The organism is Arthrobacter sp. Leaf337 (genome assembly GCF_001423745.1).
Lineage (GTDB): Bacteria > Actinomycetota > Actinomycetes > Actinomycetales > Micrococcaceae > Arthrobacter.
This window is the reverse complement of sequence record NZ_LMPC01000030.1, coordinates 1-110,165: the sequence shown is the minus strand read 5'-3', so window position 1 is coordinate 110,165 and position 110,165 is coordinate 1. Positions and strand designations below refer to the sequence as shown.

General features: G+C 66.7%; 113 protein-coding genes, 1 pseudogene and 2 riboswitches (1 of these 116 running past the window's edge). Of the genes and pseudogenes, 69 read left to right on the top strand and 45 right to left on the bottom strand.

Features of this window, described 5'->3' with window-relative positions; genetic code table 11:
- The 3 genes from ASF98_RS22315 to ASF98_RS22305 all read right to left on the bottom strand — a co-directional run.
- Positions 1-342 carry the beginning of a cation:proton antiporter gene (locus tag ASF98_RS22315; RefSeq protein ID WP_055807042.1) on the bottom strand. The gene continues 849 nt to the left of window position 1, outside the view, so only the first 342 of its 1,191 coding nucleotides appear in the window; its start codon is at positions 340-342; the stop codon falls past the left edge of the window.
- 5 nt (positions 343-347) lie between these two features.
- Positions 348-830, bottom strand: a complete 483-nt coding sequence (locus ASF98_RS22310; protein WP_028270968.1) for a cation:proton antiporter regulatory subunit — start codon at positions 828-830, stop codon at positions 348-350.
- A 64-nt stretch (positions 831-894) separates the two neighbouring features.
- The gene (locus ASF98_RS22305; protein WP_055807040.1) at positions 895-2,298 is read right to left on the bottom strand and encodes an MFS transporter; all 1,404 of its coding nucleotides are present in this window, start codon (positions 2,296-2,298) and stop codon (positions 895-897) included.
- 204 nt (positions 2,299-2,502) lie between these two features.
- Between ASF98_RS22305 and ASF98_RS22300 the strand changes: the two genes are divergently transcribed.
- Genes ASF98_RS22300 through mnhG form a run of 6 tightly spaced genes read left to right on the top strand, consistent with a single transcriptional unit; the run spans position 2,503 to position 9,036 of the window.
- Complete coding sequence (locus ASF98_RS22300) at positions 2,503-5,547, top strand: Na+/H+ antiporter subunit A (RefSeq protein ID WP_055807037.1); 3,045 nt, start codon at positions 2,503-2,505, stop codon at positions 5,545-5,547.
- On the top strand, positions 5,544-6,131 hold the full coding sequence (locus ASF98_RS22295) for a Na(+)/H(+) antiporter subunit C (RefSeq protein WP_028270965.1): 588 nt from the start codon (positions 5,544-5,546) through the stop codon (positions 6,129-6,131). Before ASF98_RS22300 ends, ASF98_RS22295 begins: the two co-directional genes overlap by 4 nt.
- A complete protein-coding gene (locus tag ASF98_RS22290; protein WP_055807034.1) occupies positions 6,128-7,768 on the top strand; it encodes a Na+/H+ antiporter subunit D in 1,641 nt (546 codons plus the stop codon). Before ASF98_RS22295 ends, ASF98_RS22290 begins: the two co-directional genes overlap by 4 nt.
- Positions 7,765-8,310 carry a Na+/H+ antiporter subunit E gene (locus ASF98_RS22285; RefSeq protein ID WP_055807031.1) on the top strand — a complete coding sequence of 182 codons (546 nt, stop codon included), beginning with the start codon at positions 7,765-7,767 and terminating at the stop codon, positions 8,308-8,310. Before ASF98_RS22290 ends, ASF98_RS22285 begins: the two co-directional genes overlap by 4 nt.
- Positions 8,307-8,585: a monovalent cation/H+ antiporter complex subunit F gene (locus tag ASF98_RS22280; protein WP_028270962.1), complete on the top strand. Its 279-nt coding sequence runs from the start codon at positions 8,307-8,309 to the stop codon at positions 8,583-8,585. The genes ASF98_RS22285 and ASF98_RS22280 overlap by 4 nt, the downstream gene beginning before the upstream one ends.
- Positions 8,575-9,036, top strand: coding sequence for a monovalent cation/H(+) antiporter subunit G (gene mnhG, locus ASF98_RS22275; RefSeq protein WP_055807028.1), 462 nt, complete (start codon positions 8,575-8,577; stop codon positions 9,034-9,036). The genes ASF98_RS22280 and mnhG overlap by 11 nt, the downstream gene beginning before the upstream one ends.
- Positions 9,037-9,062: 26 nt before the next feature.
- On the opposite strand, the gene ASF98_RS22270 is transcribed toward mnhG, so the two are convergent.
- On the bottom strand, positions 9,063-9,326 hold the full coding sequence (locus ASF98_RS22270; protein ID WP_055807026.1) for a DUF4235 domain-containing protein: 264 nt from the start codon (positions 9,324-9,326) through the stop codon (positions 9,063-9,065).
- Positions 9,327-9,477: 151 nt separating this feature from the next.
- A riboswitch (TPP riboswitch) is annotated at positions 9,478-9,620 on the top strand.
- A gap of 73 nt (positions 9,621-9,693) precedes the next feature.
- Here ASF98_RS22270 and ASF98_RS22265 point away from each other — a divergent pair.
- The 7 genes from ASF98_RS22265 to ASF98_RS22235 all read left to right on the top strand — a co-directional run bounded on the left by ASF98_RS22265 (position 9,694) and on the right by ASF98_RS22235 (position 16,543).
- Positions 9,694-10,326 (top strand): ECF transporter S component, encoded by a 633-nt coding sequence (locus ASF98_RS22265; RefSeq protein ID WP_055807022.1) that lies wholly within the window; start codon positions 9,694-9,696, stop codon positions 10,324-10,326.
- Between the two features lie 16 nt (positions 10,327-10,342).
- Positions 10,343-12,004, top strand: a complete 1,662-nt coding sequence (locus ASF98_RS22260; RefSeq protein ID WP_055807019.1) for an ABC transporter ATP-binding protein — start codon at positions 10,343-10,345, stop codon at positions 12,002-12,004.
- Entirely contained in the window at positions 12,001-12,804 is an 804-nt protein-coding gene (locus ASF98_RS22255; protein WP_055807016.1) for an energy-coupling factor transporter transmembrane component T family protein, read from the top strand. The genes ASF98_RS22260 and ASF98_RS22255 overlap by 4 nt, the downstream gene beginning before the upstream one ends.
- A gap of 105 nt (positions 12,805-12,909) precedes the next feature.
- Entirely contained in the window at positions 12,910-14,433 is a 1,524-nt protein-coding gene (locus ASF98_RS22250) for a UDP-N-acetylglucosamine 1-carboxyvinyltransferase (protein ID WP_055807013.1), read from the top strand.
- 57 nt (positions 14,434-14,490) lie between these two features.
- Positions 14,491-15,717, top strand: coding sequence for a glutamate--cysteine ligase 2 (locus ASF98_RS22245; RefSeq protein WP_055807010.1), 1,227 nt, complete (start codon positions 14,491-14,493; stop codon positions 15,715-15,717).
- A 28-nt stretch (positions 15,718-15,745) separates the two neighbouring features.
- The gene (locus ASF98_RS22240) at positions 15,746-16,069 is read left to right on the top strand and encodes a hypothetical protein (RefSeq protein ID WP_055807008.1); all 324 of its coding nucleotides are present in this window, start codon (positions 15,746-15,748) and stop codon (positions 16,067-16,069) included.
- 81 nt (positions 16,070-16,150) lie between these two features.
- Positions 16,151-16,543 carry a nuclear transport factor 2 family protein gene (locus tag ASF98_RS22235; protein ID WP_055807005.1) on the top strand — a complete coding sequence of 131 codons (393 nt, stop codon included), beginning with the start codon at positions 16,151-16,153 and terminating at the stop codon, positions 16,541-16,543.
- A 52-nt stretch (positions 16,544-16,595) separates the two neighbouring features.
- Here the strand turns inward: ASF98_RS22235 and ASF98_RS22230 are convergent, their stop codons facing one another.
- The 4 genes from ASF98_RS22230 to ASF98_RS22215 are packed head-to-tail and all read right to left on the bottom strand — an operon-like array spanning position 16,596 to position 19,109.
- A complete protein-coding gene (locus ASF98_RS22230; protein ID WP_055807002.1) occupies positions 16,596-17,120 on the bottom strand; it encodes a hypothetical protein in 525 nt (174 codons plus the stop codon).
- A 46-nt stretch (positions 17,121-17,166) separates the two neighbouring features.
- Entirely contained in the window at positions 17,167-18,375 is a 1,209-nt protein-coding gene (locus ASF98_RS22225; protein ID WP_055806999.1) for an O-succinylhomoserine sulfhydrylase, read from the bottom strand.
- Entirely contained in the window at positions 18,376-18,786 is a 411-nt protein-coding gene (locus ASF98_RS22220) for a rhodanese-like domain-containing protein (RefSeq protein ID WP_055806997.1), read from the bottom strand.
- Entirely contained in the window at positions 18,783-19,109 is a 327-nt protein-coding gene (locus ASF98_RS22215) for a DUF1737 domain-containing protein (RefSeq protein WP_442854056.1), read from the bottom strand. Before ASF98_RS22215 ends, ASF98_RS22220 begins: the two co-directional genes overlap by 4 nt.
- 13 nt (positions 19,110-19,122) lie before the next feature.
- Positions 19,123-19,237, bottom strand: a riboswitch (SAM riboswitch).
- Between the two features lie 230 nt (positions 19,238-19,467).
- Here ASF98_RS22215 and ASF98_RS22210 point away from each other — a divergent pair.
- From ASF98_RS22210 to ASF98_RS22190, 5 genes are all read left to right on the top strand, one after another.
- Positions 19,468-20,763 (top strand): NtaA/DmoA family FMN-dependent monooxygenase, encoded by a 1,296-nt coding sequence (locus ASF98_RS22210; protein WP_235506129.1) that lies wholly within the window; start codon positions 19,468-19,470, stop codon positions 20,761-20,763.
- Between the two features lie 4 nt (positions 20,764-20,767).
- Positions 20,768-22,363 carry an aromatic amino acid ammonia-lyase gene (locus ASF98_RS22205; RefSeq protein WP_055806991.1) on the top strand — a complete coding sequence of 532 codons (1,596 nt, stop codon included), beginning with the start codon at positions 20,768-20,770 and terminating at the stop codon, positions 22,361-22,363.
- On the top strand, positions 22,360-23,394 hold the full coding sequence (locus tag ASF98_RS22200; RefSeq protein ID WP_055806988.1) for a PLP-dependent cysteine synthase family protein: 1,035 nt from the start codon (positions 22,360-22,362) through the stop codon (positions 23,392-23,394). The genes ASF98_RS22205 and ASF98_RS22200 overlap by 4 nt, the downstream gene beginning before the upstream one ends.
- Before the next feature lie 253 nt (positions 23,395-23,647).
- Entirely contained in the window at positions 23,648-24,688 is a 1,041-nt protein-coding gene (locus tag ASF98_RS22195) for an EAL domain-containing protein (RefSeq protein WP_235506128.1), read from the top strand.
- Between the two features lie 103 nt (positions 24,689-24,791).
- Positions 24,792-25,406: a DinB family protein gene (locus ASF98_RS22190; protein WP_055806983.1), complete on the top strand. Its 615-nt coding sequence runs from the start codon at positions 24,792-24,794 to the stop codon at positions 25,404-25,406.
- Positions 25,407-25,430: 24 nt separating this feature from the next.
- Here ASF98_RS22190 and ASF98_RS22185 read toward each other — a convergent pair whose 3' ends face one another.
- A complete protein-coding gene (locus tag ASF98_RS22185; protein ID WP_055806979.1) occupies positions 25,431-26,375 on the bottom strand; it encodes an aminodeoxychorismate lyase in 945 nt (314 codons plus the stop codon).
- A 103-nt stretch (positions 26,376-26,478) separates the two neighbouring features.
- Between ASF98_RS22185 and cls the strand changes: the two genes are divergently transcribed.
- Positions 26,479-27,954, top strand: a complete 1,476-nt coding sequence (gene cls, locus ASF98_RS22180; RefSeq protein WP_200939437.1) for a cardiolipin synthase — start codon at positions 26,479-26,481, stop codon at positions 27,952-27,954.
- A 15-nt stretch (positions 27,955-27,969) separates the two neighbouring features.
- Here the strand turns inward: cls and ASF98_RS22175 are convergent, their stop codons facing one another.
- Positions 27,970-30,075 (bottom strand): chorismate-binding protein, encoded by a 2,106-nt coding sequence (locus ASF98_RS22175; RefSeq protein WP_055806977.1) that lies wholly within the window; start codon positions 30,073-30,075, stop codon positions 27,970-27,972.
- Positions 30,072-30,620, bottom strand: coding sequence for a low molecular weight protein-tyrosine-phosphatase (locus tag ASF98_RS22170; RefSeq protein WP_055806975.1), 549 nt, complete (start codon positions 30,618-30,620; stop codon positions 30,072-30,074). The genes ASF98_RS22175 and ASF98_RS22170 overlap by 4 nt, the downstream gene beginning before the upstream one ends.
- 160 nt (positions 30,621-30,780) lie before the next feature.
- On the opposite strand from ASF98_RS22170, the gene ASF98_RS22165 reads away from it, so the two are divergent.
- Positions 30,781-31,131 carry a DUF3846 domain-containing protein gene (locus ASF98_RS22165; RefSeq protein WP_055806972.1) on the top strand — a complete coding sequence of 117 codons (351 nt, stop codon included), beginning with the start codon at positions 30,781-30,783 and terminating at the stop codon, positions 31,129-31,131.
- Between the two features lie 13 nt (positions 31,132-31,144).
- On the opposite strand, the gene ASF98_RS22160 is transcribed toward ASF98_RS22165, so the two are convergent.
- The 14 genes from ASF98_RS22160 to ASF98_RS22095 form a co-directional block, all read right to left on the bottom strand.
- The gene (locus ASF98_RS22160; RefSeq protein ID WP_055806969.1) at positions 31,145-31,486 is read right to left on the bottom strand and encodes a hypothetical protein; all 342 of its coding nucleotides are present in this window, start codon (positions 31,484-31,486) and stop codon (positions 31,145-31,147) included.
- A gap of 2 nt (positions 31,487-31,488) precedes the next feature.
- Complete coding sequence (locus ASF98_RS22155; protein WP_055807167.1) at positions 31,489-33,084, bottom strand: radical SAM protein; 1,596 nt, start codon at positions 33,082-33,084, stop codon at positions 31,489-31,491.
- Between the two features lie 16 nt (positions 33,085-33,100).
- A complete protein-coding gene (locus ASF98_RS22150; protein WP_055806966.1) occupies positions 33,101-33,460 on the bottom strand; it encodes a hypothetical protein in 360 nt (119 codons plus the stop codon).
- Entirely contained in the window at positions 33,457-34,215 is a 759-nt protein-coding gene (locus tag ASF98_RS22145; protein WP_055806963.1) for a prolipoprotein diacylglyceryl transferase, read from the bottom strand. The genes ASF98_RS22150 and ASF98_RS22145 overlap by 4 nt, the downstream gene beginning before the upstream one ends.
- A gap of 23 nt (positions 34,216-34,238) precedes the next feature.
- Positions 34,239-35,555, bottom strand: a complete 1,317-nt coding sequence (locus tag ASF98_RS22140; protein ID WP_200939436.1) for a Y-family DNA polymerase — start codon at positions 35,553-35,555, stop codon at positions 34,239-34,241.
- Complete coding sequence (locus ASF98_RS22135) at positions 35,548-35,979, bottom strand: LexA family protein (RefSeq protein ID WP_055806960.1); 432 nt, start codon at positions 35,977-35,979, stop codon at positions 35,548-35,550. The genes ASF98_RS22140 and ASF98_RS22135 overlap by 8 nt, the downstream gene beginning before the upstream one ends.
- A 91-nt stretch (positions 35,980-36,070) precedes the next feature.
- Positions 36,071-36,589, bottom strand: coding sequence for a GNAT family N-acetyltransferase (locus ASF98_RS22130; RefSeq protein WP_055807161.1), 519 nt, complete (start codon positions 36,587-36,589; stop codon positions 36,071-36,073).
- Between the two features lie 68 nt (positions 36,590-36,657).
- Positions 36,658-37,254: a dihydrofolate reductase family protein gene (locus ASF98_RS22125; protein ID WP_055806958.1), complete on the bottom strand. Its 597-nt coding sequence runs from the start codon at positions 37,252-37,254 to the stop codon at positions 36,658-36,660.
- Between the two features lie 115 nt (positions 37,255-37,369).
- A complete protein-coding gene (locus ASF98_RS22120; protein WP_055806955.1) occupies positions 37,370-38,779 on the bottom strand; it encodes a rhodanese-like domain-containing protein in 1,410 nt (469 codons plus the stop codon).
- A gap of 183 nt (positions 38,780-38,962) precedes the next feature.
- The gene (locus ASF98_RS22115; RefSeq protein WP_055806952.1) at positions 38,963-39,325 is read right to left on the bottom strand and encodes a thioredoxin family protein; all 363 of its coding nucleotides are present in this window, start codon (positions 39,323-39,325) and stop codon (positions 38,963-38,965) included.
- Between the two features lie 67 nt (positions 39,326-39,392).
- Complete coding sequence (locus ASF98_RS22110) at positions 39,393-39,689, bottom strand: rhodanese-like domain-containing protein (protein WP_055806949.1); 297 nt, start codon at positions 39,687-39,689, stop codon at positions 39,393-39,395.
- A gap of 33 nt (positions 39,690-39,722) precedes the next feature.
- Complete coding sequence (locus ASF98_RS22105; protein WP_055806946.1) at positions 39,723-40,064, bottom strand: rhodanese-like domain-containing protein; 342 nt, start codon at positions 40,062-40,064, stop codon at positions 39,723-39,725.
- A gap of 56 nt (positions 40,065-40,120) precedes the next feature.
- The gene (locus tag ASF98_RS22100) at positions 40,121-40,879 is read right to left on the bottom strand and encodes a sulfite exporter TauE/SafE family protein (RefSeq protein WP_055806943.1); all 759 of its coding nucleotides are present in this window, start codon (positions 40,877-40,879) and stop codon (positions 40,121-40,123) included.
- Entirely contained in the window at positions 40,876-41,514 is a 639-nt protein-coding gene (locus ASF98_RS22095) for a rhodanese-like domain-containing protein (protein ID WP_055806941.1), read from the bottom strand. Before ASF98_RS22095 ends, ASF98_RS22100 begins: the two co-directional genes overlap by 4 nt.
- A 131-nt stretch (positions 41,515-41,645) precedes the next feature.
- On the opposite strand from ASF98_RS22095, the gene ASF98_RS22090 reads away from it, so the two are divergent.
- The 7 genes from ASF98_RS22090 to ASF98_RS22060 all read left to right on the top strand — a co-directional run bounded on the left by ASF98_RS22090 (position 41,646) and on the right by ASF98_RS22060 (position 46,636).
- Entirely contained in the window at positions 41,646-41,903 is a 258-nt protein-coding gene (locus ASF98_RS22090) for a metal-sensitive transcriptional regulator (protein WP_055806938.1), read from the top strand.
- A 61-nt stretch (positions 41,904-41,964) separates the two neighbouring features.
- A complete protein-coding gene (locus ASF98_RS22085) occupies positions 41,965-42,420 on the top strand; it encodes a DUF302 domain-containing protein (RefSeq protein WP_055806935.1) in 456 nt (151 codons plus the stop codon).
- Positions 42,421-42,538: 118 nt separating this feature from the next.
- Positions 42,539-42,811: a hypothetical protein gene (locus ASF98_RS22080; RefSeq protein WP_235506134.1), complete on the top strand. Its 273-nt coding sequence runs from the start codon at positions 42,539-42,541 to the stop codon at positions 42,809-42,811.
- Positions 42,812-43,195: 384 nt separating this feature from the next.
- Complete coding sequence (locus ASF98_RS22075) at positions 43,196-44,485, top strand: MFS transporter (protein WP_055806932.1); 1,290 nt, start codon at positions 43,196-43,198, stop codon at positions 44,483-44,485.
- A gap of 96 nt (positions 44,486-44,581) precedes the next feature.
- The gene (locus tag ASF98_RS22070) at positions 44,582-45,868 is read left to right on the top strand and encodes an MFS transporter (protein ID WP_055806930.1); all 1,287 of its coding nucleotides are present in this window, start codon (positions 44,582-44,584) and stop codon (positions 45,866-45,868) included.
- On the top strand, positions 45,828-46,205 hold the full coding sequence (locus tag ASF98_RS22065; RefSeq protein ID WP_055806927.1) for an ArsR/SmtB family transcription factor: 378 nt from the start codon (positions 45,828-45,830) through the stop codon (positions 46,203-46,205). Before ASF98_RS22070 ends, ASF98_RS22065 begins: the two co-directional genes overlap by 41 nt.
- A 188-nt stretch (positions 46,206-46,393) precedes the next feature.
- Complete coding sequence (locus ASF98_RS22060) at positions 46,394-46,636, top strand: hypothetical protein (RefSeq protein ID WP_055806924.1); 243 nt, start codon at positions 46,394-46,396, stop codon at positions 46,634-46,636.
- Between the two features lie 75 nt (positions 46,637-46,711).
- Here the strand turns inward: ASF98_RS22060 and ASF98_RS22055 are convergent, their stop codons facing one another.
- A complete protein-coding gene (locus ASF98_RS22055; RefSeq protein ID WP_055806921.1) occupies positions 46,712-47,197 on the bottom strand; it encodes a MarR family winged helix-turn-helix transcriptional regulator in 486 nt (161 codons plus the stop codon).
- Positions 47,198-47,322: 125 nt separating this feature from the next.
- On the opposite strand from ASF98_RS22055, the gene ASF98_RS22050 reads away from it, so the two are divergent.
- From ASF98_RS22050 to ASF98_RS22025, 6 genes are all read left to right on the top strand, one after another.
- Positions 47,323-48,276, top strand: a complete 954-nt coding sequence (locus tag ASF98_RS22050) for an SDR family NAD(P)-dependent oxidoreductase (RefSeq protein ID WP_055806918.1) — start codon at positions 47,323-47,325, stop codon at positions 48,274-48,276.
- A gap of 2 nt (positions 48,277-48,278) precedes the next feature.
- Positions 48,279-49,172 carry an amidohydrolase family protein gene (locus tag ASF98_RS22045; protein WP_055806916.1) on the top strand — a complete coding sequence of 298 codons (894 nt, stop codon included), beginning with the start codon at positions 48,279-48,281 and terminating at the stop codon, positions 49,170-49,172.
- Between the two features lies 1 nt (position 49,173).
- Positions 49,174-50,406, top strand: a complete 1,233-nt coding sequence (locus ASF98_RS22040) for an acyl-CoA dehydrogenase family protein (RefSeq protein ID WP_055806913.1) — start codon at positions 49,174-49,176, stop codon at positions 50,404-50,406.
- Between the two features lie 116 nt (positions 50,407-50,522).
- A complete protein-coding gene (locus tag ASF98_RS22035) occupies positions 50,523-50,978 on the top strand; it encodes a MaoC family dehydratase (RefSeq protein ID WP_028270914.1) in 456 nt (151 codons plus the stop codon).
- A gap of 52 nt (positions 50,979-51,030) precedes the next feature.
- Positions 51,031-52,356 carry an MFS transporter gene (locus ASF98_RS22030; RefSeq protein WP_055806910.1) on the top strand — a complete coding sequence of 442 codons (1,326 nt, stop codon included), beginning with the start codon at positions 51,031-51,033 and terminating at the stop codon, positions 52,354-52,356.
- 10 nt (positions 52,357-52,366) lie between these two features.
- Positions 52,367-53,932, top strand: coding sequence for an acyl-CoA synthetase (locus ASF98_RS22025; RefSeq protein ID WP_055806907.1), 1,566 nt, complete (start codon positions 52,367-52,369; stop codon positions 53,930-53,932).
- 38 nt (positions 53,933-53,970) lie between these two features.
- Here the strand turns inward: ASF98_RS22025 and ASF98_RS22020 are convergent, their stop codons facing one another.
- From ASF98_RS22020 to ASF98_RS22010, 3 genes are read right to left on the bottom strand one after another with little or no spacing between them, the layout of a single operon-like run.
- The gene (locus ASF98_RS22020; RefSeq protein ID WP_055806905.1) at positions 53,971-54,594 is read right to left on the bottom strand and encodes a LysE family transporter; all 624 of its coding nucleotides are present in this window, start codon (positions 54,592-54,594) and stop codon (positions 53,971-53,973) included.
- A gap of 24 nt (positions 54,595-54,618) precedes the next feature.
- Complete coding sequence (locus tag ASF98_RS22015; RefSeq protein WP_055806902.1) at positions 54,619-55,167, bottom strand: dihydrofolate reductase family protein; 549 nt, start codon at positions 55,165-55,167, stop codon at positions 54,619-54,621.
- A gap of 52 nt (positions 55,168-55,219) precedes the next feature.
- Positions 55,220-56,035 (bottom strand): methyltransferase domain-containing protein, encoded by an 816-nt coding sequence (locus ASF98_RS22010; protein ID WP_055807158.1) that lies wholly within the window; start codon positions 56,033-56,035, stop codon positions 55,220-55,222.
- Positions 56,036-56,161: 126 nt separating this feature from the next.
- Here ASF98_RS22010 and ASF98_RS22005 point away from each other — a divergent pair, with 126 nt between their 5' ends.
- On the top strand, positions 56,162-57,448 hold the full coding sequence (locus ASF98_RS22005) for an APC family permease (protein ID WP_235506127.1): 1,287 nt from the start codon (positions 56,162-56,164) through the stop codon (positions 57,446-57,448).
- On the opposite strand, the gene ASF98_RS22000 is transcribed toward ASF98_RS22005, so the two are convergent.
- Positions 57,342-57,905 (bottom strand): MarR family winged helix-turn-helix transcriptional regulator, encoded by a 564-nt coding sequence (locus tag ASF98_RS22000; protein ID WP_082507007.1) that lies wholly within the window; start codon positions 57,903-57,905, stop codon positions 57,342-57,344. The two genes, ASF98_RS22005 and ASF98_RS22000, sit on opposite strands and share 107 nt — an antisense overlap.
- 178 nt (positions 57,906-58,083) lie before the next feature.
- Here ASF98_RS22000 and ASF98_RS21995 point away from each other — a divergent pair, with 178 nt between their 5' ends.
- Complete coding sequence (locus ASF98_RS21995; RefSeq protein ID WP_055806899.1) at positions 58,084-60,300, top strand: MMPL family transporter; 2,217 nt, start codon at positions 58,084-58,086, stop codon at positions 60,298-60,300.
- A 121-nt stretch (positions 60,301-60,421) separates the two neighbouring features.
- Here the strand turns inward: ASF98_RS21995 and ASF98_RS21990 are convergent, their stop codons facing one another.
- The gene (locus ASF98_RS21990; RefSeq protein WP_055806897.1) at positions 60,422-61,351 is read right to left on the bottom strand and encodes an NAD-dependent epimerase/dehydratase family protein; all 930 of its coding nucleotides are present in this window, start codon (positions 61,349-61,351) and stop codon (positions 60,422-60,424) included.
- Between the two features lie 145 nt (positions 61,352-61,496).
- Here ASF98_RS21990 and ASF98_RS21985 point away from each other — a divergent pair, with 145 nt between their 5' ends.
- The 11 genes from ASF98_RS21985 (at position 61,497) to ASF98_RS21935 (ending at position 73,332) form a co-directional block, all read left to right on the top strand.
- Positions 61,497-62,240 carry a TetR/AcrR family transcriptional regulator gene (locus tag ASF98_RS21985; RefSeq protein ID WP_055806894.1) on the top strand — a complete coding sequence of 248 codons (744 nt, stop codon included), beginning with the start codon at positions 61,497-61,499 and terminating at the stop codon, positions 62,238-62,240.
- A gap of 187 nt (positions 62,241-62,427) precedes the next feature.
- Complete coding sequence (locus tag ASF98_RS21980) at positions 62,428-63,759, top strand: extracellular solute-binding protein (protein WP_055806892.1); 1,332 nt, start codon at positions 62,428-62,430, stop codon at positions 63,757-63,759.
- A gap of 79 nt (positions 63,760-63,838) precedes the next feature.
- The gene (locus ASF98_RS21975; RefSeq protein ID WP_055806889.1) at positions 63,839-64,783 is read left to right on the top strand and encodes a carbohydrate ABC transporter permease; all 945 of its coding nucleotides are present in this window, start codon (positions 63,839-63,841) and stop codon (positions 64,781-64,783) included.
- Positions 64,784-64,785: 2 nt separating this feature from the next.
- Positions 64,786-65,685 (top strand): carbohydrate ABC transporter permease, encoded by a 900-nt coding sequence (locus ASF98_RS21970; RefSeq protein WP_055806886.1) that lies wholly within the window; start codon positions 64,786-64,788, stop codon positions 65,683-65,685.
- A gap of 55 nt (positions 65,686-65,740) precedes the next feature.
- A complete protein-coding gene (arfA, locus tag ASF98_RS21965) occupies positions 65,741-67,276 on the top strand; it encodes an arabinosylfuranosidase ArfA (protein WP_055806883.1) in 1,536 nt (511 codons plus the stop codon).
- A 205-nt stretch (positions 67,277-67,481) separates the two neighbouring features.
- Positions 67,482-67,937: a hypothetical protein gene (locus ASF98_RS21960; RefSeq protein ID WP_235506126.1), complete on the top strand. Its 456-nt coding sequence runs from the start codon at positions 67,482-67,484 to the stop codon at positions 67,935-67,937.
- 286 nt (positions 67,938-68,223) lie between these two features.
- On the top strand, positions 68,224-70,095 hold the full coding sequence (gene dnaK / locus ASF98_RS21955) for a molecular chaperone DnaK (protein ID WP_055806880.1): 1,872 nt from the start codon (positions 68,224-68,226) through the stop codon (positions 70,093-70,095).
- Positions 70,096-70,097: 2 nt separating this feature from the next.
- A complete protein-coding gene (locus ASF98_RS21950; RefSeq protein ID WP_055806877.1) occupies positions 70,098-70,769 on the top strand; it encodes a nucleotide exchange factor GrpE in 672 nt (223 codons plus the stop codon).
- Between the two features lie 199 nt (positions 70,770-70,968).
- Complete coding sequence (locus ASF98_RS21945) at positions 70,969-71,955, top strand: DnaJ C-terminal domain-containing protein (RefSeq protein ID WP_055806874.1); 987 nt, start codon at positions 70,969-70,971, stop codon at positions 71,953-71,955.
- 39 nt (positions 71,956-71,994) lie between these two features.
- Positions 71,995-72,417: a heat shock protein transcriptional repressor HspR gene (locus ASF98_RS21940; RefSeq protein ID WP_055806872.1), complete on the top strand. Its 423-nt coding sequence runs from the start codon at positions 71,995-71,997 to the stop codon at positions 72,415-72,417.
- Between the two features lie 81 nt (positions 72,418-72,498).
- Positions 72,499-73,332 (top strand): alpha/beta fold hydrolase, encoded by an 834-nt coding sequence (locus ASF98_RS21935; RefSeq protein ID WP_055806869.1) that lies wholly within the window; start codon positions 72,499-72,501, stop codon positions 73,330-73,332.
- A gap of 33 nt (positions 73,333-73,365) precedes the next feature.
- On the opposite strand, the gene ASF98_RS21930 is transcribed toward ASF98_RS21935, so the two are convergent.
- Complete coding sequence (locus ASF98_RS21930) at positions 73,366-74,301, bottom strand: ketopantoate reductase family protein (protein WP_055806867.1); 936 nt, start codon at positions 74,299-74,301, stop codon at positions 73,366-73,368.
- 279 nt (positions 74,302-74,580) lie between these two features.
- Here ASF98_RS21930 and urtA point away from each other — a divergent pair, with 279 nt between their 5' ends.
- Genes urtA through urtE form a run of 5 tightly spaced genes read left to right on the top strand, consistent with a single transcriptional unit; the run spans position 74,581 to position 79,426 of the window.
- Complete coding sequence (gene urtA, locus ASF98_RS21925) at positions 74,581-75,846, top strand: urea ABC transporter substrate-binding protein (protein WP_055806864.1); 1,266 nt, start codon at positions 74,581-74,583, stop codon at positions 75,844-75,846.
- 46 nt (positions 75,847-75,892) lie between these two features.
- Positions 75,893-76,777 carry an urea ABC transporter permease subunit UrtB gene (urtB, locus tag ASF98_RS21920; protein WP_055806861.1) on the top strand — a complete coding sequence of 295 codons (885 nt, stop codon included), beginning with the start codon at positions 75,893-75,895 and terminating at the stop codon, positions 76,775-76,777.
- Positions 76,774-77,934 (top strand): urea ABC transporter permease subunit UrtC, encoded by a 1,161-nt coding sequence (gene urtC / locus ASF98_RS21915; RefSeq protein WP_082507006.1) that lies wholly within the window; start codon positions 76,774-76,776, stop codon positions 77,932-77,934. The genes urtB and urtC overlap by 4 nt, the downstream gene beginning before the upstream one ends.
- Positions 77,931-78,734 carry an urea ABC transporter ATP-binding protein UrtD gene (gene urtD, locus ASF98_RS21910; RefSeq protein ID WP_055806858.1) on the top strand — a complete coding sequence of 268 codons (804 nt, stop codon included), beginning with the start codon at positions 77,931-77,933 and terminating at the stop codon, positions 78,732-78,734. The genes urtC and urtD overlap by 4 nt, the downstream gene beginning before the upstream one ends.
- Positions 78,734-79,426: an urea ABC transporter ATP-binding subunit UrtE gene (urtE, locus tag ASF98_RS21905; protein ID WP_055806856.1), complete on the top strand. Its 693-nt coding sequence runs from the start codon at positions 78,734-78,736 to the stop codon at positions 79,424-79,426. Before urtD ends, urtE begins: the two co-directional genes overlap by 1 nt.
- A 52-nt stretch (positions 79,427-79,478) precedes the next feature.
- Here the strand turns inward: urtE and ASF98_RS21900 are convergent, their stop codons facing one another.
- Both ASF98_RS21900 and ASF98_RS21895 read right to left on the bottom strand, forming a co-directional pair.
- Positions 79,479-79,745 (bottom strand): hypothetical protein, encoded by a 267-nt coding sequence (locus ASF98_RS21900; RefSeq protein ID WP_055806853.1) that lies wholly within the window; start codon positions 79,743-79,745, stop codon positions 79,479-79,481.
- Positions 79,742-80,242, bottom strand: coding sequence for a hypothetical protein (locus ASF98_RS21895; protein WP_055806850.1), 501 nt, complete (start codon positions 80,240-80,242; stop codon positions 79,742-79,744). The genes ASF98_RS21900 and ASF98_RS21895 overlap by 4 nt, the downstream gene beginning before the upstream one ends.
- Before the next feature lie 309 nt (positions 80,243-80,551).
- On the opposite strand from ASF98_RS21895, the gene ASF98_RS21890 reads away from it, so the two are divergent.
- From ASF98_RS21890 to ASF98_RS21880, 3 genes are all read left to right on the top strand, one after another.
- A complete protein-coding gene (locus ASF98_RS21890) occupies positions 80,552-81,226 on the top strand; it encodes a GAF and ANTAR domain-containing protein (RefSeq protein WP_235506125.1) in 675 nt (224 codons plus the stop codon).
- A gap of 19 nt (positions 81,227-81,245) precedes the next feature.
- The gene (locus ASF98_RS21885) at positions 81,246-81,959 is read left to right on the top strand and encodes a GAF and ANTAR domain-containing protein (RefSeq protein ID WP_055806845.1); all 714 of its coding nucleotides are present in this window, start codon (positions 81,246-81,248) and stop codon (positions 81,957-81,959) included.
- 273 nt (positions 81,960-82,232) lie between these two features.
- Complete coding sequence (locus ASF98_RS21880) at positions 82,233-82,619, top strand: hypothetical protein (RefSeq protein WP_055806842.1); 387 nt, start codon at positions 82,233-82,235, stop codon at positions 82,617-82,619.
- 21 nt (positions 82,620-82,640) lie between these two features.
- On the opposite strand, the gene ASF98_RS21875 is transcribed toward ASF98_RS21880, so the two are convergent.
- Positions 82,641-86,105, bottom strand: a complete 3,465-nt coding sequence (locus tag ASF98_RS21875; protein ID WP_055806839.1) for a DEAD/DEAH box helicase — start codon at positions 86,103-86,105, stop codon at positions 82,641-82,643.
- Positions 86,106-86,282: 177 nt separating this feature from the next.
- On the opposite strand from ASF98_RS21875, the gene ASF98_RS21870 reads away from it, so the two are divergent.
- Both ASF98_RS21870 and ASF98_RS21865 read left to right on the top strand, forming a co-directional pair.
- Positions 86,283-87,149 (top strand): DMP19 family protein, encoded by an 867-nt coding sequence (locus tag ASF98_RS21870; protein ID WP_055806836.1) that lies wholly within the window; start codon positions 86,283-86,285, stop codon positions 87,147-87,149.
- A gap of 154 nt (positions 87,150-87,303) precedes the next feature.
- Positions 87,304-89,307 (top strand): glycoside hydrolase family 32 protein, encoded by a 2,004-nt coding sequence (locus ASF98_RS21865; protein ID WP_055806833.1) that lies wholly within the window; start codon positions 87,304-87,306, stop codon positions 89,305-89,307.
- A 17-nt stretch (positions 89,308-89,324) separates the two neighbouring features.
- Here the strand turns inward: ASF98_RS21865 and ASF98_RS21860 are convergent, their stop codons facing one another.
- Positions 89,325-90,557 carry a pyridoxal phosphate-dependent aminotransferase gene (locus tag ASF98_RS21860; protein WP_055806830.1) on the bottom strand — a complete coding sequence of 411 codons (1,233 nt, stop codon included), beginning with the start codon at positions 90,555-90,557 and terminating at the stop codon, positions 89,325-89,327.
- A 154-nt stretch (positions 90,558-90,711) separates the two neighbouring features.
- On the opposite strand from ASF98_RS21860, the gene ASF98_RS21855 reads away from it, so the two are divergent.
- The gene (locus tag ASF98_RS21855) at positions 90,712-92,439 is read left to right on the top strand and encodes a sensor histidine kinase (protein WP_082507005.1); all 1,728 of its coding nucleotides are present in this window, start codon (positions 90,712-90,714) and stop codon (positions 92,437-92,439) included.
- Between the two features lie 21 nt (positions 92,440-92,460).
- Here the strand turns inward: ASF98_RS21855 and ASF98_RS21850 are convergent, their stop codons facing one another.
- Positions 92,461-93,054, bottom strand: coding sequence for a DUF5655 domain-containing protein (locus ASF98_RS21850; RefSeq protein WP_235506124.1), 594 nt, complete (start codon positions 93,052-93,054; stop codon positions 92,461-92,463).
- Between the two features lie 188 nt (positions 93,055-93,242).
- On the opposite strand from ASF98_RS21850, the gene ASF98_RS21845 reads away from it, so the two are divergent.
- The 3 genes from ASF98_RS21845 to ASF98_RS21835 all read left to right on the top strand — a co-directional run bounded on the left by ASF98_RS21845 (position 93,243) and on the right by ASF98_RS21835 (position 95,382).
- Complete coding sequence (locus ASF98_RS21845; protein WP_055807150.1) at positions 93,243-93,899, top strand: hypothetical protein; 657 nt, start codon at positions 93,243-93,245, stop codon at positions 93,897-93,899.
- A 129-nt stretch (positions 93,900-94,028) separates the two neighbouring features.
- Positions 94,029-94,586: an RNA polymerase sigma factor gene (locus tag ASF98_RS21840; protein WP_055806825.1), complete on the top strand. Its 558-nt coding sequence runs from the start codon at positions 94,029-94,031 to the stop codon at positions 94,584-94,586.
- Positions 94,579-95,382: a hypothetical protein gene (locus tag ASF98_RS21835; protein ID WP_055806822.1), complete on the top strand. Its 804-nt coding sequence runs from the start codon at positions 94,579-94,581 to the stop codon at positions 95,380-95,382. Before ASF98_RS21840 ends, ASF98_RS21835 begins: the two co-directional genes overlap by 8 nt.
- 18 nt (positions 95,383-95,400) lie before the next feature.
- Here the strand turns inward: ASF98_RS21835 and ASF98_RS21830 are convergent, their stop codons facing one another.
- A complete protein-coding gene (locus tag ASF98_RS21830) occupies positions 95,401-95,958 on the bottom strand; it encodes a COG4315 family predicted lipoprotein (protein WP_055806819.1) in 558 nt (185 codons plus the stop codon).
- Between the two features lie 253 nt (positions 95,959-96,211).
- Here ASF98_RS21830 and ASF98_RS21825 point away from each other — a divergent pair, with 253 nt between their 5' ends.
- The 3 genes from ASF98_RS21825 to ASF98_RS21815 are packed head-to-tail and all read left to right on the top strand — an operon-like array spanning position 96,212 to position 98,623.
- Positions 96,212-96,712: a sigma-70 family RNA polymerase sigma factor gene (locus ASF98_RS21825; protein ID WP_055806816.1), complete on the top strand. Its 501-nt coding sequence runs from the start codon at positions 96,212-96,214 to the stop codon at positions 96,710-96,712.
- A complete protein-coding gene (locus tag ASF98_RS21820) occupies positions 96,709-97,419 on the top strand; it encodes an anti-sigma factor family protein (RefSeq protein WP_055806813.1) in 711 nt (236 codons plus the stop codon). Before ASF98_RS21825 ends, ASF98_RS21820 begins: the two co-directional genes overlap by 4 nt.
- A gap of 31 nt (positions 97,420-97,450) precedes the next feature.
- Entirely contained in the window at positions 97,451-98,623 is a 1,173-nt protein-coding gene (locus tag ASF98_RS21815; protein WP_055806811.1) for a pyridoxal phosphate-dependent aminotransferase, read from the top strand.
- On the opposite strand, the gene ASF98_RS21810 is transcribed toward ASF98_RS21815, so the two are convergent.
- Both ASF98_RS21810 and ASF98_RS21805 read right to left on the bottom strand, forming a co-directional pair.
- Positions 98,620-99,099, bottom strand: a complete 480-nt coding sequence (locus tag ASF98_RS21810) for an SRPBCC family protein (RefSeq protein WP_055806807.1) — start codon at positions 99,097-99,099, stop codon at positions 98,620-98,622. The genes ASF98_RS21815 and ASF98_RS21810 overlap by 4 nt on opposite strands.
- A gap of 31 nt (positions 99,100-99,130) precedes the next feature.
- Complete coding sequence (locus ASF98_RS21805) at positions 99,131-99,937, bottom strand: DUF1206 domain-containing protein (RefSeq protein ID WP_235506133.1); 807 nt, start codon at positions 99,935-99,937, stop codon at positions 99,131-99,133.
- 238 nt (positions 99,938-100,175) lie between these two features.
- Between ASF98_RS21805 and ASF98_RS21800 the strand changes: the two genes are divergently transcribed.
- Complete coding sequence (locus tag ASF98_RS21800) at positions 100,176-101,753, top strand: hypothetical protein (RefSeq protein WP_055806803.1); 1,578 nt, start codon at positions 100,176-100,178, stop codon at positions 101,751-101,753.
- A gap of 72 nt (positions 101,754-101,825) precedes the next feature.
- A complete protein-coding gene (locus tag ASF98_RS21795; protein WP_055806800.1) occupies positions 101,826-102,272 on the top strand; it encodes a hypothetical protein in 447 nt (148 codons plus the stop codon).
- A 23-nt stretch (positions 102,273-102,295) separates the two neighbouring features.
- Here ASF98_RS21795 and ASF98_RS21790 read toward each other — a convergent pair whose 3' ends face one another.
- Together ASF98_RS21790 and trmB are read right to left on the bottom strand one after the other, a co-directional pair.
- Entirely contained in the window at positions 102,296-102,703 is a 408-nt protein-coding gene (locus ASF98_RS21790) for a hypothetical protein (protein ID WP_055806797.1), read from the bottom strand.
- Between the two features lie 6 nt (positions 102,704-102,709).
- Complete coding sequence (gene trmB, locus ASF98_RS21785; RefSeq protein ID WP_055806794.1) at positions 102,710-103,678, bottom strand: tRNA (guanosine(46)-N7)-methyltransferase TrmB; 969 nt, start codon at positions 103,676-103,678, stop codon at positions 102,710-102,712.
- Between the two features lie 142 nt (positions 103,679-103,820).
- Here trmB and ASF98_RS21780 point away from each other — a divergent pair, with 142 nt between their 5' ends.
- Together ASF98_RS21780 and ASF98_RS21775 are read left to right on the top strand one after the other, a co-directional pair.
- The gene (locus ASF98_RS21780) at positions 103,821-104,414 is read left to right on the top strand and encodes a class I SAM-dependent methyltransferase (RefSeq protein ID WP_055806791.1); all 594 of its coding nucleotides are present in this window, start codon (positions 103,821-103,823) and stop codon (positions 104,412-104,414) included.
- A 31-nt stretch (positions 104,415-104,445) separates the two neighbouring features.
- Positions 104,446-105,792, top strand: coding sequence for an MFS transporter (locus ASF98_RS21775; protein ID WP_235506123.1), 1,347 nt, complete (start codon positions 104,446-104,448; stop codon positions 105,790-105,792).
- Positions 105,793-105,822: 30 nt separating this feature from the next.
- Here the strand turns inward: ASF98_RS21775 and ASF98_RS21770 are convergent, their stop codons facing one another.
- Positions 105,823-106,848, bottom strand: coding sequence for a LacI family DNA-binding transcriptional regulator (locus ASF98_RS21770; RefSeq protein ID WP_055806789.1), 1,026 nt, complete (start codon positions 106,846-106,848; stop codon positions 105,823-105,825).
- 106 nt (positions 106,849-106,954) lie between these two features.
- Between ASF98_RS21770 and ASF98_RS21765 the strand changes: the two genes are divergently transcribed.
- Both ASF98_RS21765 and ASF98_RS21760 read left to right on the top strand, forming a co-directional pair.
- The gene (locus tag ASF98_RS21765) at positions 106,955-108,175 is read left to right on the top strand and encodes a Gfo/Idh/MocA family protein (protein ID WP_055806786.1); all 1,221 of its coding nucleotides are present in this window, start codon (positions 106,955-106,957) and stop codon (positions 108,173-108,175) included.
- 1 nt (position 108,176) lies between these two features.
- On the top strand, positions 108,177-109,172 hold the full coding sequence (locus ASF98_RS21760; RefSeq protein WP_055806783.1) for a Gfo/Idh/MocA family oxidoreductase: 996 nt from the start codon (positions 108,177-108,179) through the stop codon (positions 109,170-109,172).
- 44 nt (positions 109,173-109,216) lie between these two features.
- On the opposite strand, the pseudogene ASF98_RS21755 reads toward ASF98_RS21760, so the two are convergent.
- Both ASF98_RS21755 and ASF98_RS21750 read right to left on the bottom strand, forming a co-directional pair.
- A pseudogene (locus tag ASF98_RS21755) lies at positions 109,217-109,666 on the bottom strand (sulfonate ABC transporter substrate-binding protein); the annotation flags it as partial.
- Position 109,667: 1 nt separating this feature from the next.
- Positions 109,668-110,165: ABC transporter substrate-binding protein (locus ASF98_RS21750; RefSeq protein WP_162242349.1), on the bottom strand; the 498-nt coding region annotated here is incomplete at both ends.

Here is a 110,165-nt window from a genome sequence, read left to right as displayed (position 1 = left end):
ACCCCACCCGAGCAGGACGGCCAGGGCTGCCCCGGGAATGAAGTTCAGCACGAGGTCCAGGACGCCGGCCTGCCACGACCGGCGCAGCCCCGTAACCAGCTCCGCCGCCGTATATTCCAATCCGAGCATAAGCAGCAGGAGGATGACGCCGATCTCGCTCGAAAGATGTGCGAATTCGTGCATGCCTTCGAGTTTGACCAGGCCGCCGGCCCCGAAAAACAGCCCGCCCACCAGGTACAGGGGAATGGGGGACATCCCGATCCGCCCGGCCAGCCTGGCCAGCAGGCCAAGGCAGAACACGACGGCCCCCAGTTCGATGAGGGTTAGCGCGAGCGGGTCCATGCCGCTCAGCCGTTGCGCAGGATATCGGCCGCCGTATCTAGGCCTTCTTGCGTTCCCACAGCCACGAGCAGGTCACCCGGGTGAAGGACGACGTCGGGTCCGGGGGAGGGGACCACCTCGCCTTCCCGCATGATGGCGACTATGGAGACGCCGCTGCGGGTGCGGATGCAGGCCTTGCCCATGGGCTGGTTATGGAACGGCGAGTCTCCGGCAATGGAGAACTGGCGTGTGACGATCCCGGGGATTTCGCGGTGCTCTTCGGAGAGTTGCATCGCCAGCCGCTGCCCGCCCAGCAGGTTGCCGAGGGCCGCGGCTTCGTCGGCGGTCAGGGGAATGGACGCCTGGCATGTGTCCGGATCGTCCCAGGTGGAAACGATCAGTTCGGTTTGCCCTTCGCGGTACTCCACCACGCCGATCCGGCGTCCCGAAGCGGTCATGAAATCCTTGCGCCTGCCAAGGCCAGGGAGGTCTGTCTCATCCACGTTCATGGCACCAGCCTAGTCCGCGCAGAGGGCGTTGGAGGGCCGAAACGGCGAATTCCCCGCTGCCTGCTCAGGCCGCGGGAACCACCGCGATTTCCACCTTCCCCGGCGGCTTGACCGGCAGCAGCACCAGCAGCCCCGCCAGCAGCACCACCATGATGCCGAGGATGCCCCAGCGCTGGGCTTCCCCCGGCGCCACGAGCGGCGAGGCCACGGCGATGCACAGGGTGAAGAGCGTCGGCGCCAGGAAGCTGACTGCCCGGCCGGTGGTGGCGTAGAGGCCGAAGAGCTCCCCGGATTCGCCATGCGGCGCCAGCCGGGCAAGGTAGGCGCGCGAGGAGGACTGGGCCGGACCCACGAAGAGGCAGAGGAAGAGCCCGAACACCCAGAAGGTGGTGGTGCCTGCCCAGGCCTGCCCGAAGAAGACATAGCTGCCGTAGCCCAGGACCAGGATGACGGTGCCTGCAATCAGCAGTCCGACGAGCGAACCGATGATGACGGCTTTCGGCCCGATGCGGTCGTCCAGGAAGCCGCCGATCATGGCTCCCACCGCGGCCACGATGTTGCCGAAGATCGCGAAGAAAATGACTTCCTTCAGTTCGAAGCCGAAAGTTCCCGCCGCGATGATCCCGCCGAACGTGAAGACGGCGGCCAGCCCGTCCCGGAAGATGGCGCTGGCGAGGAGGAAGAAGATGGTGTGCGGACTGGTGCGGTAGATCGCCTTGATGCGGCGAACCAGCAGCCCGTAGGAGGCCAGGAACCCCAGCTTCGCGGCCTGCTGCTGCCGGGGCAGCTCCGGCACCGCGAACAGCACGGGCAGCGCAAAGATGAAGAACCAGAGGGCTGAGAACACGGCAACGAGGCGGATGTTGAGGCTGTCCTCGGTGGAGGCCCCGAACCACGCGAAGCTGGGCTGGACGAACAGCTGCAGCACGATCAGCAGCGCGACGATGCCGCCCAGGTAGCCCATGCCCCAGCCGAAGCCGCTGACCTTGCCGATGTTCCTGGGGGTGGAAATCTGCGCCAGCATGGCGTTGTAGTTCACCCCGGCAAATTCGAAGAAGACGTTGCCGAGGGCGATGAGCGTGACGCCCAGCAGGAGGAATTCCGGCCGCGGAAAGACAAAGAAGCACAATCCGGTCAGGACCGTGACGGCGGCCGTGTTGAGTCCCAGCCACATCTTCCGGCGGCCGCCGGTGTCCGAACGCTGGCCGGTTACGGGCGCCAGGACGGCGATGGCTGCGCCCGCGATCGCCAGGGCACCGCCCAGCACGGCCGAGGCCTGGTCCTCGCCGCCGAACGCTTTGGACGTCAGGTACACCGTGAACACGAAGGTGGTCATCACGGCGTTGAAGGCGGCAGAACCCCAGTCCCAGGCGGCCCAGGCGAGGACCTTGCCCTTGCTGGTGGCCAGTGTTCCGGACTCCAGCTCGGACGGGGGGTGCGTAGCCGCTGAGGCGGTGACGGGGTTCATAGGCTGAATGCTATCCGCCCCTAGCTAAACGGCGAGTGAAGGGGCGGTGGAAATTCCCCGGCGTCACGGGGAATCCGCTGCCCGGCGGTCGGGTCGCTGGCAAAAGTGTTTGCATCCGCTTGATAAACTGTCTGCACCGAACCTGACGTATGACCGCCTGCTCCAACTTTTGACAATCGAAATCCTGACGTTGCGGAGATACCTGTGATCACAGTCCTTGCCGTGCATTTCGCGGTGGCCGCTGTGGCGCCGTTTCTCTTCAGGAAATTCCGCAGGAACTCGTTCTATGCGCTGGCTGCGGTTCCCGCGGGCTCGTTCGTCTGGCTCCTCTTCCAGCACGGCGCCGTATACCAGGGCGCGGCCGGCCAGGAGGCAGCCTCCTCCACGGGCAGCGCCGTCACCGAGCTCCTTCCCTGGATTCCTGAGCTCAAGATCGAGCTCGCGTTCCGGATGGACCCGCTGGCCTGGATCATGTCCCTGCTGGTGCTCGGCGTGGGTGCCCTGGTGCTGGTGTACTGCGCCCGCTACTTCAAGAACAAGGACAGCGACCTCGGCGGCTTCGGCGCCCAGCTCCTGGCGTTTGCCGGGGCGATGTTCGGCCTGGTCACGGCCGATGACCTGCTCCTGATGTTCATCTTCTGGGAACTCACCACCGTCCTGTCCTACCTGCTGATCGGCTACGCCCGCACCAGGCTCTCCGCCAGGCGCTCGGCCCTGCAGGCCCTGATGGTCACCACGGCGGGCGGCCTGGCCATGCTGGTTGGCCTCATCATCCTGGGCTTCAGCGCCGGAACCTACCGGATCTCGTCCATCCTGGAACAGGCTCCCGGGCTGGCCACCGGGCCGGCAGCGGGAGCCGTGGCCGCCGCCGTCGTGCTTATCCTCATCGGTGCCGTGACGAAATCCGCACTGATCCCGTTCCATTTCTGGCTCCCCGGAGCCATGGCGGCGCCCACTCCGGTGAGTGCCTACCTCCACGCCGCGGCCATGGTGAAGGCCGGCGTCTACCTCGTGGCGCGCCTGGCGCCGGGGTTTGCGGAAACGGCCTACTGGCTGCCCATGGTGCTGGGGCTGGGCCTGGCCACCATGCTGGTGGGCGGATACCGCGCGCTCCGGCAGACCGACATCAAGCTCATCCTTGCCTACGGCACGATCAGCCAGCTGGGTTTCCTCACCATGGTGGTGGGCCTCGGCAAGCCGGACGCCGCGCTGGCCGGGCTGGCCCTGCTCCTGGCCCACGGACTTTTCAAAGCCACCCTGTTCCTGGTGGTGGGTATCATCGACCACCAGTCCGGAACCCGTGACCTCCGCAAGCTGTCCGGCGTCTACAAGTCCTCCCGTGCACTGGCGGTTGTCGCAGCCATCGGTGCCGCCTCAATGGCAGGCATCCCGCCGCTGGCAGGGTTCGTGGCGAAGGAATCGGTGTTCGAGGCGTTCGTGCATTACGGCACCTCAACGGATCCCTCCGGACCCGGCGCCTGGGGGCCGGTGGTCCTGGCAGGGCTGGTCCTGGGCTCCATCCTCACCTTCGCCTACAGCGCGCGGTTCATGTGGGGTGCCTTCGCCTCGAAGCCGGGCATCGAGCCCACACCGTTCAAGGCCATCAAGCCGTCCTTCCTCGCCGCCCCGGCCCTGCTGAGCCTGCTCACCATCGTTTACGGCCTGTGGCCGGCGCCGGTGGACGGGTGGATCCAGCCGTACGCTGCGGAGTTCGTGCACGACGGCGGCGACCCGGCAAGCGCCGCCGGTCACCTTGCACTGTGGCACGGACTTACTCCAGCGCTGGGCCTGACGGCCCTCACGTTCGCGTTCGGCATCGCCATGTTCTACGGCCGCGGCATCGTTGCCCGCGCCCAGGGCCGGGTGCCGGCGTGGGTGGACGGCGACCGGGCCTACCAGATGACGATCGGCGCCCTGGACGACGTTGCCGTCTGGGTCACGGGACGCACGCAGCGTGGTTCGCTGTTCTTCTACCTCTCCGTCATCCTCACCGTGGCCTTCGCACTTCCGCTGACCGCGCTGCTCATTGCCGGCAAGCCGCTGCCGGAGGGACTGTACTTTATCGATCCCAATTCGCCGCTGCAGCTGGTGGCCGGCGCCGGCATCGTGATCGGGGCGCTGGCGGCTGTCCGGGCCAACAAGCGGTTCCTTGCGGTGCTGATGGTCTCCGTGACCGGCTACGGCATCGCCCTGATGTTCGCACTGCAGGGGGCGCCGGACCTCGCGCTGACCCAGATGCTGGTGGAAACCATCATCCTGGTGGCGTTCGTCCTGGCCATGCGCAGCCTGCCGGCCGAGCTCCGCGACCGCACCGGCGGCAAGTACCGGGTGATCCGCGTGATCATCGGGGTGGCGTTCGGAATCACCATGATCTTCGTGGCCATCTACGCCATGGGTGCCCGGGTTGCGACGCCCGTCGCGCTGGAGTTCCCGCGGCTGGCCTATGAGGGCGGCGGCGGACTGAACATCGTTAACGTCACCCTGGTGGACATCCGGGCGTGGGACACCTTCGGGGAGATCTCCGTGCTGGCGCTGGCCGCCACCGGCGTGGCCAGCCTCATCTTCGTGAAGGGACGCGGCGACGGACTCCGCGCCTCGTCCTCGGTGGCCGAGGGGACAGTGGGCCGCCGGTCCCACGCAGGGCAAAGTTCCCGGGACAGCGCGGCACTGGCGCTGAGCCGCAAATTCGCCGCATCCACCCGGGACGCCTGGCTGGTGGCCGGGCGCACCATGGCTCCCGAGCGCCGCTCCATCATCTTCGAAGTGGTGACGCGCCTGGTGTTCCACTCGATGATCGTCTTCTCCATCTACCTGCTGCTGGCCGGCCACAACCTGCCCGGCGGCGGCTTCGCCGGCGGGCTGACGGCCGGACTAGCCCTGACCATCCGGTACCTTGCCGGCGGCCGCTTCGAACTGCGCGAGGCCACCCCGGTGGGCGCGGGAACGCTCCTGGGCATCGGTCTGGCCACGGCCGCGGCCTCCGGGGTGGTGCCGCTGCTGCTGGGCGGGCAGGTGTTCCAGAGCGCCATCATCGAACTGTGGCTGCCGGTGTTCGGCGACATCAAGTTCGTCACCTCCACTATTTTCGACATCGGCGTCTACATCGTGGTGGTGGGACTGGTGCTGGACGTGCTGCGCAGCCTGGGCGCCGAAATCGATGAACATTTTGAAGAAAACCCGGCCGGCGAGACCGAAGGGCAGGAACCCGAAGGCGTTCCCGCCGAAACCACCGGGAGGGGGAAGGCATGAGCGTCAACCTGACACTGCTGACGGTCATGGGCGCGCTCTATGCCTGCGGCATCTACCTGATCATGGAACGCAGCCTCACCAGGGTGCTGCTGGGCCTGATGCTTTTGGCCAACGCCACCAACCTGCTGATCCTCGCCACCGGCGGCTACGCCGGCCTGGCGCCCATGTTCAGCAAGGACACGGACCCCCGCGACTACAACGACCCCCTCCCGCAGGCACTGATCCTGACCTCGATCGTGATCTCCTTCGCCGTGACCGCGTTCATGCTGGGCATCATCTACCGGACCTGGGTGCTGGCCCGCCGCGATGAGATCCAGGACGACGTCGAAGACATCCGCGTCGCCGAAACCCCCAGCTTCGATGCCGAGGACGACTCCGAGATTCCGGTCGAGACTTCCGAGTTTCCGCTGACCATGATCGGCTCCGACGGCCGGGGGATTTCCGACTCGGGCGTTTCCGGCTCCGAGGACGGTGGCGCGACCGTGAAGGCGGGCGACCACCGGATCCGGGCCAAGGACGCCGCCGCGGAAGAACAGCCCGGCTCCCAAAACGTGACCCCCGGCCCGGAAGGAGGCGTGAAGTGAACATCGCAAGCTTTGCCCCGCTCGCCGTCGTACTTCCCATCCTCGGCGCCGCCCTGACCTTCGTGCTGATCCGGCACTCGCGGGCCCAGCGGGCCGTCAGCATTACGCTGCTCGCGCTGACCCTCCTCCTGGAGTGTGTGCTGCTGGCCTCCGTCTGGGACGGCGGAACGGCTGCCGTCAACATCGGCGGCTGGCTGCCGCCGTGGGGCATCGTGATGGTGGTGGACCAGTTCTCGTCCCTGATGCTGGTGGTCTCCTCCACGGTCAGCCTCGCCGTGCTGGTGTACGCCACCGGCCAGGGCATGGCCGACGGCGACCAGGACGCACCGCTCTCTATCTTCCACCCCACCTACCTGATCCTGGTGGCCGGGGTGTCCAACGCGTTCCTGTCCGGGGACCTCTTCAACCTCTACGTGGGGTTCGAGATCCTGCTGACGGCAAGCTACGTGCTGATGACGCTCGGCGGAACGGGCCCCCGCATCCGCGCCGGCGTGACCTACGTGGTGGTCTCCGTGGTGTCGTCCGTCCTGTTCCTGATCGCCATCGCCATGATTTACGGGGCCACCGGAACCATCAACATGGCGGACCTGGCCATCAAGCTCGCAGACCTGGACTCCGGGACGCGGATGCTGCTGCACGTGATGCTGTTGGTGGCCTTCGGCATTAAGGCGGCCGTCTTCCCGCTGTCCTTCTGGCTGCCTGACTCGTACCCCACCGCGCCGGCCCCCGTCACGGCCGTGTTCGCCGGCTTGCTGACCAAGGTGGGCGTTTACGCGATGGTGCGCACCGAGACGCTCCTCTTCCCGGGGGACTCGCTGAACACCCCGCTGATGGTGGCTGCGCTGCTGACCATGGTGGTGGGAATCCTGGGTGCCCTGGCGCAGAGCGATATCAAGCGTCTGCTCTCATTCACCCTGGTGAGCCACATCGGCTACATGGTGTTCGGGCTTGCCATGTCCTCCGTGGCAGGGCTCGGCGCGGCGGTGTTCTACGTGGCCCACCACATCACCATCCAGACCAGCCTGTTCCTGGTCACGGGCCTGATCGAACGCCGCGGCGGAAGCTCGTCGATCGACCGGGTGGCCGGCCTGGCCAAGCTGTCCCCGATCTTGGCCCTGCTGTTCTTCATACCCGCCATGAACCTGGCCGGAATCCCGCCGTTCTCCGGCTTCCTGGGCAAGCTCGGGCTGCTGCAGGCCGGCGTGCAGCTCGGCACCCCGCTGGCCTACGCCCTGGTGGTAGGAGGCGTCGTGACCAGCCTGCTGACGCTCCTGGCCGTCGCCCGTGTATGGAACCGCGCATTCTGGCGCAAGCCCGAGGACGCAGAGAACCCCGACCCCGTGCTGCTGGCGGCCCCCGAGGACTCCGACACCGGCGACCGTGCGGGCAAACGCAACGTCACGCTCCTGCCGCGGACCATGGTGGGATCAACCCTGGGGCTCGTTGCATTCGGCGTGGCGCTCACCGTCTTCGCCGGGCCGCTCTTCAGGGTGGCGGACCAGTCGGCCGTGGACATGCTGGACAGGTCCTCCTACATCCAGGCGGTGCTGGGCGAAAACGCTCCCGTGCCCCCGATCGCGCAGCCTGAACCTGCGGTCCCGCAGCCGGAAGGCGCGCAGCCGGAGGGCCAGAAATGAGCCGCCGACGGATCTCTATCCGGCAGGAACTGCCCCTCCTCGTCTGGCTCGTGTTTGTCTGGTGTGCGCTGTGGCAGGACTTTAGCCCCGGAAACCTCCTTTTCGGCGCCCTCATCGCCGTGGTGGTGGCGCGGTTGTTCTACCTGCCCCCGGTGGAACTGGGCGGCCGGTTCAGCATTGTGCGTGCCGTCCCGTTTGCCATCGTCTTCCTGGGCAAGGTGGTGGCCGCCAGCTTCCAGGTGCTGTACCTGGCAGTGGCCCGCGGCCCCAAGGTGACCAACGCCGTCGTCGCCGTCCAGCTCCGCAGCCATTCGGACCTGATGGTCACTGCCACCGGCCACGTCATCTCGCTGATTCCCGGCTCACTGGTGGTGGAGGTGGACCGCTCCACGTCCACGCTCTACATCCACGGGCTGAACGTGCGGAGCGGGGAGGACATCGTGAGCCTGCGCAAGGAAGTCCGGGATGCCGAGGCAGCACTGATCAGGATCATGGGCACGCGTGAAGAACTGGCCGCACTGAAACAGGAGGTGGGCGCATGATGGAAGTCGTCCTGACCGTAACGGCCGTGATCCTGTCACTGGCGGCAGCGGGGGCCATTGTCCGGATTGCCATCGGCCCGTCGCTGTTGGACCGGGTGCTGGCCTCGGACGTGCTGCTGGCCATCATCGGGGCCACGCTCTGCATCGACATGGCCGTGAACCGGCACCTGAACAACCTGATGCTGCTGGTGGCGCTGTCCATCATCGGGTTCATCGGGTCCGTCACTGTGGCGCGCTTCGTGGCCGACCGGCGGGAGCACCCCAATGAATCCTGAACCATCCGCCGTGGACACCATCATTGACACAGTGTCGGCCGTTTTTATGGTGGTGGGCGCCGTGATGTCCCTCGGCGCGGCCATTGGCCTGTTGCGCTTCCCCGACCTGATGAGCAGGATGCACGCCGCCACCAAGCCGCAGGTGCTGGGCCTATTCCTGCTGCTGGCTTCGGTTGGCCTGCAGCTGCGGACCTGGTGGGTGTGGCCCGTGCTGTTCGTGGCGTGGATCTTCCAGGTCCTCACCGTTCCCGTGTCTGCGCACATGGTGGGCCGGGCCGGCTACCGCACCAAGCACCTGCACAGGGAGCTGCTGACGACGGACGAGCTGGAGGCCGTGGTGCAGAAGGCAGCGGACAAGAAAACCGCCGATAGGCCGGACTCAGGCAGGCAGGACCCGGACAAACGCGCAGCGCACGATGACGGTCCCGCCGACGACGGCGCCCCAGCCTAGGGGGACCCCGCAGGAAGGTTGGGGGCCTAGACGATGTCCTGGCTCTTGGCGAAGCGGGTGATGGCACGCTGCGTGCCCCGGTTGGCCAGGACCTGGATGATGGCGCTGACAGCCGCGGAGATCAGCGCAAAGGTCAGGGCGCTGCGCAGGGTGGTGGGGACGTCGTTCTTGTCGCCCTTGGGGGGCTTGCGGCCGGTGACCTTTTCCCAGACGACGTCAACGGCCTTCGTGCCGGCGAATCCGGCCAGCAGGCTCACTCCGGTTCCAAGCAGCTTGATGAAAAAACTCATTCCAGTACCCCTTACAGGTGGGAGACGGCGGAAACAGGGCTTCCCCTAGCCTAGCCGCATCAGCCCGCCCCCATCACCGCGCATTGTGACAGCCGGCCCCGGGATTTCGCGGGCCCGCGGGTGTAAACTGAACCACGCCTATAAGGGCGAATTAATACGACAGGGGAGCGTCGCCGTCGGGGATCACTGGAGTAGTCCAGGGAACCGGAGGCGGGCGCTGAGAGTGCGGGCAGCCGCAGACCCTCGAACCTGATCCGGTTAGTACCGGCGCAAGGGAGTCGAGTTCTCAGAGTGTCCGGCAGCAGGCGGCGGAAGCCGCGGCCCTGGCCGGGAAACACTCTCCCCTCCTGTACCTCAGGAGGACGACATGACTGATATTTCTGCAAAGCAGGCGTTGCCGCACAGCAAGTACACCTGGCGCGTAGTGGACATTGTGGTGGCTGCGTTGATCGCAGTGGCCGGCGGCGTCATTTTCTGGGCCTGGTCCCAGGGGGCCGCCGCCGTATCGCCGGCCATGAACGCCGTTTACCCGCCCCTGACCGGCCTCATCGCCGGCGGCTGGATGATTCCCGCCGTCCTGGGCATGCTGATCATCCGCAAGCCCGGAGCCGCCCTGTTCTGCGAAACGGTGGCTGCCACCGGCGAGCTGATCATGGGCTCGCAGTACGGCGCCTCGGTGCTGTTCTCCGGCTTCGTGCAGGGGCTCGGCGCCGAAATCATCTTCGCGGTGTTCGTTTACAAGAAGTTCAACCTGCCCGTTTCGTTGCTGGCCGGTGCCGGTGCAGGCCTCTTCTGCGGCCTGAACGACTCGTTCGCTCCGTGGGGCTGGAACATCGCCTACGCTGCCGGCGACAAGCTCGCTTACATCATTTTCACCGCCATTTCCGGCGCCATCATTGCCGGTGCGCTGTCCTGGGTCGCCACCCGCGGCCTGGCCCGGACCGGTGTGCTCAGCTCCTTTGCCTCCCGCAAGGCAGCAACGGAGCCCGTCTTCTCCTGACGAACGCACCTCGCTCATGACATCTTCGGACAACGTCCGCCCGGCAGCGGTCACGGCACGCGGCTGGGGCTGGCGGCACGCCGGCCGGTCCCGGCCCGCCGTCCGCGGCCTGGACCTGGACATTCAGCCGGGCGAACGCGTGCTGCTGCTGGGCCCCTCCGGCGCCGGCAAATCGACGCTGCTGCACGCCCTCGCCGGCGTGCTCGGCGACAGCGACGCCGGCGCCCACCACGAGGGCGTGCCGGACGCCGACGACTCAGACGAGACGGGCACCCTCCTGATCGACGGCGCCCCGCCGCGTGCACAGCGCGGCCGCGCCGGACTGATGCAGCAGGACCCCGAGACGCAGGTGGTCCTTTCCCGCGTGGGGGACGACGTCGCCTTCGGCGCCGAGAACCTTGCCGTGCCTCGTGCGGACATCTGGACACGCGTGGGAGAAGCGCTCGACGACGTCGGGCTGGCCCGCCTGCCGCTGGACCACCCGACGTCGGCCCTTTCCGGCGGGCAGAAGCAGCGCCTTGCGCTGGCCGGCATCCTTGCCATGCGCCCGGGACTGCTGCTCCTCGACGAGCCCACCGCCAACCTCGACCCCGCAGGGGTCCTGGAGGTCCGGGACGCCGTGGGCCGGTGCCTGGACAAGACCGGGGCAACGCTGGTGGTGGTGGAACACCGGGTGGGCGTGTGGAAAGACCTGGTGGACCGGATCGTGGTGCTGCAGCCAGGTTCGGCCACGGATTCCGCAGTGCTCCTGGACGGGCCGCCGGACCAGGTCCTGGCAGAGGCCCGGGACATGCTCGTTGCCGCCGGCGTCTGGGTGCCCGGGTACGTGCCCGCCACCCGGGCACGGTCCGGTGCCGCACTGGTGGGTGCCGCGGGAGTGCACGGTGCGGGAGTGAACGGCGCGGGAGCGCCGGCCGCCGCGGGCGTGCCCGGTAACGGGAACCTCCTGCTGGCCGCGGAGCACCTTGCCGTTTCCCGTGAACGTCCAAGCAGGCGCCGGTTCAAGGCGGTTCCGCCGGTACCGGTGCAATCCGGCATTACGGCGCAGGTCCGGGCCGGGCAGGCGCTGACCATCACGGGCCCCAACGGATCCGGCAAGTCCACGTTTGCCCTGACCCTCGCCGGGCTGTTGCGCCCGGTGGCCGGCAAGGTTTCCGCCACGGTGGACCTCAGCGAAGGCGCTGGCATTGACCCGTACAAGTGGAAGGCGGAGCAGCTGATCGCGCGGATCGGTACCGTGTTCCAGGAACCGGAGCACCAGTTCGTCACCGGCCGGGTGCTGGATGAGCTGATGTTCGGTCCGCGGCATCTTGGCCATGGCGAGGAACGCGTGGACGAGCTCCTGGAGCGCCTCCGGCTGACCAAGCTCGTGGATGCGAACCCCTACACTCTCTCGGGTGGCGAGAAGCGCAGACTGTCCGTGGCCACCGTGCTGGCCGCCCATCCCCGGGTGCTGATCCTGGACGAGCCCACCTTCGGCCAGGACGCGAACACCTGGGCGGAACTGGCGTCCTTCCTGTCGGAACTGCTCGACGCCGGCACCGCCGTGGTGTCCGTGACCCACGACCAGGAGTTCAGCGACGTCCTGGGCGGCACCGAGCTGAAACTGGGTGCGCCCGAACTCAAATTCGCCCGGCAGGAACCGGGCCTGCGCGACCCGGAGGTGGCAGCACCGTGAGGGACGCCTTGACCCTAAATGCGAACCACGCCCTGCTCACCCGGGCCAATCCGCTGGCCAAGTTCGCCGTGGTCATGCTGATGACCGTGGTGCTGGCGCTGTCCATCGACTGGGTGTCCGCCTCCGTGGCCCTGGCCTTCGAACTGCTGCTCTTCCCGCTGGCCGGACTGACCGTCGCGTTGCTCTGGCAGCGCGGCTGGCCGCTGATCCTGGCGGCGGCCCTGGGCGGCTGGAGCACCTCGATCCTGGCGCCGGACACCGGAAGGATCCTGCTCGACGTCGGAATCTGGTCCATCAGCGAAGGCTCGCTGGAGCTGGGGCTGGGTTTCCTGCTGCGGGGAGTGGCGATCGCCCTGCCCGCGGTGCTGCTGATGAGCTGCACGGATCCCACGGACCTGGCGGACGCCCTCGCCCAGAAGGCCAGGCTGCCGCACCGCTTCGTGCTGGGCACGCTGGCCGCCATGCGGCTCGTGGGCCTGATGGCTGAGGAATGGCAGACCATCGGCATGGCCCGGCGCGCCCGCGGCGTGGGCTCGCACGGAAGCCCGGTGCAGCGGCTCCGGGCAACGCTGGGGCAGAGCTTCGGACTCTTGGTCCAGGCCGTCCGCCGGGCGTCCCGGCTCGCCGTCACCATGGAGGCGCGGGGGTTCGGCGGTGCGCAGCGGACGTGGGCGCGGGAGTCCACGTACAGCACCCTGGACGTCTGGGTGGTCCTCGGCGGGCTGTTGATTGCGGCCGCGGCCGTATGGGCGGCCGTCAGCGCGGGAACCTGGAACATGGTGTTTCTCGAGCAGAAATAGGCCGCGCGCCACCGACATATCGCACGAAGTGGATATTCTGTGACTTCAACTGCAATTTCCGGCGTTTCGCGCCGCTTAATAGCTCATGGGTGATATTTTCGTCCTATGACTCAAGAGACCGCTGAACACGTAGGCCTGCTGCTCCGCGATGCCCGCACCGAGAAGGGCTGGACCCAGGGGCAGCTTGCCGGCGAGCTGGGCACCAGCCAGAGCGCCATCGCCCGGATGGAGCAGGGCAAGCAGAACCTCAGCCTCAAGATGATCCAGCGGCTCGAAGCAATTGTGGGACGCAGCATCGTCAAGGTGGGACGGCCGCAGATGACGCACCTCCGGGTGGAAGGCGGCCGCACGCTGTCCGGGTCGGTGGACGTGAACAGCAGCAAGAACGCCGGCGTGGCCCTTCTCTGCGCGAGCCTCATCAACCGCGGCACCACCACGCTGCGCCGGCTGGCCCGGATCGAGGAAGTGAACCGGATCGTGGAGGTCCTCACCAGCATTGGCGTCGAATGCACCTGGCTCAATGCCAACGATCTGCAGATCCGCCGCCCCGCCGTCCTGGACCTCGGCTCCATGGACGTGGAGGCGGCCCGCCGCACCCGCAGCGTGATCATGCTGCTGGGGCCGCTCCTGGACGAATCCGCCGAGTACCGGCTCCCGTACGCGGGCGGCTGCGACCTGGGCACCCGCACCGTGGAGCCGCACATGCAGGCCCTGCGCCAGTTCGGCCTGTCGGTGGAAGCCACGTCCGGCTTCTATTCCGTGCAGGCACCCCCGGCCGACGGCGACAACCGCACCTTCGTGCTGAGCGAACGCGGTGACACGGTCACCGAAAACGCCATCATGGCGGCCGCCCACCGCCGCGGCACCACAGTGATCCGCAACGCCAGCCCCAATTACATGGTCCAGGACCTCTGCTTCTACCTGCAGGGCCTGGGAGTGGAGATCGACGGCGTGGGGACCACTACGCTGAAGATCACGGGGCAGCCGTCCATCGACGTCGACATCGAATACTTCCCGTCCGAGGACCCGATCGAGGCGATGAGCCTGATCACCGCCGGCATCGTGACCAACTCCGAGGTCACCATCCGCCGGGTTCCCATCGAATTCATGGAGATCGAGCTCGCCACCCTGGAGCAGATGGGCCAGGAACTGGAGATCTCCGGGGAATACTTTGCCCGCAACGGCCGCACCCGGCTGGTGGACGTCACCACGAAGCCTTCCGCGCTGCATGCCCCCACGGACAAGATCCACCCCATGCCGTTTCCCGGCCTGAACATCGACAACCTGCCGTTCTTCGCCGTCATTGCCGGCAACGCGGAAGGCCAGACCATGATCCACGACTGGGTCTACGAGAACCGCGCCATCTACCTGACCGAGTTGAACAAGCTGGGAGCCCGCGTCCAGCTCCTGGATCCGCACCGGATCTACGTGAACGGACCCACGCGCTGGCGCGCAGCCGAAGTGGGCTGCCCGCCGGCCCTCCGCCCGGCCGCGTGCATCCTGCTGGCCATGCTGGCCGCCCGCGGGGTTTCGGAGCTGCGCAACATCTACGTGATTGAGCGCGGGTACGAGGACCTGGCCGAGCGCCTCAACACCATCGGCGCGAAGATCGAGTACTTCCAGGACTGAACGGCGGCTATGTGACGGCGCCTGTCTAACCGCGCGTCACGGGGGCACAATGTATGCATGCGAACTTTCGGGGTTGAGGAAGAGCTGCTGATTGTGGACCCCGTGACCGGGGAGCCGCTGGCGCTGGCGGACGCCCTCCTGACAGGGCGGAAGCTCGCTGCCGACGACGCTCCGGACAAACCGCGGATTCCGGACCCGCACGATCCAGCCCGTAACGACAGCGACACCGGGCTGACTGCCGAGCTGAAACTTGAGCAGATCGAGACGCAGACGCGCCCGTGCCTGGACTATGAGGAGCTGCTGCTGCAGATCCGCCAGGGGCGTGCCCTGGCGGACAGCGCCGCGAAGAAACACAATGCCCGCGTGGCCGCGCTGGCAACATCGCCCATTGCCTCCACAACGCACACCACGCCGAACCCCCGCTATGCCACCATGCAGGAGCGCTTCGGCCTCACCGTCCATGAGCAGCTGACCTGCGGTTTCCACGTCCACACCTTCGTCGAATCGCCTGAGGAAGGCGTCGCCGTCATCGACCGGATCCGGGACAAGCTGGCGGTTCTCACGGCGCTCAGCGCGAACTCGCCGTACTGGAACGGCGTTGAGACCGGTTTCGAAAGCTACCGCACGCAGGCGTGGAACCGCTGGCCGACGTCGGGCCCGTCCCAGATCTTCGGGACCCACTCCATGTACCGCCGCGTGGTCACTCGGCTGCTGGACAGCGGCGTGCTGCTGGATGAAGGCATGATCTATTTCGACGCGCGTCTCTCCCGGAACCACCCCACCGTGGAAGTCCGGGTGGCAGACGTCTGCCTGCATGCCGAGGACGCGGCCCTGATCGCCGTCCTGGTGCGCGGCCTGGTGGAATCGGCCAGCAGGGAATGGCGGGCCGGTGTGGACCCGGCCCCCGTACCCACGGTGCTCCTCAGGATGGCGGCGTGGCAGGCCAGCAATTGCGGGCTTCGGGGAGACCTGCTCGATTTCGGCACGTTCCGCCCGGCACCAGCCGCTGAAGTGGTGGAGGCGCTGGTGGACTACGTGGCGCCCGTCCTGGCCGAACAGGGCGAGCTGGAATTGGCCCGCGAAGGCATGCGCAGGGTCCTGGACCGGGGCACGGGCTCGGAACAGCAGCGCCGTGCCATGCAGGAGGGCCTGGCGGCCAGCTCGGACGCAGCCGCCGGGCTGGCTGCCGTGGTGGCCCACGCGGTGGACGTCAGCATGCGCCCGGCTGAAGCCATCACCGCGCGCGAGCAGGCGCCGGTGCTGTTGCGCGTCCGCCAGTCCTGATCAGGTTCCTACTACCCCGGAGCGCGCCATGGAAACCGAATTCGCCACAGTCACCGGCCATGATGTCACCACCATCACCTGTGTCTGCGGAAACACCGTCAGCGACGAGGGGTTGATCCAGGCCAACTCCGAAGGCATGCCCGTCCACCTCGGCGAGGGCACTCCCGTGCCGGAGGGACTCGCGGCCTGGCCCGGGGATGAGGACCTTTACACGCTGTGCCCTGCCTGCGGCCGGGTCTACCACGACACCGTCATTGAAGAGACCGGAACCGCACCTGTGGCCTTCACGGTGGATGTGGCGGCCGGTCCCATCGCCGAAGCGATCCGCCTGCACTGGGAGCTCGACACCTAACTCATCGACAATCAAATTCCGCGGGAATAGCCTTGAACCGTCCGAGAATTACCCGACGACGAAGACGGGAAGGTACCCGAAATGGGAACCCAGGAGAATGTTGAACTGGTCCGGCGCGGATACGAGGCATTCAGTGCAGGCGATATGGCAACCCTTGGCGAAATGTTCGCGGAGGACGCAGTCTGGCACGTTGCCGGAGACGGCGTGCTGTCCGGAAAGAAGGAGGGACGCGACGCCATCCTGGCCTATTTCGGTGAGCTCGGAACGCGTTCCGGAGGCAACCTGAAGGTGACCGTTGAGGAGATCATCGGCGGGGAAACCAACACCGTTGCGGTCCAGCACAACCGAGCAGAGACCGGCGGCCGGTCCCTGGACCAGGACGGCGCAATCGCATTCCGGGTGGCTGACGGCAAGATTACCGAGGCGCGGGAGTTCTTCCAGGACACAGCAAAAGGCGACGCATTCTGGGGCTAGCCGGACCTACTCCGAAATCCGACCCGGTACTTCTGCACCTGCGGCCGGCGATTCAGTCCGTCTGCCCCACCTGCCAGACGTCGGTATCCCGGCACGAGTCCGGCTTGGCCACGCCCTTCAGTGAAGTGCCTGCACTGCCGCCCAGGAGGATCTCATCCCCGTCACCGTAGCTGGACCCCTGATAGAGGAGTTTGCCGTCCTCCCACTCGACTTCGTCGACGGGAAACGCGGGAATCCAGTCAGTCCCGTTCGGCGCCTCAACGTACAGGCATCCTGAGTCCAGGACGAGCGTTCCCTTGAGCCGGGCAGAATCGCTTCCGCTCCCGTGGGACACGTACGTGGAAAGCGGCGAGGACGGATACGACGGCGACGACGGCGTGGAGGTGCTTTGGGGCCCCGGCGCACTCGTACTGCCCGGCTCTGAGGCTCCGGCCGAACCGCAGCCCGACACTGCGGTGGCCGCGGCTGCCAGCATCAGAAGCACCGCGGCTGCCCGGGTACGGGCTTGGGCTTGGGCTTGGGTGCGGTTCCGGGGCAGCCCGGGATCACCATAGGCAATGTCACCAAAGAAGGGCATGCCTTCATCATGGCACTGCAGACACGGCGGTCACAGAAGCCCCGGGTCAGATCTGCTTGAGCGCCTGCTCCAGGTCGCGGATGAGGTCCTCGACATCCTCGAGCCCAACCGACAACCGGACCACACCGTCGCTGAGCCCGATGGCCGCGCGGCCTTCCGGACCCATGGCGCGGTGCGTCGTGGTGGCCGGGTGGGTGATGAGCGACTTGGCATCGCCCAGGTTGTTGGAGATGTCGATGATCCGCAGCGCGTCCAGCAGCGCAAAGGCCGCCTCCTTCGCCGTGCGGCCCGCCGACGGCGAGAGCTCCAGCGTGAGCACGGTGCCGCCGGCCTTCATCTGCTTGGCGGCCAGCTCGTACTGCGGGTGCGACTTCAGCAGCGGGTATTTGACCCAGCTGACGGCCGGCTGCTCCTCCAGCCATCCGGCCAGGCGAAGCGCGGAGGCGGAGGAGTGGTTGACGCGCAGGGCCATGGTCTCCAGGCCCTTGGTCAGCACCCAGGCGTTGAATGCGGACAGTGCAGGCCCGGTGTGGCGCATGAGCTGCTTGACCGGGCCGTCGATGAACTCCTTGGTGCCCAGGATGGCGCCGCCGAGCACCCGTCCCTGGCCGTCAATGTGCTTGGTGCCGGAGTACACAATCACGTCCGCGCCGAGCTCGCCGCAGCGCTGCAGCAGGGGAGTGGCAAAGACGTTGTCGACGACGACCGTCGCCCCGGCCGAGTGGGCCAGTTCGCTGACCGCGGCGATGTCCACGATTTCCTGCATCGGGTTCGACGGCGACTCGAAGAAGACCGCCGTCGTCGGCTCCGCCAACGCGGCCCGCCATTGCTCCAGGTCCGGGCCGTCCACGAACACCGTTTCCACGCCCCAGCGGGGCAGGATCTCATTCAGGATCACAAAGCAGGAGCCGAACAGCGAGCGGGCAGCCACCACGCGGTCTCCCGCGGCCAGCAGCGCACCGAGGGCAGTGAAGACGGCGGACATGCCGGACGCCGTCGCAAAGCACGCCTCCGTGCCCTCGAGCAGCCGGAGCCGCTCCTGGAACGTCGCCACCGACGGGTTGCCGTAGCGGGAGTACACGAACCGTTCGTCTTCGCCGGTGAAGGCGCGTTCGGCGGCTGCCGCGGATTCATACACGAAGCCGGAGTTGAGGAAGATCGGCTCGGCCGTCTCCTGGAAGTTGGTGCGGTCAAGGCCGCCGCGGACAGCCTGGGTGTCGGGGTTCCAGCCGGCGGCGTCGGGATTGAAAGTCACTTAGTTCTTTCCAAGGTTGGTGGGTAGTCCGCGGTTCTTCCAGCCGTTGACGGTGCGCTCGCCATAACGGTCCGGTTCGCCTTCAAAGCCTTCGAGGACGTTGTAGGCCGTGAAGCCGGCCTGCGTGGCGGCGATTGCCGCGGCGACCGAGCGGACGCCTGAACGGCAGAGAAACACCAGTTCGACGCCGGTGTCCTCCGGGGCCTGCTGCTTCAGCTGGTGAATGAAATCCGGGTTGGGGATGCCGCCGGGGAAGGTCCACTGGATGAAGAGGGGATCGTTTTCGGTGGCTTTCGTGTCCGGGATGCCGATGTGGGCCCACTCGCCTTCGGTGCGGACATCCACCAGGACTGCGCCCTGTTCCAGCTTGGCCCAGGCGTCCTGGGGGCTCAGGTCTCCGGCGTAGCTCATGCGTGGCCCTCGAAACCTTCGCCGGGGAAGTCGAGGTCAAACTCAAGTTCGTCCACGGCGGTTGCCACCGCGGCGTCCGAGCTGGCGATGGCTGCGGGCAGGACCACGGCCTGCGCCACGATCACGCTGGTGCCGTTGAACGTGGCCGCCGGGCTCCCGTGCAAAACATAACCATCGGCCAGCGCTGCGGAGATGCGCTCGCAGAAGGAGCGGTCGTCGGGGCCGGTGATGAGCCGGTAGGCCAGCTTTTCCTGGGGCAGGTCCTGGGCCGGTTGTTCCTGGCCGGCGGCGGCCGGAGCCAGTGGGGCGGGTGCGTCAGACACGACGGATCTCCTTCTCTCACGCTTGCAGCTCGAATGGGTCGATATGCCGAGTATTCACCTGAGGCACCCCGCCGTGGAAGGAGGGTTGCCGACCGGCCAGTCAGGGCTTGGCACCGGTTCTCATTACTCCCCAAAAACGTAACACTTACGACGGCGGCCCGCACCGCCGTCGTCGTCATCTTCCGTAACGGGACACGGCTGAAAGCGGCGCTGCCCCTGTTTCCAGTGACCCGTGCGTGACCCCATCTTGCGGTTACAAAAGACCCTGCCGGGAGGATAATGACGGGAGATGAACCGCTGTAACGCCGGATGAAATCAGGCAGCCGTGAATGGATCGAACGGGAATACAGTCAGTCCCATGCTGCACTTCGGTTGGTTTGTGGGTCACGGCTTCGGCGTCCAGGGCTGGGGCACGCCCGGCTACGGCATCGGCTACGACTGGAAAAAGCCCGCCCTGTACCAGCATGCCGTGCGCGAATTCGAGCGGGCCGGGCTGGACCTGTTCATCATCGAAGACTCCCTCACGGTGCCGGACACCTACGGCGGCAGCGCCGAGGTGTCGCTGGCGCAGGCGTCGTTCGCGCCCAAGCACGATCCGCTGGCACTGGTGCCGTACCTGCTCTCCGCCACGGAACACCTGGGCATTGTTCCCACAGTCAGCGCCTCCTTCTACCCGCCGTTCACCGCGGCACGGCTGCTGGCCACGCTGCAGCATTTCTCCAACGGCCAGGTGGGCTGGAACGTGGTGACCTCCGGCAGCGACCTGGCCGCGCAGAACTACGGCCTGGACCAGCAGATCGAGCACGACCTCCGCTACGAGAAAGCAGAGGAATTCGTGGACGTGGTGCGCAAGCTCTGGCGCAGCTGGGAGCCGGGCGCCATTGTGGAGGACGCGGACGCCGGCGTCTTCGCGGACCATACGAAGGTCCACCCGATCAACCACGACGGCGAGTTCTTCAAGGTCCGCGGACCGCTGAACACCGCGCCGCTACCCGAGGAACCGGTGCTGGTGCAGGCAGGGGCATCCCCGCGCGGCAAGGCGTTCGCGGGCGGGAACGCGGACGTCGCCATCGCGCTGGCCAGGGGTGCGGACGGCATGAAGGCCTACCGGGACTCGATCCGGGCCGAGGCGGCAGCGGCAGGGAGGAACCCCGACGACGTCAAGGTGCTGTTCGTCCTCAAACCCACCGTGGTTGGGTCCCGGGTAGAAGCGGACGAACTCCGGGAGCAGCGGCGCCGGCTCACTCAGCGCGACATCGACAGCCAGCTGAACTCCATCTCCTATCTCTCCGTCATCGACTTCAAACAGTTCGACCTCGACGCCCCGCTCCCCGAACTCACCACGAACAGCAACCAGGGCACCCTGGATCATTTCGCCAAAGCCGGTCCGCCCGGCTCCACGCTGCGCCAGCTCCTGCAGGCGCGCAGCGGCGGCGCCGGGGACAGCATCATCGGCACCGCCGAGGACATTGCGGACTACTTCGAGGAGATGGGGGCCACGGTGGGCGGGGACGGGTTCCTGTTCTCCGGCTTCGTGGACCCGGCCACCGTTCACGGGGTGCTGGACCGCCTGGCGCCCGTGCTGCGGCGCCGCGGGCTGCTCCGGACAAGCTATGGCGACGGCGGCTTCCGCCGGAACCTGCTGGACTTCTAGTCCCATGGGCAACGGCAGCGGAAACTTCCTGATCGGTACGGCGCACCTGCGCGCCAGGGACATCGCCGAGGCCGCGGCTGACCCGGCCGTGAAGTTCGTCCTCAGCACGGACGCCCTGGAACTGATCGGGCGCTCGCGCGAGGTGGTGGAGCAGGCCATCGATTCCGGCCACCGCGTCTACGGCCTCAATACGCTGCTGGGCTCCGGGCGGGACACCGCTGTGGAAGAGAAGTCGATCCTCGCCTACCAGGTGCAGGTGGTGCGGTACCACAACAGCGGCGTCGGGGATCTGCTGGGCGCCGACGAGGTCCGGGCCGTGATCCTGGCGCGGCTGGTGGGCTTCAGCCGCGGCGGCTCCGGAGTCCGGCCGGAAACAGCCCGCTTCTACGCTGACATGCTCAACCGGGGTGTGGTCCCCGCCATCCCGCGCGAAGGATCCGTAGGTTCCGCCGACCTCACCCACCTGGCCGCAGTGGCCGCCGTCGCCATCGGGGAGGGCCAGGCTGTCAGCGCTGACGGGCAGCTGGTGCCCGGCGGGCAGGCGCTGGCCGACGCCGGGCTGGCTCCGCTGGAACTGGCGCCCGGCGAGGCCCTGGCCCTGGTCAGCTCCAACTCCTATTCCATCGGTGTCGGCGCGCTGGTGCTGCACCGCATCCTGCGGCTCGCCGACCTTGCCGACACGGCGCTCGCGCTGTCGCTTGAGGCGACGGCAAGGCATGACGGCGGGGGCAACCTCAGCCCGTTTTCGCCAGCGGTGCAGGCTGCCAAAGCCGTGCACGGTCAGGCGGTCACGGCGGCCCACGTGCTGAGGCTCCTGGAGGGCGGCTGGCTGGAGGACCACACCCGGGAGGTTTCCGTGCAGGACGCGCTGTCCTTCCGGGCGGCGCCCCAGACCCACGGTGCTGTCCGGTGGCAGGTCACTTCTCTGGAAGATGCCCTGGAGGTGGAGCTCAACGGCCGGGGCGACAACCCGCTCACCGACGTCGGCTCCGGGCGGATGGTGTCCGGAGGGAACTTCCAGCCCATGCAGCTGGCCCTGGCATTCGAGGCGCTGCGCCTGGGGCTGGCCCATCTGGGGATCAGCAGCGAACGCCGGATTGCCAAGCTTTACCCGCCGCAGCGCCGGATCCGCCAGCGGCACCTCGAGGCTGCCAGGAACGGAGCCACGCTGGAGCCCGAAGAACTGCCCGGGCTGCTCTGGTATTCGGCGGCCGGCCTGCTGTCCGAGCTCAAGGTCCTCGCGGCGCCGGCCACGCTGGGGGCGCCCACGCTCTCCGCGGACATCGAAGACCACTCCACCCTGGCGCCGCTGGCCCTCCAGTTGCTGGAGCGTTCCGTGGACGCCGCCGGGAAGTTGCTCGCGATCGAGGCTCTGACCGCCGCGTACCTGCTGGGCGGGGCGGAAGCCCGTGCCGTGCGGCCGCTCGGAAAGGGGACTGCCGCCGTCGTCGCCCGTCTGTCCGGCCTCCTGGCCCGGCATCTGCCGGCGGCAGCGCTCGTAGAACAGGCTTCCGTAGAACTGGACGGCTTCCTAGGCGCCGGCTTCCTGGGCGCCGCATTCGACGGCGGCCCAGCCGGCAGCACGGAAAGGCAACGATGAGCATCATGACAGGCAGGCACGCGGTTCAGGCTGCTGATGTTGCGGCGGACGCCGCAGCTGTCCTGGCGCAGGTGGGAAACACGCCGCTGGTGCCGCTGGATGTCCTCTCCAAAGGCCTCGGCAGCACTGTGTACGTCAAGCTCGAATCGGATAACCCGGGAGGCTCCATCAAGGACCGGACGGCCCTGAGCATGGTCCGCGCGGCTGAGCGCAGCGGTGAGCTCCGGCCGGGGGCAACCATCGTGGAGAGCACCTCGGGGAACACCGGGATCGGGCTGGCGCTGATCGGTGCATTGACCGGGCACCCTGTGGTGGTGGTCACCGGGGATACCATCTCATCCGAGAAACTCGCCGCGCTGCACCGTTACGGCGCCAGGGTGGTGGTGACGGACTGGGCCGCGCCGTCGGAGTCGCCGGAGAACGCACGGGCCGTTGCAGCGCGGATCACCGCCGAGAACCCGGGCGCCTGGCGGCCCCAGCAGTTCGACAACCCGGCAAACCCGCGGGCCCACTACGAAGGGACCGCGCCGGAGATCTGGCAGCAGACGGCCGGGAAAGTGACCCATTTCGTGGCCGGAATCGGCACGGGCGGAACCATCAGCGGCAACGGCCGGTACCTGAAGGAAAAGACCGGCGGCCACGTCGAGGTGATCGCCGCGGATCCCGTTGGTTCGGTGTACAGCGGGGGCCATCCCGGGGAGATCCTGGTGGACGGCGTGGGGAACTCCTGGCCGGAAGCCGAGTGGCCCAAAATTTTCGACCGCAGCGTCGTGGACCGCTTCCTCCGCGTTCCGAACAACGAGGTGTACACCACGGAGCACCGGCTGCTGAACGAAGAGGGCCTGTCCCTCGGGCCCTCTTCCGGGCTTGCCGTGGCCGCCGCCCTGAGGGTGGCGCGCGCCGCGCCGCATGGCTCGGTGGTGGTGGCAATAGCGCCCGACGCCGGCAGCAACTATTTGAGCAAGGCTTTCAACCCGGTGTGGCTGGCAGATAACCACATCCATCTGGCAGCGGAATTCGTGGAGGAATAGGCCGCGTGCTTAGCATTACGACTCGGATACAGCTACAGACAGACAGACCGGTCTCGTTGTACGCTTTTGAAACGTTCGTGGTTCCCGCATCCGCGAATCGGCATGCGGTGTTTTCAAGGACGGGTCCCGGGCTCAGCCGGGACCAGCACTTATAAAGGAATAAACCATGTCAATGGATGAGACTTCTTTTCCAGCATTGACCGATGGGGAAACGACTGCGTACCGGGGACCCCAGTCGATCCCGCCTTCGGACGTGAGTGACCCGACGATCCGTGGCCAGGCGTGGAACATCATCGAGTCTGTACTGGATGACGCCACTCCGCAGAGCGAGTGGGCGCGCGAACAGTTGCGCAGCCGGATGGAATCGAACCCGGGGAATCCCGAACGCGCCCTCCTGGAACATTTGATGGCCACGCGGAGCATCACGGGCCAGGAGTCGGACGACTCTGAGGCCAACCTGCCCAGCCCTGACCTGCCCGTGCCCGATGAGGACTACGGCGCTACAGTGCTGTTCACCCGCCGGAGCAGGCGCCGCATAGAGGCCATTCTCGGTGACAGGATGCTCCTCACCGCGTTCCAGCCCATCCACGAACTTTCCACCCGTGACGTCATCGGTGTTGAGGCACTGACACGGTTTGTCAGCGACGACGGCGCCAGCGCGGATCACTGGTTCAACGAGGCAGCGGCCGTGGGCCTCGGGCCCGACCTTGAATTTGCCGCGCTGCAGGCAGCCCTGGTGGCCGCAGAGCAGTTGCCGGAGAACGTCTACGTGGCGCTCAACCTCTCACCGGCCACTTGCCTCGACCCGCGCCTCCGGGCGTTCGTGGAGCACTCCCGGCTGGCAATGGACCGGCTCGTCATTGAGCTGACAGAGCGGCTGGCCGAGGACGAATACGATCCTGTCGTTACGGCACTTGCACCGCTCCGGCTACGCGGACTCCGGGTGGCTGTTGACGGCGCCGGCGCGGGTTTCGGCTCGATGAGCCAGGTCAAGCACCTCAGCCCGGACATAATCAAGCTCGACCGCAACCTCATTGCGGGAATCGACCATGCGGCGGGCCAGAAAACCCTGGGCGCAGCCATGGTGGAGTTTGCCCGGCAGATCGGCGCGGACCTGGTTGCGGAAGGGATCGAAACCCAGGCCGAGCTGACCGCGGTCATGGACCTGGGGATGGCCTTCGGGCAGGGGTACCTCCTGGGCCGCCCATCGGTGCAGCCGCTGGACTGGGCAGCCTGGCGGACCGCCGCCGACGAGGAAGCCTTCACCTCGGGGTCCGGCGGCCCGGCCAACTAGACGCTCTCGCAGTTCCTGCTGTTCATAACGGGACGCTCTGTCGCTTCCTGCTGCCTGGGCTGGGGCGCTCAGGAAATGAGCGAGCGTCGGTATAGTGCCCGCTATGGATGACAAAGCAACTCTGCACAGCTACCTGCGCACCCGGCGTGCGAACCTGCTCGCCAAACTCGACGGGCTGGACGAGTACGACGCGCGGAGGCCACTGACGCCCACAGGTACCAACCTGCTCGGCCTGGTCAAGCATGTGGCCAGCGTGGAACTCGGTTATCTCGGCGAGGTCTTCGGGCGGCCGGCACCGATGGACCTCCCGTGGCTTGACGACGATGCCGAGCCCGACGCCGACCTGTGGGCGCCCGCGGACGAGACCCGGGAGCAGATCATCGAGCTCCACCATTTTTCTGCCGCGCACAGTGACGCCACCATTGACGCGCTGCCGCTGGACGCGCCAGGGGTGGTTCCGTGGTGGCCGGAGGAGCGGAGGCACGTTTCCCTCCACCAGATCCTGGTGCACATGTGCGTGGAAACGGCGCACCACCTGGGCCACGCGGACATCCTCCGTGAGCTCATCGACGGTTCAGCAGGCCAGCGGCCCGGCGACCCCAACCTGACGACGCGCACTTCGGAGGAATGGGCAGCGCACTGCGCCCGCATCGACGCGGCAGCCCGCGCGGCCGCAGACCGAGTGAGAGAGCGTCCGGGGGAAGGCGACGAAAAGTGAGAGAGCGTCCGGGGGGTGGGAGCTCTACTCGATCGTGGCGAACAGCTCGTTGAGTTCGTCGGTCAGCTGCTTCCGCAGGGCGGGTGTGCCGATTTCCTTGCCGTCGATGTGGTTCACGGGGGCCAGCAGCCGGATGCTGGAAATCAGCCACACTGCGTCGGCGTCGAAGAGGTCCCGCGGTTCCAGCGGACCGTAGCCGAGCTCCCAGCCCGCGGCCTTGGCGGCGGCAAAAAGCGCACCTTGTGAGGTGCCCGGCAGGATGCCGCTGTCCAGTTGCGGTGTGATGAGGCGGCGTACTGTTCGGGTGCCGCCGGCGCCGTCGTCGGACGTGTCAAGGTGCGCGAGCAGGACCGTGGACGTGGGGCCTTCCAGGACGCGGCCGTCGGACGACGTGAAGATGACGTCGTCCGCTCCCTGGTTGTGGGCGTGGCGTAGGGCCGCCATGTTCACCGCGTAGGAGAGCGTTTTGGCGCCGAGCAGCAGCCAAGGTGCCCGTTCGCCCACTTCGCTGTCGTAGCCGCGGTCCAGGAGGATGACGTCGATCCCGGTTTCGCGCTGCCTCCGGCCTGCCGCCGGGACTGCCGAAGCCTGGACCCAGCACGTGGGGGCTGCTCCGCCCTCGGCGCCGCGGGTGCAGATCAGCTTTACCACCGTCTCGTCCTCCTCCGGTGTGCCGGCGGGATGCTGGGAGCGGTATTCGGCCACCGCCGTCGCGATGGCCCGGCGCCAGGTGTCCTCGGCGGGGATGGCCAGCTCCAGCGCGCGCGCCGAACCCTGCAGCCGCCGCAGGTGGGCGTCGAGCTTGCGCGGGTTTCCGCCCACGGCCAGCATGGATTCAAACACACCGTCGCCCCGGGTGGCACCCTGGTCCGTGGCCATCAGCTGCGGCTGTGAAGCATCGGCAATCCGGCCGTCGTCGAAGCGGGGATCAAGGAACACGAGAACGGTGGCCGGGGCAGCAGGAGTCATGCCTCAAGCTTATCCTCGGCCCTGGATGCCGGCCGCGGGATAGGCTGTGCTGGATGCCTTTCCGGAACCGGTCCGGCGGGGGAATAACCGTGGGAGTCTGTCTGTGTTGTGGCCGTTTCCGCTGGTGGGCACCGCGCCTTACTGGCTCGTGCTGGCGTTGAGCATTGTTGACCTGATAATCCGGGTGCTGGCGCTGGGCATCATTCCTGGCAACCGCCGCCCTACCACGGCCATGGCCTGGCTACTGGGGATCTTCTTTGTGCCCGCACTCGGCCTGATCCTGTTCCTGCTGTTCGGAAACTTCAAACTCTCCCGCAAGCGCCGGGCCCAGCAGGATGCCGTGAATAAGCGGGTCCGCGCCGGGACGTCCCAGCTGGCCGCCGTCGAAAGCGATTACGACGGCCCGGAATGGGTGGCCTCGGCGGCCGAACTGAACAAGACCCTCGGTTCACTGCCCATGGTGGACGGCAACAGCGTGGAGCTGCTGCCCGGGTACCCCGACTCCATCAAGGCCATGGCCGCCGCCGTCCGTGAGGCCAAAGAGTTCGTCAACGCCGAGTTCTACATCATGAGCACGGACCACATCACTGACGACCTTTTCACGGCCCTGGAAGAGGCGGCGGAGCGTGGGGTCCAGGTCCGTGTGCTGTTCGACCACCTCGGCACCCTGCGGATCAAGGGCTACCGCAAGCTGATCAGGCGCCTCAAAGCGAGCAAGATCCAGTGGCGGCCCATGCTGCCGCTGCGTCCGGTGCACGGCCAGTGGCGCCGTCCCGACCTGCGCAACCACCGCAAGATCATGGTGATCGACGGCGAAATCGCCTTCACAGGCTCGCAGAACCTGATCGAGCCCTCCTACAACAACCCCCGGCACCGCAAGGTGGGTCGCGAGTGGGTGGAGCTCATGGCCTGCCTGCGCGGACCGATTGTCACCACACTCAACGTGGTCTTCGCCACCGACTGGCTCAGCGAGACGGACGAGTCCCTGGAGGACCAGCTGGCCCACCGCCCCGAGATAGCGCCGGGCGCCGTGACTGCCCAGGCCGTGCCCAGCGGCCCCGGCTTCATCACCGAGAACAACCTGCGACTCTTCAACACCCTCATCTACTCCGCCCAGCACAAGATCTCCATCTGCAGCCCGTACTTCGTCCCGGATGATTCGCTGCTTTATGCGGTGACGACGGCGGCGCAACGGGGCGTCGACGTCGAACTTTTCGTCTCGGAAAAGGGGGACCAGTTCCTGGTCCACCACGCGCAGCAGTCGTACTACGAGGCGCTGCTGGAAGCGGGCGTCCGGATCTACCTGTACAAGGCGCCGTTCGTGCTGCACGCCAAGCACTTCACCATTGACGACGAAGTGGCCGTCCTGGGGTCCAGCAACATGGACATGAGGTCCTTCTCGCTGAACCTGGAGGTTTCGGTGATGCTCCTGGGCGCCGACATCGTGGCCAAGATGCGCGCCGTGGAGGACACCTACCGGGGCATTTCCCGTGAGCTGACGCTCGAGGACTGGATGGAGCGCCCCATGGCCGTCAAGTACGTGGACAACGTCGCCCGGCTGACGGCCACGCTGCAGTAGCTCAGCCTGCCGGAGTCAGCCTTCCGGAAACTCCGCGCCAAGCGCAGAGAGGACCCCGTACGCCTTGGTGCGGATTTCGTCGTACTCCTCCTGCGGGGAGGAATCCGCGGTGATGGCACCGCCGACGCCGAGGCTCAGTTCCGAGCCGCCTGCACCATCCGGGCGGATCACCAGGGTCCGGATGGCCACCGCCGTATCCATCGCGCCGCTCAGCGAAAAATAGCCGATGGCGCCCGAATAGACCCCGCGCGGCGCCTCTTCCAGACGGTCCAGGATGGCCATGGTGCTGATCTTCGGCGCCCCCGTCATGGACCCTGCGGGGAAGCATGCGGCCACCGCTTCGGCGCGCGGCAGCCCGGGTTTCAGTTTCGCATCGATGGTGCTGACCATCTGGTGGACCGTGGCATAGCTTTCGATGGCGCAGAGCCTGCTCACGGTGACTGATCCGGCTACGGCGAAGTGGCTCAGGTCGTTGCGGAGCAGGTCCACGATCATGATGTTCTCGGCCCGGTCCTTGGGCGAGGCCTCCAGCTGGCGCCGCAGCTCCTCGTCACGGGCGGGTTCTGCGGCCCTGGGGCGGGTTCCCTTGATCGGCTCGGCGCGCATGGCGCCGTCGGCCGCTATCCGCAGGAAACGCTCCGGTGATGTGCTGGCAACCGTCAGCTCGCCGAACCGCAGGTAGCTGGCGAACGGCGCCGGGTTCTTCCGGCGCAGGGCCAGGTACGTCGCCCAGGCGTCCAGCCCCGGTCCGGCGGGATCGGCCGGAACGTCGGCGCTGACGGCGGTGGTGAGGCAGACCTCGTAGGTGTTCCCCTCGGCAATTTCATGCTGCGCGTCGGCGATCTTGACCTTGTATGCGGTTTCGGTGTCGCGGCCCGTGAACACCGGAGCGGGCTTGGTTCCGGTGCGGACGACCGTGCCCATGGCGCCGCCGACGGCGCCGACCCCGACGACGGTGCCTCCGACGGCGGTGCCTCCGAGAGGATCGGCAGTCGCTGCCGCCGTGACCGCCGAGCGGGCCAGTGCCAGCCACTCCGCGGTGTCGGGGGCCTCCAGGGCGAGGAGCCACACGCTGCCGTCGCGGTGGTCCAGGACCACGGCGCGGCCCGCGAAGATCATGGCGGCGTCGGGGGTTCCCGACGGAACGTCGCTGCCGCCGGTTTCGCGCTTGAGCTCGTAGCCCAAATAGCCCAGCCAGCCGAGAGTGAATTCGCAGGCGTAGCCCTCCGGCGGGCGGAGCGCGCGGCGGCCCCAGACACCGTCGAGCCAGCGGAAGAACGGCCCGGCGGTGGCCACCGTGGCGGTGCCGATGGTCAGCCGGGTTACGCCGGAACGGTGCCGGACGTCCTGGCCGAACCTGCCGCCGTCGTCTGCCAGAATGCTGAAGCGGCTGCGTTCGGCGGGCGTCCCTTCCGTCCGAAGCGAGGAGTCCAGCCACACCGCGTGTGGCGAGCGGCCGTATAGGGTGTGGAAGAGCCGGGCGGCATCAGGCACGCAGTCCAGCCGCTCGGCATGCAGCTGAAGGCCGAGGCGTGCCGAGAGCTCCGGCAACAGCACTGCGGCGAGGGCCGGCAGGTGCAGGAGCGCCTGGAGGACGTCGTCCTGGGCGGTGCCGTCGGCCCGGTTGAGCACCCGGATCTCGGCAAGGTCCGGCACCGGATCCGTTGCCAGCCACTCATCCTCCTGCGCGGCCCACTGGTCCCAGAAGGGTTCGTAGGTGCTGCCGTCGCGTGCCAGCGCCCGGGTGCGGCGGTCATCGTCGGAAGACTCCGACCAGATCACGGCGTCCAGCATCGGACGGGCGGATGCCGCGGCTGCACCCACGCCCTCCACGATCACGATCTCTGCCGGCAGTGTTGTTCGCGCCTGGCCGTCGTAGTGCTTCTCCCAGTCCCAGCTGACCCAGTCAGCAGCTTCGCCGCGGCTCAGCGGAGCCAGGACTGTGGTGACATAGCGCTCGATGCCCGCCGCCAGCCCGTTCCAGCCGGGATAGACGTCCTCCAGATGGAACAGCGAGACCTTGTGGTGCTCCCGCAGCCGGGCGGCAAGCTCGATCGCGAGGGTGGTCTTACCTGCGCCGGACCGGCCATCGATGGCAATGATCACGGGTGCAGGGGTCATGAAATAGAGCGTACCTGCTGCCCGGACCAGTTCTGTTGCTGCAGTTCCTGCCGGGCATGGTCCACGATTCCGGGAACGGCAGCCTTGATGAGGTCCCAGGTGACGTCAAAGTCCGCATGGCCGCCGTACCAGGGGTCTTCGATGCCCTGGTCCAAGAGGTCACGGCCAGCCACTGCCGGATCAAAGCTGCGCAGCATCCGGATCCGGGCCAGCGCCTCGCCGTCAGGGGCCGTCGCCCGCAGCCAGCCGTAGTGGTCCACGTCCAGGGCGAGGATCAGCTGGCGGTCACGGAACCACTCGGGGCGCCACTCCCGCGCAATGTGCCGGTCCGAGGTGAGTTGATGGGCCGCCAGTTTGCGGGCGGCGCGGGGATCGATGGGACGGCCGGACTCATAGGCTGTGGTTCCGGCTGAATCCACGACGACGGTGCCGGCGAGCCCCGCTGCTGCGAAGGCCTCGGCCAGCATCAGCTCGGCCATCGGGGACCTGCAGATATTTCCGGTGCAGACCGCGATGATCCGGTATGGGCTCGACATTGAGGACATGGAGCAAGCATGGGGGATGGTGGCCCCTCTTGGCTAGTCACGGGCCGTCCGCATTACGGACGGGTCATTATTGTTTCGGTTTTTGTCACATCCGGCGGGATTCGGCCGCGTGCGGGAACAGATTGAGGGGCATCTCAGTTATCAGTATGAGGAAAGAAAAATGAGCACTACATGTACTGCACTGGTCATTCCGGTCCGGTTGGGCGATGCCCTGAGGACCGTGGCCATTGATGCGACTACTGACACCCTCCAGCAGCTGGTGGGGGGACACCTTGAATCCGTCAGCCGCGGCGACTGGCACGTCTACCTCAACGCCGAAGGCCACCTGATGAACTTGCCGCCGAACATCCGCGCTGCCCAACTTATCCGCGAGGCGGGGCTTGACCTGTCCGATGCCGCCCGCGGCACCGCTGTGTTCCTGGGCCGGACTGAGCACGGCGGCGAAGCAGACGTTCCGGAGCACTTGCTGCGGCGGGCCGCCGAAATGTTCGGATCCCCGCTGGCTGCCTGAGCCGGATGCCTGCTCAGACGCCAATCAGGCGCGCGGCCAGCGCGTAGATCCCCCAGATGCCGGCGGCCAGGAGAAGGCCGAGATAGCCGAGCACAAGCCTGGTGTCGCGCAGGTAGCAGTTCGACTTCTTCAGGCCCCTCCGGCGTGCTGTCCAGTAGCCTGCGAACCCGATGGCCGCGAACACAGCCAGGGCCACAGGACCGGTCAGCCAGCCCAGCAACGCGATCGTGGCGAAGATGCAGAGGCGGAGCGGATCGAACGGCGCGGCGTCCTGCGGGATGCCGTCCCGGTGGGGCACCAGCTGCGAGGGCAACGGTCCGGCCGCGATGCGCCGGGCGTCTGAATCGGAACTCATCATCAGCCTCCCCGGAGCTGACGCACCGGGAGCAGCTGCTGACCCGTGGCAGTGCTCATCCGTTGCCTGGACAGGGCCGGCCACGCCTGCACTGCGCAGAACGGGGCGCACTGGTGTTCGCCGGCGTCGCTCTTGGTTCCCACGTGGACGCAGCATTGCGTGAGCCGTTCTTCGATCATGGTGGAAATGTCCATAAACGGCTTCACCATGATGCGGGTGACGCGTTCGGCGAGGAGCCTGCGCAGTCGCTGCTGCTGGCCCGGGAGCTTGCCGGCCGCCAGGGTGGTGAGCGTCCCGATGCCCAGGTCGCACTGCGTGCAGATGTTCTTCCAGAGGTCGGCCGTCCGCGGGTGGGAAAGCGATGACTGTTCGCTCAGCAGGTCGAGCAGCGATGACTTCATGAGGCTGCGCAGCTCGAGCGGGATCGCGCTGTCGGCGATGCGGTTGGCGATGCTGTCGGGGTTGAGCTCCAGCCAGGCCAGCAGCTGGTCGTGCCCGATGAGGGCGGTCAGCGACCGCCAGACCCCGGAATCGTCCTTCAGCATGTAGCCCACGGACGCGCAGTGCGGATGCGAGCACGGAAGAGCCGTCAGGTCATGCCACGAGACCACACCGTTGGTTTGCCCGGCCAGCCGTGCAAGGACACCCGTGTGGGTGAGCCGGTCCACGGGGTCGATGCCGTGGCCGCGGCCGGAACCGAACACGGGCTGCAGGGCGACACCACCCACGAACGGGGTCTCCAGCGCCCGCATGACGACATCGCCCACCTCGCCGTCGTTGACACCAAGGGTTGCCGTCATGGTCAGGGTCGTGAAGACGCCCGCCTCGGACAGGCGCGAGATTGCCGCATCCTTGTAGCGGGTCAGATCTCCCCCGCGGTGGTGGATCGACGCCTCCTTGGAGGGGCCGTCGTATTGGAGGTACACCTCCACCCGGTCGCGATGCTTCGTCAGCAAGGCGAGCAGGTCGTCGTCGGTCGCGATCAACATGCCGTTGCTGTTCACCATGATCCGGACGATCGGCCGTGCAACCAGCTCCTCGAGCAGTTCGGCAAGATGGGGATACAGCGTGGGCTCGCCGCCGGACAGCATCAACACATCAAGGCGCCCGTTCTCGCGGGCCAGCCGTGTATCCACATTCGCGAGCACCTCAGTGAGCGGCGCGACCCCCTGCAGCTGCGGGCCGGACGAGGTGAAGCAGGTGGGGCAGCGCAGATTGCAGTGCTCGATGATGTCCTGCAAAAGGATGCACGTGTGCTGGGTCTGCATGGCGGGAAGTCCATAGGCGTACGCCTCGGGCACGGGCCGGTAGTTGTCCGCCTGGTCGGGGACATGCTGTTTGGTGGGTGCCTGCCATTTCTCCAGGTACCGCAGGATTTCGGGGGATTCGTCGTACAGGGTGCGCACCAGGCCGTGGTCGGGGCAGCCGCGTTCGAGCCACACGCGGTCGTCACGGACAAGCAGCACCCCGGACAGGCGCCGCACCTGGGCGAGCGGCGGGTTTGTCTCGTGGCAGCGGGGACAGAACGCCGTGACATACCGGTGGATGCGGTCACCGCGCAGCGGTTGGCCAGGGCCGGGCTCGTCTCGACGCGTCATGGAAGAAGACCTCATCTCAGATTCCTGGTTGAGCGAGGAACCCGACACAGAGTCCCTCGCCGAGCAACGTAAAAATTCCCAGACCAATCAGGAGCCCTGCACCCCATCGGGACGTTCGAGGCCTGAGGGCAAGCAGTATGGACCCCACCAAATAGAGGGCGATCGGGACGAACGTGGCCGGCCCGGCGAGGATGCTGTTGGACCATGCGTAGGGTCCGCCTACGGCGATTAACCCGCCGAAATAGATGGCATAGAGCGCCATGGTTCCGAACAGTATTCCGAGTCCCATAGAGCCGCGCTTTGGCTGTTGCGGCGGCCCGCCCTGGTATTCCGGCGGGGGTGGGTTCCGGGGAACCTCGGGGTTGTCCTCGCTCATGCCACTCTTCCCTTCAACGCAGGACGGACCGGTCTCCCGAACACCCGCCGCATCCGCCAGGCCAACAGCGGGAGGACCGCCAGCAGGAACCACTGGGGGCGGCTCATCCCCAGCCAGAGCACCTCGTTGCCGCGGACAAACTCCACCCCGAACCTGAACAGCGCGTAGGAGGTCACGTAACAGATGAAAAGGTCCCCGGGGTGCGCGAGGCGATCGCGAAAGCGCCACATGACGGCGAACGCAATGGCATGGAACACGATCTCGTACGCAAAGGATGGATGGAGCCCTGCTCCGGCGGGCCCGCCGATCAACGCAGCCTGCCCGGGCGTGAGTACGATTCCCCACGCCCCGCCGGTCGGAGTGCCGGGCAGTTCGGTGAGGAGGCACCCCCCGCGCCCGAGAACCAGCGCCAGTGCGACCGACGGTGCAAGCAGGTCACCGGTGGATTTCCGGTAGCCTGTCAGCCGTTTGCCCAGATGGACCCCGAACCATGCCCCGACCAGGCCGGCGAGGATGCTGCGGTCGCCGTTGCCCCACCAGTCGGCCAGGGAGACTTGTCGGGAAACATCCCACGTGAGCAACCGGGAGCCGATTGCCCCGAAGGCCACAGCGAAACCGGCAATGGGCCAGAGCCGGGGATCAGTAAGGCCGCGGCGGCGCTTCTCATAGGCGTAAAACAACAGGGCCGCGAAGATTCCCAGCCCTGTCAGAACGCCGTGCACAAGCCCATCTCCCGCGAAGGGAAGCCCGATCATGAGCAGAGTGTAACAGCGGGGGCTCAGGCTGCTTTGACCACGGGTAGCTCATCCCAGTGAGTCGTGTATCTGGGCGAGAGCATGGTGCGTTGCATGGACCAGTCCGGGCCTCCCCGGATGCCTGCGTGTCCCAGCCCCACGGAACCCCTGCCGTACCGGCGGCTGATGTCTTCCAGCAGTGTTCCGATGCCGCGTTCCTCGTGCGGGTTCGCAAAGGCCGGCAGCGGCGACTGCTGCCCCGTGGGCCTCAGGTCGGTGACCATGATGCCCGCACGGACGTACCTGGTGCCTTCCTGGATCCGGGGCAGCAGGGTGTGCGAGGCGCGGGTCAAAAGCACGGGATCCGCGGTGGGCATCGGCAGCGTCACGCAGACCGAGGGATAGGACGTGTCCTGGGGGTTGTAGTGCGATGTGCCGGCGAAAGCGGTGAGGACCTTGGCCTGCAGCCCGTGCTTGGCCAGGCGGGCGCTGGCCTGCTGGGCATAGACACTCATGACCTGCCGCAGGTCCCCCGCGGTGGTGATAGGCGTGGAAAATGACCGGCTGAAGATGAGCTGGTCACGTCCAATCCGCTCTTCTTCCAAGGGAATGCACGCAGTGCCCTGCAGTTCCAGGACAGTGCGCATCAGCACCACTGAGAAGCGGTCCCGGATCCGAACCGGATCGGCGCGGGCAAGGTCCAGGATGGAGTGGATGCCCATCCCGTTCAGGCGCTTGGTGAGCCGGGTGGCCACGCCCCAGAGCTCGATGACGGACAGCCGGGCCATCAGTGCTTCGCGGGCAGGTGCCGGCATGGAGTCCCAGTGGCACACGCCGTTGAGGCCCGGGTTGTTTTTCGCCCATTTGTTGGCCAGCTTCGCGAGGGTCTTGGTGCCGGCTATTCCCACGCAGACCGGGACTCCGACGTTGCGGCGGACAGCGGACTTGATGGTTTGTCCGAGCCGCAGTAGTTCGTCCGGGGTGCCTTTGACTCCCAGGAAAGCTTCGTCGATGCTGTAAACCTCCAGCCAGGCCGAGTAGCGGGACAGCAGCTCCATGACGCGGGCGCTGATGTCCCCGTACAGCTCATAGTTGCTGGATTTTGCCACCAGTCCCCATTCCTTGGCGCGGGGAGCGATCTTGAACCATGGTTCTCCGACGCTGATCCCAAGTGCCTTGGCTTCGGGGGACCGGGTGACCGCGCAGCCGTCGTTGTTGGACAGGACGACCAGGGGGCGGCCTTCGAGCGATGGATCGAATGCCCGTTCGGCGGAGGCGTAGAAGCAGTTGACATCCACCAGGGCGATCTGCCGGATGGTGCCCGCTGCCCGCGTCTCATACCTTTCCGGCGTCTCAGACATGGTGCAGGCACCGTGTGGCCACGCCCCAGATGACCAGGTCAGACAACGCTGGAACCCGGAGGTCCGGATACCGGGGGTTGTCTGCCTGAAGCAGTACTCCGGATGCTGTGATCCTGAGCCGTTTGATGGTCAGCTCGCCGTCCAGGACAGCAATGACCACCGAACCGTCTGTGGGGCGGAGGGCGCGGTTGACGATCAGTTCGTCGCCGTCGCTGATCCCGGCTCCTTCCATCGAATCCCCGGACACCCGCACGATGTACGTGCTGGTGATGTCCTTGATGAGGTGTTCATTGAGGTCGATTCTGCCGTCAAAGTAGTCCTGCGCCGGCGAGGGATAGCCCGCTGCGACCGGCACTGGAGAGATCAGCACTGACAGCAGGGACGTGCCCGCATCTATCACACGGGGACCGATAACTATGCCCACAACACACCCTTATTCGAATATATGTTCGATAGATTCAGTGTAGACCCTGGCCCGGACTCCTGCCCGTCCAGTTCATTCCGGGCGCGTCACGTTAGGCGATATCAATCCAGTAGCGGCGTTTGCCGTTGCGGGTGTCCTCGTAGGCGCCGTCGTTCTTTTCGATGGTCGCCCGGGAGCCAACGTTACTGACATCGCACGTGAGAAGGACCCGTGGGATTCCCAGTTCCCGGGCAATCGGCAGGGCGTGGGCCAGCGCGCTGGCTGCGTGGCCGCGACGCCTTGCGGAAGGCCGTACGCTGTAGCCGATGTGCCCGCCCTCGTTGAGGAGGAAATCGTTCAGTTCGTGCCTGATGGCCAGCGAGCCAAGGAATGTATCGCCCTCTACGATCCACAAGTACGTGCAGGGCACGTGCCCAGGCTTTCGCGGGCTCTCCGGCAAAGCATCCGCTACGAGCGCGTCGACAAAGCGGCGGAACGACCCGGCGTCCCTGAGTTCTTCCAGGGGCCAGTCCTCCGCGCCGCCGCCGTCCCGGCGGGCGCCGCCGAATTCTGCGGATCCCTCCAGCCAGGAGGATTGGTAGCTTTCGTCCGGAGCGATGAGGAGAGGCATCACAAGATCGTATTCGACTGCCACCGCAACGTCCGCTAACTGACGTTCGGAGATTGAGCGTTAGCGCTTCAGCGGGTTACCCGATAGCGCACGTGGGTGACAAGGCTGGTCCCGCTCACTTCCGTCGGCTCAAGGTTGAGGTTCCCGACGCCGTCCAGCAGCCGCTCGCCTGCTCCCAGGACAATGGGTGCGATGTGGAGGCGCAGCTCGTCGATCAGCCCCGCTGAAAGGTACTGGCGGGCGGTCTGTGCTCCGCCGGCAATGGCGATGTCCTTGCTGCCGGCGGCCTTCCGCGCCTGGTCCAGCGCCGATTCGATCCCGTCGGTCACGAAGTTGAATGTCGTCCCGCCCTGCATCTCCAGGGGCTCGCGTGGATGATGGGTGAGTACGAATACCGGTGCGTGGTAGGGCGGCTCCTCGCCCCACCATCCCCGCCAGTCCTCACCCCACGCCCCGGGCCCGGGCCCTGCGAACATGTTCCGTCCCATGATGAAGGCGCCTGCCGCGAGGATGCCTTCGCGCGCCGCTACGTTGGACTCGGCTTCTTCGAACTGCCACCTGTGCAGGAGCTCTCCGCCTTCGCCCAGAGGTTCCGCCAGGCTTTGGTTCGGTCCGGCGAGGAACCCGTCAAGGGAGATGGTCAGATCGCATGTGACTTGGCTCATGCGCCCATGCTACTGGCGGGTGCCAGTAGACGCGATGGTGTGCCCCCGCGCAAAAGGCCCCCGCCCGGAAAATATCCGGGCGGGGGCCTTGGCGGTTCAGGCCAGGCGGCCGGGGTTAGCGGGCCGAAGCCGACTGCAGCGACGCTTCCCGGACGGCCCAGGCGGCGTAGCTGCCGTCGAGCTCCACGACGTCGTACCCGGCGTGGCGCAGCGTGCTGGCCGCGACGGAGCTGCGGACGCCGCTCTGGCAGTAGGTCACGATGGTGCCGCCCGTGGGGAGCTGGTCCAGGTTCCAGAGCACCCGGCCGCCGCTCAGCTGCTCGGAGCCGGGGATGTGCCCGGCCGTGTGTTCGGTACGGTTGCGGACGTCGAGGACAACTGCGGCGTCGAAGCCTTCGAGTTCCTCGGGCTGGACCAGGCGCGGCGTCGCTGCGGGCAGCCCGTCGAGGCTGGTCACGTAGCCGCCCACGTTGTCGATTCCGACGCGGACCAGGTGGTCCCACATCTCCTGGGCCTGCTCCTGTCCCGAAGCCAGCAGCACCAGCGGACGGCTGTCCCGTTCCGGGTCAACGGCCCATGCGCCGAAGCTCGCAACGGACTTGCCGGCGGGGATGTTCAGGGCGCCTGCCACGGTGCCCTTGTGCACCTCGGTGTTGGGTCGGGTATCCACGAAGGTCAACTTGTTTGCCGCCAGGTCACGGGCGACGGCGGCAGTGTCCAGTTCCGCGAGCGGGGCGCGTTCGCCCATGACGGCCGGGCCTTGGCGGTTCTGGCGCTTCATGCGGCCGAAATAGGCGTGCGCGTCCGGCTGTCCGTCGAGCAGTTCGTCGATGAAGCCCTGCTCGTCGTTGGCGGCCAGGTAGGGACCCCACCACGCGTACAGCCGCTCGTAGCCGACCGTCGACGACGGGATGGCGCCGAGGGCCTTGCCGCAGGCGCTGCCGGCGCCGTGCCCCGGGTAGACCTGGACGAAGTCGGGCAGTGTAAGGAACTTGTCACGCAGGCTGGTAAACAGCTGCTTCGCGCCTTCGAAGCGGGTGTCCACGCCGCCTGCGGCCTCATCCAGGAGGTCGGGGCGTCCAAGGTCGCCGGAGAACACGAAGTCGCCGGAAAGCAGGTATCCGGGTTCGGAGCTGAACGCGCCGTCGGTGATCAGGAAGGACAGGTGTTCCGGCGTGTGTCCCGGGGTGTGGAGCGCCTGGACGGTGATGTTGCCGATGGTGATCTTGCTGCCGTCGAACAGGCGCTCGCCGTCGAACCCGTACTGCCAGTCCGGGCCGCCTTCGCCGGAGACGTAAATTTTGGCGCCCGTTGCGGCAGCCAGTTCGCGGGTGCCTGAGAGGTAGTCGGCGTGGATGTGGGTCTCCGTGACAGCCACAATCTTCATGCCGTTGGCTGCGGCGAGGGAGCGGTAGGTGTCGATGTCACGGCGGGCGTCGACAACAACTGCCTCACCCTTCCGCTGGCAACCGATGAGGTAGCTGGCCTGTGCGAGGTCTTCGTCGTAGATGCGCTCGAGAAGCATGGGGTTCTCCTTCGTGAAAGTTTGTGGGTTCCTGGCTGGTTCCCCGTTGGTCTACTCAAAATCATAATACCCCTGGGGGTATATTCAAAAATGGTCTGCCGCCGTGGTTTCCCAACCCTCGGCGGGTGGCGCGGGCACGCCATTTCGCTAGCTTTTCCACTATCGATACCCACAGTCCGGTCGTCAGGACTGCTGCCGCGCTGCCTGCGCACGGACTGCGGCCATGTCCAGGTTCTTGATGCCTTGGATCACCTGTTCCAGCCCTGCCTCGTTGAGGGCGCCGGGCTGGGAGAAGACCAGCGTCTTGTCCCGGAAGGCCATCAGCGTGGGGATGGACGTGATGCCGGCGGCGGCCGCCAGGGCCTGCTCGGCTACCGTGTCCACCTTGGCAAAGGTGACGTCCGGGTGCTTCTGGGAGGCGGCGTCGTAGGTGGGAGCGAACATGCGGCAGGGGCCGCACCAGCCGGCCCAGAAGTCGATGAAGACAATGTCGTTGTCCTCAAGCGTCCGGGCAAGCGATTCTTCCGTGATGTCGATGGTTGCCATGGCTGAATTCCTTACGTGTGGCTGGCGGGGCGGGGTAGGGGTTGTGGCTGCGGATGAGGCAGGTCGGTTAGGCCGCGGGGAGTCCTGCCCGGCTCCAGGCGATCATGCCGCCGGCCATCGTGTCGGCGCTGAATCCGGCGGCGTTGAGGGCATCTGCCACCCGGGCGCTGCGGTTGCCGCTGCGGCAGACCACAATGACGTGAACTTCGGGGTCCAGTTCGGACAGGCGGGCCTGCAGCTGCCCCATGGGGATGTGCAGGGCGCCGGGGATCATGCCTTCGATGACTTCGAAGTCTTCGCGGACGTCGAGGATTTGTGCACTGGCGCGCTGCTGCTCGGTTTCGGTGACGGTGATTTCTGCCATGGCGGGTTCCTTTCCGGAGTGTGTGTTGAGTGTTTAGCGGACCGGTTCGCCGGCCTGGCGCCAGGCCCCGATGCCGCCGCGGAGCGAATACGCCTCGTAGCCTTGGCTGGCGAGCAGCCGCGCGGCTGACGCCGAGCGGACTCCCGACTGGCACATCGCGACGACTGGCCGGCCCTTCTGCAGGCCGGATGCGCCGGTCTGCAGCCTGTCCAGAGGCAGGTGCTTGGCCTGTGGTGCGTGTCCGCTCCGCCATTCCTGCGCGGAACGGACGTCAATCAGTACCGCCCGGGAGGCGAGGAGCTCCTTGGCTTCGGCCACTGAGACGGTTTTATAGGGTTTGCTGAAAGCCTTCTTCAGCGCGTCGATCAGGCCCATGAGGTTCTCCTTTTTGTGGGGTCGGGCGGGATGGGGGCGGGGCCGGCGGATACCGGTCAGGCTGTGACGGTGCTTGCAGTGACCCAGGCGGCTACGGCGAAAATCAGAACAGCGAACGAGACGCGGACGTGCCTGTCCTTGAGGAAACGTGCCAGACGCGCTGCGGCGAGTGAGCCGAGGATTGCGGGGACCGTGAAGGCCAGGGCTGTTGACCACTCAATGGTGAAGCCGGCGGCGTGGGCTCCGAAGCCCGCCGCGGAGTTGATGACAATGATGGCCAGGGACGATGCGACGGCCTGCTTCATGCGCAGCCCCAAGAAGAGGGTGAGAGCCGGCGTGATGAGAAATCCGCCGCCGACTCCCAGCAATCCGGTGAGGAAGCCGACCAGCAGTCCGACTCCGACCGCCTTGGGGGCGCAGGAGCGGAAGGCCCGGGTGGGTCCGGTGCTGCACGTTCCCTCTACCTCGCTGGTGCGCATCAGCATGCGGATGCCGGCAACCACCATGATGCCCGCGAAGGCGAGCATCAATACGTTCGGATCCAGGAGGCGACCCACGGCCGCGCCTCCCCATGCCGCAGGAATGCCGGCGGCGCCGACCAGTAGGACAACGGGCCAGTTGATGCCTTCGCGGAACCGGGGCAGGAGTGCTGCCAGCGAAGAGAGGCCGACCACCAGCAGGGAGGTGGGGATGGCCTCCGAGGGGCTCAGGCCCACTCCGTAGACCAGGGCCGGGACGGCGATGATTGACCCGCCGCCCCCGACCACCCCGAGCACAATCCCAACGAGCAGCCCCAGTGCCAAGGCTGGAATCATGCCGCCTGTGTCCGGTCCGGTTCGGTCTGCTCTGCCGCAGCGGGCAGCTGCAGAATGGCGGATTCGCGGGTAGGCTCCTTCGCCGCCTTGTTCCACGGCATGGCCGAGATCGCTTGGCCCATGGCGCAGGTGTTGGTCGCGGCCGAGAAGGTCAGGCCCGTGCCGATGGCGCCCGCGAGCAGGCGGATCTTGGGCGAGACGAATTTCCCGCCGGCCAGGCCCAGCACCACGAGGGAACCGGCAGCAAGGCGGACCTGGCGCTCAAGGTCCCAGCGGGCCTTGCCGCGGACAACGTCGCCGCCGGCAGCCGCGAAGCCCGGCACGCCGCCGGTCAGGACATAGGCGGCGCCGATGCCGGCTCCGCCGAGGCGCTGCCGTGCCTGCTCAGCCCGTGCGCCTGACTGGCACACGAGCACTACGCGGCTTCCCAGCCGGGTGGCCAGTTCGTCGGTGTGCTCGGAGAGCAGCGGGAGCGGAACGTTGTATGAGCCGCGGATGTGCAGGGACTGGAATTCTGCGGCCGAGCGCACGTCGATCACCACGAGGTCCTTGTGTTCCTGAAACCAGCTCTGCAGCGTTTCCGGATCCAGGGCGGTGACTGCGGGGGCAGCCGGTGAAGCGGAGGGGCGTGTCATGGATGTCCTTTCAAGACGGATCAGACGAAAGCTGAATACCCCACCGAGTATTACAGATACCCCCGGGGGTAGTCAAAAACACCCCTGGGGGTATAGCCTTGAACTCTGGCAACCCCTTATCCGGAGGCATTATGGAACTCGATTCAACCGACCTCACCCCGGTCATCAACCGGCTCAAGCGAGCCCAGGGGCAGCTGTCTGCCGTGACCCGAATGCTGGAGGAGGGGCGCGATTGCACAGACATCGTCACCCAGCTCGCGGCGGTCTCTAAGGCGCTGGACCGTGCGGGGTTCGCCATCATTGCCAGCGGGCTTGAGCAATGCATTGTCCGAAAGGACGCAAGCATGAACACGAAAGACCTGGAAAAGCTCTTCCTGTCCCTGGCATAAGCCTCATTCAAACCGCCAACCGCCAATGCAAAGCCATTCGCCAATACAAATAGGAGACCCCATGACCTACACCCACACCGTGACCGTCCCGCTGTCCTGGAGCGACGCCGTCGAACGGACGCGTGAAGCGCTCGCGGGACAAGGGTTCGGCATTCTCTCGGAGATCAATGTCCGCGCGACCTTCGAGGCCAAGCTTGGCGCCGACGCTGCCGAAGCGCTCGGCGACTACGTCATCCTGGGCGCCTGCAACCCTGCCCTGGCCAGCCGTGCGCTTGCCGCCGAACCGGACCTCGGCGCGCTGTTGCCGTGCAATGTTGTGGTGCGCCGCGGCAAGGGTGCGGAGGTGACCACCATCCAGGCCATAGATCCGCAGACCATGGTGCAGCTCAGCGACAGCCCGGAAGTGCACGAAGTGGCAAACGACGCCGATGCCCGGCTGCGTGCCGCGCTGGCCGACCTGGATGCGCAAACGGCGGCGGAAATCGGCTCAGGACAGGTGGTCCCAGGCGTGGGCTGAGGTTATTTTCGTCACGCTTTCTGCGTCCTGCCGGGATCCTGCATTCGCTGCCTTCATACTGAGATTGACGCGGTGATGTCCGGCGCCAAATGAGTCAGGAGGAAGAGCATTGAACACTGTGATGACCGTAGTGACAAACGAGTATTTCCCTGCTGCGGCGGTGCTCTTTGGCGTAGTGCTTTTCTGGACGGTCGCCTTCTTCGGCGGCCTGTCACTTCTCAGTACCAACCAGCCGCCGATTGCAACACTTACGTGGCTGCTCTTCGTCTACGCCGCGGCCGTTCTTTCGCCGCTCGCGGGGCTCCTGGCCATGGTTGACCTCGTCCGCCGCTGGTGGCGCAACCGCTCGGCCCGTGCAGCCGGCCGCGTGGCCGGGACCAAGTCTGCCTGACAGAACCAAGGGAAAACGGGTAGCGTCCACTCGCACGCGGCGGGTCGTAATCTCCTAAAATTGTTATGGGGCCGGCGGCGAAAAGCCCGCTGAGACCCGGGCTGTCCCCAGTCGCCGTCGGCCCTTTCGAACGGCGTGATTACGCTGCGGGGCGGGATGCCCGGCGGTCGAGCGGCGCCAATTTTCCCGCGCCGCTCACCTGCATTGCGCGTCCGCCCACTGGGCTGCCTGATTCGCCGGCGCGACCCCTGTCTGTAGGCGGTCCGCGCAAGCCCCATTCGGGCGGTCTTCGTTCAGCCACAGGTCTATCGGCTGCCGTCGCCATTTCCTTCTTCGCGGCCCGTTCCCTTTCCCGCCTTCGTCTCCCACCCCAGGAATCAAAACATGACCTCCGAAAGTCCCTCCCCGCATCGGAAGCCCCGCACTTTGGATGCCATAACCCTGGGGCTGCGGCAGAACCTTGCCCAGTTCATGATCCTGGTGGCAGTCAACGCCCTGGTCGGCGGAACGCTGGGGCAGGAGAGAACCGTCCTGCCCCTGCTTGCAGGCGAGGTCTTCAAGCTGGACCTGTATACGAGTGCCTTGACGTACATCCTGGCGTTCGGCGTGGCCAAGGCAGCCACCAATTATTTCGCCGGCACCTTGTCGGACCGTTACGGCCGCAAACCGGTCCTCGTGGCGGGCTGGCTGATCGCGCTGCCCGTCCCGCTGATGCTGATCTTCGGGCCGTCGTGGGGGTGGATCGTGGCGGCCAACGTCGTCCTCGGCATCAGCCAGGGACTGACCTGGTCCACCACGGTGATGATGAAGATGGACCTCGTGGGTCCCTCCCGCCGTGGCCTGGCGATGGGCCTCAACGAGGCGGCCGGCTACCTCGGCGTCGCCGGGACCGCGCTGGCCACCGGCTACATCGCCTCTGCGTACGGGTTGCGTCCCGGCCCCTTCCTGCTGGGTGCTGCGTTCATCGCCGTCGGCCTGGGCCTTTCCGTGCTCACCGTGCGGGAAACCCACCACCATGCCAGGGCCGAGGCTGCCAGCCATGTGTCGGTCCATGAGGGGGCGCACGCGCAGCTGAGCAACCGTGAGGTGTTCACGCTGACGAGCTTCCGCGACAAGTCCCTATCGTCCGTGAGCCAGGCGGGCATGGTGAACAACCTGAATGACGGCCTGGCCTGGGGCCTGTTCCCCGTCCTATTTGCGGCCGCCGGATTGACGATTGAACGCATCGGCATCCTCGCGGCCGTGTATCCGGCCGTATGGGGCGCCGGCCAGCTGGTGACGGGCGCGCTGTCGGACCGGATCGGGCGCAAGCCCCTGATCGTCGGAGGCATGCTGGTACAGGCAATCGCCCTCGGCATGGTGGCCTTCGGGGCCGGCTTCGAAACCTGGCTGGCCGCGGCGGTGCTGCTTGGAGCAGGCACGGCCATGGTCTACCCGACGCTGCTGGCCGCCATCGGCGATGTTGCCCATCCCGAGTGGCGGGCCAGATCGGTGGGGATCTACCGGCTGTGGCGCGACGGCGGCTTTGCCGTCGGTGCCCTGCTGTCCGGAATCATCGCCGATGCCTTTGGCATTCCTGCGGCAGTCGCCGTCGTCGCCGTCCTGACCGGGCTGTCCGGCGTTGTGGTGGCTGTGCGGATGCGCGGCACTGATCACAAGCCCGCATCCCGCTAAGCGGGTGTTCGCTAGGCGGGCGTTCCCGGTGCTGCGGGGCTTACACTTTCAAGTGTGCACGTTAGTGCACGTATGCACTTGAGGAGTTTGAGTTTGATGCTGGCTGTCCTTCGGAACAGAGTCTTTGCGCGGCTGTTCTGTGCCCAGGTCGTTGCCCTGGCGGGGACGGGCCTGCTGACAATCGCCCTGGGGCTGCTCGCCTACGACCTTGCCGGAAGGCACGCCGGGGCCATCCTGGGAACGGCCCTGACCATCAAGATGGTGGCCTACGTGGGCCTCGCTCCGGTGATCACCGCCCTCGTGGCCCGCCTGCCCAGGAAGCCGGTGCTGATTGCGGCTGACCTGGTCCGGGCAGCCATGGCCCTGTGCCTGCCGTTCATCACGGAAACGTGGCAGATCTATGTGGTGATCTTCCTGCTCCAATCCGCGTCAGCAACATTTACGCCGGCGTTCCAGTCGTTGATCCCGCTCATCCTGAAGGATCCCCGGGACTACACCTATGCCCTTTCGTTGTCCCGGCTCGCCTATGACATGGAAGCCCTGGTTAGCCCGGCTGCTGCCGCGCTGCTGCTGACCGTGATGAGCTACCACGAGCTGTTCATCGGCACTGTTGCCGGCTTCCTGATCTCCGCGACCCTGGTCGCCTTTACGGCCGTACCCCGGCCCGGCGCGCCCGGGGAGCCCCAGCCGTCCTTGTGGCACCGGACCACCCTGGGGACGCGGATCTTTTGGCGCAACCGGAAGCTGAGGTCCCTGCTGGCACTGAACCTTGCGGTGGCCGCCCCGACGGCCCTCGTGCTGGTCAATACCGTGGTCTATGTCCGGGACGTCCTGCACCGTCCCGGATCCGATCTTGCCGTTGCCCTTGCCTGCTTCGGCGCCGGCTCCATGGCTGTCGCCCTGGCCGTTCCGCGGGTTCTGGACCGCTTCGGCGATCGAGCCGTCATGCTGACCGGCGCCGCCCTGATCCCCCCGGCACTTGGCGCCGCCGCCGCGGTGATGTTCATGGCATCGCAGGGCGTCGGATGGTGGCCGCTGCTGGGGCTATGGTTCGTCCTCGGCGCCGCCACGTCCGCCGTCATCACCCCGTCCTCCCGGTTGCTCCGGGAAGCTGCCACGGAGGGCACGCTCCCGTACGTTTTCACGGCCCAGTTCTCGCTCTCCCACGCCTGCTACCTCCTCAGTTATCCGGTAGCGGGCTGGATCGGTGCTGCCGCAGGCCTGGGCTGGGCTGCCGCGGCGCTGACAATCCTTGCGATACTTGGCAGTGCAGGAGCCTTCCTGTCCTGGCCCCGGAAGACCTTTTCCGGACCGGGTCCCGCCGTCACCGAGGAGCAGGCCATTGAGCAGCCAGCCGAGCAGTCCGTTCAGCGCCGGCACTGATGGGCCCTCGCTCGTCCATCCCGTCACGCCTGGACCGGAGTTGCTGGAAAATGCCGCTGCCACGCTGCGGATGCTGGCCGAACCTACGCGCCTGCATCTGCTGTGGCAGCTTGCGCAAGGCCCCAGGAGCGTCACGGAACTTACGGAGGCGGCCGCCGTTCCGAGGACGGTGGTCAGCCAGCACCTGGCCAAACTGAGGCTCAGCGGGATGGTGAACGCGCGGAAGGACGGCCGGCATGTCATCTACTCGCTGCACGACGGCCACCTCGTCCGGCTGATCCGGGAGACCATCAACCATGCGGACCACCGAACCACGGGCGAACCCTTCCACGGGTGACCCTCGACGTGGCGCCGGGTGGGAGGGCAATTCGGGGCTTAAAGACCGTGTGCCGGGGAGCCGGTCTGCGGTATTCTGGCTTCGGGTTATGCAGGCAGCCTCCGGATTCTTTGCTGAGGAGTTCCCATGGGCCCGACATTCCGCGCCGTCTTCGCACCCGCTGCCACGGATCCCCCTGCGGGGGCCGCATGAACGCGAACAGTGGCCGCCTCGCCGGCATTGCCGAACGGCGTATCTTCAAGTCCTACGCCTCATTGTCGTCCGTCCCCACCGGCGAGCTCGAAGCACTGGCCTGCCTCTTGAGGAACAGCGACAACACACCAGGCCCGAACCATGCCGGCCTGGTGGGGCCGGTGGTCTTGGCAGAGCTGGCGCGCCGGAACAGGGCCGAATGCCAGGGGCGTTCCCGCCCGGACGGCCCGGCACGCTAGGGCCATCCGGCCGGCTAAAACATTCCGGCCCGGACGCTAAGCCGACCCTGCACGCTAACCGGGTCCCGAAAAACCTCAGGTAGATAGCCCGGCACCCCACAGTGCTTTGCGCAGCAGCGCCTTGAGCTGCGCCGATTCTTCCGCGGGCAGCCCTTCCAGTACTTCCGCCTCAGCCCGCCGCGCAGCGTCGCTGGCCCGCTGCAGCAGCTTTCCTCCCTTGGCGGTGGCCGTCACGGTTTTTGCCCGGCGGTCCTGCTTTCCCGGCGCCCTGGCCACGAGGCCGCGCTTCTCCAGCTCATCCACGAGTGCCACAATCTGGCTGGGATCCAGGCTGAGGAAGTCCGCCAGTTCGCGCTGCGTCGGCTCCAGCCCGCTGTTGGCGAGGATCAGGACCGAGTACGAACGCTCCTTCAGGTCGAACTCGGCCAGCGCCCTGTTGTTCAAAACGGACCCCACAGCGTGCAGCTTGGCCAGCAGAAATCCCAGGTCCTGGCTGATGGATGCGGCCACAAGCTTGTGGGCCTGTTCGGTCCGTTGACCGCCCTGTGTCTCGATCGTCATGGCCGACTCCAATAATCCTCAAAATAAATCGTTGACATTTTCAACTATCCATAATTTCATGGATGCAGAACAGCATCCCACGTTGAGAGCCGGGATGCACAAGGTCAGCTAGCAAAGGAGCAGCCATGAGCCTGTCAGGCAAAGTAGCAATCGTCACCGGAAGCGGCCGTGGCCTGGGCCTGTCCTACGCCCGGGAACTCGCACGGCAGGGCGCAGCCGTCGTCATCAACGACGTCGACGCGACGGTCGCCGGGGAGGCAGTGGCGCTCATCGAGGCCGACGGCGGAAAGGCCGCCGCCGTCGTCGCTCCCGTCGGCAGCACGGAAGTGGCCCGGCAGCTGGTGCAGGCGGCCGTCACCGAGTTCGGGCGCCTCGACATCCTGGTCACCAACGCCGGCATCCTGAGGGACAAGTCCCTGCTGAAGATGACCGACGAAGACTTCGACGCCGTCATCAACGTCCACCTCCGCGGCACCTTCACCTGCGTCCGGGAAGCGTTCGCCTACTTCAAAGAGAACGGCATCGCCGGCCGGATCATCACCATCGGCTCGCCCACCGGTCAGCGCGGCAACTTCGGGCAGAGCAACTACGCCGCCGCCAAGGCCGGCATCGTGGGCATGGTCCGCACCTGGGCCCTGGAAATGAAGAAGGCAGGCGTCACCGCCAACGCCGTCATCCCCGTCGCGGCCACGGCCATGACCAAGACCGTCCCGTACTTCCAAAAAGCCGTGGAAGCCGACGAGCGCGGCGAGGCCATGCCGGCCTTCTTCCGCCACGAGCTCGGTTTCGGAACGGCCGACGACGTCTCCGGACTGGTCGCGTTCCTCGCCTCGGATGAGGCGGCCGGTATTACCGGCCAGGCCATCGGTGCGGGAGGGGACCGGCTGCAGCTCTGGACCCACCCCGAAGCTGCTGCCACCGAATACCGCGAGGGCGGCTGGCGCTACGAGGACCTCATCGAGAACTTCGGCCCGCTCTTCGGCGCCAAGCTCCAGGGCGTGGGCGAGGAATTCCTGCCCCTGCCCGAGGACCTGAAACCGGAGGCACAGCCTGCCGCAGCTCCCGTGAAGGTGGGCTAGCCATGGCTGCCACGCGCTACGAGCCCGGCATCGACGCCGCCAAGCTGGACGCGATCGACATGCACGTGCACCTCGAAGTGGACGGCCACGGCCACGAATCACTCCCGGAGGCCCTCACCGAAGCTTCGGCCAAGTACTTCAAGGCCGAGGACCGCACGCCGTCGCTGGACCGCATCGCCGAGGTCTACCGGGAACTGAACATGGCCGCCGTCGTCTTCACCGTGGACGCCCGCACCCAGCTCAAGCACGAACCCAACAGCATCGAGGACCTGATCGCCGGCGCGGCACGGAACAACGACGTGCTGATCCCGTTCGGCAGCGTGGATCCGCGCACCGGGGCCGAGGCCATCCAGGGCGCCAAGCACCAGGCCATCGACCTGGGCGCCCGCGGCTTCAAGTTCCACCCGTCCCTGCAGGGCTTCGACCCCTCCAACGAGCAGTTCTACCCCCTCTGGGAAACCCTCCAGGAACTCGGCCTGCCGGCCATCTTCCACACCGGCCAGAACGGCATGGGCGCGGGCCTGCCCGGCGGCTACGGCATCAAGCTGGCCTACTCCAACCCGCTCCTGCTGGACGCCGTGGCCGCGGACTTCCCGGAACTGCAGATCATCATGGCCCACCCCTCGGTGCCGTGGCAGGACGAAGCCAACTCCATCGCCACGCACAAGGCCAACGTGTTCATCGACCTCTCCGGATGGTCGCCCAAGTACTTCCCGGAGTCCCTGGTGCGGATGTCCAACTCCGTGCTGCAGGACAAAGTCCTGTTCGGCACCGACTTCCCGCTCATCACGCCGCAGAAATGGCTGGCCGCGTTCGCGGACCTGCCGCTCAAGGACGAGGTCCGGCCCAAGATCCTCAAGCACAACGCCGTGCGCCTGCTCGGACTGGGCGGCTGAGATGAGCGCCTCCACAGCTGAGCAGACCCCTACCGCCGAAAAGACCCGGCTCTACGGCGTCTGCGACTACTACGACGCCGAGTCCCTCCTCACGGAGGATGAGCGCCGGGTGCTGGGACGCCTTCGGGACTTCCTGGACCGGGAAGCGCAGCCGCTGCTGGCCGATTACTGGGAACGGGGCGAGTTCCCCACACAACTCGCGCGGCCCCTGATCGACCTGGACCTGATGGAACCGGCGGAACTCACCGGCGCCATGGGCCCAAACAGCGGTCCCGCCCGCGGCATCTACCAGGGTTTCCGGATCTTCGAGCTGGCCCGCACCGACGCCTCGCTGGCCACCTGGTACACGTCCCAGGCCGGGCTCTTCCGCACCGCCATCCGGGTGGGTGCCTCGCCGGAGCAGCAGGCTGAATGGATGCCGAAGGTAATCGACTTCTCCCTCAAGGGGGTCTTCTCACTCACCGAACCCGACTCCGGTTCGGACATCGCCGGCGGCCTGTCCACGACGGCCCGCCGGGAGGGGGACTCCTGGATTCTGGACGGTGCCAAACGCTGGATCGGGGGTGCGGTCAGCGCCGATGTGCTGGCGGTGTTCGCCAGGGACCATGAAGACGGGCAGATCAAGGCCTTCCTGGTGGACCGCGAGGCGGACGGCGTGACGCTGGAGAAGATCCACGGCAAGACCGCGCTGCGGATGATGCAGAATGCCCACATCACCCTCGAGGGCGTCCGGGTGCCGGAATCCATGCGCCTGCACAACGTGGACTCCTTCAAGGACGTGGCCGCGATGCTCCGCGCCATGCGTTCGGACGTTGCCTGGATTGCCACCGGCATCCAGGCCGGAGCGTTCGAAGCTGCCCTGGGCTATGTGACGGAACGCCGGCAGTTCGGCCGCCAGCTGGGATCCTTCCAGCTGGTCCAGGAAAAGCTGGCCCGGATGCTCGGCAACGTCACCTCGTCCCTGTCCCTGGTGGTCCGGCTGACCGAACAGCAGTCCCGGGGCATCTACCGGGACCAGGACTCCGCTCTGGCGAAGATGCAGACGTCCCTGCTGATGCGCGAAACCGTGGCCCTGGCCCGCGAAGTGGTGGGCGGCAACGGCATCACGCTCGAGACGGACGTCGCCCGGTTCCACGCCGACGCCGAAGCCGTCTACTCCTACGAAGGAACGCACGAAATCAACGCGCTCATCGTGGGCCGCGCCCTCACCGGCGAAAGCGCCTTCACCCGCTGACGCAGCGCCAACTGAACAGCACTAACCGAACCCGAACAGCAACTGAAACCCGACGGCGGAAGCACCGCTCCGCCGTCGTACTTCCGCAACTCCAAAAACCACACCAGGAGGCAAAAATGCCCAATCTTGTCGTCGACTTCGACAAACTGCTCACCCTCGCCGGGACAGACCTCGGCGTGACCGAATACCGCGAAATCACCCAGGAACAGATCAACAAATTCGCCGACGCTACCGGTGACGACCAGTGGATCCACGTGGATCCGGAGCGCGCCAAGGACGGCCCCTTCGGCGCCCCGATCGCCCACGGCTTCCTCACACTCTCGCTCATCATCCCGTTCTGGGGCGAGCTGTTCGACGTCGATGGCGTCACCACCAAGGTGAACTATGGCCTGGACAAGGTCCGCTTCACCTCACCCGTGAAGGTGGGCTCGCGGATCCGCATGCAGGCCACCATCGCCGAGGTCACCGAAGTCAAGGGCGGCGCCCAGATCAAGGTGTCCAACACCATCGAGATCGAAGGCCAGGAACGCCCCGCCGTCGTGGCCGAATTCCTGGCCCGCTTCTACAAGTAGGCCGCTTCCGCAAGCAAAACCACCAACCGTCCCTCCTTCCGAAGGAACAGCCATGTCAGGACAAATCACGCTCGCGCCAGCGGGCACGGCCGCGAAGCGCAAGGAAGCGCGCACGGTCATCATGTCCAGCTATCTGGGCAGCACCATCGAGTTCTACGACTTCCTGCTGTATGCCACGGCCGCTGCCGTGGCCTTTCCCAAGGTCTTTTTCTCCGGCATGGACGACTGGGTGGGCGTCGTCGCCGCCTACGCCACGTTCGCCGCCGGCTATGTCGCCCGCCCCCTCGGCGGCATCATTTTCGGCCACTTCGGGGACCGCGTCGGCCGTAAGGGCATGCTCATCGTCTCCATGGCGGTGATGGGAATTGCGTCCACGCTCATCGGCCTGATCCCCGGCGCCAGCTTGATCGGACCCTGGGGCGCCGTCATCCTCGTGTTCCTGCGGGTCTGCCAGGGAATCGCCGTCGGCGGCGAGTGGGGAGGCGCCGCGCTCATGGCCCTGGAACACTCTGATCCCAAACGGCGCGGCTTTGCAGCTTCCTTCGTCAACGCCGGCGCCCCCACCGGAGCCGTGCTTGGCACGGTGGTGATGGGCATCTTCTCCGCCTTGCCGCAGGAGGCCTTCCTGGCATGGGGCTGGCGCGTGCCCTTCCTGCTGTCCTTCGTGCTCCTGATTGTGGGAATGTTCGTCAGGCTGCGGGTCTCCGAGAGCCCTATCTTCGCCGAGGCAGTGGCCAAGGAAAGCATGCAGGGCACCAAGCGCAAGATCCCGCTGCTTGAAGTGCTGCGCCGGCCCAAAGCGCTGATCATGATCATGTTCGCCGGCGCGGCGGGCTTCGGCCTGCAAGTGGTGCTGCCCACGTTCTCCATTACCTACGCGGTGTCCAAGGGCGCCCCGCAGCAGGGCGTGCTGTACGCGTTCGCCGGGGCCTCGGCCATCTCCATCCTGTTCGTCCTGCTCGGTGGACGGCTGTCCGACCGCTTCGGACGCCGACCCGTGATGGTGGCCGGACTGGCACTGTTCATCGCCTACTTGTTCCCGATGTTCGGAATGCTCGGCTCCGGGAACGTCGGCCTGGTCTTCCTGGCCTTCACCGTGGCCCTGGTGCTGCACTCGAGCCTGTACGGACCGCTGGCGGCGTTTGTGTCGGAGCAGTTCGGCACCACCTCCCGCTACACCGGCGCCGCTGTGGGCTACCAGCTGGCCACCCTGATCGGCGCGGGCTTCACACCGGGCATCGTGGCCGGACTGTACAAGGATTCCGGGCAGAGCATCGTCCCGGTGGTGGTCTTCCTGTCCGTCATGGCAACGGTTTCCATTGTCTTCATCCTGCTGACGCGGGAGTCTAAGAACAACGACCTCACTGCGGTCGATTAGGAGCACAAACATGGACAACAACGGAGTTGGATCCTGGCTGCACCGCCGCCGCCGGAAGTCCGGACCCAAAACGGCCCTCGTCTCGGGGGACCGCGCCGTCAGCTACGAAGAGCTCGCCGAGCGCACGGACCGGCTCGCCAACGCCATGGGGCGCAGGGGAGTGGCCAAGGGCGACCGGGTGGCGTACCTCGGTGAAAACCATCCGTCCTTCGTGGAGACGTTCTTCGCCTGCGGCCTGCTCGGGGCCGTCTTCGTCCCGCTGAACACACGGCTGGCAGCGCCCGAGCTGCAGTTCCAGCTGCAGGACTCCGGAACCCGGCTGCTGGTGAACGCCGGTGAGCTCGAAACCCTCGCGGCAGCGTCCGTGGAAGGAACCGCGGTGACCCACCGCTTCGTGGTGGCGCCCGACGGCGGCACGGAAGGTTCCGTCGTGGAGCTGCCATCCGGCGTCGAACGCTATGAAAGGGTGCTTCACGCGGCAGCCGCGACTCCGCGGGACGAGGCCGTGACTTTGGACGACGCCGCCATGATCCTCTACACCTCCGGCACCACCGGCCGCCCCAAGGGTGCGCTGCTCACCCACGGCAACATCACCTGGAACTGCTTCAACACGGTGGTGGACATGGACCTGAACCGGAACGACGTCGCCCTCATGATTTCGCCGCTGTTCCACGTGGCGTCCCTGGACATGGGCCTGCTGCCGATGCTGCTCAAGGGCGCCACCGTGGTGCTCGAGGCGAAGTTCGACGCTGGCCGGGTCCTTGACCTGATCAAAGAGCACAGGGTCACCACCCTGAACGGGGTCCCCACCACGTTCCAGATGCTCTGCGACCACTCGGCCTGGCCGGCGGCGGACTTGAGCTCCCTGGACAAGCTGACCTGCGGCGGGTCGGCCATTCCGCGCCGGGTCCTGGACGCCTACGAGGAGCGCGGCATCGGCTTCACCAGCTGCTACGGCATGACCGAAACCGCGCCCGGCGCCACCATGCTGCCAGTGTCGAGGTCCCGGGAGAAAGCAGGCTCCGCAGGCCTGCCGCACTTCTTCACGGATGTCCGCATCGCCGATCCCCTGGGCGGTCCTGCGGCACCGGGCCAGGTCGGGGAGATCCAGATTTCGGGCCCGAACGTGATCACAGAGTACTGGAACCGGCCGGAAGCCACCGCGGAAAGCTACGCGGACTCCGTCTGGTTCCGCTCCGGCGACACGGGTTTCCTGGACCAGGAGGGCTTCCTGTTCGTCTCGGACCGCATCAAGGACATGATCATTTCCGGCGGCGAGAACATCTATCCGGCGGAGGTCGAGGCGGCCATCTCCGAACTGGACGCGGTGGCCAGCGTTGCCGTGATCGGCGTCGAAGATGCGAGGTGGGGCGAGGTTCCCCGTGCCATCGTGACACTCCGCGAAGGCGCCTCGCTGTCCGAGGACGAGGTGCGTTCACACTTGGACGGGAGGCTCGCGCGCTACAAGATCCCCAAAACGGTGGTGTTCGTGGAGGAAATGCCGCGGACGGCCAGCGGCAAGATCCGCAAAATCGACCTGCGGAAGCAGTACGCCGCGAACGGACAGCTGCAATAGCGCGAACGGACAGTTGTGGCCCTGTTTTCGCGAGCCCGCTAGTGGATCAGCGCAAGCATGATGCCCACGGCCACGAACAGCGCGCCGAACGTCCGGTTGAGGACTTTCTGCCCGCGTGCGTTGTGCGTGAAGCGCTGGAATGACTTGGCCGCGGCGGCGAAGAAGAACCACATGACCAGAATGTCGATGACCACCACCGTGGCCGTCAGTGCCAAATACTGCGGCAACAGCGGCTGCTCCGGCCTGATGAACTGGGGCATGAATGCCAGGAAGAAAATGATGGCCTTGGGGTTCAGCAGATTGACCCACAGGCCCCGGCGGAACATGGAGGCGGCTGGCTCATTGCGGAGTTCGGCTGCCGTCTCCTGATCCAGATCAGGCTTTTGAAGGAACTGCCGGATGCCCAGATAGACGAGGTAGGCAGCCCCGGCGTACCGGATCACGTTGAAGGCCACGGGGGAACTGGCCACCAGGACGCCGACACCCAGGGCGACGATCAGCACATGGACCACCAGTGCGGCCTGCTGGCCCAGGATTCCCCAGATGGAGCGTCGGAAACCCGAGTTTAGCGAGTTGCTCATCGTGTTGATGGCACCCGCTCCGGGAGTGAAACTGATCAGGACGCCGGCGCCGGCCAGGGCCAGCCAAAGGGAGGGTTGCACCCACCCATTTTAGGGGCGCTTGCCTTAGGGGCGGACACCGTAACTGAGGATCATGTTTCCCTTGCTGGTCCGCTGCGAATCCTGCAACTCCAGCCGTCTCACCGGATCGCCGTCCTCGAACAGTCGCCGTCCGCTTCCGGCGACGACCGGGTGCACCATCAGCATCAGCGAGTCGAGAAGGCCGGCGAACAGGAGTTGGCGGGTCAGCGAGATGCTGGCGAACACGGCAATTTCGCCGCCGTCGCCGTTCTTGAGCGTGGCCACGAACTCCTCCAGCGGCGCGTCCATCAGCCGGGAGTTCTGCCATTCGAGTTCGCCCGAAAGGGTCCTGGAGGCCACGAACTTCTGCAACGGATTGATGAACGCGCCGAAGTCGGCGTCAGCGGCCGCGCCGGGCCAGTAACCGGCCCACTGCTCATAGCCCACTCGGCCCAGGAGCCCGGTTTCGACCCTGGCCATCATCTGTTCCATCCCGGCGCCGAGTTCATCGTCAAAGCTGTCGAACTGCCACAGGTTGGGGGATTCAACCACTCCGTCCACGGAGTAAAACAGGCCGGCCGTCAGTTTGCGCATGGGGTTCTCCTCGCTGGTGGTCCTTCTTGGAAAGCTAAGCGGTTTTTGAAGCTCAGGCCCGCGCGATGACCTCGCCGTTGGGGATCAGGAACCAGCCGTCGTCGGTGGAACCCCAGCGGTGCCAGCCCGCGGAGATCCGGGCAAGGTCAGCGGCGTTAGCGAAGCCGTACTCAAGAGCCTGGTCCGCGAAAGCCGAGTGCAGTACCCGTTCGCCCCAGACCCGGGCCTGCCACCGGCGCTGCTGGCCCGTGGCGTACAGCCAGTTGCTGCTGGTGGGGGCCACATCCGTGAATCCCGCCGCCTGCGCCCATGAGACAAGGCGGCGTCCGGCGTCGGGTTCGGCGCCGTTGCGGCGGGCAATGCGCTGGTACAGCTCCATCCATTCGTCCAGTTCCGGGATGGCGGGGTACCAGCTCATGCCGTGGAAATCGGCGTCGCGCACTGCCACGATGCCGCCCGGCTTGGCTACCCGGCGCATTTCGCGCAAAGCCTCAACAGGGTCCGTGAGGTGCTGGAGCACCTGGTGGGCGTGGACGACGTCGAACGTTTCGTCGTCGAAGTCCAGATCGTAGATGTTCCCGGCCACGAACTCGACGTTATCCACGCTGCGTTCGGCGGCCAGTTCGGCGGCGTGGGTGATCACATCCGGGGAGCGGTCCAGCCCGGTGACGTGCCCGGGCGCCACGAGGGCGGCGAAGTCGCAGGTGATGCTGCCCGGCCCGCAGCCCACGTCAAGGACCGAGCTGCCCGGGGCAAGGTACGGGATCACGAACGCGGCGGAATTCTCGGCCGTCCGTGAGGCATGGGCACGGACCACGGACTCATGGTGTCCGTGCGTGTACACATCTTCAGGCTGCTGCGCACTCATAAGGAAACGCTACCGCCCCGACGGGAAAATGCGCGGCAATCCGGCGGACCAAAACAGGCAGTTAATTGTGCTTCGCCGTCAGTTTCCCAGCTTCTGCGGCCCGCCGTTCTGCGGAAGATTGGAGGAGTGGGAAACAACAAAGCCGGCACTTCAGAGGGGCTCGGGCTGTTCCGGGCAACAGGCATCTATGTGGGCGCAATCCTCGGATCGGGCATCCTGGTGCTCCCGGCCATCGCCGCCCGGGAAGCGGGTCCGGCCTCGCTGCTGGCCTGGGCGGCGTTGCTGGTGTTCTGCACACCCGTCGCCTTCAGCTTCGCTGAGATGAGCCGCCAGGAGCCCGACGCCGGCGGGATTGCCCACTTTGTGACCCGGGCTTTCGGGCGCCGCGCCTCGGTGGTTGCCGGCTACCTGTTCTACTTCGCGATCCCGTTTGGCGCTCCCGCCACGGCGGTGATCGGCGGCAACTACATCGCCAATGCACTGGGCGGCGGCCAGGGGACTGCGCTAGTGGCCGCGGCGCTGCTGCTGGCGGCCGGGTTCGCGAGCAACGCCGTCGGAATAAGGTTGTCCAGCCGCCTCCAACTGGTGCTGATGGTCCTGCTCGTGGCGCTGCTGGCGCTCGCCGTTGCCGTGGCCGCCCCCTTTGCGAAAGCGGAGAATTTCCAACCGTTCGCGCCGCACGGCTACTTGGCCGTGGGCGGAGTGGCCAGCCTGCTGTTTTTCTGCTTCGCCGGGTGGGAGGCAGTGACGCACCTGGCGGCCGAGTTCCGCGATCCCGGCCGCGACCTCAGGCGCGCCACGTGGCTGACGCTCGTCGTCGTCGGTGTGGTGTACATCGGGGTCGTGGCAGCCTCGGTGGCCGTGCTGGGCCCGGCCCTGCCCGGAAGCGCGGTGCCGGTCGCCGACCTGCTCGAAAAGGGGCTGGGGCCGCTGGCTGCCCCGCTGACCGCGGTTGCTGCGGCTGTGCTGACATTCGGTCCGCTCAACACGTTCATTGCCGGTGCCAGCCGGCTCGGTTCCAGGCTGGCGGCCGACGGCGTGCTGCCGCCGGCGATGGCGCGCGGCGGCGGGCCGGGCGAGGTGCCCTCCGTGAGCCTCGCCGTCCTGGCCGGGATGACTTTCCTGTCGTTCGGGGCGGCAGTGTCCGGGCTGGCCAGCATGCAGTTCCAGATCGGCGCGGCCTCGGCCTGCTTCACCGCGGTGACGGCCTTCGGGCTCGCTGCGGGCACGCGGCTGCTGCGGCCCGGGACGCCGGCGTGGTTCGGCGTCATCGTCGCGGCGGCGGTGATGCTGCTGATCCTGCTTTTTAGTGGCTGGGCGCTGGCGGTTCCGGCGCTGCTGTCCGCTGCTGCGGTGTGGTCGGGGGCGCGTTTCCTGCCGGTTCCTGCGCGGCCGCTTCCTGTGCTGCGCTGATGGTCGCCCCGATCATGGATTCCATGAAGCGGGCGGCGACCTCCAGCTCCGCGGCGGTGAACTCCGCCATGGCGGCGCCCATGTGGCGGGCCAGCGGAAGGAACATGGCGCCACCGTCGCGGTAGGCCTTGGGCGTCATCCGAAGCTGGACCTGCCGGCGGTCCGCTCCCTGGCGTTCGCGCACCACGTGTCCCGAACCGTGCAGCCGGTCGATGAGCGCCGTGGTGGCGGGGGAGCTGAGGTTGAGTTCCTTGCGGAGCACACCGGGGGTGACAATCTGGTCCTTGGCGGCATGGCGCATGATCACGGCCAGGGCATTGAGGTCCGTGCGGTGCATGTCATTGCGTCCGCCGGCTGAGTCCACATACCGGTTGGCCTCAAGCGTGAACTCCTGCAGCAGCCGGACGAGGCCCTGGGGCGCGGCCGGTTCGGGGCGCACGGATGACTCTTCTGACACGGCGACCCTCCTTCTGCAATGGCTTGTTCGGTAGTGGCTGTCCAACTGCGCCAGCCTAGCCAAAATTCTCTCACCGACGGCTCTGAGCAACTATTTGTGCCCAAGTGCTTATCTCCATGATGGAGATAGTCTACTATGGAGTAAATTCTACTCCTCCGACTCACCCCCAGAAGGACACATGAAACAGAGGCATCCCGGCACCGCGCACGTCCCGTTCTGGCTCCGCTGGCTGATCCCCGTCCTGCTCGTCATCACCTGGCTGGCCATCGCCGGCGTCGGCGGACCCACTTTCGGCCGCCTCGACGAAGTGTCCTCCAATAACCAGGCGTCCTTCCTGCCTGCCGGCGCCGAGGCCACCGAAGCGCAGGACTGGCAGGCAAAGTTCAGGGACTCTGACGAGATACCGGCCGTCATCGTCGTCGAAAGCGAGTCCGCCTTCACTCCTGCGCAACTGGGCGAGGCCGCCGCCCTCAAGGACAAGCTCGCGGAACTGCAGGCAGGCAGCGCGGTTATCGGTCCCATCCCGTCGGAGGACGGCAGCGCGGTCCAGTTCGTAGTGCCCATATCCTCGTCGGGGGAGGTCAAGGAAATCGTCCAGGAGCTCCGCCAGGAAGTTCAGGAGTCAGCCCCGGACGGAATGCAGACATTCGTCACGGGCCCCGCCGGACTCACGGCTGACCTGGTGAGCGCCTTCGCGGGCATCGACGGCATCCTGCTGCTGGTGGCACTCGCCGCCGTGTTCATCATCCTGCTGATTGTGTACCGCTCGTTGCTCCTTCCCATCGCAGTGCTTTTCACCTCGGTGTTCGCGCTGTGTGCGGCCATCCTGCTGGTGTTCGGCATGGCCAAGCTTGGCTGGATCCAGCTCAGCGGCCAAAGCCAGGGCATCCTCTCCATCCTGGTGATCGGTGCCGCGACGGACTATGCCCTGCTCTATGTGGCCAGGTTCCGCGAAGCGCTGACCCACACCACCAACCGCACTTCCGCCGTCCTGACGGCCTGGAAAGCCTCCTTTGAACCCATCCTGGCCTCGGGTGCCACGGTGATCATCGCCCTGCTGTGCCTGCTCTTTTCCGACCTCAACTCCAACAAGGCGCTAGGTCCGGTGGCCGCCGCCGGTATCCTGTGCTCGCTTTTTGCAGCCCTCACCCTGCTCCCGGCCCTGATGGCCCTGCTGGGCCGCGCCGCCTTCTGGCCGTTCCGTCCCAAGCTGATTCCCGAGACCGAGCGCGAACCGGAACTGGTCACCGGCCTCGAAGGCCAGAAGGGCCTGTGGCGGGCCACAGGCTCCCTCGTTTCCCGCCGGCCCCGTGCCGTCTGGGTCGCGTCGGTGCTCCTGCTCCTGGCGGCTTCCGCGGGCATCCTTCAGCTGAAGGCCAACGGAGTGCCGCAGACGGACGTCATCCTCACCGCCTCCAACGCGGTGGACGGCCAGGACGCCCTGGCGCGCCATTTCGATGCCGGCTCCGGCAGCCCCGCGGTGATCGTCGCCGACGAAGCGAAGGCGCAGGAGGTGCTGGACAAGACCAAAGCGACCGACGGCGTCGGCGATGCCTACCTCCTGGCGGAGGGGAGCGTGCCGATCACAGGGGCCCCGGGTGCACCAAGCGCACCTGATGTCCGCGAGGGGAAGGTTCTGATCAACGCCACCCTGAACTACGCGGCGGACTCCAGCGACGCCGAGAACGTCGTGGTGAAGCTCCGCGAGGATCTGAAGAAGATCGACGACGGCGCGCTGGTGGGCGGTGTCACGGCCACTGCGCTGGACACCAATACCACGGCCCAGCGCGACCTGATCGTCATCATCCCTGTGGTCCTCGCCGTCATCCTGCTGATCCTCATTCTGCTGCTGCGCTCCGTGCTGGCTCCGGTTCTGCTCGTGGCCTCAGTGGTTCTTTCCTACGGCGCCGCCATGGGAGTTTCAGCCCTGGTGTTCAACAACATCTTCGGGTTCCCGGGGGCCGATGCCACGGTTCCGCTGTTCGGCTTCGTTTTCCTGGTGGCACTGGGCGTGGACTACAACATCTTCCTGATGAGCAGGGTCCGGGAGGAGTCCCTCAAGCACGGCACCAGGCCCGGGATCCTGCGGGGACTCGGTGTGACCGGCGGCGTCATTACGTCCGCGGGTGTGGTCCTCGCCGCAACCTTCGCGGCGCTGGGCGTCATCCCCATCATGTTCCTGGTCCAGCTCGCCTTCATCGTGGCCTTCGGGGTCCTGCTGGACACGGTGCTGGTCCGCTCGCTGCTGGTCCCGGCGCTTGCCTACGATCTGGGCGGACGGATCTGGTGGCCCAGCAAGCTGGGGCGGCTGGACGACGACGGGCGGGCATCCGGCGGCGCACGTGATGCCAAGGGCAGCCTGGAAACGGACCTGGAGGGCGCCGCGCGCAGTTAGGCGCAGTGGCGGCGTCACGCCACGCGCATTTTTAGGACTCCATCCAGGGTGCGGCCGTGAATTTACGCGGCCGCACCCTTCGTGGTTGGCCAAAAGCCTGCTCTGCGTGACGTCCAACGGCTCAGCCCTGCGCCCGCCACCACGCCACAGTGGCTGCTGCGGCTTCCGGCAGCGGAGTCGGATGCAGGCCCAGGGCGTCCTCGCTGGCGTGCGAATCCATCACGAACGGCCGCTCGAACTGGTACAGCATCTCAGCCAGCTCACGGGTGCCGCCGGAGAACAATCCCATGGCCCGGAGGGCCCAGCCCGGCACTGCGCCCATTTTGGGAGCGGGCACTCCGCCGGCTTCCGCGAAGGCCGCCGCAAGCCGGCGCTGGGTGACCGCCGGGCCCGTGGGCGCGTGCCACACCCGGTTCCACAAAGCCGGCGTCTGCGCGGCGCGGATCATTGCAGCGGCAAGGTCCGGCACGTACGTGAAGGAATGCGGCTGGTCCGCGCTGCCGATCACCAGTAGCCGCTTTCCGGCCAGCACCGCCGGCACGATGCGCTCGCCGGCGTGGGAGTTCCGAACGCGCGGGCCGAAGAAATCGCCCGCCACCACGCTGACGGTATTCGTGGGGGAGGCCGCCCGCGCCTTCAGCAGCGCTGTACGGACACCGCGCTTTCCGCCCTGCGCCTCGCGGGGGCTGTCCTCCGCCATCACAGCGTCCGGCCTGCTGTAGGAGTACAGGCTTTCTGGAAATACGACGACGGCGCCCGCCTCGCCGGCCGCCGCCAACACAGCTTCCTCTGCCCTGGGGAGCTCCCGCCGCCATGCGTCCGCAGCGTAGGCGGAGCCGTGGATGCAATGGAAAACAGCGGCCGCTCCGGCGAACGCTTCCTCCAGTAATGCTGGATTGGCGACGTCTACAGACATCCTCTCGATGAGGGCGTGGTCCGGGCCGCTGCCGGAACGGGTCAGTACCCGCACGCGCTTGCCCTGGCCCGCAAGCTGCTCGGCCACGGTCCAGCCCACCGGGCCGGCGCCGGTGACCACATAAAGTTCGGGCATTGGATTCTCTTTCCTCGGGATCTTCAGTCTGCTCTGGAATCTTGAGAGCGCCGCTCTCGAAATAAGGATGCTCGGCAGGGCGCCCAAAGTCAAGAGCACTGCTCTCAATTGTTGACAGTGCTCTAAAGCGTGGAATGCTGGAGGCATGCCAGCCATCAACGACTCCATCCCTGCGCCGCGTACGCCGCGGGAGCGTGCCCGGGCGCAGACCACCGCCGATATCGTCCGGCTGGGCCGGGAACACCTGGCCGTCCATGGTGCGGCGGCCCTGTCGCTGCGGGCGGTCGCCCGGGACCTCGGCGTGGTGTCCTCGGCCGTCTACCGGTACGTGCAGAACCGGGACGAACTCCTCACCCTGCTGCTGATCGACGCTTACAGCGAGCTGGGCGACGAGGTGGAGGCCGCCGTCGCCCGCGTGGCCGAAACGGATTTTGCCGGGCGGTTCCAGGCGCTGGGGCGCGCCGTCCGCGGCTGGGCCGTCCGTGAGCCCGCCCGTTATGCACTGCTGTTCGGCAGTCCGGTGCCCGGGTACCGGGCTCCGGCGGAGCGGACCATCGGACCCGGGACCAGGGTGATCCGCAGCCTGACCGCCATTGTCGACGCCGCCTGGCGGGCGGGCGCCTTGCGCGCCGAGCCGGTGCCGGCGGCCGGGGCGCCTGCGCCCGCGGTGCCGCCGCTGTTGGCGGGCGACCTGGCGGCGATCCGGGAAGAGCTCGGGCTGGCTATTCCGGACGGGCTGCTGGCGCGCGGTGCGCTGGTCTGGACTTCGCTCTTCGGTGCCATCAGCTTCGAAATTTTTGGCCAGTACGGGGAAGGTACCTTTGTGGCGAAAGACGCATTATTCGAGCACCATCTGCAGGTTCTGGCCGGTGTAGCCGGACTCGAATGACTGCCGCAGCCCCGATAGGAGCAGAGTGGCAACTCCCACTTTGTGAGCGCTAACAAGTTTTTCTTGTATCTCAATTTACAACGATATAAAGTGTGTTTCAGCCCACAGTTGTCCGGCCCGCCCCTAAGGGCCGCAGCAGCCGGACAGTCGGCGATTTTTACCAACGGCTACGTCCAAAGGAGTGACGGTGAAGCAAGTTGATTCACGCCCGATGCAAATGACCCGCAGGCAATTGCTGCTCGGGGGCGGGGTGCTCGCAGGCAGCCTTACCCTCGGAGCGAGCCTGACGGGCTGCGGGGGCGCGGCCCAGGCGGCGGCCAACGACATCCGCTTCTGGCACCTGCTCTCCGGCGGAGACGGCATCAAGATGATGGCCATGATCGACAAGGTCAATACGGACCACGCAGACTTCAGGGTCAAGCCCACCGTGCTGGCATGGGGTGCGCCGTATTACACCAAGCTGGCCATGGCCTCCGCCGGCGGCCGGCCCCCGGAGGTGGCCGTGATGCATGCCGCCAGGGTGCCGGGCTACGCTCCTGGCGGACTGCTGGATGCCTGGGACCTGGACCTGCTGGCGGAGTTCGGCGTGCGTCCGGAGGACTTCGGCCCCAGGATCTGGGAGAAGAGCCAGTTCAACGGCAAGGTATTTTCGCTGGCACTGGACTCACACCCGTTCGTGATGCTCTACAACACCGAAGTGGCGGACAAGGCCGGCGTCCTGGGGAAGGACGGCCGGCTGGCTGAGATCTCCTCGCCGTCGCAGTTCCTGGAGGTAAGCCGTGAACTGCAGCGCGTCACCGGCAAACACGGGCTCTCCTACGGATACCTGGGCGACGGCGCGCAGATGTGGCGGCTGTTCTACACGCTCTACCGCCAACATGGCGCGGACTTCGTGCTGGAGCCGGGCAAACCCGCCCAGGTGGAGCGGGACGTGGCCATCGACTGCCTGGAGTTCATCACGTCTCTGCTGGATAACACCATCTCCACGAAGAGCGGCGACGGCGGGACTGCCATCGCGGAGTTCGCCGGCTCGGGGTCGGGGCTGCTTTTTACCGGCGTGTGGGAGCTGCCCACCATGAAGACAGCAGGTGTTCCGTTCGGTGCCAGCACCATCCCGACCCTCTTTGGAACGCCGGCAGCCTTCGCCGACTCGCACTCGTTCGTGCTGCCGCACCAGGCCCGGCTGGACGAAGCCAAGCGCCGCGGCGTCTACCAGTTCGTGGCGTCGATGCTCAAGGGTTCCCTGAGCTGGGCCGAAGCCGGACACATCCCGGCCTACCAGCCGGTGGTGAAGTCCAAGGAATACGCGGCACTGAAGCCGCAGGCGGACTATGCCCAGGCGGCGGACATCATCAACTACGATCCCGTGGCCTGGTTCACCGGTTCGGGATCCGATTTCCAAGGCTACTTCGCCGAGAACGTCCAGAACGTGTTCCTCGGACGGGACAAGGCCGCGGACGGCTGGGATGCCTTTATGAAGCGCATCAACACTGTCCTTGCGATGCCGAACCCGGTGTGAGCACGGCATCCGGCATGGCCGCCGAATCCCGCCTGAACATTGACCCGCCCGTGGCAAAGTCCGTGACAAAGGAGTCCTCATGAGCACTGCCCGCACCACAGCGCCCGCAGCAAAATCAGCGCCCGCAGCAAAACCAGCGCCCGTGGCGAAATCGCTGCGCTCCCGGCGCGACGACATCCACGGCTGGGCCTTCTCCGCCCCGTTCCTGGCCTTCTTCCTGATGTTCCTGGTCTGGCCCATGATTTCCGGGGCAGTCATGAGCCTGACCGGAAAGTCCCTCACGGGCGCCAATAGCGGGTTCATCGGCCTGGCCAACTACAGCGAGGCGTTCGCCGACTCGGACATGTGGCGATCGCTGGGGAACACGCTGTACTTCACGCTGATCAGCACCGTGCCGCTGGTGGTCATCGCCCTGGCGCTGGCAGCACTGGTCAATATGGGCCTTCCCGCGCAGTGGCTGTGGCGGCTCTCCTTCTTCTCCCCGTTCCTGCTCGCCTCCACCGTGGTCTCGCTGTTCTTTGCCTGGATGTACAACCCGGAGCTCGGGCTGTTCAACGACATGCTCGCAAATCTCGGCATCCCGCCGGTGGCGTGGCTGAACGATCCCGCGGTGGCGATGTGGGCCGTGGTGATCGCCACAGTGTGGTGGACCGTCGGCTTCAACTTCCTCCTCTACCTGGCCGCGCTGCAGAACATCCCGCAGCAGCACTATGAAGCCGCCTCGCTCGACGGCGCCGGAGGCTGGCGCCAGTTCTTCTCCATCAGCCTTCCCCAGCTCGGCCCCACCACAGTGATGATCGTGATCCTGCAGATCCTCGCGTCCTTGAAGGTCTTCGACCAGATTTACCAGATGACCGAAGGCGGACCGGGCGGAGCGACGCGTTCCATCGTGCAGTACATCTTCGAGGCCGGTTTCACGGGCTACCGGCTGGGCTACTCCGCAGCCATTTCCTACATCTTCTTCGGCCTGATCCTGGTCATCGCGCTGGCGCAGGTCTTCATCACACGGAAAAGGAGCGCCTAGCCATGGCCACCACCACACTTTCCAAACCCGCGCTCCAGCCCAAGGGCCATGCCGAAACCGTGACCAACCGGCGTGCGAAGACCCCGCTGTCCCGCGTCCTTGCCACCGTCGTCGTGTCTGTCCTCGCTGTTGCGTGGCTGGTGCCCTTTGCCTGGGCCACTGTCACCGCGCTGAAGAGCGAAACCGACGCCGCGTCCACCCCCATCAGCTGGATTCCAGCGTCGGGCTTTACCCTCGATGCCTTTGCCAAAGTGCTGCAGAGCGGCAATATTCCCACCTGGACGCTCAATTCGCTGTTCACGTCAGCGGCCATCACTGCCATCACGCTGGTGATTTCAGCCTCCGTCGCCTACGCGATTTCGCGGATCGATTTCCGCGGGAAGAGGATGCTGATGGGCGTGATCGTGGCCTCCATCATCATCCCGCCGCCGGTGCTGATCATCCCGCTGTTCCAGCAGATGCAGTCCCTGAACCTGATCGACACCTACTGGGCGCTGATCCTCCCGCAGGTGATCCACTCGCCCATGGTGTTCGTGCTCAAGAAATTCTTTGACCAGATCCCGCGTGAACTCGAGGAAGCCGCGCTGATGGACGGTGCCGGACGGCTGCGGATCTTCACCACGATCGTGCTGCCGCTGTCCCGGCCCATCCTGGCCGCCGTCGCGATCTTCGTGTTCATCGGGGCCTGGAACAACTTCCTGTGGCCGTTCATCGCCACCAACGAGAGCTCACTGCTCACCCTGCCGGTGGGCCTGCAGACCATCAAGAGCGCCTACGGCATCCAGTACGCCCAGAACATGGCGTCCGCGCTGCTGGCCGCACTGCCGCTCATCGTCGTCTTCCTCTTTTTCCAGCGCCAGATCATCAGGGGCGTGGCCACCACCGGCCTGGCCGGCACCTAAGCCATCCCGACACCCCGCACCATCCAACCCAAGCCAAAACCAGGACAGGAGCAAAATGTCCCGCGCACGCATCACCATTGACCGCGACTTCACCGTAGCCGAGGTTCCCCGCCGGATCTTCGGATCTTTCGTCGAGCACATGGGCCGCTGTGTCTACACCGGCATCTACGAACCGGGGCATCCCCGGGCCGATGAGCGCGGTTTCCGCCGCGACGTCATGGACCTCGTCAAGGAGCTTGGCGCCACCGTGGTCCGCTATCCCGGCGGCAACTTCGTCTCCGGCTACAACTGGGAGGACGGCGTCGGGCCCGTGGCGGAGCGGCCGCGCCGGCTTGACGGCGCCTGGCACACGCTGGAAACGAACGCCTTCGGCCTGCACGAATTTGTGGACTGGTCCCGGGAAGCCGGCGTGGAGGTCATGGAAGCGGTCAACCTGGGCACCCGCGGCGTCGACGCAGCCCGTGAGCTCGTGGAATACGCCAATATTCAGTCCGGCACCCGGCTGTCCGACCTGCGCCGCAAGAACGGCCACGAGGATCCGTTCAACATCAAGCTGTGGTGCCTCGGCAACGAGATGGACGGACCCTGGCAGATCGGGCACAAGACCGCCGAGGAATACGGCCGGCTGGCGCAGGAGGCCGCCAAGGCCATGCGCTTCGTGGATCCGGACATCGAACTCGTGGCGTGCGGCAGCTCCAACTCGGGGATGCCCACCTTCGGCGCCTGGGAGCAGACGGTCCTGACCCACACCTACGAGCAGGTGGACTATGTCTCGCTGCACGCCTACTACCAGGAGCACGACGGCGACGCCGGCAGTTTCCTGGCCAGCGCGGTGGACATGGACTACTTCATCGAATCCGTGGTCGCCACCGCGGACGCAGTCCGGGCCAAGGGCAAGCACAAGAAGCACATCAACCTGTCCTTCGACGAGTGGAACGTCTGGTACACCCGGCCGGGCGACGCGGACAGCCCTGAGCAGGTGGGCAAGCACGGCTGGCGTGAGCACCCCCGTGTGATCGAGGACCAGTACAACGTGACGGACGCGGTCGTCGTCGGGACCTTCCTGAACTCCCTGCTCCGGCACGGTGACCGCGTCAAGATCGCCAACCAGGCGCAGCTGGTCAACGTGATCGCCCCCATCCTCAGTGAGGAAAACGGCCCGGCATGGAAGCAGACCATCTTCCATCCCTTCGCCCGCATGGCTGAGCTGGCGCACGGTCAGATCCTCCGGCTCGCCGTGGACTCGGACAAGCACAGCAACGCCAAGTTCGGCGATGCCGACCTCGTGGACGTCAGTGCCACTTGGAACGAGGAAACCGGCCGCATCGCGCTGTTCCTGGCCAACCGCGGACTGGAAGAAGCCGCCGACGTCGAAGTGGTCCTTCGCGGCTTCGACGCCCGGCAGGTGGTCCGGGCCGACGTGCTTCGCATCCCGGACGGTGCCGACCGGTTCATCACCAACACACAGGCAAACCCCGGTGCAGTGGGCCTCGTCCCGCTGGAAGGCGTCAAGGCCGCCGGCGGCGAAGTCCGCGCGAGCCTGCCCGCTCTTTCCTGGGCGGCCATCGAACTGGAGGTCGTGCGCAACTAAACAGCGGCGATCCGGCGCAGGAACGCACGACGGCGGGCGGCACCTTTCGGGGCCGCCCGCCGTCGGTTTGCGGGCCGGGTCCCGCGCCGTTACCGGTCTCCGTTCGCCCCTGTTGAAGCGCCGGGCGGATGGATAGACTGCCCCTGCGCCCGTCCGGGCGTCCATGGCTTCCAGGAGGGAACCGTCCGTGTCAGAGAACAGCGAAATGTCACAGAACAGCGAATTTGAAGCGGAAGAGCAGCGCAGCACCGAACCCGCTCCGGCAGTCGAAGGCGAAAGCGGCCAGTACGTCGAAGGCGACTACGGAGCGGCCGGCGCTGTTCCGGATGAGGCGGTGGGGGCCGTCGAAGGTGGGTATGAGTCTGGCGACTACGGGGTGGCCGGAGCCGGCCAGGAGCAGGCGGCGGGCGGCGTCGAAGGCGAGTACGAAGCCGGCGACTACGGCAAGGCCGGCGCCACCGGCGAGAACCTGGTGACAGGCGAGGAAGCAGAGTATCCGGACGGCGACTACGGTACTGCCGGTACTGCCGGTACTGCCGGTACTGCCGGTACGGCCGGCACTGCTGAAGCCCCGGCTGCCGAGGAGCACAGGCTCGTCGAGGACGAAGTGCCTGTGAAGGACGAAGCCGTCGACGACGACTTGCCGCGAGACACTCCCTGACTGTTGACCCGCTCCCGCGGACCGCGAGTGACGCCCGGGGGAGGGTTTCACGCACAGCGAAACCCTCCCCCGTAGTCAGCCGTGCCTGGCGGAATTCCGCGGATCGGCGCGATTTTCCGGCCTCCCCTGCGCCCGCTCCGTGACGTCCAAATCCAAAGTTGAGCGGATGTGACTCAACTTTGGATTGACTTAAATCCGGCCGTGGGTAGAGTTGAGTGTAGATCGCTCAATCAGTGGGCGTGCCTGAATCTCGACCAGCGTTTCCACGGAAAGAAGGAAGCAACACATGTCACGTGCAGTAGGTATCGACCTCGGAACCACCAACTCCGTCGTCTCCGTTCTCGAAGGTGGCGAGCCCACCGTTATTGCCAACGCCGAGGGTGGCCGCACCACGCCGTCCGTCGTTGCGTTCTCCAAGTCCGGCGAAGTCCTGGTCGGCGAGATCGCCAAGCGCCAGGCCGTCAACAACATCGACCGCACCATCGCCTCCGTCAAGCGCCACATGGGCACCGACTGGACCGTCGGTATTGACGACAAGAAGTACACCGCGCAGGAAATCTCCGCGCGCATCCTGATGAAGCTGAAGAACGACGCCGAGTCCTACTTGGGCGAAAAGGTCACCGACGCCGTCGTCACCGTTCCTGCGTACTTCAACGACGCCCAGCGCCAGGCCACCAAGGAAGCCGGCGAAATCGCCGGCCTCAACGTCCTCCGCATTGTCAACGAGCCCACCGCTGCGGCCCTGGCCTACGGCCTGGACAAGGGCAAAGAAGACGAACTCATCCTCGTCTTCGACCTCGGCGGCGGAACCTTCGACGTCTCCCTCCTCGAAGTCGGCAAGGACGAAGACAACTTCTCCACCATCCAGGTCCGCGCCACCGCCGGTGACAACCACCTCGGCGGCGACGACTGGGACCAGCGCGTCGTTGACTACCTGCTGAACCAGCTCAAGGTCAAGGGCATCGACCTGTCCAAGGACAAGATCGCCCTGCAGCGCCTGCGCGAGGCCTCCGAGCAGGCCAAGAAGGAACTCTCTTCCTCCACCAGCACCAACGTCTCCCTCCAGTACCTCTCCGTCACCCCCGACGGCCCGGTCCACCTGGACGAGCAGCTGACCCGCGCCAAGTTCCAGGACCTGACCAAGGACCTGCTGGACCGCACCAAGAAGCCGTTCCAGGACGTCATCAAGGAAGCCGGCATCAAGCTCTCCGAGATCGACCACATCGTGCTCGTGGGCGGTTCCACCCGTATGCCCGCCGTGTACGAACTCGTCAAGGAGCTCGCCGGCGGCAAGGAGCCCAACAAGGGCGTCAACCCGGATGAGGTCGTCGCCGTCGGCGCAGCCCTCCAGGCTGGCGTGCTGAAGGGCGAGCGCAAGGACGTCCTCCTGATCGACGTCACCCCGCTGTCCCTCGGCATCGAAACCAAGGGCGGCATCATGACGCACCTGATCGAGCGCAACACGGCCATCCCCACCAAGCGTTCCGAGACCTTCACCACGGCTGACGACAACCAGCCGTCCGTGGCCATCCAGGTCTTCCAGGGCGAGCGCGAGTTCACCCGGGACAACAAGCCGCTGGGCACGTTCGAGCTGACCGGCATCGCACCGGCCCCCCGTGGCGTTCCGCAGGTCGAGGTCACCTTCGACATCGACGCCAACGGCATCGTGCACGTCTCGGCGAAGGACAAGGGCACCGGCAAGGAACAGTCCATGACCATCACCGGCGGCACCGCGCTGTCCAAGGAAGACATTGACCGTATGGTCAAGGACGCCGAGGAGCACGCAGCCGAGGACAAGGCCCGCCGCGAGGCAACCGACACCCGCAACACTGCCGAGCAGCTCGCCTACTCCGTGGACAAGCTGATCGCGGACAACGCCGACAAGCTGCCTGAAGAGGTCAAGACCGAGGTCAAGGCCGACGTCGACGCCCTGAAGAAGGCCCTTGAAGGCACGGACGACGCAGCGGTGAAGACCGCCTTTGAGAAGCTGCAGGCTTCCCAGAGCAAGCTCGGCGAAGCCATCTACGCCCAGGCCGGTTCGCCGGACGGCGCCACGGGTGCCGCAGGTGCAGAAGGTGCCCACGCCGGGTCCGGTGACGCCAAGGCCGATGAAGACATCGTCGACGCCGAAATCGTTGACGAAGACGAGAAGAAGTAATCATGCCGCATCACGGTAACGAAGAGGAGCACCACTCTTCCAAAGACCATGGCCGCGACAACCAGGAGAACGAGCCGCAGAAACCGGTGATCCACGACAACCGCAAGGTTGATCCGAAGACCGGCCAGGCCCGCCACCCTGACCAGGAACACGCCGCCACGGGAAGTCACGGTTCCGGGGACGCATTGTCCCAGGCCGAGGACATCCTCAACAGCGTTGAGGTTCCGGCCGAGGAATCGGTGGCCCAGGGCGTAGGCGCGGAGGAGGCGGAGGAACTCAGGAACGACCTCCGCCGCCTGCAGGCCGAGTACGTCAACTACCGCAAGCGCGTGGAACGTGACCGTGCCGTGGCAGGGGAGATGGCCGTCATCGGCGTCCTGAACTCGCTGCTTCCGGTACTGGACGACGTCGACGCCGCCCGGCAGCACGGCGACCTCGCCGACGGCCCGTTCGCCGCGATCGCCGCCAAGCTGGAGAACGCGCTGAAGACCTACGGCCTGGTGCGCATCGATGAGACCGGCGTGGAGTTCGATCCCACGATCCACGAAGCCCTCATCCAGCAGCCCGGCCCGGACGTCGAAATCGACACCGTCAGCCAGGTCCTGCGCTCCGGCTACAAGTCAGGCGAGCGGGTCCTCCGGGCAGCACAGGTTATCGTCGCAGTGCCGGCCTAGCTCAACCGGCGCCACGGGCGGCTAATGTCGCCTAAGGTGAGTTGATTACAGGCTCGGAGCGATACATGGGCACCGGGAGTGGCATCGGGCCTGCCGGAGCGTGGTGGCTTGGTCCGTAAGGACCAAGCCACCACGCGAAGGGGCGGGGGCCCATGTATCGCGCAGAGCCCGCCACAGTAGAACTTGAAAGGAAACGCCATTGGCTAGCCAGGACTGGGTCGACAAGGACTTCTACAAGATCCTTGGAGTCGCCAAGGACGCTTCCGACGCCGATATCAAGAAGGCTTACCGGAAGCTTGCGCGGCAGCACCACCCGGACACCAATGCGGGGGACGTCGCGTCCGAGAAGAAATTCAAGGACATCTCCGAGGCTTACTCCGTGCTTTCGGATCCGGACGAGCGCCAGCAGTATGACGCCATCCGTGCCATGGGCGGCGGCGCCCGGTTTGCCCCTGGCGGCGGGGGCGGCGCGGCCGGAGGTGCCGGCTTCGAAGACCTCTTCGGCGGCCTCTTCACCGGTGGCGGCGGGCGCCACTCCGGCGGCTACAGCACCTCGGGCGGCATTCCGCCGGAGTTCGCCGATCTCTTCGGCGGACAGTTCGGCGGGCCCGGCTCCGGAGCGGGATTCCAGCGTGCTCCGCAGAAGGGCGCCGACCGTACGGCCACCACCACGATTTCCTTCGCCGGTTCCATTCGCGGCACCACCATCGGGCTACGCGAACCGGACGGAGACGTCATCGACGTCCGTGTTCCCGCCGGCATCAAAGACGGCCAGAAAGTCCGTGTCCGCGGCAAGGGCCAGTACGGCCCGGCCGGCAACGGCGACCTGATGGTCACCGTCAATGTAAAGGGCCATGATTTCTACACGCGCGACGGCGACAACCTCCGCATCCATGTTCCGGTCACCTTTCCGGAGGCTGCGTTGGGCGCTGACATCGAAGTACCGACGATCGACGGCGAAAAGGTCAAGGTCCGTGTTCCCGCTGGGACGCCCTCCGGGCGGACCCTGCGGGTCAAGGGTCGCGGAGTCAAGCACGCGAAGGCGACCGGTGACCTGCTCGTGACCATCGACGTCGTGGTTCCGCAGAAGCTGACCAAGGAGGCGGAGGACGCCGTGAAGGCGTTCGCTGCAGCCACGGACGGACACGATGTGCGGGCCGGACTGGCCGCCAAGGCACGTCTCTAGGGAACACACGGACTGGGACTAGCGGGAGGAGCCGGCGCCATGGACATTGATTTCGATCAGCCGATCTTCGTGATCTCGGTGGCGGCTGAGCTGGCGGACATGCACCCGCAGACGTTGCGGCAGTATGACCGCCTGGGCATCGTCTCGCCCAGCCGCGCGCCCGGAAAGTCCCGGCGGTACTCCCAGCGTGACGTCAACGTGCTCCGCGAGGTGCAGCGGCTCTCGCATGAAGGGGTGTCGCTGGAGGGCATCAAACGGATCCTCCAGCTGGAGAACCAGGTGGCCGCGCTGCAGCGCCGGGTGACTGAACTGACCGAGCAGCTGAGCAGCCGCCGCAGCCCGCTGGATTCGCGCATCTTCGCGGCCGGAGCAGCGGGCGACGTCGTGAGCCTGGCACGAGGCCAGCGTCCCCGCGCCCGCTCCCAGGCCGTGGTGGTGTGGCGGCCCCGGCCCACGGAGTGAACCCTACTTCCTTGACAGGCGTAGCCTGCCGGAACAGAGTGAATGGTCAAGCCCGTTCACTGCCCCGGAAGGAACGCCCTCATGGCCTTTGTGTCTGTCGGAAACGAAAACAGCACCACCGTTGAGCTTTACTACGAGGACCACGGACAGGGACAGCCGGTGGTCCTCATCCACGGATACCCCCTGGACGGCGCATCGTGGGAACGGCAGACCAGTGTGCTGCTGGAGGCAGGCTACCGGGTCATCACCTACGACCGCCGCGGCTTCGGCAAGTCCAGCCAGCCCACGGAGGGCTACGACTACGACACCTTTGCTGCCGACCTCAACACCCTGCTCACCGAACTTGATCTCACGGACGCCGTGCTGGTGGGCTTCTCGATGGGCACCGGCGAGGTGGCCCGCTACCTCAGCACCTACGGCTCGGAGCGGGTTTCCAAGGCAGTGTTCCTGGGTTCCCTCGAGCCTTTCCTGCTGAAGACGGAAGACAACCCCGACGGCGTCCCGCAGGACGTGTTCGACGGCCTGCTCAGCGCAGTGAAGGAAGACCGCTACGCGTTCTTCACGGAGTTCTTCAAGAACTTCTTCAACACCGACGACACCCTGGGCAGCCGCCTCAGCGAAGAAGCCCTGCGGGCCAGCTGGGCCACCGCCAGCAAGTCCTCCGCCCATGCCTCCGTGTTTGCCCAGCCCACCTGGCTGACGGACTTCCGCGCGGACATCCCCAAGATCGATGTTCCTGCCCTCATCGTGCACGGAACGGCGGACAACATCCTGCCCATCGACGTCACCGGCCGCCGTTTCAAGGACGCGCTGCCCGCCGCGGACTACGTGGAGATCGAGGGTGCTCCGCACGGCATGCTGTGGACCCACGCGAAGGAAATCAACCAGGCCCTCCTTGCCTTCCTGAAGAAGTAGCCGGGGAGAAGAAGTACCTGGAGTTGCACGCCGCTAGGCGGTTGCGGCGCTGACCCTCAGCTGCATCAGGACCAGGTCGATCAGCGGCGTGTCCGCCCCGAGGATTCGTGCCCGGCGGGTGAAGTCGCCCAGCAGGTGTTCTGTCTCGCCGGGGCGGCCGGCAACAACGTCTCGGTAGAGGGACGACGTGAAGGTTGATCCGGGCTGCGTCAGCATGTCCACGGACAGCTGATGTTCGTGGTCAGGCACCGGGTAGCCGGCCGCAACCGCGACGGCGCCGGCTTCGGCCAGCACCGAGTGCACGAAGTCCGTGCCGCCGGGTACCGCGACGATGGCGCCCACGGGTCCGCGCATCAGGCAGGTCACGGTTCCGGCGGACACGATGAATGCCCACTTGTGCCACATGGAGGCCAGGGCGTCCGCGGTGGCCGAAGCCTTGAAGCCAGGCACCGTCAGGGTTTCAACGGCCCGCAGGACGCGGTCGCTCGGCGGGCCGGACTGTTCCCCGACCGTGAGTGTGGCCAGCGGATTCATCTGCAGGATGTCGCCGTCCTCGGTGAGGGTGGTGACCACCTTGACGATCCCGCCCAGCACCCGCTCGGCGCCGAAGGCCGCTTCGAGAGCGTCCATGTGGGCCATGCCGTTGAGGAACGGGATGACCACCGTTTCCGGCCCCACTACCGGCGCGAGGTCTGCCAGCGCCTGGGGGAGTGCAGCGGCCTTGACCGTCACCAGCACCAGGTCGTACGGACCGTGCAGCTCAGGCGCCGTGACCAGCGCCGGTTCCATGACGTCTTCGCGGCCCAGGCCCGTGATGCGAAGGCCGCGCTGGCGTAGTGCGGCTGCCCGTCCTTCCCGCACCAGGAACGTCACGTCCCGGCCGCCCTGCGCCAGGCGGCCGCCGAAGTAACCGCCGGTTGCTCCGGCTCCGACAACCAGGATTCTTTGTGCGTTCTGCTGGCCGCTCATGCTGCTCCTCGGGGGGTTTGTGTCGCCGCCAATACCAAAATGACGGCGGGAAAGTTTCCTTCAGGTTAACTTTGCCACCCGCACTTTCCGCTATTTTGTCAGCGAACTTACCGTTTCCGGGCTTCGTATCCAATGCGGACGCCCGGTCCGAAATCGTGCGGAAACGAACCATCATGCGTGTTGAAACAATTCGCTCCTAGATTGAGCCGCAGGGGGCCTGTCAGGACCCTGGAGACCAGCCGCTGCCGCGAGGCAGCGCGGAGCGAGAAGCAGGTAAACATGAGGGTTTCAGTAACGAAGCGCGCTTTGATCCCCCTGGCCGCGGCGGCAATGGCAACGGCCCTGGCCGGCTGCGGAAGCCAGATTTCGGATCCGGCGTCCGCCAATTCCACCGCCAGCAGCGGCAGCTCTTGCGTCGACACGTCAGGCAGTAGCGTCAAAGTCGGATTCATCAACTCGCTCTCCGGCACCATGGCCATTAGCGAGAACACCGTCTTTGATTCCCTGAGCCTGGCAGCCGAGGAAATCAACGCCGCCGGCGGAGTCATGGGCAAACAGCTGCAGGTGATCAGCGAGGACGGCGCCAGTGAACCCACCAAGTTCGCCGAACGCGCCGGGAAGCTGATCCAGCAGGACTGCACGGCCGCGGTGTTCGGCGGCTGGACCTCCTCCAGCCGCAAGGCCATGCTCCCGGTTTTCGAAGCCAACGACGCCCTGCTGTTCTACCCGGTGCAGTACGAAGGCCTCGAGGCGTCCAAGAACATCTTCTACACGGGCGCCACCACCAACCAGCAGATCATCCCCGCCCTGGACTACCTGGCCGAGCAGGGCACCAAATCCATCTTCCTGGTGGGCAGCGACTACGTCTTCCCGAGGACGGCCAACAAGATCATCCAGGCCTACGCCAAAGCCCACGGCATGGAGGTCCTTGGCGAGGAATATGCCCCGCTCGGGTCCACGGAGTTCTCCACCATCGTGAACAAGGTGCGCGACTCGAAGGCCGACGCCGTCTTCAACACCCTCAACGGCGACAGCAACGTGGCCTTCTTCCGCCAGTACAAGAGCGTTGGCCTGACCGCTGCATCCATGCCGGTGGTCTCGGTATCCATCGCCGAAGAGGAAGTTCCCGGCGTGGGACTGGAAAACGTGGAAGGCCAGCTCACGGCCTGGGACTACTACCAGACCCTTGACACCCCGGCGAACAAGAAGTTCGTCGCGGCGTTCAAGGCGAAGTTCGGTGCCGACCGCGTCACCAGCGACCCCATGGAAGCGGCGTACACCTCGCTGTTCCTGTGGAAGGCCATGGTGGAGAAAGCCGGTTCCTTCGAAGTGGACAAGGTCCAGGCAGCCGCGGGCGGAGTGACGTTCGAGGCGCCTGAGGGCACTGTCACGGTGGACGGCGAGAACAACCACATCACCAAGACTCCCCGGATCGGAAAGATCAACTCCGAAGGCCTGATCGAAACGGTCTGGTCCTCGCCGAAGGCCGTGGAGCCCGATCCGTTCCTGGCCAGCTACGACTGGGCCAAGGACCTGGCCAAGTAGCCGCTTCCACCGCCCCTGCAGAAACCCGGAGGAAAGGCCCGCTGGAATGGAACTGCTGATTGGACAGATGTTTGCCGGACTCAGTCTCGGCTCGGTGCTGCTGCTGGCCGCGCTGGGGTTGTCGCTGACTTTCGGCCAGATGGGGGTCATCAACATGGCCCATGGCGAGTTCATGATGGCCGGTGCGTACACGGCCTTCGTGGTGCAGCGGAGCATCTCCGATGCCGGCATCTCGCTGCTGGTTTCCATTCCAGTGGGCTTCCTGGTGGGCGGCCTGCTGGGGCTGGCGCTCGAAGCGGTGCTGCTGCGGCGGATGTACCACCGTCCGTTGGACACCCTGCTGGTCACGTTCGGGGTGGCGCTGATCCTGCAGCAGGCCGCCCGGGACATCTTCGGCGCCCCCAGTGTCGACGTCCGGGCCCCGGCCTGGCTCCAGGGCAACGTCGAACTGCTGGGAGCGCCCATCCCGCTCACCCGGCTCTTCATCCTGCTGCTCTCCCTGGTCTGCCTGGCAGGACTCGTCGCAGTCCTCAAGGGGACGCCGCTGGGCCGCCGCATCAGGGCGGTGGTCCTGAACCGGGACCTGGCCGAAACCAGCGGCATCTCCACCCGGCGCACGGACCAGCTGACGTTCTTCATCGGATCGGGCCTCGCCGGAGTGGCGGGCGTCGCCGTCACGCTGATCGGTTCCACCGGCCCGTACCTGGGCACGAACTACATCGTGGACGCCTTCCTGGTGGTGGTGGCCGGGGGAGTCGGCCAGATCAAGGGGGCAGTCATCGCGGCCTTTGCACTGGGCGTGCTCCAGTCCGTTTTTGAATTTTCGACGACGGCGAGCATCGGCAAGGTGCTGATCCTGGTGCTGATCGTGGTCTTCCTGCAGCTGCGGCCGCAGGGCATCTTCAGCCTCAAGACAAGGAGCCTGGCATGAGCACCTTCCTGCGGTCCCGGTGGGGCGTGCTGGCTGGCTTCGCCGTGGGAGCGGTGCTTCTGCTCGTGGCCGCACCGGCCGCGCTCTCCGTCTTCAACCTAGCCCTGCTGGGAAAGTTCATTTGCTTCGCGATCGTTGCAGTGGGGATCGGACTCGCCTGGGGGCGCGGCGGCATGCTCACCCTGGGGCAGGGGGTGTTCTTCGGGCTCGGCGCGTACATCATGGCCATGCACCTCAAGCTGGCGGACGCCTCCCTCTTCGGCGGGTCCGGCGTGCCGGACTTCATGTCGCTGTACGGCAGCGGCGAGGTCCCCGGGTGGTGGGAGCCGTTCCGGAGCCCGGTGGTGACCCTCCTCGCCGTCGTCCTCGTTCCGGGACTGGTGGCGCTCGTCCTGGGGCTTGCAGTCTTCAAACGGCGCGTCAAGGGAGCGTATTTCGCGATCCTCAGCCAGGCGCTGGCGGCGGCATTCGCCGTCTTCCTGATCGGCCAGCAGGCCACCACCGGTGGCTCCAACGGCCTCAGCGGCTTCCGGTCCTTCTTCGGGTTCGACCTGAAGGATCCGTCCAACAAGCTCATGCTGTATTCGATCGCCGCAGTGGTGCTGCTCCTGGCCCTGGCAGCTGCCCGGCAGCTCATGCACAGCCGGTTCGGCGAGCTCCTCGTCGCCGTCCGGGACCAGGAGGAGCGGGTCCGGTTCCTGGGGTATGACCCGGCAACCATCAAGACAGTGACCTATGTGATCGCAGCCGTCATGGCAGGGATCGCCGGCGCCTTGTTCGTGCCCATCGTGGGGATCATCTCGCCGGCCGACGTGGGCGTCATTCCGTCCATCGCCTTCCTGATCGGCGTGGCAATCGGCGGCAGGGCAACGCTGCTGGGACCGGTGCTGGGCGCCCTCAGCGTGGCCATCGCCCAGACCAGCCTGGCGTCCACCTTCCCGTCGTTCTGGGTCTACTTCCAAGGCCTGCTCTTCGTCCTGGTCATCGGGTTCATGCCCGGCGGGCTCGCTTCCTTGCCGCGGCTCGTCTCCCGGCTGAAGCAGCGCAACACGGAAAAGCGCAGCACTGCACCGGCGTCCGCACCGCAAGTGCCGGCCTCCGCTGCTCCAACCACAGCAACCACGGCAACCACCGTCCCGGAAGAGGCAAGCCGATGACCACCCCCACGCTGCTTCCCGACGGCGAACCCCGGGCCGGCGGGCTCCGCCACGGCCGGCCGAAGTACCTTGAGGTCCGCGGTCTCACAGTGGCCTTCGACGGCTTCGTGGCCGTGGACAACGTCAACCTCGATGTCGTCCAGGGCGACCTTCGGTTCCTGATCGGCCCCAACGGTGCCGGCAAGACCACCATCATCGATGCGATCACGGGGCTGGTTCCGGCCACGGGGTCCGTGAACCACACAGGCACTGAGATCCTGGGCCGGAAAGTGCACAAGATCGCACGGCTGGGCGTGGGCCGGACGTTCCAGACAGCGAGCGTCTTCGAGAACCTCTCGGTCCTGCAGAACCTGGATATTGCTGCCGGTCCGGGCAGGAAGGCCCGGGAACTGCTGAGGAGACGGAAGGGCGTGGATGCGGCCGTACAGGAAGCACTGGAAATCATCGGGCTGGAGCGGGCCGCCGACAAACAGGCCGGCACCCTGGCGCACGGGCAGAAGCAATGGCTGGAAATCGGCATGCTGCTGGTCCAGAACTCGGAGGTGTTGCTCCTGGACGAACCCATCGCCGGAATGAGCCAGGACGAGCGCGACGAGACCGGACAGCTGCTCCGTCGGATCGCAGCCAGCCGCATCACCCTGGTGATTGAACATGACATGGACTTCGTCCGGGAGTTCGCCACCTCGGTGACAGTCCTCGCGGCCGGGAAGGTCCTGAGCGAGGGCAGCGTGGCGCAGGTCCAGGCCGACAAGAAAGTGCAGGACGTCTACCTCGGCACTGCCGGAATGGAAGGGCACTGATGCTGGAAATCACGGACCTGCAGACCGGTTACGGGCGAACCCAAGTCATTTCCGGCGTGGATATCACCGTCCCCGACGGGTCGCTGGTTTCCCTGCTGGGCCACAACGGTGCCGGCAAAACTACGCTGCTGCGCGCCGTCGCCGGGCTCCTCAAGCCCACCCGCGGCACCATCACGCTGAACGGGGAGGACATCTCCGCCCTCCGGCCGCACCAGCGGGTGGCGCGGGGCATGGCCTATGTTCCGCAGGGGCAGCAGTCGTTCGGGCAGCTGACCGCCCTGGAGAATCTCCAGCTCGTGGCTGACGGCCGCCGGAACGGCAAGGAGCGCGTGGCCGAGGCGCTGGACATGTTTCCGGCGCTCAACCCGCTGCTGGCACGCCGTGCCGGCCTCCTGTCCGGCGGGCAGCGGCAACAGCTGGCCATCGCCCGGGCCCTCATCACCGAGCCCACGCTCCTCATCCTGGACGAGCCCACCGAGGGCATCCAGCCCAACGTGGTGGCCGAAATCCAGGAGACCATCATCAAGCTGTCCCGGCGCAGCGGCATGCGGGTCCTGCTGGTGGAACAGCACATCGGCTTCGCGCTGAACGCCGCCGACAGCTATTACGTGCTGGCCGCCGGACGGGTCAGTTCGCACGGCACGGGCGGTGCCGAATCCGCGGGCAAGGTGCGCGAAGCGATGCTGATCTGACCGGCCTGGCGTCGGACCGGGCTGGCGCAGGGCGACGGAGGGCGACGGGGCGCTAGCTTGAACGAGCGGCATCGCCCTGCGCGTTGCCCGGAGTCGTCGTCGGCCCTTGCCGCTCGAGCGTCTCCCCGAACGGGACATCTTCGCTGACGGCAACGGTGAACGTGGTGTGCCCCAGCCGCGTCACCAGGATGCCGCACCTGCCCTCCTCCATGGCATGCTGCCGCGCTTGCTCCACTGCGGCGCTTAGCTCCGTGTCGATGAGGCGGGGGTCCGTGGATTCGACGAAATAGGTTCGTCCGGCCTCGATGGTGCGGATCATCCTGCGCTTCCTGACTTTGGTTCCTCATTGGTTTTGATCGTTTTGGTTTCGATCATCGGGTTCCGCCCGGCGTCTGAGATCGCGCGAAAAATGCGCTCCTGCGACGCCAGTTCGATGCCCAGGGCGGTCGCAGCGATGTCCTCGAGGGCCTCGTGCATCCAGTCTGTGGCGGTCTTGTTGTCCGGGTGCGACGGGTCGGTGCGGGACGGGTCGGTGCGGGACGGGTCGGACCGGAGGAGCGAGTAGCGTGCCACTTTCGCCTTCAGCTCGGCGACGAGGTCTTCGATCTCCGCTAACAACGGGTCGTTCCACCGGTCGGAGTCCTGCGTGTTGAAATCCTGCACCACTTCGGGTCGCCCTGCGTCGGACGGGGTTCGGTTCAGGCGCAAATCGGGTTGCCTCCACTGGCTCGTTGCCATGGCAGCCCTGAGCAGCTCGCCGTGGTCCTGGCGTGCCACCTGCGTGAGCGAGACTTCGAGGAATGGGTTGCCGCGCATCGAGTGGACTCCTCTTGGATAGTTCGCCGACAAATGGCGCTACCAGGGTCCGGGGCAACTAGTTAATTGTATCCGGCGCCTCGAGACGTGAACAGGTGCCGCTGAACCTGCCGGTGCGGGGCCGCGCAACCGGGCAGGAGCAAACTGCAATTGGCTGTTGCCAACCGGTTGATCCGGGAGCGGGCATAAACTGTACAAACAGCAGTTGATGCATGGAAGGTGCCTTTCCGATGGTTTTAGCGACGTCCTTCCGTTTCCCGGATCCGGCTGTCGCCGCGCGGGGCCGTCATGGTTGAAAGTTCCTGTTCGATGGCTGAGGGGCTGGACGGCGGCCTCTGTACGGTGTTCCTGGAATCACTGCCCATTACCGGCGCCTCAATTTCCGTATTCTCCGGATTGGCACCGGAGACCATGGTGTGCGCCAGCAACCGGGTTTCGGCGCGGATTGACGAGCTCCAGTTCGACCTGGGTGAGGGGCCCCGCTGGGCTGCACTGGAGCGACGGCGGCCGGTGCTCCTTCCCGACGTGCGCGCGGGTTCGCATTCCGCCTGGCCCGTCTTTGCGAACGCCATACGGGACCTTGACGTGTCAGCCTTTTTCGTCTTCCCACTCGTGCTCGGTGCCATGGACATCGGGGTTGCGGAACTCTACTGCTCGGTGCCCGGTGCGCTCAGCCCCGCTGACCATTCGACGGCGCTGCAGCTCGCTGATGCCGCGACCTGGCAGCTGCTCCGGCAGCTCCTCACCCTGGCCCCGGCGGACGGCGCGGACGCACCGCAGGACGGCTCGCCGCTCTCCCGGCGCGAGGTGCATCAGGCGACGGGAATGGTCCTTGCCCAGACCGGGGCTTCCGCCACTGACGCACTGCTGCTACTGCGGGCGCACGCGTTCTCGCAGGGCCGCACGGTCCGCGAAGTGGCCCGTGACGTCGTCGCCAAGACCCTGGATTTCACGCCTGCCGACGGGGTGACCGGCCACCCATGACGTGCAGTAGAATCCCACTATGGCGATGATGAGCCGCGCCGGACGCGTGAGTGCCGCTTTCGTCAAGATAGCGGACACGCTGGTGGCGGACTACGACGTTTTCGACCTCCTGCACACCCTGGTGGACGAATCTGTAGGAATACTCGACGCCGCCGCAGCCGGGCTGGTACTCGTTGACCCGGGCGGCGACCTCCAAGTGATGGCTTCCACGAGCGAGGCAAGCCAGCTTGTGGAGGTTCTCCAACTCGAGGCTGGCGAGGGCCCGTGCGTGGACTGCTACCGCACCGGCGCCGTTGTAGCTATTGACGACATTGTCACGGACGGGTCCCGGTGGCCGCTGTTCCAGGCTTCCGCGCTGGCCCAGGGTTTCCGCTCCCTGCACGCCGTTCCGATGCGCCTGCGCAGCCGGACCATCGGTGCCCTGAACCTTTTCGGCCGCGAGGCCGGTCGGCTCAGCGCGGATGATGCTGCCATTGCGCAGGCATTTGCCGACGTCGCCACCATTACCCTGCTGCAGGAGCGTGCGGCCAGGGAAAACGCATTAATCAACGAACAGCTGCAGCGCGCGTTGAACAGCCGCATCCAGATTGAACAGGCGAAGGGTGTCATCTCGCACACGGCCAACGTGGACATGAACCGGGCCTTCTCGATGCTGCGCGATTATGCCCGTGCCCACAACGAGACCATTTACGATACGGCCGCCAAAGTCATAGACCGCACGATCACCATCTGACGGGCCGGTCCGCGCCGGTCCGGGCAGATCCGCAAGTCCGGAATGGTTGGCCGGTCCGAACTGACTACCTAGGCGCGTGCCCCGGGGTCGGCGAGCAGAATTAGAGTACTCACTACTCGTGACGGACCGGAGCGGCAGCGGCTTGAATAGAGCCCAGCTGGGTCTCACAGCTGTGGTCTCTGGTCTCTGGGGGTTTCCTATGTGTGTGTTCTGCAATGCCAAAGTGTCCCTGCCGCGCCCTGCGACACCGGGCGGCGTCTGATGAGCGCGGGAATGGAATCCGTAGCCATGTTCGCCGGCTCGCTTGCGGGCCTGGTGATCCTGTCCCTGGGGCAGGCCATGGTGGTGGCCTGCCTCTGCTTCGACATGGTCCGTGCCACGTCCGTGCCCAGGTCCCACCGGCGCTACGTGGCCAGCACCGTCTTCCGGACGCTGGCACTGCCGTCGGTCCTCGTCATGGGCATCAGCGTCCTGGTTGACGCAGTCTTCTGGTCCTGGCTGGATGCGGCCATGGGGGTCTTCGTGATGGTGATGATCATCTTCCGTCTGCACCACGACAAGGACGAGGACAACTGGTGGAAGGGCAAGGGCAAGAAACTCGCCCGCTGGGCCCGGACGCAGCTGTCCTCGGGAAGGTCCCTGGCCCCGGCCATGGGCTGACGGTTCGCCGGCCGCTGAACGTCAGTCGTTGAACAGGCCGGCCAGGTCTTCGGCCGTCAGGGAACCGCCGGAGAGCGCATCGCCTTCCATCACGTCCGCGAACAGCTGCGACTTCTTCGCCTTCAAGGCCATGACCTTTTCCTCGATGGTGTCCTTGGCAACCAGCCGGTAGACCATCACGTTGCGGGCCTGGCCGATCCGGTGGGTGCGGTCCACGGCCTGCGCCTCGGAAGCCGGGTTCCACCACGGATCCAGCAGGAACACGTAGTCCGCCTCGGTCAGGTTGAGGCCGAAGCCGCCGGCCTTGAGGCTGATCAGGAACACCGGGGCGGCGCCGTTCTTGAACTCGTTCACCACGTCCGTCCGGTTCCGGGTGCCGCCGTCGAGGTAGCAGAATTCGATCTTCTCCTCGACAAGCCGTTCCCGGACCTTGCCCAGGAAGCCGGTGAACTGGCTGAAGATCAAGGCCCGGTGCCCCTCGGCAACCAGGTCCTCCAGCTGCTCGAACAGCACGTCCAGCTTGCTTGACCGCACGCCGGACAGGGACGGGTCCACCAGGGATGCGTCCAGGCTGAGCTGACGCAGCAGGGTGAGCGACTGGAAGATGGTGAAGCGGTTCTTGTTGACGTCTTCGATGAGGCCCAGGATCTTTTGGCGCTCGCGCTGCAGATGCGTCTGGTACACCTTCTGGTGCCGCGGATTCAGCACCACCTCCAGGATCTGCTCCTGCTTTGGCGGCAGGTCGTGGATGACCTGCTCCTTGGTGCGGCGCATCATGAGCGGACGGACCCGACGGCGGAGCTTGTCCAGCTGTCCCTTGTCACCGTTCTTTTCCACAGGCTTCTGGTAGTACTCGGCGAACCGGCTGGGGCTCGCGAAGAGGCCGGGGGCCACAATCGAAGTGAGAGCCCAGAACTCCATCAGGTTGTTCTCCAGCGGTGTTCCGGTGATGGCCAGCTTGAACGCGGCCGGCAGCTTGCGGGCGCACTGGTACGCCTTGGACTGGTGGTTCTTCACGAACTGGGCCTCGTCCAGTACCAGGGCGGCCCACTCCCGTGACGCATACGCCTCGTAGTCGATCCGGAAGAGGGCGTAGGACGTAATCACGATGTCCGCGCCGGCCATCGCCTCGGCCGGGTCCACTCCGTTCTTGGCGAACGTTTCGCCGATGGCGCGGACGGTGAGCCCCGGAGCGAACCGCGCGGTTTCGGCCTCCCAGTTACCCACCACACTGGTGGGCGCCACTACCAGGAAGGGTGCGGAGCCGGGGGCAGCGCCCGGTGCGCCGGCGCCATCGAGCAGTCCCTCCGCGGCTTCCTTCGCAGCGCAGACCAGGGCCAACGCCTGGACGGTCTTGCCCAGGCCCATGTCGTCCGCCAGCACCCCGCCGAGCCCATGCTTGTAGAGGAAGCTGAGCCAGTTGAAGCCTTCCAGCTGGTACGGGCGCAGCTCCGCATTCAGAGTGGCCGGAAGGGGCAGTCCCTTGATGCCGCCCTCCAGCAGCCCGCCCACGGCTTCGCGCCACGCGGAAGCCTGCTGGTCCACGATGCCGAGGTGAGCGAGCTCGTCCCAGAGCCCGGCCTGGAACCGGCTGATCTGCAGCGGCGCGTCCTTGTTGTCCTGCAGGGAACGCGCCTCATCAATGAGTGCACGCAGCTGATGCAGTTCGGGCAGGTCCAGGGAGAAGTACGCGCCGCTGGGCAGGAGCATCCGGGTTTCGCCGGCCGCGAGCGCGGAGAACAGTGCAGCGAAGGAAACCGGCTGGCCCTCAAGCGTGATCACAATGCCGAGGTCGAACCAGTCGCGCTGGTCCGTGGCCTTCGTGGAGATGGCCACCACGGGCGCTTCTTCGGCCTCGCGGTAGTCGGCGATGTCTCCCGCGGTGTCCACCACCACGTCCGGGGTGTTGCGGAGCCGGGGGAGCACCTCCTCCGTGAAGGCCAGGGTATCCAGCCCGCCCAGCTCCACCGACGGCGCCAGCCGCGGGGTTCCCCAGCCGCCCGTAGCGGATTCGCCCAGCTTGGGGACCACTTCCCAGGGCTGGCCCACAGCCTCGAGGATGCGGGCCTCCGCAGGATCGTCCCGGTAACCGTGGTCGCCCGGGTGCCGCCACAGCGGCTGTGCCGTGACCAGGTTCCCGGACGTGTAATGCCACTCCCAGTGCAGCCGCACCTTATGGTCGCTGCCGTAGTTGGCCAGGAGGGACAACGTGGGAACGGCCAGCGAGGGCAGTTCCACGGACTCATCCGACGCCGTGACCCGGGCAGCCTGCTTGAGCTTGGGATAGAAGCCGGTGAGGAAGCGGGTCTCGTCCCGGGCCGGAATGTGAAGGGTGCTGCCGGCCGTGACGAACGTCAGGAGTTCTTCGCTGAGGCCGGTTTCCAGGGGAGCAAGGGTGATGATCGATCCGCTGCCCACGCCCGGAAGGGCATCCGCCCCGGATGTCAGGAAGATCCCGTGAGCCGGCCGGCCGATCGTCCCCACGGACGCCGGATCAACCACTTCCCCCTCAACGGTGATGGTGGGAGCCAGCGTCAGCCCGCCGTCGTCGGACGTTTTGCTGTTTTCGACGGCGGTACCGGCGGCGGTACCGCCGCCCGCGCCCCCGCCGGAAGTACCGAAACGGGTCAGGTTAAGGCCGACGGCGGCCGGTTCCTCCACGAACCGCACGGGCTCCTGGCTGCCGGTGTGGACCAGCGCGACGCCGATCTTCCGGGCCTGGGCGAGCAGGCTCCACAGGTTCTTCCCGGCATAGGTGTTCAGTCCCAGCCAGGGCGCGGTGGAATTGTGCTGGCGGTTGGCGAGAGCGGTGTGGGACGCGAGGAATTCCTGCATCCACTCCACATGGGCTTCGTTGCATTCGCGCCGGTAGTTGAGGTAGCTGAGGGTGTTCCAGGAGACGTCGCCGCGGATCCACTTGCCCTTGGCGCCCATGATCACCGGGCGGGCCTTGAGCTGCCGGACACTGCGGAGCGGATCGCGCCGGCCGGTGTAGGAGAAGTGCGGTGCCGGCTCTTCGATGTCGAACTGCAGGGCCAGCGGGATGCCGTTGGTGGACGGGGTGATTCCCGGCCGGGCAATGAGCGGTCCCAGGGCTTGTTCCCAGTCCGGCATCTCCTGCACGAGTGGCTCACGGGACAGCCGGGTGGATTCAGCCGGGGCCAGGAGCTGGACGCGGGTGGCCGGATTGTCCTCGGCCGCGAACAGCAGCGCGGCCACGTGCTTGCAGTCCTTCCGCACGGGGCAGCTGCAGACGCCGACGGTGCAGCTCCAGCCGCCGGCCTTGCGGACCAGCTTCGCGGTGGTTGAATACGGCGCGTCCGACCCGCCGCGGACCTTGCCGAGCATCAGGCCGGTGGCGGCATCAAAGGAGATCCCCGAAACCCGGCTGCCCATGGCGTAGGCGAGTCCGGCCGCGAGGGAGCGGTCGTTGATCGCGGGGGTCTGTATTGCCAGTGCCGCACTCTCGTCCGGTTGGGATGGCATGGTGCGCGCTACTTTCAGCAGGTCAAAAATCTGCAGGTTATCTGATCCATCTTAGCGAGCCGGGAGGGGCCCTGAAACTTCGCCCAACGTTCAACTCCGCCTCAACCCGCAGACCGGTGCGCCGCGTAGCGTGAAAGGGTCCCAAGCACCACCCGCTTTCAGCAGTGAGGATTTCCCATGAGCACCGGTCAGCCCGCCAGCAAGCACCCCGTCGTCCTGGCAATCGAAAGCACCGAAACGGCCAACGAAGACGTTGTCGACTCCAACGTGACCGTGGTCAACGCCATGTACGCGGAGCTCCTCGACGCCCCGGAAATCGCGCCCAACGCACTCCGCAGCTACTACGTCGACTTCTACCTCACCCAGGCGCTGGCCGGCGGCTTCGCGCAGTACGTCTTCACGGTGCCGGAGCGCGACGAGATTGACGCCTACGTGCGCGAAGGCCTGGAAGGAATGGGCGCCACCGCCCACCTGGCGCTGTTCAACCGCACCGCCGCGGCCTTTGACGCGCTCAGCGAGGACGACGCCGACGCGTATCTGGACGGGGATACGGAAAGCTTCGGCGAAGCCGACGGCGGGACAACCTCCCCGGAAGCAGTCAGGGAGCTCGAAGAGCTCGACGAAGCATTCGAGTCGCTGCTGGAGACCGAGGACATCCTCGAGCTCAACGCCGCGTGGCTCCGCGGCCAGGAAGGCCTGCTGCTGCTGGACGACGAGCAGCTGGAGCTGCACATCGCCGAGCGTGTGGCCCAGATCCCCAACCTTGCGGAGCGCCAGGCCGAGGCCGCGGAGGAAGCCCTTGAGAACGCGCCGGAGTTTGAACTGATCATCCGCGAACTGTGTGACGTCGCGGGCCAGGAGCTCCAGAAAATCACCATGGGCGACCCCAACTACGAGCACAACGGTGAGACCGTCCTCGCCTGGCACTTCACCACGGACCAGGGCGATTTCATCATGGTGGAGGAGGACGACGAGGCCTACATGATCAGCCCTTCGACGAGGGAGATCGTGGCCGCGGTGGAGTTCGAAGAAGCCGACGCCTAAAGCCGCCGCCAAGGCCGTGCCAATGCCGTGCCAGGACTCCGGCGGGACCTCGGAGGCGCAAACCCTGTAAAATTGAGCGGAATCAGACCAACATGAACGCCGGCGCCGGCCAAAAACCGGCGCCGGCGTTTGTGCATCCCGATGATCGGTGGACATGTCTCTCAGGTTCCTTCCCAGCAAAATCACGCCACGGGCCCTGTGGGCCGCAGCGGCCGCCGCCTTGGCTCTCGTGCTGGTGGCCGTGGCCATCGTGGTGGGTGCGGGGCAGCAGCCGGCCCCTGCCGGCCCCGCCGCGGGGGCCCTTGCTGACGTTGCTGACGCCCAGGCGGAAGCCAAGAAGGACTCGGGACGATATGGCTCATTCTGGCTGGCCGGGGGAGACCGCAGCCTGGAGAACCTCGCGCGCCCGCTGCGGACCGACGGCGTCTCAGACCTCCGCGCCATCGACTGTGCCGACGGGTGGGTGGCCGCAGCCCGCGTGGGGCAGGCGGTGACGGTGCGGTCCAGCGAGCAGGACTCCGCGGTACTGGCAAAGGCAGCGCGCGCGGGCTCCGCGGATATTTCCCGGCCGGACTGCGTTACCCCGGAAGCCGTGGATGCGATGCTGGCCGACCTGGGAGCCGGGCCGGAACAGCCGGCGCCGGCGGAGTCCGCTTTCGCGCGTCCGGAGGGCGCCTCCGGCTACCGGCCCGGCTACCACATCACGCCCCGCGAGAACTGGATGAACGATCCCCAGCGGCCGTTCTTGCTGGACGGTCTCTGGCACTATTACTACCTCTACAACGCCGGCTACCCGGAGGAAAACGGCACCGAGTGGTACCACCTCACCAGCACCGACCTGGTGCATTGGAAAGACGAGGGGGTGGCCATTGAAAAGTACAAGAACGGCCTGGGCGACATCGAAACGGGCAGCGCCGTGGTGGATTACGAGAACTCCGCAGGGTTCGGGAAGGGCGCCGTCGTCGCCGTCATGACGCAGCAGGACGAGGGCATCCAGCGGCAGTCTCTCTTCTATTCCACCGACAAGGGCTATTCGTTCAAGCCCTACGACGGGAACCCTGTCATGGACAACCCGGGGGAGCAGCACTGGCGCGACCCGAAGATCATCCGCGATGAGGCGAACGACCAATGGGTGATGGCCCTGGCCGAGGGTGGGAAGATCGGGCTGTATGCCTCGGCCAACCTGAAGGAGTGGAACTACCTGTCGGGCTTTGAACGCAAGGGCCTGGGGATCCTTGAGTGCCCCGAACTCTTCCAGCTCGACGTCGACGGCGATCCCGCCAAACGGACCTGGGTGCTGGCCGCCAGCGCCAACGGGGCCGAGGAAGGAAGGGCCACCGGCGTCGCCTACTGGACCGGCAACTGGGACGGGACCCGGTTCGAGCCTTCGGACGACAAACACCAGTGGCTGGATGACGGCTCCGATTTCTACGCTGCCGTGACCTGGGACGACCCCCGGCTCACGGAGGGCCAGCGCATGGGATCCCGCCACAGCATTGCCTGGCTGAACAACTGGGCCTATGCGCGTAAACTGCCCACCCAAGACTGGCACGGCGGCGCTGACACCGTGGTGCGGGATATCCGGCTCAAGACCGTCTCCGGGAAGCCCACGCTCGTCTCCACTCCCACCAACGCCCTGAAGTCCCTCCAAGGTGAAACCGTGACGGCGGGGGAGCGGAAACTAACTCCTGACGGTGCGGCCAGCCTCCCCGAACAGGGCCTCCCCGACCAGGGCCTTCCCGCACCGGCGGGGGGAGCGTACCGCCTCGACCTCACGCTTGAACGCGCGGCGGGCGACGACGGCTCCGAAGCCCGGGTGGAGCTGCTGGCCGAAAACGGCGTCTTCGCCACCGTGGGCTATGACTTCGAATCGGAAGCGGCCTTCGTTTCCCGGGACGGCGCCGCCAAGGAAACCGCCGGACTCGCGCCCGACTACGGCGCGGTCCGCCGGACGGCATCCGCACCCCGTGACGGCAAGGTCGAGCTGACGGTCTATGTGGACCACAGCACCGTGGAAGTGTTCGTCAACGGCGGGGAGCGAACCCTTACGTCCCTCGTCTTTCCGTCCGGTGCTCCCACGGGCCTGAAGGCGCTGACCAAGGACGGGACACTGACGCTGAAGTCCTTCAGCTACACGCCGATGGCCGCCGCGTCCTGAGACGGCCGGGTCCTGACTCAGTCCTCGTCCTCCACGCTGATCCGGTACGAGGCGAGGAATGCGGCGATGCGGCGCACTGCTTCCTCGATGTCCTCGACTGACGGAAGGATGACAAAGCGGAAGTGGTCCGGCCTGGGCCAGTTGAACGCAGTACCGTGCGAGACCAGGATCTTCTGTTCACGCAGGAGGTCCAGGACGAACTGTTCGTCGCTCTTGAACGGGTAGAGTTCCGGGTCCAGGCGGGGAAACAGGTACATGGCGGCCGCCGCCGGGACACACGTGACACCGGGAATCGCGGTGAGCAGCTGGTGGGCGCGGTCCCGCTGCTCGCGCAGCCGGCCGCCGGGCCGGACCAGGGCCTCGATGCTCTGGTAGCCGCCGAGGCACGTCTGGATGGCATGCTGGGCGGGGACGTTGGGGCACAGGCGCAGGGAAGCCAGCAGCTCCAGGCCTTCCCGGTAGGCCTGGGTTGCCGCGAGCGGGCCGGTGACGGCTACCCATCCGGCGCGGTATCCGGGCATCCGGTAGGCCTTGGAGAGGCCGCTGAATGTCAGGACGCAGATGTCCTCCGCCACGGACGCGGTATGGATGTGCTGGGCCTTCTCGTACAGGATCTTCTCGTAGATCTCGTCCGAGAACAGCACCAGGTGGTGTTTGCGGGCCAGCGCCGCAAACTGCTCCAGGATATGCCGCGGGTAGACGGCGCCCGTGGGATTGTTCGGGTTGATGATCACGATTGCCCTGGTGCGCTTGGTGATCTTCGATTCGACGTCGGCCATGTCCGGCCACCAGTGCTCGTCCTCGTCGCACAGGTAGTGCACGGGCTTGCCGCCGGTCAGGGTGACGGCGGCTGTCCACAGCGGGTAATCGGGGGCCGGGATGAGGACCTCGTCGCCGTCTTCCATGAAGGCCTGGAGGCACATGGAAATAAGTTCGCTCACGCCGTTGCCGATGAAGATGTCCTCGACGCCGATCTGCATCAGGCCGCGGGTCTGGTAGTACTGCGAGATCGCCGTACGCGCGGAGAAGATGCCTTTGGAGTCGCTGTAGCCCTGCGCCCCGCGCAGGTGGTGGATCATGTCCACCACTACGGACTCGGGGGTCTCCAGTCCGAACGGCGCCGTGTCGCCAAGATTCATCTTGAGGATCCGGTGCCCTTCGGCTTCCATCTCCTTCGCCGCCTGGAGGATGGGCCCGCGGAGTTCATAGCGGACGTTCTGGAGTTTGCTGGAGTGCTGCATGGGACGCATGCTTGATCTTTTCACAGCGCGCGGCTTAGGGCACCGGCTGCGTACGGCGCGGGGTAGCGTCGCAATGCCGGTCCCGCCTCCAGGCGGTCTACACTGAGGTCAGCGCCCTTGAAGCAGCCCGGGGGATTCTTTTCTGTGCCGGGGGGACAGACAGATGAAACGTATCCAAGCAAGCGGCCCGACCGACATGAGGCAGCGGGCGGCAGCGCCAGGCAATGACAGGCCACCGGCGGATGCCGCATCGCCGGGCTGGGACGCGCTGCTCGCCGACTGGATCGACCGGTTCTTCGGCAGGCTCGGGGTCCGGGGCCGCGTGGTGATGAGCCAGCTGCCTCTGTCCGTTACCTTGTTCCTGGTTGTGGTGGCTGCTGCGATCTTCAGCCCGGCAACGCTGGCGGACGACACCTTCAGGATTGCCGTGCTGGCGCATGCCACGTTGTTCGGACTCTGCCTTGCCGTGCCATGGGGGAAGCTTCATCCCGAGGCGTTCACGCTGATACCGGTCCTTGACTGTGTGGCCATCGGCTTTACACGGCAAGCCGGCGGCCCCAGCTTCAACGTCCTGAGCCTGCTGCTGGTTTTCCCGGTGGTATGGCTGTCCGTGAGCCGGCACCGGCACCGGGTGGTCCTGGCAGTTCTCGGCACAGTACTTAGCACCGTCGTCCCGGCCGCCGCCTTGGAAGCTGACCCGTTGCAGGGTTCAATGATCCGGACAATCTTCCTGCCGCTGGTGATGGCGGCAATCGCCGTGACGGCCCACGTGGTTGCCGGTGCACTGTACCGGCAACGCGGGACCCTGGTCCGGAAGGACCGTGACCTGGCAGCAACCCTCGCCGAGAGCGTCCGGCGCCAGCGGCTGCTTGATGCCGTGCTTTCAACCGTCGATGTGGGCGTCTGGGTGGTGGACGCAAACGGTGAGGATGTGCTGACCAACAGGGCGATGCGGACCGACCCGTCGTTGGCCCGGCTGATCCCCGGCACCGGATCTCCCGAGCTTTTTTATGGCGACAGGACCACCCCGGTGCCGCCGGACGGATTCCCTGCCGTGAGGGCATCCCGCGGTGAGGCGTTCACCAATGAGCTGTACTGGGCCGGCGAGGACGCCGGGCAGCGGGCCTATTCCGTCAGCGGCCGCGCCATCCGGTCCATGGACGGGACCAACACCGGAGCCGTCGTCACCTTCGCCGAGGTGACAGCGCTGATCAACGCCCTCGCGGCCAAGGACAACTTCGTCGCTACGGTATCCCATGAGCTTCGCACGCCGCTGACGTCAATACTCGGTTACCTGGAACTGCTCATCGACGAACCAGGCCACGAGGACATCCAGGCCGAGCTGCGGATCGTGGAGCGGAACGCCGGCCACCTTCTGGGCCTCGTGAATGACCTGATTGCCGTCGCTTCCGAAGACGTGGAGCTCGTCCCGCAGGAGACGGACATCGCAGGCCTGCTCGCCGCCGCGGTGGCCGCCAACCACGAGAAGGCCGCACTCTGCGGAGCGGCCCTGGTGCTCGACGCGGAAGAACCGCTGACTGCCCGGGTGGACCCGGTCAGGATCCGGCAGGTGGTGGGCAATCTGATATCAAACGCGGTGAAGTACTCACCGGACGGCGGACGGATCACCGTCCGGGCCCGCAGGAACGGCAAGGCACTGGTCTGCTCCGTCAGCGACACGGGCATAGGCATGACGAAGGAAGATCAGGAACAGGCCTTTACCAAGTTTTTCCGATCCGCCAGATCCCGCGATACAGCCATTCCGGGAGCAGGCCTTGGCCTTCCCATCAGCAAGACCATCATCGAAGGACACGGCGGCTCGATCAGCCTCACCAGTGCCCCGGGGGAGGGCACAACGGTGTCCTTCGTTCTTCCGGCGGCCCAGACCTGACAGAGGCTCAGCTGTTCCGGCTCAGCTGTTCTGGTGGAGCGCTTCCGCGAGGAAGCCCAGGACGTCGTCGTCCACGTCCTCGGCTGACGTCAGCCGGACCTTTCGGTCAAAGAAATCGCCATCGCGCACTTTGACTGCGCTGAGCCGGCCCTCCGCCGGAGCGTCCAGCCGGAGCGTAAGGTCCACGCTGGTGTTGTTGGCCCGCGTGACCTGGGCGAACTTCCGCCGCGGCGAGTGGAGGGACACGTAGCCCTTCCTGAGCTGCATCTCCACGCCCTCCGTTTCGGCCGCCCAAGCCAGGAGAGCGTCCGCGATCGGCCGCAGTCCGGGGTGGCCGGCGTACTGGGCATCGATCAGTTCGTCGGCGTCGCGCAGCATGAATTCGGGGTAACCAAACATCTCCCAGGACACGGCATACTGCGCGTAACCGGTTATGCCGTGCCTGTCCCGCATCCAGTTGCGGAGCTCCGCATCATTCCGCAGCCCCGCCTCACGGCCCTGCGCAGCCCACCAGCCGGCATCGTGGCCGGACTTGCGCAGGAGCAGCGCACGGTTGCTGTCCGCCATGGTCTGCCAGGTTTTCGCAGCGTTCTTCAGATCGGTCGGCTTGCCCATGCCCTGATCCTAGCGCCGGTCCCGATTCGGCCGGCGGACATGCGTTCTCAAAAGAATTTGCGGGGCCGCGTAACTTTTCCGGAGCCCGGGGCGATGTAAGGGGAGTACGGACCAAGTCCGCACCGCTTGAGTGGCCGGATCAACCTGGCCGTTTACTGACACTGTTGTATATGTTTTCGGAGGGTTTCATGTCCTTGTTCACTGTTTTTGCCACTAGCAAGATTGCCGCGAGCGCATTGGCGGCCGGCACGCTGGCGGTCGGTGGCACCGGCGCAGCCGCATTTGCCGGAGCACTTCCTGCTGACATCCAGCAGAGCGCCCACGAACTGCTCGGCGCCCCCGCTCCGCACGTAGGCGGCGTCTCCGAGACCGCCACGTCCGACGCCACCGCCGACGCTTCAGCTTCCGCTTCGGCCACGCCGTCCGATTCCGCCGATGCCGCCGGCTCCGTTGACGGCGAAAACGCCAGCGGCGAAGCATCCGCATCCGCCGTCGGCCCTGACGCCACCGGCCCGGCCGCTTTCGGCCTGTGCACCGCCTTCACCAAGGGCGGCCTGGACGCATCCTCCACCGGCTTCAAGTCGCTGGCCATCGCCGCTGAAGGCGAAGCCAACATCGACGGCTACTGCGCTGATGTAACGGCCGCAGCCAACGCAACTGCCAAGGCTGACAACAGCAAGGCTGAAGTTTCCGGCAACGGCGGCGCTGCAGTCGACGTTGAAGCTCCGAAGGTACCGGAAGCACCGGAACTGCCCACCCAGGCAGCTGTTCCGGCCGCCCCGGAGATCCCCGCCGAAGTCCCCACTGAGCTCCCGGAGCTGCCCACCTCGGCTGGCCGTCCGTAACGCAGTTACCTATGGTGGATCGCGGGACTCCTTCCCTTGGCAGGAGTCCCGCGGTGCAACAGGGGCCGGTCCGCAGCCTTCCGAACCCGGAAATTTGTGACCGCGCTCCGCGGATGGAGGAGCCTCAGGGTGCTCGACACTTTGGCAGATGAATACGTGCACACGGACGGGGCCGACCCCGCCGTGCTGTTCACCCTTGTCTACCGAAAGTTTTCCGGCGCCGTCCTGGGTTACCTGAGGGCGCGCGGAGTGGATGACCCGGAAGCGGTCACCCAGGACGTCTTCCTTGCCTTCTATCCGAAGCTTGACGGCCTGCGCGGCGGGCTCCAGGGCGCCAAGTCACTCATCTTCTCCATCGCCCACGCACGGATGGTGGACCATTACCGCCGCAACGAGCGCACCCCGACACTCAGCCCCTATGAATCCGAGTTCGACGCCCGCAGCACGGCGTCGGCCGAAGAGCTGGCGCTGGCAAAGGTGAACGGCGGCGGTGCGGGAGCCCTGCTCGAAGGGCTCAGCCCGGACCACCAGGAAGTCCTTGCCCTCCGGGTGGTCGCGGACCTGTCCGTGGAACAGGCCGCCGAGATCATGGGCAGGACCCCGGGAGCAGTCAAACAGTTGCATCGCAGGGCGCTCAGCGCCCTCAGGGAACGCGCCTCAACAGGAAGCCAGGCACATCATGAGTGACATCTCCTCGTCCCGGGACCAGCAGATCATCGACGAACTGCTGGCCGACGCCGGCATGGACGATGCCGGGGACCTCCGCCCGGTGCTGCTGGAACTGCGTGCCCTGGCAGCGGACAGCCCCCGGCCGTCCGCCGCAGTGGAAGCGCTGATGGCGCAGGCCGCCGCGCAGGCTACTGTCCCGGTCGCCACACTCTCCCTGGCTCCGGCTGTCCCCGAATCCGTGGTCCCGGAACCGGCGGTTGAAGAACCGGCCATCGACGAACTGGCCGCCCGACGGCGGCGCAAACGCCGCCTGCCGCTCACGGCCCTCACGGTTGCTGCGGCCCTGGCTGCCGGCGGTGCCGCCGCTGCGGCCTCCGATGAGAACTTCCGCCACACCCTGGGGAACGTCGGCCACGCCGTGACCTTCGTTGTGGGGACCATGACCTCCGGACCTGCCGGCAAGACTGCCGGTCAGCCTGCCACTGATCCCGCCGGGACGGTGCCGGGTTCGTCCGCGTCCACCCCCGCGACGCCGGCCCCGTCTCCGGCCGACGGCAGATCCGTGTCCGGCGGGCAGCCCAGCAAGGGGACGCCGGCCGTGCAGGCCTCTCCATTGCCAAGCCAGTCCCACGCCCCGGAACTCAACCTGCCCAAACCCGATCCCCGGGACCTGGGCTCATTGCCGGGATCAGGCCAGCTGCCTTCGGCGAAGCCGCTGCCTTCTTCGCCGGTGAGTCCCGACCCCTCCGGGTTGGTGCCCGCGCCCCCGGTAGAGCTGCCGCTCCCCGGCCACAGTCCGTCGCCGGGGTACTAACCCGCTCCACAGCCGCGGTTAGTACCCTCCGGCGGCCGCCTGCACCATCCCGCCCTCCGGGTTCACGAGATACCAGACGTTGCCGACGCCCTGGCCGGTGATGTCACCGGCGGCTTTGTCCTTGACGTAGTAGTACACCGGCAGGCCGTTAATGGTCACCTGATTCTTCCCTGCCGGCGTGGAGATGGTTCCTACAGTGCCTGTCACGCCCTCAACAGCGGGCGCGGCCGATTCCGTGAGGACCGGCGGCCACGCGGCAATGCACGCGCCTGTGCAGGCGCTGGTGCCGGAGTCCTTCACATCCTTGGTGAAGAAGTACACGCTCATGCCTTTCGCGTCCACCACGATCTGGCCTGCGGCCGAGGACGCCGTCTTCAGTTCAGCCGCGCCTGCCGGCACCGGGGACGACGAGGTTTCCGCCGGGGCGGAGCTTTCCGCGGGGGCGGAGGCCGACGTCGTACTCGCCGCTGGGGTCGTCGCCGCAGTGGTGGGCGTTGATCCGGTGCCGCCGCCACAGCCGGTGAGGGCCGCGGCCAGCGCCACCACGGACAGGCCGATGCCCCATTGCTTTTTCATATCCTGCTCCTTGGATTCGTGCCGGCCGTGCGGCCAGGCGCTATCCGGTACGACGTGCAACGACGCAGAATGGTTCAAACGGCTGCCCGGTGAACCGCCTGCGCCGGCCAACCGTTTGCGCCGGTGAACCGTTTGGGGCCGGGCGGCGTCGTAACGGGGGAACGGCGGGCGTCCTGCCCGCGGCGGCAGCATAAAGCAGCACGAGGCAGCACACACAATGCAGGGGACCATCAGCACGGCAGGAGGGGCGGGGATGCCGCTCGATGAGGACGTGGTAGCGGCGATCTACCGGGAGCACGGCCCGGCGCTGCGGCGCTTCGTGCTGAGTGCCTCCCGGGATCCGCAGCTCGCTGACGACGTGGTCCAGGAGACCGTGCTCCGTGTCTGGCAGCAGGCTCCGGAGATCACCGGGAGCCTGCGGAGCTACCTTTTCCGCACCGCCCGGAACATCATGATCGACAACTACCGCAAGGCCCAGCGCCGTCCCGTCGAAGCGACGGAGCGGGACGTTGCGGACCCGGCGGAAGCCAGCGAACGGGTTGATGAGCTGCTCAACCGCGTGCTGATGGAAGAAGCCCTGCTGCGGTTGAGCACCGAACACCGCGACGTCCTGGTGGCACTGCACTACCGCCGCTGCACTGTCGCGGAAACGGCCGCCGAGCTGAACATCCCGGCCGGGACAGTGAAGTCCCGCGCGTTCTACGCGGTGCGGGCGCTGCGGACCATCCTCGACGAAATGGGGGTGCAGCGGTGAGCAGTGCGGAATTGCACCACCTGCTGGGGGCCTACCTGCTGGGCGGCCTGGAGCCGGCCGACGCGTCGCGGTTCGAGCAGCACCTTGCCGGGTGCGCGGACTGCCGCCGGGAGCTCGACGAACTCGCCAGCCTGCCGGCACTGCTGGACGCCCTTCCCGTTGCCGACGCCGTCGCCCTGACCGGGCCCGCCTCCGCGGCGCCGGCAACACCGGAGGCCACTGTGTTGGGGGCAGTGGCTTCCGCGGCGGAACCCGCCGCGCTGCTGGACGAACTGGCGGCCCGTCGGAGGAAATCACGACGACGGTGGGCGGCGTTTGTCGGGGCGGTGGCCGCCGCGTGCCTGGCACTGGGAGTGCTGGCCGCTCCGCTGTTCAACCAGCCGCCCCGGCCGGATGCCAGCTACTCGGTGGAGGCCCCGGGCGGCCTCCAGGTCCAGCTTGCCCTCATGAAGAAGGCATGGGGGACCGAGGTTTCGTTTTCCGGCACCAGCCTGCCCACCCAAGGCACCTTGTCCCTGTGGGTCAAGGGCCAGGACGGCACCGAGGACCGGGCGTGCAGCTGGTCCGCGACGCCGGGGGGCCGGTCCAGGATCACCGGGGCCACGCCCACCCAGATCAGCCGGATCAGCAGCGTGGAACTGCGCACCGAAGGGCAGCAGACTGTGGCCGTCATTTCCATGGTGGATGGCTCGTCCGGCGCCCATTGACGCACTCTGCGCCCGGTGGGAGGCTGGGCACATGGTCCGCGGCAGGACCGGGCGGTTCGCCCGGATTCAGCCTTTCGGCATCGATAAGGTGGCAGCCGCCGTCGGTGGTGATCCTGACGTGCTCCGCATGGAGAACCTGGACACGGACATCGCGCCGCCGCCGTCGGCCGTCATCGCCACCCGGGAAGCAGTTGGCAACCAGGCCGCCAACAGTTGGCTCCCCTTCACCGGCACGCTGGCCCTCCGCCAGGCCGTGGCCCACCGGCTCCGGCAGCAGACCGGGCTCGCCTACGATCCGCGCTCCGAGGTGGTGATTACCGGAGGTGCGCTCGCGGGGATGCTGAGCGTGCTCCTGGCAACAGTGGACCACGGCGACGAAGTGATCGTCACGGATCCCACCTATGCGGGCATGATCAACAGGATCCGGCTTGCAGGGGCGGTGCCCGTGTTCGTCCCGCTGATGGTTTCCGGCGGGCGCTGGCGCCTCGACCCGGCACGGCTGGCCGCGGCGGTTTCCGCCCGAACCCGCGCCATCCTGCTGATGAGCCCGGCGATGCCCACCGGGCACGTACTCAACGACGCCGAATGGGGCGCCGTACGTGACGCTTGCCTGCATGCGGACTGCTGGCTGATCTATGACGCCGCGATGGACCGGATCGTGTTCGACGGACTGCCGTACCGGCATCCGGCGTCATTCCCGGAGCTGGCCCCGCACACCATCACCCTGGGCGGCGTCTCCAAGAACTACCGCATGATCGGCTGGCGCGTCGGCTGGGTGGCCGGCCCCCTGGAGGTGATGGGAGACGTGGCCCTCGCCGCGATCTACAACACTGCCGTGGCCAGCGGCTTCAACCAGGCCGGTGTCCTCGCGGCACTGACGAACAGCGACGACGGGATTGCCGCTGCGGTGCAGGAATGGCAGTCGCGCCGGGACCTGGTGGTCGAGGAGCTGGCCGGGCTGCCCGTTGTGGTGCCTGAGGGCGGCTGGTCGCTGTTGCTGGACGCCGAGGCGCTGGGTATGCGGGCGCCGGAACTGTCCCGGCGGCTCCTGGCTGCGGGCCGGATTGCCGCCACCCCCATGACGGCGTGGGGCCAGGACGTGGCGCCGCGGTACGTGCGGCTGGTTTATGCCACCGAACCCCTGGGCCGGCTGCAGGGCATCGGGGCGCGCGTCCGGGCCGCCCTCGAGGGCGGGCGGCCTTAGGACTGCAGGGCGCGGAACTCCAGCACGAGCTGCGGGTCTTCGCACGCGCGCGCGAAGGCTTCGATGCGTTTTTCGATTTCGCGGCCCAGCAGCCAGCTGCCGACCCTCTCCGCCAATGGGCGCAGCCACGCCGGCCGGCACGAAAAGGTGTACTTCCACACCGCCCGGGTGCCGCCGTTGGCCGCGGTGAACCGCCACCCGCCGCCGAAGCTGCCGAAGAACCACGGGCCCGACACCATGGTCATTCCCACGTTCCGGGGCGGTGCGTAGGAGACGTATTCGCTCACCATCACCAGCCCCATCCTGGAGACTGTCCGGGTGCGGACGCCCTTGCCCGCGGCCCGGGCGCCGTCCAGCCACCCCTGCGACGAGATGAAGGGATCCCACTTCAGCCGGAAGTCGCCGGTGGTCTGGGAGAACGCAAAGGCGGTCTCCGGATCGAGGCGGATGAAGCGTTCGGCGCGTACCTGGGGCATGCGTCCACCCTAGCCGGGCTAACGCTGGCGGCTACATCCTGGCCAGTTTGGCCCGCACCATCTGGAACACGCCGTAGCAGATCAGGCCGATTCCGACGGCGGCCAGCAGGTACAGTCCGAACGGCTGGTCCCGCAGGGCCTTCAGGCCGCCGTCGAGCCCGGTGGATTCCTCCGGATGCGACTGGACGGTGGCGATGACGATCAGCAGGCCCACCAGCAGGAGAGCGAAGCCTTTTGCGATGTAGCCCACCACGCCCAGGACGGTGACGGCGGTACGCATGGTGCCCGGCGGAGGCATCCGGAGGTGCTTTTCGAACGATTTCCGGATACCGCGGATGCCGTACACAATTCCCGTGATGGCAACCGCGGCGCCGATGGCGATCAGCAGTGCAACCCCGCCGGGTGCTTTCATCAGTGCGATGGTGAAGTCGCTGGTGGACTGGCTGTTGTCCTTCCCGGTGCCGATCGCGAACGAGGCAAGCGTGACGGCGAACGCGGCAAACACCACGGCCTGGCCTGCTGCTTTGAGCTTCCGGAGAACCTTGTCCCGTTTCGGCAGGTGGCTGTAGTCGAAGATCGCGTCGCTGGTCTGCCAGATGGCCAGGGCCACGCAGGCGGCGAAGCTGCTCCACAGCAGGATGGGGCCGGCCGGCTGGCTGGCCAGTTCCTGCACGGCGCCGCTGACGTCGGCCTTGCCCTGCCCGCCCATGGCCAGGCGGATGGCGATGGAGCCCACCAGGAAGTGCAGGATGCCGCTGACGGCGAATCCGGCACGGGCCATAAGCTCCAGCGGCCGCGAATTGGTGACTTCCTCGGCCGTGTCCGCGGCCTCTCTCAGTTCTTTTTTGATGTCCGGATCCTCGTGCAGTTCTCGTCGCCGCGGGGAGGTCCCGCCGTGGGTGTTAAAGCCCAATCGTGCCACGGGAAGCTGCTCCGGAACAGCTCCGTGCCCGGCGGCACGGACTGCTGCGGGCGGAGGTATGGGGAGTGATGCCCATGGCACCCCACGGTGCGACATGGCACGATATGGACCAGCCGCCACCGTCGCAGCTGCATCACTCTTCCGGGGAGACACCATGACCTTTTACGGTGCTGACGTCAGTCAGCTTCGCGCCTTGGCCAAGGCGGCAGATAAGGCAGCTTCATTGCTCAGCAGCAGGGCATCCTCGCTGCAGAGCCAGATCCTCGCGGCCCCCTGGAAAGGCAGCGACGGCGAGCGTTTCCGGCAGGAGTGGACCGGAAGCCACCGCCCCAGCATCGAGCGGGTGGTGGCAAGCCTCCGGCAGAACTCGAAGGTCCTGCTCCAGAACGCCGCGGAGCAGGAACGGTCCTCGGCGGCCGGCTCGGGCAGCGCCGGTGCCGGGCCGGGCGGGCTGTCCGGCCTGCTGGACCAGATGAAGAACTGGGTGCAGGAAAAGCTCGAGGCTGCGCGTGAGGCCGCTGAGCACCGGACTGAGCTCCAGGAGCAGCTGGCGTCGATGGCCGGGGCCAGCCCGGAGGAACAGGCCAAGTGGTGGGACGGACTCTCGGCTGCGGACAAGAAGTACCTGATCGAGGGCGAGGGCCCGGACGGTCCGCTGGCCGAATCGCTCATGGCCATGGACGGCGGGATCCCGGAATCGGCCCAGGACCTGGCCCGGGAGCACCTGCTGGAGCTGGCCAAGGAAGACATCCCGGTCTACACGGAGACGGGCAAGGCCTCCATTGAGGCGCGCGTCCTGTGGGTCCACGGCGGTGCCGAGGTGGGTACGGAAGTGGTGGAAAACGCGGACGGCTCTGCCACGGTGAAGGTGTACGGCAACATGGGCCTGGGCGTGAACGACGCCTCCGGGTCCGCCGGTGCCACGCTCACCGGCGAAGTGGCCCGCGAGTACACCTTCGACAGCATCGAAGAGGCCATGGCTGCCCGGAACCAGATGTATGCGGATCTCCCGCCGGACAGCGTGGGCGACATCAAGGACGTGGCCGGCAACCCGCCGGACTACATCCTGGACACCCTGAATGAGGCCGCCTCGGACAACGGTTCCAGCGGCCACGAGGACAAAGCAAAGGGCTCGCTGAGCTTTGAGGCCGGGGCCGACTCCGCCGATGCCGCCGGCTCCGCGAAGCTGGAACTGGCCTATGAAAAGAACCTCAGCGACGGGACGTCCAAGGGCAGCGTGGAAGTTTCCGCCGAGGGCAACCTGGACCTGGACGGGCGGACGTTCGAGGCTTCGGGCAAGGGCGGGCTGGAGCTCAACATGGACCGGGACAACAACCTCAGTTCGGTGTCCCTGTCCCTGGAAGGTACCGTGGCGCAGGGCGTCAAGGAGGGCATGGACGTGAAGGCCGGCAGCGTCGAATCCAGCGTGACAGCCGGCACGCAGGGCACCGTCAAGATCGACATCGACTACACACCGGAAAACAGCGCCGTGATCGACAGCTACATGAAGAACGTGGCCCTCGGGAACGACGCCGCGGCCGCCCGGGACGCCGCCAGGCTCTACGAGGCGGGATCGGCCACCATCCAGGTGAACAGTGTGGTCACGGCGTCCAACGAAGCAGGGTTCGACGTCAAGGCCGGCGAGGTCAAGGTCAGCACGGAAAACCAGGTCAGCACGAACGTCAGCACCTACCAGAAGGTCCCGAACGACACCCGGCTGTCCCGGCTGTAATTCCGCCGGCCCCCTACAAACACCGCCTGCCCTGCAAACACTGACTTACCGCTGAAGGAGCAACCACCAGCCATGACAGTTCACATCGAATCTCCGCTCGGCTTCACGGCGGACTTCCCCGACCACACCCTGGTCCTGGACGATTCCACCGCCGGCCCCAACACGGAGCAGTACGGGCTGCTGGGGGACGTCCTGGTCACCGTTATCAAGGACGACACCTCCGTTGAAGGTCCGGCCGAGGCCAACGGCTGGGCACACCTGATGTCCGCCCACTATCTAGAAGAGCGCGGCGGCAGCCTGCTGACCGAGGGCGAGCTGAACCTTCCCGGCAAAGCCGCCTACGCCGTCGTCGTCGGTTATGACGACGCACGCGGCGACGCGAAAGCGGCCGCCACGGTGGGGGTGTGGGAAAACGACCGGTTCATCGGCGTGGTGGTGATCTGGCCCTATGTCGACCCCCAGCTCGAGCCGCGGATCGGCTTGCTCAAAGATGTGGTCGGCGCCATCACGGTCAGCTGACGCCGCGTTGAACGCCCAGGCGCCTAGCCGAGGAGGGGCCAGGGCCCGGCCAGGCCGGTCCAGGTCCACATGCCGCCCGCCAGGTTGAAGGCAGTAAAAGCGAGGCCAAGTAATCCGGTGATCCTTGCGGCGTTCATCCGGCGCGACCTTCTGATGGCCACGATTCCGGTAATCACCGAGGTCAGGACCAGCCCCGCCATCAGGCCCACCAGGACCATGAGCAGGATCCAGTAGCCGCTGGTGTCCGGCAGCGGGACGTTCGCCATCAGTGGCTCGGCTGCCGCCATGATGAACGTTGACAGGCCGACCATGGCCGCGACCGGTGCCAGCACGGCGCAGACCAGGCTGGTGATGCCGGCCGCCAGCCCGCGCGAATCAGCGGGCCGGAGCGGCGGGACAGGTTGAGCCGCGGAGGGCTGGGCGGAGGCCATGGTGCATCATAACCGCCGGTAGCACAGGTCGAAGATGAGGCGGCCCGCTTCGTGTGCCTTGTTTTCGAAGCTGGTCCGGATCCGGCCCTCGAACCGGGGCGCCCAGCCGCCGGTTTCGTCCACGCCCTCGTTGGGGCCGGTGTGTTCGGTGCTCACCGGGGCGCGCCCCTCCTTGACCGGAGCGCCGCCCACCAGGGACTCGACGCCGGACTGCCACACCTGGGTGAGGGGGCTTTCGGGACCCCTGCGCTCGCCGTCGTGCAGGTTCACGAAATCGGCGGAGCCGGCCATCACGTCGCGGACATGGACGGCGTAGTTGGACCAGTCGGTGGCCACCCGGAACAGGCCGCCGGGCTTGAGGGCCGTGGCAACGAGCTCGGCGAACTCGGGCTGGATGAGCCGGCGCTTGTGGTGGCGCGATTTGTGCCAGGGGTCGGGGAAGAAGACCCAGACCTCGCTGACGGAGCCTGCCGGCAGCATGGTGGCGAGGACCTCCGGCGCGTTGGCTTCCACCACGCGGACGTTTTTGAGCCCGCGGCTGTTGATCTTGATCATGGTGTTGGCGAGTCCGGGCGTGTAGACCTCCACGGCCAGGAAATCCCAGTCCGGGTTCTCTTCGGCCGCGTGGCATACGGCGTCGCCAAGACCGGAGCCGATCTCCACGATCAGGGGCGCCGTGCGGCCAAACTCGGCCGCGGCGTCGAAAACGTAGTCCGGGTGCACGGAGGTGTTGGCGATGTGCCGGGGGACGTCGACCGCCCAGCGGTCCGAGTGCTCCTCCCAGGCCACCTGCCGGCGGCCCTGCAAACGGGTTCCGCGGCGCACGAAGCTGACGGGCCGGCCGCCGTAGGTGCCGAATGACGCCTGCGTGCCGGGGGTCACCGGGCGGGCTGCCTGCGGCTGCCCGGGGGCTTCAGAGGCTGCGTCCGGCGACTCGGCAGCGGAAGGCTCAGGGGTTTCTGGGGATTCACTCATCCCCTCCAGAATAGTTGAGTTTTTGTCCGGACAACGCGGGCCTGAGAGCGCTCCAATCCCCGATAGGTGGACAAAAACTCCCGTGGCACGGGGGTGCCTCCTCGCCTTTCGAGCCGGCGCCGGACGTGCCAGACTGTCCCGCATGACTGATGCCGTGCGCAGCTATTGGGATGACCAGGCGGAGACATTCGACGACGAAGCGGACCACGGTCTCGCCGACCCTTCCGTCCGCGGGGCATGGGAGGCGCTGCTGCTGCCGCTGATCCCGGAACCCGGCAGCGACGTGGCGGACCTTGGCTGCGGGACCGGCAGTCTTTCGCTGCTGCTGGGGGCTGCCGGGCACCGGGTCCGGGGCATGGACTTGTCAGGGAACATGGTGGACATCGCCCGGGCGAAGGCTGCGGCCGCAGGGGTGTCTGCGGAGTTCGAGGTGGGCGACGCCTCTTCCCCGGCGCTGGCGCCGGGCTCCTTCGACGCGGTGCTTGCCCGCCACGTGCTGTGGGCACTGCCGGATCCGGACGCGGCCTTGGCCCGCTGGATCGGGCTGCTGCGCGGTTCGGGCACCATGATCCTCGTGGAAGGGCTGTGGGGAACCGGTGCGGGGATATCCGCTGAACGCTGCCTTGAGCTGGTTCGCGGCCACCGCAGGAATGCCACCTTGACCATGCTGGGGGACCCGGCGTTGTGGGGCAAAGAGATCACGGACGAGCGCTACTTGATCGTCAGCACGGCCTAGCGGCGGCGGATGCGCGCCGCTGCCTGCGAGAATGGGGCGCGTGACCGAAGCCACGAACCGAGCCAATAACGCCGCCGCAAGCAATCCCGCAAGCGATCCCGCGAACACCGAGGCCGCAGGGCGCTCCAGGAGCGACACCTCCGGCACGCTGGTGGACGCCGAAGTCGACGAGCTCCCCGCGGCCGAGCCCACCCGCGTCAGCAGCCGCCGCGGGCTGGTCTTCCTTGGAGTATGCCTGGTGCTGATCGGGCTGAACCTGCGGACGGTGTTCTCCAGCTTCGCCGCGGTGCTGCCGGAAATACGGTCCGACGCCGGCCTGCCGGGCTGGGCAGTGGTGGTCCTCACCACCGTGCCGGTGACACTGCTGGGAGTTTTCGCGCCGCTGGCGCCCGTCCTCGCCCGGCGTTTCGGTGCCGAGCGGGTGCTGCTCGGAGCCATGGCCGTCCTCACTGCCGGCCTGCTGCTCCGTCCGTTCGAGCTGCCGGGCGCCGGCCACCTGCCCGCCCTCCTTGCCGGAACAGCTGCCTGCGGTGCCGCGATCGCCCTGTGCAACGTGCTGCTGCCGGGGCTGGTGAAGCGCGACTTCCCGCACCGGCTCGGGCTGATGGGCGGCCTCTACACGACGGCGATCTGCGCCTCGGCCGCCCTGGGCGCCGGGTTCACCTACCCGGTGTTCGCCGCGTCGGGGGAGTGGACGGCGGCGCTGTGGTTCTGGGCGCTGCCCGCCGCCGTCGTCCTTTTCCTGTTCCTTCCGCTGGCCGTCAGGCAGCGGCACCCGCGGCACCAGGCCGTTGCCGACGGCGTGAACGTGTGGCGCTCGGCGGTGGCCTGGCAGGTCACCATCTTTATGGTGCTGCAGGCCATGATGTCCTTCAGCGTGTTCGCCTGGCTGGCCCCCATCCTGCGGGAACGCGGAGTGGACGGCGGAACGGCCGGGCTGATCGTCTCCGCCTCCATCGTCCTGCAGATGCTAGGTTCACTCTTCGCGCCGGCGCTGGCCGCACGGTTCCGCGACCAGCGGGCGATCAACACGGTGGTGGCGCTCATGACCGGCGGCGGGTTCGCGCTCAGCATTTTCGGGCCGCTGGACTTCATCTGGGTGTGGACCGGCCTGCTGGGCCTCGGGCAGGGCAGCCTGACCGCGGTGGCGCTGACCATGATCATGCTGCGGACCCGGGACGGCCACACGGCGGCCCACCTGTCCGGCATGATGCAGGGCGTGGGCTACGGCGTCGGCTCCACGGGCACGCTGATGGTGGGGCAGCTGCACCAGGTCACCGGCTCCTTCGCCGCCGCCGGGGTGCTGTTCCTGGTCGTCGGGGCGCTCGCGGCGGTGTTTGGCTTCCGGGCCGGACGGGACCGCTACATCGGCGGCTAACGTTCGACGGCGGGTGGTCCCGTTCCGCGGTCAGGCCGGCGCGTGCCCGGTGGACCCGCGGACCACGAGCTGGGTGGGAACCAGATGCAGCCGCTGCGGGAGGTCCGGGTGTTCCCGGCGCTCCAGGATGAACTTGCCGGCCTGCAGGCCCACGGCGATGTTGCCGTTGTCCACCGACGTCAGCGAGAGGTGCCGGATCTTGGCGAGGTAGGTGTTGTCGTAGCCCACCAGCGAGAGGTCGTCCGGGACGCTGAGTCCCCGGTCGTCGGCGGCGGACAGTGCTCCGATGCAGGCGATGTCGTTGAACGCGAAGATCGCCGTCGGGCGTTCCTTGCGGGCCAGCAGCCGCTGGGTGGCGTCATAGCCGCTTTCCTCGCTCATGCCGCCCGCTACCACCAGCGGCTCAAGCCCTGCGGCTCGCATGGAGGATTCGTAGCCTTCGCGCCGCAGTTCGGCGATGCGGCCCGGCCCCTGCAGGTGCGCGATGCGGCGGTGGCCTAGTGAGATGAGGTGCTCGGTCGCCTGGCGCGCGCCGGCTTCGTCGTCGTTGACAACGACGTCGGTCCGGTCCAGCTGGGGTTCTCGGGTGCCGGCGAGGACTACGGGAACGGTCCTGGCAGCCGCCTCGAGGGCGGCGGTTTCCGTGGTGGTGCCGACGACGACGATGCCGTCGATGCGTTGTTCGAGCAGTGTTTCCACCGAACGCCGGCCCACCCGGTGGTCCGTGTACGAATCGACAAGGACGGGCGAGACGCCAGCCGAATGCAGTGAAGCACTCAGCCCTTCCAGCAGTTCCACGAACCACGGATTGCGCAGGTCATTGAGCAGCACGCCAATGGTGCCGCTGCGCGGGCTCGAGAGGCCGCGGGCAAGCTGGTTGGGCCGGTAGTCGAGTTCTGCCATGGCGTCCTGCACGGCCTGGCGGCGGCTGGGGCTCACACTGGAGGATCCGCCCAGCACCAAAGACACAAGGGACTTGGAGACCCCGGCCCGCTCGGCGACGTCCCGGATGGTGGGCCTGCGCGGCTGGTCACCGACGGCGGGCGAACTGTCCATGCTGCGTCTCCTCTCGGTCCCACCTCAGCATAAGGGGTTGACTAACGGCTTGTTTCACCTCCATTATGGACCGGTCCAATATTTGTCCAAAATTGAAGGAAGCGTCATGAGTGAACCGCGTACACGCCGGCTGGTCGCAGGAATGGTGGGAGGCGGAGCCGGGGCGGACATCGGCAAGACCCACCGCTATGCGATGCGGCTGGATGACCAGTTCGAGCTGACGTCGGGCGTCTTCGGCAGGGACCGTCAGGGCTCCCTCGGCCTGGCCGCAGACCTGGGCATTGCCGAGGACCGCTCGTACCGGGACTACGCGGAAATGGCAGCTGCCGAGGCCGTTCGGCCGGACGGCGCCGACGTCGTGGTCGTGGCCACGCCCAACGACAGCCACTTCGACATCGCCCGCGCTTTCCTTGAAGCCGGGATCTCCGTGGTGTGTGAGAAGCCGCTGACCCGGGACTCGGACACTGCTGCCGAGCTGGTGCGGCTTGCCGCCGAGAACAATGCCATCCTGGCGGTCCCGCACTGCTACTCGGCGTACGCGATGGTGCGTCACGCGGCGCGGATGGTCCGCGACGGCGACCTGGGCCGGGTGACGTTCGTCGACGTCGAACACGCCTCCGGGTGGGCGGCCACGCCGCTCGAGGAGCACGGCCACAAGCAGGCACGCTGGCGCACCAATCCGGACATTGCCGGGTTCCCCAGCGTGGTGGGTGACCTCGGAACCCACGCCTACCACCTGCTGCGCTACATCACCGGACTGGACGCCGACCGCGTCTCCGGCCGGCTCAACACCCTGGTGCCCGGCCGCCGCGTCTTCGACCACGCCACCGTGGAGCTCGAGCTGACCGGGGGAGTGCCGGCCCGGCTCTGGGCCAGCATGGCCGCCGCCGGCCACAACCACGGCCTGCGGATCAGGGTGTTTGGCGACAAGGGCAGCCTCGAATGGCAGCACGAGGACCCGCACCATCTCACGATCCAGGACCTTGACGGTGCCACCACGGTGCTCACCCACGGGCTCAGCACGCTCTCCGAGGACGCCACCCGCCTCACCCGCGTCGGCCTGGGCCACCCCGAAGGGTTCCTCGAGGCGTTCGCCAACTTCTACCGCGACCTGGCGGACATCCTGCGCGCCCGCCGTGACGGCACGCCGCTGCCGTCACGGGAATTGACCATACCCACCGGCATCGACGGGCTCCTCGGCGTCCGATTCGTCGAAGCCGTGGCGGCCTCACACCACCGGGACGCCGCCTGGGTCTCACCCGGTTCAACAGCCCAGCCCGGTTCAACAGCCCAGCCCGGCGCCTCCATCCAGAAAGCAGGAATCTGACATGCAGCGCTTCGCCCTCCTCGGGGCCGGTTTCATCGGCTCCGTCCATGCTGCCAACCTCGCCGCGCATGGGGGGATCGAGTTTTCCCGGATCTACGATATCGACCACGACCGGGCCAAGGCCCTGGCCGAAACGCACGGAACCCAGGCCGTCAGCGACCTGCACGAGGTGTTCGATCGCCGGCTCGTGGATGCCGTGTTCATCGCTTCCTCCACGGATACCCACGCGGAGCATCTGGCCCGCGCGGCCGACGCCGGCCTGGCCGTCCTGTGCGAAAAGCCGATCGATTTGGACCTGCGCCGGGCCCGCGAGACCGCCGACCATGCGGCCGGCCGCGGTGTCCCGGTGATGGTCGACTTCAACCGCCGTTTTGACCGCGACTACATGGAACTCAAACGGATCATCGACGCCGGGGAAGTGGGCGGCGTCGAACTCCTGCAGCTCTCCAGCCGCGGACCGGCGGTTCCGCCGTTGTCCTACATCGCCGCATCCGGCGGCCAGATGCGGGACCAGACCGTGCACTTCTTTGGCCTGGTCCGCTGGCTGACGGGGCTGGACCCCGTGGAGGTGTCGGCCGTCGGGTCCGCTTTGGCGGAACCGCGCCTTGCCGAGTACGACGACGTCGACACCTCCGCGGTGACGCTCCGCCTTCCCACCGGGGCGCTCGTGCAGATCGACAGCATCCGGCGCACCAGCTACGGCTACGACGAACGCATCGAGGTGTTCGGCTCCGAGGGGATGGCCGAGACGCAGCGCAGGCGCACGGGTGCCGTGTCCCGGTACCGGTCAGGCCAGGTCATCGAGGACGGCCTGCATCCCGGCTGGTTTGAGCTGGTGAAGCCTACCTACGCTGCGGCCCTCGCGCACTTCGTGTCCGCTCTGGATGATGGCGCGGCGCCGACGCCCTCGCTGGAGGACGGGCTCAAGGCCCAGGCCATTGCCGAGGCCGCCACCCGTTCTCTGCACAGCGGACGGACCGAAAAGATCGAGTACTAGGCGGCAGGGCGGGGGCCGTGGCGCCTAGTCCTTGCCGAGCCGGGTTAGTCCTTGCCGAGGCCGGCGGCGCTGACCTTGCTGCCGCCGGTTTCGGCGGTGACGCTGTTCAGGGCGGTGAGGTCGAAGATGCCGCTGATGTCGGCCTGCTTGGTGGTGCCGGCGTCCACGCCGTCCTGCAGCAGCTTCTTGTAGGCTCCGGCGAGCGGGTCCACGGTGAAGACGATGTTCTTCAGCGACCGCTCGATGACGTCGGGCTTCAGCTCGGCGCCGGATGCCTCTTTTAGCGCGGCGTTGATGACGGAGGACTTCTCGTCCGCGGCAGCGGAGTTGAGCCAGGCCACGGATTCGGTGTGGCCCTTCAGGAGTGCCTTGACGGTGTCCGGGTGGTCGGCGGCGAACTTCTTATTCACGATCAGGATGGTGGTGGGGAACTCGCCCGGCTTGCCCGTCAGCGACCCGTGGGAACCTTGGCCCGCATCCTCCGGACAGCGGCANGTGGCCCTTCAGGAGTGCCTTGACGGTGTCCGGGTGGTCGGCGGCGAACTTCTTATTCACGATCAGGATGGTGGTGGGGAACTCGCCCGGCTTGCCCGTCAGCGACCCGTCCCACAGGTCCTTCTCATCCACGAGGACCTTGGCGCCGGCCTGCAGCACCAGCCGGGACGCCCAGGGCTCGGGCAGCCACGCGCCGTCGAGCTTGCCGTCCTGGAACAGCTTCAGGGTCTGGGCGTTCTCGGTGGGGTTGATGGCAACGTCGCCGCTGCCGTCGGTGTTGGTCTTGTAGCCCTGGGCGGACAGCCAGGCCCGCAGCGCCACGTCCTGGGTCCCGCCCAGCTGCGGCGTGGAGAGGGTCTTGCCCTTCAAATCCGCCGCAGCGGCAATCTCCGGCTTCACCACCAGCTGCGCGCCGCCTGCAGCGGCGCCGGCGATGATGCTGACGGACTCGCCCTTGCTCTTCACGAACGAGTTGATCGCCGGGTTCGGGCCGATGTA

What these genes read in the sequence shown, in the direction of transcription:
- ASF98_RS22310 (WP_028270968.1), bottom strand. Translation starts at nt 830, where the DNA reads ATGAACGTGGATGAGACAGACCTCCCTGGCCTTGGCAGGCGCAAGGAT.
- ASF98_RS22305 (WP_055807040.1), bottom strand. Translation starts at nt 2,298, where the DNA reads ATGAACCCCGTCACCGCCTCAGCGGCTACGCACCCCCCGTCCGAGCTG.
- ASF98_RS22295 (WP_028270965.1), top strand. Translation starts at nt 5,544, where the DNA reads ATGAGCGTCAACCTGACACTGCTGACGGTCATGGGCGCGCTCTATGCC.
- ASF98_RS22285 (WP_055807031.1), top strand. Translation starts at nt 7,765, where the DNA reads ATGAGCCGCCGACGGATCTCTATCCGGCAGGAACTGCCCCTCCTCGTC.
- ASF98_RS22280 (WP_028270962.1), top strand. Translation starts at nt 8,307, where the DNA reads ATGATGGAAGTCGTCCTGACCGTAACGGCCGTGATCCTGTCACTGGCG.
- mnhG (WP_055807028.1), top strand. Translation starts at nt 8,575, where the DNA reads ATGAATCCTGAACCATCCGCCGTGGACACCATCATTGACACAGTGTCG.
- ASF98_RS22270 (WP_055807026.1), bottom strand. Translation starts at nt 9,326, where the DNA reads ATGAGTTTTTTCATCAAGCTGCTTGGAACCGGAGTGAGCCTGCTGGCC.
- ASF98_RS22265 (WP_055807022.1), top strand. Translation starts at nt 9,694, where the DNA reads ATGACTGATATTTCTGCAAAGCAGGCGTTGCCGCACAGCAAGTACACC.
- ASF98_RS22260 (WP_055807019.1), top strand. Translation starts at nt 10,343, where the DNA reads ATGACATCTTCGGACAACGTCCGCCCGGCAGCGGTCACGGCACGCGGC.
- ASF98_RS22250 (WP_055807013.1), top strand. Translation starts at nt 12,910, where the DNA reads ATGACTCAAGAGACCGCTGAACACGTAGGCCTGCTGCTCCGCGATGCC.
- ASF98_RS22245 (WP_055807010.1), top strand. Translation starts at nt 14,491, where the DNA reads ATGCGAACTTTCGGGGTTGAGGAAGAGCTGCTGATTGTGGACCCCGTG.
- ASF98_RS22240 (WP_055807008.1), top strand. Translation starts at nt 15,746, where the DNA reads ATGGAAACCGAATTCGCCACAGTCACCGGCCATGATGTCACCACCATC.
- ASF98_RS22235 (WP_055807005.1), top strand. Translation starts at nt 16,151, where the DNA reads ATGGGAACCCAGGAGAATGTTGAACTGGTCCGGCGCGGATACGAGGCA.
- ASF98_RS22230 (WP_055807002.1), bottom strand. Translation starts at nt 17,120, where the DNA reads ATGCCCTTCTTTGGTGACATTGCCTATGGTGATCCCGGGCTGCCCCGG.
- ASF98_RS22220 (WP_055806997.1), bottom strand. Translation starts at nt 18,786, where the DNA reads ATGAGCTACGCCGGAGACCTGAGCCCCCAGGACGCCTGGGCCAAGCTG.
- ASF98_RS22210 (WP_235506129.1), top strand. Translation starts at nt 19,468, where the DNA reads ATGCTGCACTTCGGTTGGTTTGTGGGTCACGGCTTCGGCGTCCAGGGC.
- ASF98_RS22205 (WP_055806991.1), top strand. Translation starts at nt 20,768, where the DNA reads ATGGGCAACGGCAGCGGAAACTTCCTGATCGGTACGGCGCACCTGCGC.
- ASF98_RS22200 (WP_055806988.1), top strand. Translation starts at nt 22,360, where the DNA reads ATGAGCATCATGACAGGCAGGCACGCGGTTCAGGCTGCTGATGTTGCG.
- ASF98_RS22190 (WP_055806983.1), top strand. Translation starts at nt 24,792, where the DNA reads ATGGATGACAAAGCAACTCTGCACAGCTACCTGCGCACCCGGCGTGCG.
- ASF98_RS22185 (WP_055806979.1), bottom strand. Translation starts at nt 26,375, where the DNA reads ATGACTCCTGCTGCCCCGGCCACCGTTCTCGTGTTCCTTGATCCCCGC.
- ASF98_RS22175 (WP_055806977.1), bottom strand. Translation starts at nt 30,075, where the DNA reads ATGACCCCTGCACCCGTGATCATTGCCATCGATGGCCGGTCCGGCGCA.
- ASF98_RS22170 (WP_055806975.1), bottom strand. Translation starts at nt 30,620, where the DNA reads ATGTCCTCAATGTCGAGCCCATACCGGATCATCGCGGTCTGCACCGGA.
- ASF98_RS22165 (WP_055806972.1), top strand. Translation starts at nt 30,781, where the DNA reads ATGAGCACTACATGTACTGCACTGGTCATTCCGGTCCGGTTGGGCGAT.
- ASF98_RS22160 (WP_055806969.1), bottom strand. Translation starts at nt 31,486, where the DNA reads ATGAGTTCCGATTCAGACGCCCGGCGCATCGCGGCCGGACCGTTGCCC.
- ASF98_RS22155 (WP_055807167.1), bottom strand. Translation starts at nt 33,084, where the DNA reads ATGACGCGTCGAGACGAGCCCGGCCCTGGCCAACCGCTGCGCGGTGAC.
- ASF98_RS22150 (WP_055806966.1), bottom strand. Translation starts at nt 33,460, where the DNA reads ATGAGCGAGGACAACCCCGAGGTTCCCCGGAACCCACCCCCGCCGGAA.
- ASF98_RS22145 (WP_055806963.1), bottom strand. Translation starts at nt 34,215, where the DNA reads ATGATCGGGCTTCCCTTCGCGGGAGATGGGCTTGTGCACGGCGTTCTG.
- ASF98_RS22140 (WP_200939436.1), bottom strand. Translation starts at nt 35,555, where the DNA reads ATGTCTGAGACGCCGGAAAGGTATGAGACGCGGGCAGCGGGCACCATC.
- ASF98_RS22130 (WP_055807161.1), bottom strand. Translation starts at nt 36,589, where the DNA reads ATGCCTCTCCTCATCGCTCCGGACGAAAGCTACCAATCCTCCTGGCTG.
- ASF98_RS22125 (WP_055806958.1), bottom strand. Translation starts at nt 37,254, where the DNA reads ATGAGCCAAGTCACATGCGATCTGACCATCTCCCTTGACGGGTTCCTC.
- ASF98_RS22120 (WP_055806955.1), bottom strand. Translation starts at nt 38,779, where the DNA reads ATGCTTCTCGAGCGCATCTACGACGAAGACCTCGCACAGGCCAGCTAC.
- ASF98_RS22115 (WP_055806952.1), bottom strand. Translation starts at nt 39,325, where the DNA reads ATGGCAACCATCGACATCACGGAAGAATCGCTTGCCCGGACGCTTGAG.
- ASF98_RS22110 (WP_055806949.1), bottom strand. Translation starts at nt 39,689, where the DNA reads ATGGCAGAAATCACCGTCACCGAAACCGAGCAGCAGCGCGCCAGTGCA.
- ASF98_RS22105 (WP_055806946.1), bottom strand. Translation starts at nt 40,064, where the DNA reads ATGGGCCTGATCGACGCGCTGAAGAAGGCTTTCAGCAAACCCTATAAA.
- ASF98_RS22100 (WP_055806943.1), bottom strand. Translation starts at nt 40,879, where the DNA reads ATGATTCCAGCCTTGGCACTGGGGCTGCTCGTTGGGATTGTGCTCGGG.
- ASF98_RS22095 (WP_055806941.1), bottom strand. Translation starts at nt 41,514, where the DNA reads ATGACACGCCCCTCCGCTTCACCGGCTGCCCCCGCAGTCACCGCCCTG.
- ASF98_RS22090 (WP_055806938.1), top strand. Translation starts at nt 41,646, where the DNA reads ATGGAACTCGATTCAACCGACCTCACCCCGGTCATCAACCGGCTCAAG.
- ASF98_RS22085 (WP_055806935.1), top strand. Translation starts at nt 41,965, where the DNA reads ATGACCTACACCCACACCGTGACCGTCCCGCTGTCCTGGAGCGACGCC.
- ASF98_RS22075 (WP_055806932.1), top strand. Translation starts at nt 43,196, where the DNA reads ATGACCTCCGAAAGTCCCTCCCCGCATCGGAAGCCCCGCACTTTGGAT.
- ASF98_RS22070 (WP_055806930.1), top strand. Translation starts at nt 44,582, where the DNA reads ATGCTGGCTGTCCTTCGGAACAGAGTCTTTGCGCGGCTGTTCTGTGCC.
- ASF98_RS22060 (WP_055806924.1), top strand. Translation starts at nt 46,394, where the DNA reads ATGAACGCGAACAGTGGCCGCCTCGCCGGCATTGCCGAACGGCGTATC.
- ASF98_RS22055 (WP_055806921.1), bottom strand. Translation starts at nt 47,197, where the DNA reads ATGACGATCGAGACACAGGGCGGTCAACGGACCGAACAGGCCCACAAG.
- ASF98_RS22050 (WP_055806918.1), top strand. Translation starts at nt 47,323, where the DNA reads ATGAGCCTGTCAGGCAAAGTAGCAATCGTCACCGGAAGCGGCCGTGGC.
- ASF98_RS22045 (WP_055806916.1), top strand. Translation starts at nt 48,279, where the DNA reads ATGGCTGCCACGCGCTACGAGCCCGGCATCGACGCCGCCAAGCTGGAC.
- ASF98_RS22040 (WP_055806913.1), top strand. Translation starts at nt 49,174, where the DNA reads ATGAGCGCCTCCACAGCTGAGCAGACCCCTACCGCCGAAAAGACCCGG.
- ASF98_RS22035 (WP_028270914.1), top strand. Translation starts at nt 50,523, where the DNA reads ATGCCCAATCTTGTCGTCGACTTCGACAAACTGCTCACCCTCGCCGGG.
- ASF98_RS22030 (WP_055806910.1), top strand. Translation starts at nt 51,031, where the DNA reads ATGTCAGGACAAATCACGCTCGCGCCAGCGGGCACGGCCGCGAAGCGC.
- ASF98_RS22025 (WP_055806907.1), top strand. Translation starts at nt 52,367, where the DNA reads ATGGACAACAACGGAGTTGGATCCTGGCTGCACCGCCGCCGCCGGAAG.
- ASF98_RS22015 (WP_055806902.1), bottom strand. Translation starts at nt 55,167, where the DNA reads ATGCGCAAACTGACGGCCGGCCTGTTTTACTCCGTGGACGGAGTGGTT.
- ASF98_RS22010 (WP_055807158.1), bottom strand. Translation starts at nt 56,035, where the DNA reads ATGAGTGCGCAGCAGCCTGAAGATGTGTACACGCACGGACACCATGAG.
- ASF98_RS21995 (WP_055806899.1), top strand. Translation starts at nt 58,084, where the DNA reads ATGAAACAGAGGCATCCCGGCACCGCGCACGTCCCGTTCTGGCTCCGC.
- ASF98_RS21990 (WP_055806897.1), bottom strand. Translation starts at nt 61,351, where the DNA reads ATGCCCGAACTTTATGTGGTCACCGGCGCCGGCCCGGTGGGCTGGACC.
- ASF98_RS21985 (WP_055806894.1), top strand. Translation starts at nt 61,497, where the DNA reads ATGCCAGCCATCAACGACTCCATCCCTGCGCCGCGTACGCCGCGGGAG.
- ASF98_RS21975 (WP_055806889.1), top strand. Translation starts at nt 63,839, where the DNA reads ATGAGCACTGCCCGCACCACAGCGCCCGCAGCAAAATCAGCGCCCGCA.
- ASF98_RS21970 (WP_055806886.1), top strand. Translation starts at nt 64,786, where the DNA reads ATGGCCACCACCACACTTTCCAAACCCGCGCTCCAGCCCAAGGGCCAT.
- arfA (WP_055806883.1), top strand. Translation starts at nt 65,741, where the DNA reads ATGTCCCGCGCACGCATCACCATTGACCGCGACTTCACCGTAGCCGAG.
- ASF98_RS21960 (WP_235506126.1), top strand. Translation starts at nt 67,482, where the DNA reads ATGTCACAGAACAGCGAATTTGAAGCGGAAGAGCAGCGCAGCACCGAA.
- dnaK (WP_055806880.1), top strand. Translation starts at nt 68,224, where the DNA reads ATGTCACGTGCAGTAGGTATCGACCTCGGAACCACCAACTCCGTCGTC.
- ASF98_RS21950 (WP_055806877.1), top strand. Translation starts at nt 70,098, where the DNA reads ATGCCGCATCACGGTAACGAAGAGGAGCACCACTCTTCCAAAGACCAT.
- ASF98_RS21940 (WP_055806872.1), top strand. Translation starts at nt 71,995, where the DNA reads ATGGACATTGATTTCGATCAGCCGATCTTCGTGATCTCGGTGGCGGCT.
- ASF98_RS21935 (WP_055806869.1), top strand. Translation starts at nt 72,499, where the DNA reads ATGGCCTTTGTGTCTGTCGGAAACGAAAACAGCACCACCGTTGAGCTT.
- ASF98_RS21930 (WP_055806867.1), bottom strand. Translation starts at nt 74,301, where the DNA reads ATGAGCGGCCAGCAGAACGCACAAAGAATCCTGGTTGTCGGAGCCGGA.
- urtA (WP_055806864.1), top strand. Translation starts at nt 74,581, where the DNA reads ATGAGGGTTTCAGTAACGAAGCGCGCTTTGATCCCCCTGGCCGCGGCG.
- urtB (WP_055806861.1), top strand. Translation starts at nt 75,893, where the DNA reads ATGGAACTGCTGATTGGACAGATGTTTGCCGGACTCAGTCTCGGCTCG.
- urtC (WP_082507006.1), top strand. Translation starts at nt 76,774, where the DNA reads ATGAGCACCTTCCTGCGGTCCCGGTGGGGCGTGCTGGCTGGCTTCGCC.
- urtD (WP_055806858.1), top strand. Translation starts at nt 77,931, where the DNA reads ATGACCACCCCCACGCTGCTTCCCGACGGCGAACCCCGGGCCGGCGGG.
- urtE (WP_055806856.1), top strand. Translation starts at nt 78,734, where the DNA reads ATGCTGGAAATCACGGACCTGCAGACCGGTTACGGGCGAACCCAAGTC.
- ASF98_RS21900 (WP_055806853.1), bottom strand. Translation starts at nt 79,745, where the DNA reads ATGATCCGCACCATCGAGGCCGGACGAACCTATTTCGTCGAATCCACG.
- ASF98_RS21895 (WP_055806850.1), bottom strand. Translation starts at nt 80,242, where the DNA reads ATGCGCGGCAACCCATTCCTCGAAGTCTCGCTCACGCAGGTGGCACGC.
- ASF98_RS21890 (WP_235506125.1), top strand. Translation starts at nt 80,552, where the DNA reads ATGGCTGAGGGGCTGGACGGCGGCCTCTGTACGGTGTTCCTGGAATCA.
- ASF98_RS21885 (WP_055806845.1), top strand. Translation starts at nt 81,246, where the DNA reads ATGGCGATGATGAGCCGCGCCGGACGCGTGAGTGCCGCTTTCGTCAAG.
- ASF98_RS21880 (WP_055806842.1), top strand. Translation starts at nt 82,233, where the DNA reads ATGGAATCCGTAGCCATGTTCGCCGGCTCGCTTGCGGGCCTGGTGATC.
- ASF98_RS21875 (WP_055806839.1), bottom strand. Translation starts at nt 86,105, where the DNA reads ATGCCATCCCAACCGGACGAGAGTGCGGCACTGGCAATACAGACCCCC.
- ASF98_RS21870 (WP_055806836.1), top strand. Translation starts at nt 86,283, where the DNA reads ATGAGCACCGGTCAGCCCGCCAGCAAGCACCCCGTCGTCCTGGCAATC.
- ASF98_RS21865 (WP_055806833.1), top strand. Translation starts at nt 87,304, where the DNA reads ATGTCTCTCAGGTTCCTTCCCAGCAAAATCACGCCACGGGCCCTGTGG.
- ASF98_RS21860 (WP_055806830.1), bottom strand. Translation starts at nt 90,557, where the DNA reads ATGCGTCCCATGCAGCACTCCAGCAAACTCCAGAACGTCCGCTATGAA.
- ASF98_RS21855 (WP_082507005.1), top strand. Translation starts at nt 90,712, where the DNA reads ATGAAACGTATCCAAGCAAGCGGCCCGACCGACATGAGGCAGCGGGCG.
- ASF98_RS21850 (WP_235506124.1), bottom strand. Translation starts at nt 93,054, where the DNA reads ATGGGCAAGCCGACCGATCTGAAGAACGCTGCGAAAACCTGGCAGACC.
- ASF98_RS21845 (WP_055807150.1), top strand. Translation starts at nt 93,243, where the DNA reads ATGTCCTTGTTCACTGTTTTTGCCACTAGCAAGATTGCCGCGAGCGCA.
- ASF98_RS21835 (WP_055806822.1), top strand. Translation starts at nt 94,579, where the DNA reads ATGAGTGACATCTCCTCGTCCCGGGACCAGCAGATCATCGACGAACTG.
- ASF98_RS21830 (WP_055806819.1), bottom strand. Translation starts at nt 95,958, where the DNA reads ATGAAAAAGCAATGGGGCATCGGCCTGTCCGTGGTGGCGCTGGCCGCG.
- ASF98_RS21825 (WP_055806816.1), top strand. Translation starts at nt 96,212, where the DNA reads ATGCCGCTCGATGAGGACGTGGTAGCGGCGATCTACCGGGAGCACGGC.
- ASF98_RS21815 (WP_055806811.1), top strand. Translation starts at nt 97,451, where the DNA reads ATGGTCCGCGGCAGGACCGGGCGGTTCGCCCGGATTCAGCCTTTCGGC.
- ASF98_RS21810 (WP_055806807.1), bottom strand. Translation starts at nt 99,099, where the DNA reads ATGCCCCAGGTACGCGCCGAACGCTTCATCCGCCTCGATCCGGAGACC.
- ASF98_RS21800 (WP_055806803.1), top strand. Translation starts at nt 100,176, where the DNA reads ATGACCTTTTACGGTGCTGACGTCAGTCAGCTTCGCGCCTTGGCCAAG.
- ASF98_RS21795 (WP_055806800.1), top strand. Translation starts at nt 101,826, where the DNA reads ATGACAGTTCACATCGAATCTCCGCTCGGCTTCACGGCGGACTTCCCC.
- ASF98_RS21790 (WP_055806797.1), bottom strand. Translation starts at nt 102,703, where the DNA reads ATGGCCTCCGCCCAGCCCTCCGCGGCTCAACCTGTCCCGCCGCTCCGG.
- trmB (WP_055806794.1), bottom strand. Translation starts at nt 103,678, where the DNA reads ATGAGTGAATCCCCAGAAACCCCTGAGCCTTCCGCTGCCGAGTCGCCG.
- ASF98_RS21780 (WP_055806791.1), top strand. Translation starts at nt 103,821, where the DNA reads ATGACTGATGCCGTGCGCAGCTATTGGGATGACCAGGCGGAGACATTC.
- ASF98_RS21775 (WP_235506123.1), top strand. Translation starts at nt 104,446, where the DNA reads ATGGGGCGCGTGACCGAAGCCACGAACCGAGCCAATAACGCCGCCGCA.
- ASF98_RS21770 (WP_055806789.1), bottom strand. Translation starts at nt 106,848, where the DNA reads ATGGACAGTTCGCCCGCCGTCGGTGACCAGCCGCGCAGGCCCACCATC.
- ASF98_RS21765 (WP_055806786.1), top strand. Translation starts at nt 106,955, where the DNA reads ATGAGTGAACCGCGTACACGCCGGCTGGTCGCAGGAATGGTGGGAGGC.
- ASF98_RS21760 (WP_055806783.1), top strand. Translation starts at nt 108,177, where the DNA reads ATGCAGCGCTTCGCCCTCCTCGGGGCCGGTTTCATCGGCTCCGTCCAT.